The organism is Candidatus Brocadia sp. (genome assembly GCA_021646415.1).
Taxonomy (GTDB): domain Bacteria; phylum Planctomycetota; class Brocadiia; order Brocadiales; family Brocadiaceae; genus Brocadia.
The window spans coordinates 1-115,343 of the sequence record SOEU01000002.1 but is presented as its reverse complement, the minus strand read 5'-3'; the positions used below and the strand labels follow the sequence as shown (position 1 = coordinate 115,343).

92 protein-coding genes, 1 pseudogene and 1 riboswitch (1 of these 94 running past the window's edge) are annotated in these 115,343 nt (G+C 46.1%); of the genes and pseudogenes, 42 read left to right on the top strand and 51 right to left on the bottom strand.

Annotated elements, in window-relative coordinates; translation table 11 throughout:
- From E3K36_02255 to E3K36_02235, 5 genes are all read right to left on the bottom strand, one after another.
- Window positions 1-552: the 5' end (the start) of a lipid-A-disaccharide synthase gene (locus E3K36_02255; protein MCF6154077.1), read on the bottom strand. 591 nt of this gene lie to the left of the window's left edge; only the first 552 of its 1,143 coding nucleotides appear in the window; its start codon is at window positions 550-552; its stop codon lies off the left edge, out of view.
- On the bottom strand, window positions 545-892 hold the full coding sequence (locus E3K36_02250; GenBank protein ID MCF6154076.1) for a hypothetical protein: 348 nt from the start codon (window positions 890-892) through the stop codon (window positions 545-547). Before E3K36_02250 ends, E3K36_02255 begins: the two co-directional genes overlap by 8 nt.
- Window positions 893-1,023: 131 nt before the next feature.
- A complete protein-coding gene (locus tag E3K36_02245) occupies window positions 1,024-1,938 on the bottom strand; it encodes a formate/nitrite transporter family protein (protein MCF6154075.1) in 915 nt (304 codons plus the stop codon).
- Between the two features lie 17 nt (window positions 1,939-1,955).
- The gene (locus tag E3K36_02240) at window positions 1,956-2,855 is read right to left on the bottom strand and encodes a formate/nitrite transporter family protein (GenBank protein MCF6154074.1); all 900 of its coding nucleotides are present in this window, start codon (window positions 2,853-2,855) and stop codon (window positions 1,956-1,958) included.
- Between the two features lie 199 nt (window positions 2,856-3,054).
- Window positions 3,055-4,149, bottom strand: a complete 1,095-nt coding sequence (locus E3K36_02235) for a C4-dicarboxylate ABC transporter (GenBank protein ID MCF6154073.1) — start codon at window positions 4,147-4,149, stop codon at window positions 3,055-3,057.
- A 396-nt stretch (window positions 4,150-4,545) separates the two neighbouring features.
- Between E3K36_02235 and E3K36_02230 the strand changes: the two genes are divergently transcribed.
- The 4 genes from E3K36_02230 to E3K36_02215 all read left to right on the top strand — a co-directional run bounded on the left by E3K36_02230 (window position 4,546) and on the right by E3K36_02215 (window position 9,333).
- Complete coding sequence (locus E3K36_02230) at window positions 4,546-4,743, top strand: DUF1858 domain-containing protein (protein MCF6154072.1); 198 nt, start codon at window positions 4,546-4,548, stop codon at window positions 4,741-4,743.
- 110 nt (window positions 4,744-4,853) lie between these two features.
- Entirely contained in the window at window positions 4,854-6,389 is a 1,536-nt protein-coding gene (locus E3K36_02225; GenBank protein ID MCF6154071.1) for an ATP-binding protein, read from the top strand.
- Window positions 6,386-7,876: a radical SAM protein gene (locus tag E3K36_02220; GenBank protein ID MCF6154070.1), complete on the top strand. Its 1,491-nt coding sequence runs from the start codon at window positions 6,386-6,388 to the stop codon at window positions 7,874-7,876. The genes E3K36_02225 and E3K36_02220 overlap by 4 nt, the downstream gene beginning before the upstream one ends.
- Window positions 7,877-7,941: 65 nt before the next feature.
- Window positions 7,942-9,333: a sugar transferase gene (locus E3K36_02215; GenBank protein MCF6154069.1), complete on the top strand. Its 1,392-nt coding sequence runs from the start codon at window positions 7,942-7,944 to the stop codon at window positions 9,331-9,333.
- A 35-nt stretch (window positions 9,334-9,368) separates the two neighbouring features.
- Here the strand turns inward: E3K36_02215 and E3K36_02210 are convergent, their stop codons facing one another.
- The 7 genes from E3K36_02210 to E3K36_02180 form a co-directional block, all read right to left on the bottom strand.
- On the bottom strand, window positions 9,369-10,790 hold the full coding sequence (locus E3K36_02210; GenBank protein MCF6154068.1) for a tetratricopeptide repeat protein: 1,422 nt from the start codon (window positions 10,788-10,790) through the stop codon (window positions 9,369-9,371).
- A gap of 17 nt (window positions 10,791-10,807) precedes the next feature.
- A complete protein-coding gene (locus tag E3K36_02205) occupies window positions 10,808-11,329 on the bottom strand; it encodes a PH domain-containing protein (GenBank protein MCF6154067.1) in 522 nt (173 codons plus the stop codon).
- 450 nt (window positions 11,330-11,779) lie between these two features.
- Window positions 11,780-12,454 carry a hypothetical protein gene (locus tag E3K36_02200; protein ID MCF6154066.1) on the bottom strand — a complete coding sequence of 225 codons (675 nt, stop codon included), beginning with the start codon at window positions 12,452-12,454 and terminating at the stop codon, window positions 11,780-11,782.
- 422 nt (window positions 12,455-12,876) lie between these two features.
- Window positions 12,877-14,304, bottom strand: a complete 1,428-nt coding sequence (locus E3K36_02195) for a sensor histidine kinase (GenBank protein ID MCF6154065.1) — start codon at window positions 14,302-14,304, stop codon at window positions 12,877-12,879.
- 6 nt (window positions 14,305-14,310) lie between these two features.
- The gene (locus tag E3K36_02190; protein ID MCF6154064.1) at window positions 14,311-14,994 is read right to left on the bottom strand and encodes a response regulator; all 684 of its coding nucleotides are present in this window, start codon (window positions 14,992-14,994) and stop codon (window positions 14,311-14,313) included.
- A 743-nt stretch (window positions 14,995-15,737) separates the two neighbouring features.
- Entirely contained in the window at window positions 15,738-17,078 is a 1,341-nt protein-coding gene (locus E3K36_02185) for an acetyl ornithine aminotransferase family protein (protein MCF6154063.1), read from the bottom strand.
- Between the two features lie 155 nt (window positions 17,079-17,233).
- Window positions 17,234-17,800 carry a hypothetical protein gene (locus E3K36_02180; GenBank protein MCF6154062.1) on the bottom strand — a complete coding sequence of 189 codons (567 nt, stop codon included), beginning with the start codon at window positions 17,798-17,800 and terminating at the stop codon, window positions 17,234-17,236.
- 132 nt (window positions 17,801-17,932) lie between these two features.
- Between E3K36_02180 and E3K36_02175 the strand changes: the two genes are divergently transcribed.
- Window positions 17,933-18,373 (top strand): tetratricopeptide repeat protein, encoded by a 441-nt coding sequence (locus E3K36_02175; GenBank protein ID MCF6154061.1) that lies wholly within the window; start codon window positions 17,933-17,935, stop codon window positions 18,371-18,373.
- Here the strand turns inward: E3K36_02175 and E3K36_02170 are convergent.
- The 23 genes from E3K36_02170 to dnaA form a co-directional block, all read right to left on the bottom strand.
- Window positions 18,370-19,128 (bottom strand): type III pantothenate kinase, encoded by a 759-nt coding sequence (locus tag E3K36_02170; GenBank protein ID MCF6154060.1) that lies wholly within the window; start codon window positions 19,126-19,128, stop codon window positions 18,370-18,372. The genes E3K36_02175 and E3K36_02170 overlap by 4 nt on opposite strands.
- On the bottom strand, window positions 19,119-20,147 hold the full coding sequence (obgE, locus tag E3K36_02165) for a GTPase ObgE (protein MCF6154059.1): 1,029 nt from the start codon (window positions 20,145-20,147) through the stop codon (window positions 19,119-19,121). The genes E3K36_02170 and obgE overlap by 10 nt, the downstream gene beginning before the upstream one ends.
- A gap of 72 nt (window positions 20,148-20,219) precedes the next feature.
- A complete protein-coding gene (locus E3K36_02160; GenBank protein ID MCF6154058.1) occupies window positions 20,220-20,468 on the bottom strand; it encodes a 50S ribosomal protein L27 in 249 nt (82 codons plus the stop codon).
- Window positions 20,469-20,527: 59 nt separating this feature from the next.
- Entirely contained in the window at window positions 20,528-20,848 is a 321-nt protein-coding gene (gene rplU, locus E3K36_02155) for a 50S ribosomal protein L21 (GenBank protein MCF6154057.1), read from the bottom strand.
- A 30-nt stretch (window positions 20,849-20,878) separates the two neighbouring features.
- Window positions 20,879-22,399 (bottom strand): Rne/Rng family ribonuclease, encoded by a 1,521-nt coding sequence (locus tag E3K36_02150; protein MCF6154056.1) that lies wholly within the window; start codon window positions 22,397-22,399, stop codon window positions 20,879-20,881.
- 15 nt (window positions 22,400-22,414) lie between these two features.
- Complete coding sequence (locus E3K36_02145; GenBank protein ID MCF6154055.1) at window positions 22,415-23,041, bottom strand: DUF2344 domain-containing protein; 627 nt, start codon at window positions 23,039-23,041, stop codon at window positions 22,415-22,417.
- A gap of 80 nt (window positions 23,042-23,121) precedes the next feature.
- Window positions 23,122-25,176 (bottom strand): phosphoenolpyruvate--protein phosphotransferase, encoded by a 2,055-nt coding sequence (gene ptsP, locus E3K36_02140; protein ID MCF6154054.1) that lies wholly within the window; start codon window positions 25,174-25,176, stop codon window positions 23,122-23,124.
- Between the two features lie 173 nt (window positions 25,177-25,349).
- Window positions 25,350-25,820: a PTS sugar transporter subunit IIA gene (locus E3K36_02135; protein ID MCF6154053.1), complete on the bottom strand. Its 471-nt coding sequence runs from the start codon at window positions 25,818-25,820 to the stop codon at window positions 25,350-25,352.
- A 30-nt stretch (window positions 25,821-25,850) separates the two neighbouring features.
- Window positions 25,851-26,252, bottom strand: coding sequence for a ribosome-associated translation inhibitor RaiA (gene raiA, locus E3K36_02130; protein ID MCF6154052.1), 402 nt, complete (start codon window positions 26,250-26,252; stop codon window positions 25,851-25,853).
- Between the two features lie 62 nt (window positions 26,253-26,314).
- Window positions 26,315-27,073 (bottom strand): ComF family protein, encoded by a 759-nt coding sequence (locus tag E3K36_02125; GenBank protein MCF6154051.1) that lies wholly within the window; start codon window positions 27,071-27,073, stop codon window positions 26,315-26,317.
- Between the two features lie 69 nt (window positions 27,074-27,142).
- On the bottom strand, window positions 27,143-28,216 hold the full coding sequence (locus E3K36_02120; protein MCF6154050.1) for a YjgP/YjgQ family permease: 1,074 nt from the start codon (window positions 28,214-28,216) through the stop codon (window positions 27,143-27,145).
- Window positions 28,217-28,220: 4 nt separating this feature from the next.
- Window positions 28,221-28,700, bottom strand: coding sequence for a 2-amino-4-hydroxy-6-hydroxymethyldihydropteridine diphosphokinase (folK, locus tag E3K36_02115; protein ID MCF6154049.1), 480 nt, complete (start codon window positions 28,698-28,700; stop codon window positions 28,221-28,223).
- A 12-nt stretch (window positions 28,701-28,712) separates the two neighbouring features.
- On the bottom strand, window positions 28,713-30,557 hold the full coding sequence (locus E3K36_02110) for a TIGR03960 family B12-binding radical SAM protein (protein MCF6154048.1): 1,845 nt from the start codon (window positions 30,555-30,557) through the stop codon (window positions 28,713-28,715).
- 55 nt (window positions 30,558-30,612) lie between these two features.
- Window positions 30,613-31,557, bottom strand: a complete 945-nt coding sequence (locus E3K36_02105; protein ID MCF6154047.1) for an efflux RND transporter periplasmic adaptor subunit — start codon at window positions 31,555-31,557, stop codon at window positions 30,613-30,615.
- 8 nt (window positions 31,558-31,565) lie between these two features.
- Window positions 31,566-32,294 carry an ABC transporter ATP-binding protein gene (locus E3K36_02100; protein MCF6154046.1) on the bottom strand — a complete coding sequence of 243 codons (729 nt, stop codon included), beginning with the start codon at window positions 32,292-32,294 and terminating at the stop codon, window positions 31,566-31,568.
- A gap of 117 nt (window positions 32,295-32,411) precedes the next feature.
- Complete coding sequence (locus E3K36_02095) at window positions 32,412-33,566, bottom strand: FtsX-like permease family protein (GenBank protein ID MCF6154045.1); 1,155 nt, start codon at window positions 33,564-33,566, stop codon at window positions 32,412-32,414.
- 6 nt (window positions 33,567-33,572) lie between these two features.
- Window positions 33,573-34,682 carry a rod shape-determining protein RodA gene (rodA, locus tag E3K36_02090; protein ID MCF6154044.1) on the bottom strand — a complete coding sequence of 370 codons (1,110 nt, stop codon included), beginning with the start codon at window positions 34,680-34,682 and terminating at the stop codon, window positions 33,573-33,575.
- 524 nt (window positions 34,683-35,206) lie between these two features.
- Window positions 35,207-36,652, bottom strand: coding sequence for a hypothetical protein (locus E3K36_02085; GenBank protein ID MCF6154043.1), 1,446 nt, complete (start codon window positions 36,650-36,652; stop codon window positions 35,207-35,209).
- A gap of 22 nt (window positions 36,653-36,674) precedes the next feature.
- Entirely contained in the window at window positions 36,675-37,160 is a 486-nt protein-coding gene (locus tag E3K36_02080; protein ID MCF6154042.1) for a TraR/DksA family transcriptional regulator, read from the bottom strand.
- A 29-nt stretch (window positions 37,161-37,189) separates the two neighbouring features.
- The gene (gyrB, locus tag E3K36_02075) at window positions 37,190-39,649 is read right to left on the bottom strand and encodes a DNA topoisomerase (ATP-hydrolyzing) subunit B (protein ID MCF6154041.1); all 2,460 of its coding nucleotides are present in this window, start codon (window positions 39,647-39,649) and stop codon (window positions 37,190-37,192) included.
- Complete coding sequence (locus tag E3K36_02070; GenBank protein ID MCF6154040.1) at window positions 39,630-39,977, bottom strand: DUF721 domain-containing protein; 348 nt, start codon at window positions 39,975-39,977, stop codon at window positions 39,630-39,632. Before E3K36_02070 ends, gyrB begins: the two co-directional genes overlap by 20 nt.
- Before the next feature lie 125 nt (window positions 39,978-40,102).
- Window positions 40,103-41,203, bottom strand: coding sequence for a DNA polymerase III subunit beta (gene dnaN / locus E3K36_02065; protein MCF6154039.1), 1,101 nt, complete (start codon window positions 41,201-41,203; stop codon window positions 40,103-40,105).
- A gap of 262 nt (window positions 41,204-41,465) precedes the next feature.
- Entirely contained in the window at window positions 41,466-42,845 is a 1,380-nt protein-coding gene (gene dnaA / locus E3K36_02060) for a chromosomal replication initiator protein DnaA (GenBank protein MCF6154038.1), read from the bottom strand.
- Window positions 42,846-43,414: 569 nt separating this feature from the next.
- On the opposite strand from dnaA, the gene E3K36_02055 reads away from it, so the two are divergent.
- The 10 genes from E3K36_02055 to nifS all read left to right on the top strand — a co-directional run bounded on the left by E3K36_02055 (window position 43,415) and on the right by nifS (window position 60,212).
- Complete coding sequence (locus E3K36_02055; GenBank protein MCF6154037.1) at window positions 43,415-48,169, top strand: hypothetical protein; 4,755 nt, start codon at window positions 43,415-43,417, stop codon at window positions 48,167-48,169.
- 406 nt (window positions 48,170-48,575) lie between these two features.
- Window positions 48,576-48,788 carry a hypothetical protein gene (locus tag E3K36_02050; GenBank protein ID MCF6154036.1) on the top strand — a complete coding sequence of 71 codons (213 nt, stop codon included), beginning with the start codon at window positions 48,576-48,578 and terminating at the stop codon, window positions 48,786-48,788.
- Window positions 48,789-49,471: 683 nt separating this feature from the next.
- Window positions 49,472-50,131 carry a type II secretion system protein gene (locus E3K36_02045; GenBank protein ID MCF6154035.1) on the top strand — a complete coding sequence of 220 codons (660 nt, stop codon included), beginning with the start codon at window positions 49,472-49,474 and terminating at the stop codon, window positions 50,129-50,131.
- Between the two features lie 240 nt (window positions 50,132-50,371).
- Complete coding sequence (gene gspG / locus E3K36_02040) at window positions 50,372-50,809, top strand: type II secretion system protein GspG (protein MCF6154034.1); 438 nt, start codon at window positions 50,372-50,374, stop codon at window positions 50,807-50,809.
- A gap of 163 nt (window positions 50,810-50,972) precedes the next feature.
- Window positions 50,973-52,634 (top strand): type II secretion system protein GspE, encoded by a 1,662-nt coding sequence (gspE, locus tag E3K36_02035; GenBank protein ID MCF6154033.1) that lies wholly within the window; start codon window positions 50,973-50,975, stop codon window positions 52,632-52,634.
- Between the two features lie 311 nt (window positions 52,635-52,945).
- The gene (locus tag E3K36_02030; GenBank protein ID MCF6154032.1) at window positions 52,946-53,173 is read left to right on the top strand and encodes a hypothetical protein; all 228 of its coding nucleotides are present in this window, start codon (window positions 52,946-52,948) and stop codon (window positions 53,171-53,173) included.
- A gap of 368 nt (window positions 53,174-53,541) precedes the next feature.
- Entirely contained in the window at window positions 53,542-55,047 is a 1,506-nt protein-coding gene (locus tag E3K36_02025; protein ID MCF6154031.1) for a leucyl aminopeptidase, read from the top strand.
- Window positions 55,047-57,827, top strand: coding sequence for an excinuclease ABC subunit UvrA (uvrA, locus tag E3K36_02020; GenBank protein ID MCF6154030.1), 2,781 nt, complete (start codon window positions 55,047-55,049; stop codon window positions 57,825-57,827). Before E3K36_02025 ends, uvrA begins: the two co-directional genes overlap by 1 nt.
- A gap of 334 nt (window positions 57,828-58,161) precedes the next feature.
- The gene (gene nifU, locus E3K36_02015; protein MCF6154029.1) at window positions 58,162-59,016 is read left to right on the top strand and encodes a Fe-S cluster assembly protein NifU; all 855 of its coding nucleotides are present in this window, start codon (window positions 58,162-58,164) and stop codon (window positions 59,014-59,016) included.
- On the top strand, window positions 59,013-60,212 hold the full coding sequence (nifS, locus tag E3K36_02010) for a cysteine desulfurase NifS (protein ID MCF6154028.1): 1,200 nt from the start codon (window positions 59,013-59,015) through the stop codon (window positions 60,210-60,212). Before nifU ends, nifS begins: the two co-directional genes overlap by 4 nt.
- A 258-nt stretch (window positions 60,213-60,470) precedes the next feature.
- Here the strand turns inward: nifS and E3K36_02005 are convergent, their stop codons facing one another.
- Window positions 60,471-62,021, bottom strand: coding sequence for a DegQ family serine endoprotease (locus E3K36_02005; GenBank protein MCF6154027.1), 1,551 nt, complete (start codon window positions 62,019-62,021; stop codon window positions 60,471-60,473).
- A gap of 173 nt (window positions 62,022-62,194) precedes the next feature.
- On the opposite strand from E3K36_02005, the gene E3K36_02000 reads away from it, so the two are divergent.
- The 8 genes from E3K36_02000 to E3K36_01965 all read left to right on the top strand — a co-directional run bounded on the left by E3K36_02000 (window position 62,195) and on the right by E3K36_01965 (window position 70,371).
- Window positions 62,195-63,655 carry a hypothetical protein gene (locus tag E3K36_02000; protein ID MCF6154026.1) on the top strand — a complete coding sequence of 487 codons (1,461 nt, stop codon included), beginning with the start codon at window positions 62,195-62,197 and terminating at the stop codon, window positions 63,653-63,655.
- The gene (locus tag E3K36_01995) at window positions 63,655-65,541 is read left to right on the top strand and encodes a tetratricopeptide repeat protein (protein ID MCF6154025.1); all 1,887 of its coding nucleotides are present in this window, start codon (window positions 63,655-63,657) and stop codon (window positions 65,539-65,541) included. Before E3K36_02000 ends, E3K36_01995 begins: the two co-directional genes overlap by 1 nt.
- 240 nt (window positions 65,542-65,781) lie before the next feature.
- On the top strand, window positions 65,782-66,117 hold the full coding sequence (locus tag E3K36_01990; protein ID MCF6154024.1) for a hypothetical protein: 336 nt from the start codon (window positions 65,782-65,784) through the stop codon (window positions 66,115-66,117).
- Window positions 66,118-66,199: 82 nt separating this feature from the next.
- Window positions 66,200-66,406, top strand: a complete 207-nt coding sequence (locus E3K36_01985; GenBank protein ID MCF6154023.1) for a hypothetical protein — start codon at window positions 66,200-66,202, stop codon at window positions 66,404-66,406.
- A gap of 481 nt (window positions 66,407-66,887) precedes the next feature.
- Window positions 66,888-68,033 carry an ABC transporter permease gene (locus E3K36_01980; GenBank protein MCF6154022.1) on the top strand — a complete coding sequence of 382 codons (1,146 nt, stop codon included), beginning with the start codon at window positions 66,888-66,890 and terminating at the stop codon, window positions 68,031-68,033.
- A 2-nt stretch (window positions 68,034-68,035) separates the two neighbouring features.
- Window positions 68,036-68,809, top strand: a complete 774-nt coding sequence (locus E3K36_01975) for an ATP-binding cassette domain-containing protein (protein ID MCF6154021.1) — start codon at window positions 68,036-68,038, stop codon at window positions 68,807-68,809.
- On the top strand, window positions 68,806-69,591 hold the full coding sequence (locus E3K36_01970) for an MCE family protein (protein ID MCF6154020.1): 786 nt from the start codon (window positions 68,806-68,808) through the stop codon (window positions 69,589-69,591). Before E3K36_01975 ends, E3K36_01970 begins: the two co-directional genes overlap by 4 nt.
- A gap of 168 nt (window positions 69,592-69,759) precedes the next feature.
- Window positions 69,760-70,371, top strand: coding sequence for a membrane integrity-associated transporter subunit PqiC (locus E3K36_01965; protein ID MCF6154019.1), 612 nt, complete (start codon window positions 69,760-69,762; stop codon window positions 70,369-70,371).
- A 15-nt stretch (window positions 70,372-70,386) separates the two neighbouring features.
- Here the strand turns inward: E3K36_01965 and E3K36_01960 are convergent, their stop codons facing one another.
- Window positions 70,387-70,599, bottom strand: a complete 213-nt coding sequence (locus E3K36_01960; protein MCF6154018.1) for a hypothetical protein — start codon at window positions 70,597-70,599, stop codon at window positions 70,387-70,389.
- Between the two features lie 339 nt (window positions 70,600-70,938).
- Between E3K36_01960 and E3K36_01955 the strand changes: the two genes are divergently transcribed.
- The 13 genes from E3K36_01955 to E3K36_01895 all read left to right on the top strand — a co-directional run bounded on the left by E3K36_01955 (window position 70,939) and on the right by E3K36_01895 (window position 81,726).
- Window positions 70,939-71,415 carry a glycine zipper family protein gene (locus E3K36_01955; GenBank protein ID MCF6154017.1) on the top strand — a complete coding sequence of 159 codons (477 nt, stop codon included), beginning with the start codon at window positions 70,939-70,941 and terminating at the stop codon, window positions 71,413-71,415.
- A 16-nt stretch (window positions 71,416-71,431) separates the two neighbouring features.
- On the top strand, window positions 71,432-71,866 hold the full coding sequence (locus tag E3K36_01950; protein ID MCF6154016.1) for a hypothetical protein: 435 nt from the start codon (window positions 71,432-71,434) through the stop codon (window positions 71,864-71,866).
- A gap of 339 nt (window positions 71,867-72,205) precedes the next feature.
- Window positions 72,206-72,745, top strand: coding sequence for a hypothetical protein (locus E3K36_01945; GenBank protein ID MCF6154015.1), 540 nt, complete (start codon window positions 72,206-72,208; stop codon window positions 72,743-72,745).
- Between the two features lie 359 nt (window positions 72,746-73,104).
- On the top strand, window positions 73,105-74,502 hold the full coding sequence (locus E3K36_01940; GenBank protein MCF6154014.1) for a patatin-like phospholipase family protein: 1,398 nt from the start codon (window positions 73,105-73,107) through the stop codon (window positions 74,500-74,502).
- A 454-nt stretch (window positions 74,503-74,956) separates the two neighbouring features.
- Window positions 74,957-75,733 (top strand): DUF3313 domain-containing protein, encoded by a 777-nt coding sequence (locus tag E3K36_01935; GenBank protein MCF6154013.1) that lies wholly within the window; start codon window positions 74,957-74,959, stop codon window positions 75,731-75,733.
- A gap of 790 nt (window positions 75,734-76,523) precedes the next feature.
- Window positions 76,524-77,087 carry a chalcone isomerase gene (locus tag E3K36_01930; GenBank protein ID MCF6154012.1) on the top strand — a complete coding sequence of 188 codons (564 nt, stop codon included), beginning with the start codon at window positions 76,524-76,526 and terminating at the stop codon, window positions 77,085-77,087.
- A gap of 231 nt (window positions 77,088-77,318) precedes the next feature.
- Window positions 77,319-77,540, top strand: a complete 222-nt coding sequence (locus E3K36_01925; GenBank protein MCF6154011.1) for a hypothetical protein — start codon at window positions 77,319-77,321, stop codon at window positions 77,538-77,540.
- Window positions 77,541-77,677: 137 nt separating this feature from the next.
- On the top strand, window positions 77,678-77,932 hold the full coding sequence (locus E3K36_01920) for a hypothetical protein (protein ID MCF6154010.1): 255 nt from the start codon (window positions 77,678-77,680) through the stop codon (window positions 77,930-77,932).
- Between the two features lie 10 nt (window positions 77,933-77,942).
- Complete coding sequence (gene rpe / locus E3K36_01915) at window positions 77,943-78,605, top strand: ribulose-phosphate 3-epimerase (GenBank protein MCF6154009.1); 663 nt, start codon at window positions 77,943-77,945, stop codon at window positions 78,603-78,605.
- A gap of 73 nt (window positions 78,606-78,678) precedes the next feature.
- The gene (gene gnd / locus E3K36_01910) at window positions 78,679-79,695 is read left to right on the top strand and encodes a decarboxylating 6-phosphogluconate dehydrogenase (GenBank protein MCF6154008.1); all 1,017 of its coding nucleotides are present in this window, start codon (window positions 78,679-78,681) and stop codon (window positions 79,693-79,695) included.
- Window positions 79,696-79,813: 118 nt separating this feature from the next.
- Window positions 79,814-80,464, top strand: coding sequence for a hypothetical protein (locus tag E3K36_01905; protein MCF6154007.1), 651 nt, complete (start codon window positions 79,814-79,816; stop codon window positions 80,462-80,464).
- A gap of 105 nt (window positions 80,465-80,569) precedes the next feature.
- Complete coding sequence (locus E3K36_01900; GenBank protein ID MCF6154006.1) at window positions 80,570-80,767, top strand: hypothetical protein; 198 nt, start codon at window positions 80,570-80,572, stop codon at window positions 80,765-80,767.
- A 23-nt stretch (window positions 80,768-80,790) separates the two neighbouring features.
- Complete coding sequence (locus E3K36_01895; protein ID MCF6154005.1) at window positions 80,791-81,726, top strand: alpha/beta hydrolase; 936 nt, start codon at window positions 80,791-80,793, stop codon at window positions 81,724-81,726.
- Between the two features lie 416 nt (window positions 81,727-82,142).
- Here E3K36_01895 and E3K36_01890 read toward each other — a convergent pair whose 3' ends face one another.
- From E3K36_01890 to E3K36_01845, 10 genes are all read right to left on the bottom strand, one after another.
- Window positions 82,143-83,267 carry an ABC transporter permease gene (locus tag E3K36_01890; protein MCF6154004.1) on the bottom strand — a complete coding sequence of 375 codons (1,125 nt, stop codon included), beginning with the start codon at window positions 83,265-83,267 and terminating at the stop codon, window positions 82,143-82,145.
- A 2-nt stretch (window positions 83,268-83,269) separates the two neighbouring features.
- A complete protein-coding gene (locus tag E3K36_01885) occupies window positions 83,270-86,065 on the bottom strand; it encodes an ABC transporter ATP-binding protein/permease (GenBank protein MCF6154003.1) in 2,796 nt (931 codons plus the stop codon).
- 418 nt (window positions 86,066-86,483) lie between these two features.
- Complete coding sequence (locus E3K36_01880) at window positions 86,484-88,118, bottom strand: efflux transporter outer membrane subunit (protein MCF6154002.1); 1,635 nt, start codon at window positions 88,116-88,118, stop codon at window positions 86,484-86,486.
- Complete coding sequence (locus E3K36_01875) at window positions 88,118-89,140, bottom strand: HlyD family efflux transporter periplasmic adaptor subunit (protein ID MCF6154001.1); 1,023 nt, start codon at window positions 89,138-89,140, stop codon at window positions 88,118-88,120. Before E3K36_01875 ends, E3K36_01880 begins: the two co-directional genes overlap by 1 nt.
- A 592-nt stretch (window positions 89,141-89,732) precedes the next feature.
- Window positions 89,733-92,099, bottom strand: a complete 2,367-nt coding sequence (locus E3K36_01870; protein MCF6154000.1) for a phosphoketolase family protein — start codon at window positions 92,097-92,099, stop codon at window positions 89,733-89,735.
- 353 nt (window positions 92,100-92,452) lie between these two features.
- On the bottom strand, window positions 92,453-93,403 hold the full coding sequence (gene fba, locus E3K36_01865; GenBank protein MCF6153999.1) for a class II fructose-1,6-bisphosphate aldolase: 951 nt from the start codon (window positions 93,401-93,403) through the stop codon (window positions 92,453-92,455).
- Window positions 93,404-93,785: 382 nt separating this feature from the next.
- Window positions 93,786-95,423: a glucose-6-phosphate isomerase gene (locus E3K36_01860; protein MCF6153998.1), complete on the bottom strand. Its 1,638-nt coding sequence runs from the start codon at window positions 95,421-95,423 to the stop codon at window positions 93,786-93,788.
- A 27-nt stretch (window positions 95,424-95,450) separates the two neighbouring features.
- Window positions 95,451-97,103 (bottom strand): alpha-D-glucose phosphate-specific phosphoglucomutase, encoded by a 1,653-nt coding sequence (locus E3K36_01855; protein MCF6153997.1) that lies wholly within the window; start codon window positions 97,101-97,103, stop codon window positions 95,451-95,453.
- A 233-nt stretch (window positions 97,104-97,336) separates the two neighbouring features.
- Window positions 97,337-99,862: a glycogen/starch/alpha-glucan phosphorylase gene (locus tag E3K36_01850; GenBank protein MCF6153996.1), complete on the bottom strand. Its 2,526-nt coding sequence runs from the start codon at window positions 99,860-99,862 to the stop codon at window positions 97,337-97,339.
- A 58-nt stretch (window positions 99,863-99,920) separates the two neighbouring features.
- The gene (locus tag E3K36_01845; protein ID MCF6153995.1) at window positions 99,921-100,520 is read right to left on the bottom strand and encodes a histidine phosphatase family protein; all 600 of its coding nucleotides are present in this window, start codon (window positions 100,518-100,520) and stop codon (window positions 99,921-99,923) included.
- 179 nt (window positions 100,521-100,699) lie between these two features.
- Window positions 100,700-100,817: riboswitch (cyclic di-GMP riboswitch) on the bottom strand.
- A 250-nt stretch (window positions 100,818-101,067) separates the two neighbouring features.
- On the opposite strand from E3K36_01845, the gene glgX reads away from it, so the two are divergent.
- Window positions 101,068-103,143, top strand: coding sequence for a glycogen debranching protein GlgX (gene glgX, locus E3K36_01840; protein MCF6153994.1), 2,076 nt, complete (start codon window positions 101,068-101,070; stop codon window positions 103,141-103,143).
- Window positions 103,144-103,243: 100 nt separating this feature from the next.
- On the opposite strand, the gene E3K36_01835 is transcribed toward glgX, so the two are convergent.
- From E3K36_01835 to E3K36_01820, 4 genes and pseudogenes are all read right to left on the bottom strand, one after another.
- Window positions 103,244-105,538, bottom strand: a complete 2,295-nt coding sequence (locus E3K36_01835; GenBank protein ID MCF6153993.1) for an acetate/propionate family kinase — start codon at window positions 105,536-105,538, stop codon at window positions 103,244-103,246.
- A gap of 399 nt (window positions 105,539-105,937) precedes the next feature.
- The gene (locus E3K36_01830) at window positions 105,938-106,660 is read right to left on the bottom strand and encodes an LOG family protein (protein ID MCF6153992.1); all 723 of its coding nucleotides are present in this window, start codon (window positions 106,658-106,660) and stop codon (window positions 105,938-105,940) included.
- Window positions 106,661-106,923: 263 nt separating this feature from the next.
- On the bottom strand, window positions 106,924-110,214 hold the full coding sequence (locus tag E3K36_01825) for a bifunctional transaldolase/phosoglucose isomerase (protein ID MCF6153991.1): 3,291 nt from the start codon (window positions 110,212-110,214) through the stop codon (window positions 106,924-106,926).
- Between the two features lie 91 nt (window positions 110,215-110,305).
- Window positions 110,306-110,723, bottom strand: a pseudogene (locus E3K36_01820) (hypothetical protein).
- Between the two features lie 369 nt (window positions 110,724-111,092).
- Here E3K36_01820 and E3K36_01815 point away from each other — a divergent pair.
- The 5 genes from E3K36_01815 to E3K36_01795 all read left to right on the top strand — a co-directional run bounded on the left by E3K36_01815 (window position 111,093) and on the right by E3K36_01795 (window position 114,991).
- Window positions 111,093-111,848, top strand: a complete 756-nt coding sequence (locus E3K36_01815; protein MCF6153990.1) for a MarC family protein — start codon at window positions 111,093-111,095, stop codon at window positions 111,846-111,848.
- Between the two features lie 70 nt (window positions 111,849-111,918).
- On the top strand, window positions 111,919-112,275 hold the full coding sequence (locus tag E3K36_01810) for an STAS/SEC14 domain-containing protein (GenBank protein MCF6153989.1): 357 nt from the start codon (window positions 111,919-111,921) through the stop codon (window positions 112,273-112,275).
- Window positions 112,276-112,558: 283 nt separating this feature from the next.
- The gene (locus tag E3K36_01805) at window positions 112,559-113,050 is read left to right on the top strand and encodes a hypothetical protein (protein ID MCF6153988.1); all 492 of its coding nucleotides are present in this window, start codon (window positions 112,559-112,561) and stop codon (window positions 113,048-113,050) included.
- 24 nt (window positions 113,051-113,074) lie between these two features.
- Window positions 113,075-113,632 (top strand): twin-arginine translocation pathway signal protein, encoded by a 558-nt coding sequence (locus tag E3K36_01800; protein ID MCF6153987.1) that lies wholly within the window; start codon window positions 113,075-113,077, stop codon window positions 113,630-113,632.
- 264 nt (window positions 113,633-113,896) lie between these two features.
- On the top strand, window positions 113,897-114,991 hold the full coding sequence (locus E3K36_01795; protein MCF6153986.1) for a hypothetical protein: 1,095 nt from the start codon (window positions 113,897-113,899) through the stop codon (window positions 114,989-114,991).
- The last annotated feature ends 352 nt before the right edge of the window (window positions 114,992-115,343 follow it).

Below are 115,343 nucleotides of genomic sequence, written 5' to 3'. Positions count from 1 at the left end.
TTTTTTTAGTTCCGAAACAATGCCTTCGTCAATGCCCTCTTTGGAAATCTCATCGAATAATGGATGCCCCACGTAAGTAACAGGAATACCCGCACTTTCGTAAAAGGGTTTTTCAAAAGGATAAACGACTATCAGTTTGTCGACCAGCTTCTTCATCTTTTTTACACGCCATGGCGCATGTGCCCAGAGCTGGGGACAAATATAATAAATAACGGGAATCCTCAGTTTTTTCGCCGCCCTGGCCAGATGGAAATTGAAGCCGCAGTAATCGATCAGGATGACGGCATGGGGCCTTTCTTCTTGAAAGAAGCGGATGCAATCTCTTTTCATTTGCAGGAAGGTTGTTAACTCCTTTAAGACATGGAGCCACATTAAGGATTTTGTAGACATATCGTGGAGGCAGTGCAAACCTGCCCGTTTCATATTTTCTTTTCCGAGTCCGTAAAATTTCAGAGAGGGATTTTTTTTCATCAGGCAGCGCATGAGGTTTGCGCCATGGATATCTCCTGATGATTCGCCTGCACTGATAAATATTTTGCAAATATCAGACATGGACAACCTTGAGGATATACCGTATAAGGTTTATGATGAAAAATAGGGGTACCAGTAACCAGACAAGAACAAAGACAAAAGAAGTATCTGTACAAAATACCGCAAAGCGTGTATCAACAGCGAAGATAATAAGACAGATGATGGGGAGTGCAACAAAGAGTGTTGCTATTACAGAAAAGAGGACGGTCTGATGAGAGAATAACAGAAATGAAAGAAAGGTATTACACGTATAAAACAGAAGAAGCGCACATGACAACAGCCGCGTTTTGGCAAAAAAATAAGTCACCGCAGACGCTATGAGGGTTATAAATGCAATAATTAACAATACATAAGGTGGCACTTCACCTCCAAACTCTGTAGGGGCAGGGCAACCCTGCCCCTACGGTAAAAACACTGTTATCGTAAATCTAGTTTATTTCATACCGGGATTTTTTCAAGATAATTCATGAGACTTTGGCAAGATATATTTATCTATTTATGGAAAAAGTCCTGTTTCACACTAAAGGCCAGGCTAATGTGTGGTCGCAGATAAACAAACCAGAATACGATACCCACGAGAATAACGCCACCGACAATATTCCCCAGAGTAACCGGCAAAAGATTGTTTACAAAAAACCCACTCCAGGTAAGTTGCGAGAGGTCTAATGTTTTCCCTGCCATTTTTTCTGCGGCTGCAACGATGTCTGGATTTTTCCGGAGCACTACCCCGATGGGGATAAAATACATGTTTGCCACACAGTGTTCGAATCCGCTGGCAACGAATCCGCCTATGGGAAAAACAATGGAAAGAACTTTGTCTGCCACGCTCCTCCCGCTAAAACATAACCAGACGGCAAGGCATACCATTGAATTACAGAGGACGCCCCGCGCCAAAGCCGTCTTAAAAGTGAGATTAACCTTGGTATGGGCAATTAACAGCGCCTTCGCGCCAACCATATTATGAAAAAATTCCCATTGATGTGTCTTATACATCCAGCAGACCATTGTTAAGCTGCCGACTAAATTACCAAGAAATGAAATGATCCAGTTATTCAGTAGTTCACGTGTTGTAATCCTTTTACTAACATAGCCCATGATAATCAGGCAGTTGCCGGTAAAGAGTTCTGAACCACCAATGACAACAAGCATAAGTCCAAGAGAGAATACAATGCCTGCAATGAGTGAAGTAAGTCCGTAGTGCAGGGTAGAGTCGCATGTTACCATGGTGGCAAATTGTGCACCGATGCCAATATAAACCCCGGCCAAAATGCCCAGGACAAAGGTCTGTGCAAAGCTCAATCTTGCCTTTACGGTAGCAACCTTGTCGATTCGGGAGGCAATTTGCGGGGGTGAATAGGCATCTATATCTATAACCTGGATAGTTTTTGGAACGTTATTTTCTGCCATATCTTTGGTCTCCTTTATTATTTCTTCGAAGGGCGTAAATAGATAAACCAGTATACACCTGCAATGAGGACAATACCGCCGAATAGGTTTCCAAGAACGACAGGGAAGAGATTATCAATCAAAAACCCTTTAAAGAAGGTAAGGTTTGAAAGGTCCAATTTCCCCTCGTGTACCTTTTCTGCTGCTGCAAGGACTGCGCTGTTGCCTTTGAGAACAAGGCCCATCGGGATGAGCCACATATTGACGACACAGTGCTCAAATCCACAGGCGATGAGACAAGATATGGGCCAGAGTAATGCCAGTATTTTATCCATATTACTTCTGCCACTATAACATAACCAGATACCCAGACATACCAGGGCATTGCAGAGCACCCCTCTTGAAAAGGCAGCGCCAAATGGTATATTTACTTTGTCGTTGGCCGCAAGAACAATTTTGGCCCCAAGGAGATAGTTGTTGATCGTCCATTGGTTGGAGTTGTATATCCATAAAACGAGGGTTAATGCACCGATAAAATTGCCAATAAATGCAATAATTAAATTTCTGGCCAGGTCTTTCCCGGTAATTTTTCTGGCCATAAAAGACATCGCGATAAGACAGTTTCCGGTAAAAAGCTCTGCTCCGGCGATTACAATTAAAACCAGGGCAAGGGTAAAGGCAACTCCGCCTACCAGTTGATTCAAACCATAATTAGAGGTTGCAGTATGTGTTACGAGCATTGAGAGCTGCATCCCCAAAGCAATAAACACGCCGGCAAGAATACTCAAGGCAAATGTTGTTAACGTACTCAGCTGCGACTTTGCAACGCCTACCTGTCCCACCCTGTCGGCCATTTTTGCAGGTGCATAGGCGTCTATCTCAATAACCGGCATGGCATATTCCTGCGTATTTGTACCGTTATTCTGCACCTCAGTCATACATTACCTCCTTTCATCTATTTAATATACATAATTAATTTATTTATACTGAACATTCAGAATGCATATCTCAGTCGACAGTAAACTGCACAAAAAAACACAGATCAAAAACTACCTGATTTGAAACTTGATTACAGATGCGGTTGTTAGAAATAACATCAAATCCTGAGATCGAATCTCAGGATTTGATGTTAGGAATTTAACCTTTCGCAGCGGAGGTCATCTGGGGCTGGACGATCTTTTCCTCCTTCTTTATTGCGGCCTCTTTTGCCGTAGCTGCTTTTACCATGGAAATTATCATATTGACAAAGATAAAACCCCATGCGATGTACGCGGCATAAATGAAATAATTTGAAATATTGGCGATAAAAGGAAGCTGGATAGCCTGAGAAAGCCTTATTGTACAGACTGTATACATGCCCAAAGGGAAGACCATGCCCCAATAGAGGGGAGAATAAGTAAACGGCGTCCTGTTATAGACATACTTCCATATCCCAATGATTATCAGAAATGGTATCCACCATGTGCCAAACGACCAGAAAAACAGGGTAAATCCCTTTGTGAATCCCAGGAAATCAACATAAGGACCCTCTATTTTAGGAATATTTATACATAAAATCGATCCGGCCAGGGTTGTGATGGCGAGCGCACCCATATTGATCCAGTAAGGAGGCACAAGTGCATCCGGGGATACCTTGAAAAACACGAGCCGGTAAATAATGAGCGTAATAAGGATCATGTAAAGGAAGGAACCAATCATCCACCACACAAAGGAGGAAAACATAACAAAGCTGCCAGCATCTCCGAATTTCGGCGCAAGTAATGCGCCAAGTACGGCGACAGATTGTGTTCCAACGGTGGCGATTAGCCATCCTCCATGCATTACAACTTCAATCCTCTGATCACACTTGATAAAGAGCACACTAAAAGTGGATAACGAAATGACCGTCCAGAGAAAGATGCCAAAATACCAAAATATCTTGGCGACTTCCGGCAGATTTACTACCGTGGCGAATTGAGCCCCAAGCACATTTGTACCTGCAACGGTGGTAAAAAAAACAAGGCTCAATTTTGGATTTGAAAGATCATTGTATAGATTATTCCAGAACATTCGCACCCGGAGTAATTGGAGTGACAGAACCGTGGCATATGCAAAGAGGTTTATATAAAAGAGTGCATATGCAATACCCCGAAAACCCAAAAGACTGGATGCGATTGAAATTATACCCGTGGACATTACCATTGCAAAATAAGCAGGATGGAATGTTTTTATTGAATTCCGAATAACACTCATTTACTCAATATCCTTTTCTAAAATGTTGATTGATAAGAATATCTAACACCTTAAAGTTAATGACAATAAACAAATAATATTCCAAATCAAATAATTTATTTATTTATATTTCCCAGATGTAAATACCTGTGTATATTGGCTTTATCAGCCAGGATGATTTTCACCTCCTATCATTGTCCGTTAAATAACAAAATTGCATTTCAAAGCTGTTATTGGTATTTCAATTTGCTGGCTGGAGTTTTGTCGGTATTTCTGTAGCATAGAAATAAAAATACGTTGCTTTTTGCTTATATTCTGCTTTATTATTAACGAGTTTAAATAATTACTTTTATTATAGCAAAAATATGTCAGACTGACAGACAAAATAATTTTCGGAGGTAACGTATGGAAGAGAAAATGATTATTACGAAAGATATGATTATTAATGATGTAATAAAAAAATATCCCAAAACACTTACTGTTTTTACTAAATTTAAGGTAGATTCCTGTTGCGGTGGCGGCGTGAGTATTGAAAAAACGGCGGGAATGAGCGGTGTGGACATAGATTCTTTACTTCAGGCATTGAATAAAGTTGCAGTAGCAGAAGGCAAATAGATAATAGCTGTTTCATTACCATTGTGACTTTCACCAGAAATAAAATCGCGTCTTTGTATGTGCCCGATGGTGAATGTATGGTTATCCACAATCTTTGGTATCATTAATTCATGCTGGCAAAAGTCAAGAGCGTTGCCGTTTTCGGTATAGATGCGTATTTGTTGGATATTGAAGTTTATATCGCCACAGGTGATATGCCTTATATTGCTATCGTTGGTTTACCGGACACGGCGGTTAAGGAGAGTCGTGACAGGGTAAAGGCAGCGGTCAATAATAGCGGCTACAGGTTTCCCTATAAACCCATGACAATAAATCTTGCACCTGCGGACCGCAAGAAAGAAGGTCCGGTTTTTGAATTACCAATAGCGGTTGGGATACTTATAGCAACACATCAAATCGAGATTCCAGATATCCAGGAATATGCCATTGTGGGTGAGCTGTCTCTGGATGGAAGGCTGCGTCCTGTTAAGGGATGTTTATCAATGGCGTTTAAGTGTAAAGAACTGGGGATAAAAAAATTTTTACTTCCCCCTGAAAATGCGTCTGAGGCCGCTGTTGTTGAAGGACTTGATATTATTCCCGTTGAAACCCTGGCAGATACAGTAGGGATTCTGACCAACTCTTCCCCCTTCGTGCCATACCGGATTGACCTGGAAGCCGTGTTCAAGGAGTCTTCTGGCTATGATATGGATTTTGCTGACGTAAAAGGGCAAGAGCATGTCAAACGGGCACTGACAGTTGCTGTTGCGGGAAGTCATAATGTGATAATGGTGGGACCGCCCGGCGCCGGCAAAACCATGCTTGCACAGCGTATCCCAACAATCATGCCTCCCCTCACTTTAGAGGAAGCCCTGGATACAACCAAGATCTATAGCGTATTAGGCCTTCTTGGTCCAGGACAGTCATTAATTGCAATGCGGCCTTTTCGTGCTCCCCACCATACGATTAGTACTGCCGGGTTAATTGGCGGTGGTTCATTTCCAAGACCCGGTGAGATTAGCATTTCACACAATGGCGTGCTTTTTTTAGATGAACTTCCGGAATTTGATCGAAAGACACTGGAAGTGCTTCGCCAGCCTCTTGAGACAGGCAATGTGACGATTTCCCGCGCCTTAAATTCCGTCACCTATCCTGCCAATTTTATGCTGGTATGTGCCATGAATCCCTGTCCGTGCGGATATTACACGGATAACCGGAGAGAATGCCATTGTACACCGCATCAAATTCAGAGGTACATGTCAAAGGTATCAGGCCCGTTATTAGACAGAATGGATATTCAAATAGAGGTGCCGGCCGTACGGTATAGTGAGCTTGTTACAGACAGGGAAGTGCAATCTTCTGTGGATATACGGAAAAAAGTGACGGTGGCCCGCACAATGCAAAAAGGGCGCTTTGAGGATCAACCAATAAAAGCAAATGCGCATATGTCTTCCAAACAAGTCAAAAAATATTGTGTAATGGATAAACCCGCAGAGTCATTGCTTCATCAGGCAATGACGGAATTAGGTCTTTCGGCGCGCGGATACAACAAGGTTTTAAAAGTTGCGCGTACCATTGCAGACCTTGACGAGAGTGAGCATATAAAAGTAGAGCATGTATCTGAAGCGATACAATACCGGGGCCTCGACAGGAGTTTGTGGAAATGAACGTTCTTTTGATAGACCCGCCTTTTTATCGGTTTTTCAATTACTATAACCGATATTTTCCTCTGGGATTAAGCTATCTGTCCTCAACACTGAAAAAAGCCGGGCATCAGGTGACTGTCTACGATGCCGACTGTAACAAAAATTCAAAGGGGATGGATTACACGAGATTGCCTGAAAAATATCGTATCTATTTGAAGGAATTGAAAAACCCGGAAAATCCGATTGTAAAGGAGATTTCTGAAACCCTTGCACGATACCAGCCGGATGTTATCGGAGTGACAGTTATGACACCCAAGGCAGCCTCCGCGTTTACCATTGCCTCCCTGGCAAAAAAATACAATGAAAACTGTGCTGTTGTCTTTGGCGGTCCTCATGCAACTTTAAAGGCAGATGAGATCCTGAAAAATACCAGAGATATTGATTTTGTTGTAAATGGAGAAGGCGAGGTTGTATTGCTTGAACTGGTAAACACATTACATACGAGAAATAACAATTTCAGTACCATACGGGGACTTTCCTACCGGAAGGGAGACAAGATTATCCACAACAGTTCGGCAAATTTTATTGATAATTTAGATTGTCTTCCTTTTCCAGACAGAGAAACACTACTCGGTCTGGATACGTATACATCGGAAGATATGGGTCTGCTCATGGGCAGTCGTGGCTGTCCCTATAACTGTTCCTATTGTGCAACGCAGATATGGACGAGAAAGGTACGGTATCGTTCTCTGGCAAATATTTTGGAAGAAATCAGGTATGTACATCAGCGGTATGGCACCCGTCAGTTTACCTTTAAGGATGATTCTTTTACCGTTAACAGAAAGAGGGTCATGGAATTTTGCAATACATTGATTGATGCAAACTTAAAAATTAATTGGGACTGCAATACGCGGGTGGATTTAGTGGATTTGGAACTGCTAAAGGCTATGAAGAGGGCGGGGTGTAATAGTATCAAGGTGGGGATTGAATCAGGGAGTGAAAGGATCTTAAAGTTAATGGACAAAGGTATTACATTGGAGCGCATAGGAGAAGCAGCGAGGCTTTTCCGGGAGGCAGGCATTCATTGGACGGCCTATTTTATGATGGGTATACCTACAGAGACCAGAGAAGATGTCCAGAAAACCTTGGATTTATTGTATACAATAAATCCCAGCTTTGCTTCTATTGGCGTCTATGAGCCATTTCCAGGGACAAAACTCTTTGAAGTCGGTGTTGAGCATGGGCTGGTGAACAGGGAAATGTCCCGTGAAGATTTCTTTACTCGCATACCGAGCGACTATTATCTCAAAGACGTGAATCAAAGGGTTGATACCATGGGCTGTGAAGATTTTACCGTGCTGGAAAACGAAGTAAAAAGCGCCTTTCATAATTATAATAGAAGTATTATGCGGATCTTTGAGAGGGCAAAGGCCAGAAGTAATGTCTACTTACACAATCCCAGGATTTTTTTCAATGACATTGAAAAATTTTTAGGATGGATACGGTAGCTGTAAATGAAAATTGAAAAAAATCAGAAGATAAAATAAGGTTTTATCCCTCATAAAATTACATTATGACAATAAAGATTTTTAATTATCCCATTGCAAAGAGACTCATCTTGCTCATAGTAGGGGATTTGCTGATCGTCAATGGTTCAATCTTTTTATCGGCGATAATTCGCCTGGGTCTGAGTGGTGGCTGGGAATACCTAAGAAGTAATTCCGCATCATTTGCATTGACAGGCTTAGCTTTTATCTTTACTTTTTTCTTTTCCGAACTTTACGATATCCGAAAGGATTTTAAATCCATCGGGAATATCATAACGATTGCTTTTGCATCTGGCAGCGCCTTTATTATTACAACTTTTTTGTTTTATATAAGCTGGTCTTTGCGGATAGGACGAGGGGTATTTATTATCAATGGTGTATTAATTACACTTTTTATCATCGGGTGGAGGCTTTTATACAGCTATATGCTGGATCAGCCACTTTTTAAGAGAAATGTTTTAATTGTTGGCGCCGGCTGGGCTGGAAAAACTATTTTACAGGAAATAACCAGGTCGAAAAAATCGGGGTTACGGGTGGCAGGTTTTATTGATGATAATCCGGCAAAGCAAGGGAAGCTTGTTGACGGGTTTCCTGTATTCGGTGACCGATATAGTTTGAATACTGTGATACATCAAAATGACATTGGTCTGGTCGTAAATGCCATTACCCATGAAAAACATGCCGATCTCATCAAGGTATTGATTAATTGTTCATGGAATGGAACGGATATTATTGACATGCCTACCCTTTACGAACAGCTCACGGGTAAAATACCGTTTAAACATATTAATGATATGTGGATGTTGCACGTTGTTATTAGCAAGCCCAAATTATATGGTAAATTGGTAAAGCCCGTAATTGAAGTATTTTTTGCTTTGATGTTATTTGTGTTATTAATACCAGCGATGGTAATTATAGCCATAATGGTGAAAATGAGTTCCAGGGGTGGTGTTTTTTATACGCAAGAACGTATCGGTAAAGATGGTACAGAATTTACAATGATAAAATTCCGTACCATGATAGAGAATGCAGAGTCAAATACCGGTGCAGTTTATGCAGCAGATGACGACCCCAGGATTACAAAGATCGGAAGGTTTTTGAGAAAGTGGAGGTTGGATGAGATTCCTCAATTGCTCAATGTAATTAAGGGAGAAATGAGTTTGGTTGGGCCACGGCCGGAAAGATACGTCTTTATCAAGGAGTTTGAGGAAAAGATACCGTTTTATGCCCAGCGGCTTGCAGTCAGACCCGGCTTAACTGGCTGGGCTCAGGTAAAGTATCCTTATGCATCTTCAATAGAACAAACAGAAGAAAAATTGCAATACGACCTCTTTTATATTAAAAATATGTCCTTCATTCTGGATATAGTGGTAATATTGAAGACGATAAAGGTTGTTGTATTTGGAAGTGGAAAATGAAAATAATGCAGGCAGGATAATCCTGAACCGAGAGCTTACTTTTGCTTTACCTTCTCAACCGGTTTGTTCTTAGCCATTCTTTCTTTCAATCGGTAGGCTTCTTCAATATTCTGTAATGCATCCTTACACTCAGGCGATATTTCTAGTGCCCGCTTATATTCAGCAATTGCATCATCGATCTGCCCCTCTTTTTGATAAATATCTGCAAGCTTCTGGTGAGCAGCAGCCAGCTTCGGATTGCGCTCAATTATTTTTTTCATGTCAGCAGAGGCATCGGGCAGTCTGCCATTTTCCAAATAAAGTACGCCACGATTGTAAAGCGCCGAAAGGTCGTTTGGAGTAAGCCTTAAAACTTCATTATATTCATTGATAGCTTCTGACTTCATTCCTTTTTGTGAGTAGATCACTCCCAAGTTAAAATGTGCGCCCGCATGGTTTTTGTTCAAAGACAGCGTTTTTTTGAATACAGAAACAGCCTCATCATAGGCCTTGTTTTTTGTATAGGCGACTCCCAGATTATTATAAGCTTCTCCAAAATCCGGACTGATTTCAATCGCTTTTTTGTATGTAGCAATTGCATCGTCAATCATTCCTTTATCGACGTATGCAGCACCAAGATTATTATACACTTCCTTAAAATCTTCTTTCTTTTGTAAGGCTTCTTTATACACCGCGATCGCTTCATCCTTTTTTCCCTGTAATGCGAGTGATACACCTTTATTGTTATAAAGCATGGCAAGCTTATTTTTTGCCTCTTTATGGTTGGGGTCTAGGGATAGCACCCTCTTATACGTGAGAATGGCGTTGTCAGGCGACCCATTTGATTCATATAAGGAGGCCAGATCAAAAAGCAGGGTCGTGTCTTTTGGGATGAAATTTGCTGCTTTTTCAAAAGAGGAAACAGCGTCTGATATTTGCCCTTTTTTCTTGTAAAGATATGCCATACTTTTATGGCTCTCTGCAAGATTCGGATTGATTTCAACGGCATTCTTGTAAGAGGAAATGGCATCATCAATCATCCCTGTATTGGCATAGGCATTCCCTAAATTATGAAATACTTCTGCATCCCGCGGATTTATAGCAATGGCTTTTTTGTATGACTTGATAGCATCATCAAAAAGCGCCTTTTTATTAAAAATATTCCCAAGGTTGTAATATGCCTCGGAATCATTAGGGTTAATTTCAAGAACTTTATTGAATTCACGGACAGCTTCATCGAAATGGGCATTTCTATAGTAAACAATGCCGAGATTGAAGTGCGCGTTAAGGTTGGAAGGCTCCTGGAGTATTATTTTTTGGTATTTTTTTATGATTTCTTTTTCGAGAATTCCATCTTCCGGAGATGCAGGTACTGCAAGTTTAAGGCACAAAAAGAAGGAGACACCGAACATACCAAAATAGAGGTATCTTATTGTATTGCCTCGTACAAGCCACTTTTTTTGTAAGTTTCTGCCCATGAAAAACCGCTAAAAAGTTATAATATCTTTCTCAATAAGGTACGTTTTTCATACTCTGAAACCTTTGCTTTATTGATAACTTCTTTTATTTTGTGGGGATTTTTTATACCCTTCCATACACTTTTAACGTCTTTCGTACTTATCGTAAGATTGCCAATCCTTAATCGTTTTTGCATTCTTCCCTGTTTGATCGAGATATTATTAATGTCATAGTAAGGTATTTCCTTAAATTTTCTTGAAAAAGAGCCTTTTCTAACCAAAACGCCCTGATACGTGATTACATATTTCGTTGTGCAAACTGATAGCATTTTATAAACAATGGAGAGGCCGCTGATTGACAATAGGCATAACCCCGTTATGGTGTTTGTACCAAACGAGGTAAAGGCGAGAAGAATAGAAACCGCAGAAATGGAAAACAATAGCCAGTGCTGCCGAACGCTGGGTTTGGAGGATTGAAGAATTTGGATTTCTGTGTTTTTGTTAAAAACAGGTTCCTTATTGAGAGTTTTCGCATCTGTTTCTATGGTTTTGACTGACATCAGCTAACCTTCAAAATATATTCCTGAAACCTTACCATACCATCGATCTGAAACAATGTCTTACCGGGTCCGTACCCGACGTTTAAAACGCACTCTATTTTGAATTATAGGTAAGGGGAGATGGTATGTCAAGGTAAATGCAGGTCAATCGTTGATGCTGGTGCATACCGGAAACACTTGGGAAAAACCTGTAGTGGCAGGCATAAACAGTCTACGGGATCTCAGAAGTTCTGTTGTTTCTCACCTCAGATTTTCCACCTTAATTCTGGATGAAGTGATACGCTACTCTTCCATGATTCTCGTATAGCATTTCAGTAAAGTGTATACATAAAAATTTCATTGCGAGGGGTGGAGAGACGAAGTAATCTTTTGTTCCTAAAAGGCTTAAGATTGCTTCGCTGTCACTCGCAATGACGATAACGTATAGAGACGCTTCCATGAAATGATATACTAGCAAAGTGGATAGAATGGTTTTATGTGGTGAAATATCCAGCTGCCAAAAAAAGCAAAACATAAGAGGGTTGCCCAGAAAGACTTTAAAAAGTCGGTATATTGGGTATTTTTTGTGTAAAATTCTATCCCTTTTACGGTTAGGGTAATGAGTGCGGGACTCATTAAAATATCGTTCGTGCCGGGAGGGGTAATATTGCCAATATAATTGATAAGTATACCAATTGTGGCGCTAACAACCAATGAAAGATACCGATTTCCTTTAACAAGGGTGATACAAAAGATCACTATTGAATGCGATGCTATGGATTGTACTACCGCAAAGACACTCCTGTAAAACTCATAAGAGGTAAGAAAGTAAGGAATGAGAAACATAAACAAGAGGGGATCATTTTTCGAATCTTTTCTATGTATCAGTAAGTAGAAAGAAATAGGGGCAATGAACTTAAGCACATCATTGTCGCTCCAATGACCAATATCGCCTAAAAAAATGCAGGCGACACCAAGAGCCGTAGACAGGAATAAAAGTACCACTTCCCTTGAATTCCAGCTTATAACCCACCGAACGAAGAGAAAAACTAATGCTGATTCGAATGCTGTGATACATTCTTTAAGCCAAAATACCTCGCCGTGGATATAAAGTAGGCCTTCAATAGTATCGAGTATAAGTTCCATGATAGTAAATCAAAAAGACATGACCGGAAAGGACATCACATTATTACACAGATTAACAATGCTAAGAAAAATCCCCGTTTAAAGGCCTACCTGAAAATAGGGATTACGGAAGGGTTACAATTCCAGATAGTTACGGTGTTGAAAGAACGCATTATTGTACTAACTATTTCAAAAATTTGAAATGAATTTTTTGCGCTTCAGGGGTTTTAGGCATCATACAATGCGGCGCAATTTCTGCAAATTGCTTGTATCTCCCCTCTACCGGTAGGACGAGCGCCCCGCTTGTCATTATGATGTCAACCGAGGACGGTTGATCTACCTCAGGGAATTTAAGGGGACACCTTGCCCTTTATAAAGGGTAGCAACTTAATTTTACTGAGATTTTTCAAAAAACTAAATTGTTATCAAAAGGATAATGTATCCTATGCAGTATATTTTGGCTGTTGCCGGGGTATTGTTATGATGAATTTACTTCCAACGTTTACCATACTTTCAACTTTAATGGACCCGTGATGAAGATGAACAATATGCTTGACGATGGAAAGTCCTAGCCCCGTTCCACCCATTTCCCGTGAACGGGCAGGGTCAACGCGGTAAAATCTCTCGAAAATACGCGGGATATGCTTTTGTGGAATGCCAATACCAGTGTCTGATATTTCAAACAGAATGGATTTATTGATGGGTTCGACCTTCAAACCAATTCGGCCACCTTCAGGGGTATATTTTATTGCATTGTCGAGTAAGTTGGTCAGCAACTGGCATAAGAGGTATTCATTTGTTTCTATTGCCGGTATGCGATGGGGTATATCCAGCTCAAGAATTTTGTTTTTCCCCGCACTGTGCTCTTTATACTGTGAAAAAATATTGTCTATACAAGGATGTATGTCCAATGTGTGAAGTTCTATCTTTAAATCATGGGATTCCAGCCTGGACAGTTCTAAAATATCCTTGATCAGATTGTCCAGTCTCTGTGTGTGTTTCATGATAATATTGAGAAATTCTTGTGTATCTTCGTACCGTAGTGCGTTATTTCCGAGTAATGTTTCCACATATCCCTTAATAGAGGCAAGGGGGGTCCGGAGTTCGTGGGATACATTAGCAACGAATTCCCTGCGGGTATTTTCCAGTTTCCGCAATTCGGTAATATCATGGAAAACCATGAGTATTCCATATGTATTTTTATCGATCTGTATTGGGGAAAGGTGTGTTTGCAGTAATTTTTTTTCGGGCGAAGGAATCTCGATTTCAGATGTTCTGGTTGTTTGAGTTTTGACTATTTCTCTGACCAGATTGCATAGCTTTTCATTTCTTATCTTTTCCCACAAATAGTCTTTATCCAAAACAACCTTTGATATGCCAAACATGGTTTTTGCAGCATTGTTAATGAGGATAATTCGTTCCTCTAAGTCTGTTGTAATAATGGCATCACTCATGTGGGCCATAATAGCGTCCAGTTTATTTTTGTCATCCAGGATCGTTTGCATCCTGGATTGAAGCTCGATGCCCATAGCATTAATTGCATTTGCAAGGTCTCCCATCTCACCTGAAGAAGCGATCTCTGCTTTTCGTGTAAAATTGCCGCGTGCAAAATTTTGTGCTATTCGGGTAATATTTAACAGGGGAGAGGTATTTATTCTCAAGAGAACAAAACCAATAACCAGAGTTATCACAAAGCTAAAGAGTGTATATAAAATAATTGTTTTACTATCTATCTCCAGACTTCCGGTCCAGGGATCCGAGTAACGCTCTTTTATGACCTTACTCATAAAATATCCTACGAGAGCCAAACTTAGGGATAAGAGGGCGACAAAACTGGTAAAAATCTTCCGGAATAACTTATTTTTAAACATTCCAAATTACTCCTTGAATTTGTAACCAATTCCCCGTATTGTGATTATATAGTTCGCGAAGGTTTTTAGTTTTTTTCTCAGGGAAGCGATATGTACATCAATCGTCCGGTCAATGACACATGTTTCAGAGCCAGAAACTGCATCGAGTAATTGATCTCGTGTAAATACACGTCCCGGCCTGCTGGTAAGTTGGTGAAGCAGCTTGAATTCTGTAAGGGTTAATGGAATGGGTTCATTCTTTATGGCCACCTCATGTTTATGCAAATCGATCGTAAGGCCGTCTATTTCAATATAATCTTTTGTTGTTACAGTACTCTGTGTTCGCCTGAGGACTGCCTGTACGCGTGCTACGAGTTCTTTCGGGCTGAAGGGCTTTGTCATATAATCGTCGGCGCCCAGTTTCAAACCCAGCGTTATATCGGCCTCTTCCCCTTTTGCTGTTAAAATAACAATGGCCGTATTAGCAAGCCCCCGGTCTGCCTTTAATTTTTTGCATACCCCCAGACCGTCAATCCCGGGTAGCATGAGGTCTAATATGACAAGTTCCGGCCGTTCTTTTCTGGCCAGGAACAACGCATCTTCACCATTATAAGCGCATAGTACTTTATAGCCGTCTTTTTCAAGGTGATACCGGATTAATTTTACAAGGTCTTGCTCATCATCTACAACAAGGATTTTTTCTTTTGACATGGGATTATTTCATAGGACAGCACAGCCGCAACCAAAGATAACCACCCCTCTTTCCCCTCTTTCGCAAAGAGGGGATGAAGGGGAGGTAAAAAACTTACACAAAAAGAAGTTTTTATATAGTAATACTATAAGTAACTGCCATCATGCCGCTACCTTGGAATGATGGCAAATAGGAAATTGTGGCATCACTCGACGGAATTTTTAACCAAGTCACTTAATACGGAAGCATAATAACCTCTGCTTTACTTCCTGGTTTAAAAGAAAGTGATTTAACCGTTACACTTTTATCTTTTTTGACATCAAGAAGTCTTTTTACCGCTTTCATTGTGGACTCTCCACGATAATAGCATAGTGCTTTAAAATCATATTTTACAGTTTTCTACTAAATAGCTTTTCTATATCTTCAATAGGATTGTTTAATATCGGTTCGTCAACTGCAAGAGACATAGTCTATAATCTCAAATTTCAAATCTGAAATTTCAAACGCTGTTTTGCAAAGAATCAGCCCATCCTCTGATCTGTCGTGAAATACTTTCCGCCAATGCATTCTCTCATCTTTTTGATTTCAAATTTCAAATTATTTTCTATTCTGCTCATCCATTTTCCGGATGTCTCAGGACAATATGATTTCATCGCCCTTTTGTGGGCCTACCTCCCTCACCACCGTTACCTTATTCCCCCCCTGCATCATGGAGTGTCAACAAAGATACAGGAGGCCTTTCCTGCCGTTTTTGTAACGTTTATCATTTCTTTTGCACGGTTTCTTTCAAACACTCTTCGAAAATCGACAACGCGATATCAGCGTCATCTTTCAAAAGGATCAAAGGAGGACAGAAGCGGATGGCGCTGCGTCCGCAGCCCAGTAATAAGAGCCCCTTTGAAAACGCCTTCTGGATGATACTATCCCGCTCTTCTGATGCATATGACTTGCTTTCTTTATCTTTCACAATCTCAATGGCAAGCATAAGTCCCAGGCCCCGGACATCACCAATGATGGAATAGGTGCGCTCTAATTTCCTTAACTCGTTTATCATATAAGCGCCCTGTTTGGCCGCATTATCTATAAGTCCATCCTCAAGGAGCCTGATGGTGGTAAGCGCAGCCTGACAACTGACGGGATTACCTCCAAATGTACTTGCATGACTGCCGGGTACCCAGTCCATGATTTCTTCTCGGGCAACCGTGGCAGACAAAGGAAGTCCTGATGCAATGCCTTTGGCAAGGGTAATAATATCAGGGACTATATTAAAGTGCTCACAGGCAAACATCTTGCCTGTGCGACCCATGCCTGATTGCACTTCATCTGCAACGTAAAGGATATTGTAGTCGCGTGTCAATTGATACAGTGCCTTGTGGAACTCTTTTGGAGGCACAACATATCCACCTTCTCCCTGGATAATTTCGACAAAGATCGCTGCCACATCTTCTGGCGGCACCTTTGTTTTAAATAGTTCTTCACGAATCCAGGTGACACAGGCCATATTGCATTTGTCGGGAGTTAGTCCGTAATGACATCGATAACAATATGCGTACGGAATATGAATAACCTCGGGAATGAGGGGGAGAAAGTGTTTGCGTTGGTTCAGTTTGCTCGCAGTAAGAGAAAGCGCCCCCATGGTCCTGCCGTGAAAGGCACTATAAAAGGCAATGACGATGGGACGTCTTGTATGGTAACGCGCTAATTTAAAGGCGGCTTCTACAGATTCTGCACCGGAGTTCCCGAAGAAGGCTTTTTTTGTATGAGCTCCCGGGCAAATTGCAGAAAGTTTTTCGGCCAATTCGATATGGAGTGGATTATAAAAATCTGCGCCGGACATGTGAATAAGGGCATTTGCCTGGGTGGTGATCGATGAAATGATCTGGTCGTGGTTGTGTCCGGTATTGCAAACCGCAACACCTGCGGTAAAATCAAGGAAGGTATTATTATCCACATCCGTGACAACCATGCCTTTTGCGCTTTTTACTACCAAGGGATAGCCTTTTGTTGAGGATAGCGAAACAAACTTTTTTTCCCTTTCCAGGTACTGAATTGCATTGGGTCCGGGGAGTTTGGTGCGGATGGAAGGATAATTTTTTATCGGCATAGGAAACCTTTCAGTATGTTGTCAAATATCTTTATTTATTTTTCATCTGTATTGTGCTTGATATCAATTCACCCAGGGTGGAGAAGAGATTTTTCACAACCTCTCTTTCGGGGAGAGGTATTTTCAGATAGGCCTTTCCTGTTTTTTCATGGTAATTAGTTTTTCTTCTGACAATAATATTTGTACACTAAATCAGCAAATGCCTCCAGCGCATATGAACCTTTTCCAAGATCTGAAAGGCATCTCCTAAATTCACGGAGATTTTTAAAATTTTCTGACATATACTGGGCGACGAATGTTTCGGCGGATATGAAATTGAGCTCCGGACCCTTGTCGTCGGGACTTTGGTAAAGTTTATATGCCACGATGTCCGTGATCATTTTTACGTTGACATCTTTTACTTTTGAAATCATATTCTTGACGATGTCGAAGCTTAAAAGCTGCTTATCCTGATAATAGTTATATACCGTATCGGCAAAATCATTAATCGATTTCATCCCCTTATCACGTTGAGATAAGTGGGTTTTCAATGAATCTAAATCCTTAAATTTTTCGGATATATATTGGGCGACCGCCTCGGTCGCAGCGAGATAATTTGCCTCCGGGCCCATATTTTCCGGGCTTTCATATATTTTATACGCTATAATATCGGCAATCGTTTTCAGTGAGATGTCTTCCTTGCTGTGGATTTTGCTTTTTATGAGTTCTTTATCGATGGGCATTGTTTGCTCCTCCGTTCCGTCAATGAAACAAAATAAAAATATATATACTGAGACTTGACAACCGCATATTTTATACATATATTTATTCAAGAGCAACAATTATAAACAATAATAATAATAAATAAGCATACAATGAAAACTGAAACGAAAAACAGATTTCTCGACTCAATTACACTGCCGAATTATGAATTTACCATTAACTCGCCTGAATTTAAAAAAGAAGGGGAGGAATTTACTATTTGGTTTCTTGAAGGTATCCTTGAAAGAAATCCAGATTATGTTGATTGTCTTCTGTATTTAGGCAATGCGTATACGGCGCATGGTATGTATGAAAAAGGGCTTTCGGTAGACCTGAAGCTAAGTCGCCTGAGACCAAACGATCCTCTGGTCCACTATAATCTTGCCTGTAGTTATGCGTTGCTGAAAAATATTGATGCCGCATTTGAAGCCCTGGAAAAGGCGATTGCGCTAGGTTATAAGGATATCTATCATCTGGAACGGGATAAAGATCTGGCTTATCTAAGAGAAGATGCTCGGTATCAAAAATTGATTGAGAAAATCAAAAAACATTAATGTGATATGTGTAAAGCATGCGTTGTTTTATACGTGATTCTGATTCCCTCTAACGTCAGATAAGGTAATACTGTAGTAATGAGAGGAATTTCCTGCGCCAGCATCTGTGCATTTCCTCCGGTTGCTATTACAGTTGGTTGGCATTCCAGTTCATCGCGAATCATTTCTATAAGCTGTTTTACCATCCCGATAGTTCCCCAATAAATGCCAGAATTTATCGCATCTTCTGTGTTTTTCCCGAGGACATTCCTTGGTTTCCTGACGGATATCTGTGGTAAAAATGCTGTATCGCGGTGAAGCGCCCTTGAGGAAGCGTCCATCCCTGGCGCAATAATCCCCCCCAGGAAAGCCCCTTTGTTGCTTATCCCGTCAATCGTTATTGCGGTGCCCGCATCAACAACGATCGTCCAGTTTTTTGTCCGTTCAAATGCGGCAATCGCATTTACCAACCGGTCTACGCCCACCTTTTCTGGATGTTCTGTCAGAACCGGGATAGGGATTGGGATGTCTTTCCCAATAATTTGTGGTTTTACTGGGAGATGATTCCGGATAGTTTCAATGACGAATGCTTCTGCCTTTGGATTGACAGATGCGATGACAGCTTGTGCTTTGCTTAAGACGGCAGGATTAAGAATTTTTGTAAAATTTGTCTGGGACGAGCACGCACCTTTTATGGTATGGACAGACAGTAAGTTGTCTCCTTCGAATATCCCAACGTGAATATTTGTATTACCAATGTCGATTGCTAACAACATACAGCTTGGTTTATATTGGCCTGGATCTCGCTTAATGCACTTACAATCATATTTATCAGTGTGCCTATGTTCTTGCCCGTGACCATAGAGACGGGACAGACCGGTTTGGATATTTTTTCTTCCAAATTTTGAATACACTTGATACCAGTCTCTGCGTCTAAAAGATCCATTTTATTTGCAATGACAATTTCGGGTTTTTCAGCAAGGCTGGGGTTGTATTGTATTAATTCGTTCCGAACAATATAATATGCGTCTGCAGGATTTGGACCCGCAACGGGTGAAACATCCAAAAGATGGACTAATAGTTTTGTCCTTTCGATATGACGGAGAAATTCATCCCCGAGCCCTGTCCCTTTATGTGCCCCTTCAATGAGTCCGGGTATATCGGCAACAACGAATCTTCGGTAATTCTCTACCTCCACGATCCCTAATTGAGGTTGCAGCGTGGTGAACGGATAATCAGCAATTTTAGGTCTGGCAGCCGATAACCGGGAGAGTAGTGTTGATTTTCCTGCATTGGGCATTCCAATAAGACCGACATCCGCAAGTAATTTCAGTTCGAGGGACAGCCATCGTTCTTCCCCTTGTTTACCCTTTTCTGCATGGCGTGGAACCTGATTGGTAGAAGTTGCAAAATGTTTGTTTCCTCTTCCTCCCCTACCTCCTCGGGCAATAACAATGCTTTCCCCTCCGATACTCATATCTTTCAAAATACGTCCGCTTTCTCTATCTTTAATTATCGTGCCTCTGGGTAATTCTATAATAAGGTCTTTACCATCTTTGCCTTTTTTATTAGAACCCTTTCCATGTGCCCCGCTCCCTGCAATATGTTTTACGCGGGAGGTGAGGTCAAGTAATGTATCTATTTTCGTGCTGACATGAAGTATAACGTCTCCCCCTTTGCCCCCGTCCCCTCCGTCGGGCCCTCCATGGGGGACGTATTTCTCCCTTCGGAAACTCACACAACCGTTTCCCCCGCTACCCCCCTTTACAAATATAACAGCTTCGTCAACAAACATACTTTAGAAAAGATAAAGGGTGCACATCAGGGCACCCTATTATGAAAACACATTCATTGTATTAAGAGATGATTAATTTGGTTTTGAATAGACGCTCACGCGGTGTCTTGTTTCAAATTTTACCGTACCGTCTATCTTGGAAAAAAGCGTATCGTCTCTTCCAATACCAACATTCATTCCGGGTTTGAACTTTGTTCCACACTGGCGGACGATTATAGAGCCAGCAGTAACAAATTGCCCGCCGAATCTTTTTACGCCCCGCATTTGCGGATTACTGTCTCTTCCGTTCTTTGAGGAACCTTGTCCTTTTTTATGTGCCATGTTACTCCCTCCGTTTTGAAATTATGTAAATAATTGACAAAATACCGGCAAAATTTGATTTACCCACAGATGATTTCTTTAATTTTTATCCGGGTATATTTTTCCCGGTGTCCTCTCCTGGTCATTGATTCCTTCCTCCTGCGGAATTTTATGGTCATAGACTTTACACCCTTTTTTATGCCTTCAACTTCTGCAATAACTTTTGCATTTTTATTAGCTGCCGCCCCAAAGGTCGTGTTCCCTTCTTCATTTGAACACACTAATACATCATCAAATTCCAGAATTTGCCCGATTTGGGTATCGGCTTTCAGGTCGATGAGATGATGCTCACCAGCCCTTACCTTGTATTGTTTCCCTCTGTCGTTTACTATTGCGTACATTTGTTCATTTCTCCTTTCCCGGTTAAAAAATTATATGGTAACAAGCTCATCTTTCTGATTGAAATAACGAATATCTATTTTACCGTACTCATGATTCGTTGTGCTAAAAATATGTATCTTTTTATTGTAGGATTCTTCGATTTCTATCATTTGTTTCCTTTTCTGATTTTGCAAATAATTTGCGACCTCATGGTTCGCAATGATTTCAATTCTGGCAATCTGAGGCGAATGGATAGCAAACTTCAGGTCTCTCATGGCATTTAAACAAAGGCTTTCAACCGTTTTGGCATATCCGGTGCCGCCGCAAAGCTTACATTCCTCAAAAAGGACATCCCGCAGACTCGACCGGATCCTTTGACGGGTAAGTTCAATGGTGCCAAATTTTGACATCTTCAGCATCTTTGTCCGCGCCTTGTCCCTTTTCAGGGCATCAGCGACAACCTTTTCGATAGCATGATTGTGCGATTCCGTCCTCATGTCAATAAAGTCAATTACAATTACACCACCCAGGTCTCTTAATCGTATCTGACGCGCAATTTCCCTTGCAGCTTTGAGGTTGGTCTTAAAGGCCGTTTCCTCCGGGTCGCTCTCTTCTTTAAATTTGCCACTATTGACATCAATTGCAACAAGCGCCTCGGTCTGTTCAATCACGATTGAGCCCCCGCGAGGCAAGCGGATTTTGTTACAGTTTATCTCCTCAATTTCTTTTTCAATATTATATTTGTGAAATAATGGCTTATCCTCACTGTAGAGGGTCAAATGTCTTTCATATTTAGGCATAATCATACGGAGGAAATCACGTGTTCTTTCGTGGACGGCTTCCGTGTCTACGATGATTTCCTGTATATCAGGTGAAAATATATCTCTGATAGCCCGAATTACCAGATCACTTTCCTGATAAATAGTTGCCGGGGTACTGACGCTTTTTGATCGTTTCTCAATGTTTTTCCAAAGTTTTAACAGATAATGAAAATCCTTATGAATCTCTTTTTTAGTCTGTTGTGCCCCTGCCGTTCGTATGATGAAACCGATATTGTGGGGAGGATTTAATCCCTCGAGTATTTTTTTTAACCTTTGCCGTTCTTCTTCACTCGCAATTTTTCTGGAAACTCCATGGCGGGGCACGTCCGGCATTAAGACCAGGTACCTTCCCGGCAGGCTGATATATGTTGTTAAACTAGGGCCCTTTGTGCCAATACTTTCTTTTGTCACCTGAACCAGCACTTCTTGTCCTTGATGCAAAATATCTCTTATCTTACGGAATACCCGATGAGGTCTGGTATGGGTATCAGCATCTGATGCATGGCTCCCGTTTTCGGTGGGAATTAAAATGTCCGATGCATGGAGAAATCCATTTTTTTTGAGTCCGATATCAACAAAAGCCGCTTCAATACTGGGCTCAACGTTAACTACCCTTCCCTTGTAAATATTGCCTGCAATTTGTTCCCGAGAACTCCTTTCAATGTAAAGTTCTTCTAAAATATTATTTTCTAAGATGGCAATGCGGCATTCTTCAGGTTCAACTGCATTAATAAGCATCCTCTTATTCATGATCATTTCCCTTTGCTAGGCAGAAGAAGATAGGTTGACCTTTATTCTCGTAATTTCAAAGAGCTCTTTTTTCCCGTTTTCACATAAGGAATGGATTACCTCTTCTGGTCTCGCCATGCCTTCTGATTCCATTTTTATCGACAAAATTAAACCGTTGGGCTTTACCGTGATTTCCTGAATAGAAGGTCGAATATCAAAAGGTTTTGAATATCCATCCTTTATACGATTTACAATAATGGACGATCGTTGTAAAAATTCGCTGATCTTTCCTGTTGTGAAAAGGCCCGGATCTTTAAAAATAACCTCATACAGTACATCACAAACAGAACCCCTTTGGCAGTATGGTATAGCTTCCCCTGAAAGAATCTGAATTTCCTTTGGCAGCTGCTGACCTAAACGTTCGGCCAAAATTTCAGGAGGCATCGATTCGGGCAATTCTAGTTCCAAAACTTCATCTTTGCCGGCTATTCCAACACTCAATGCTATGGGGATAGACAATTTCGGGTGAGGGTTGAAACCCTTGGACATCGCGATAGGTATGTTAGCCCTTCTAATAGCCCGTTCAAAGACCTTCATCAAATCGTGATGAGAGATAAAGCGAATATCGCCTACTTTAGTAAATCGAATACGTATCTTTGCTATAGTTAATCAACCGTTAAAAAACTTCAAATGTAACAATTTAAAATACTTATGCAAAATTTTAATCATGCAGTTTCTTGCTGTCAAGGATATTTTCGTCCCTCAAAAATCTCCGGAAATATGTCAATAGCAATATTTCTGAGATAGTTAATTGTTTTTTCTGGATCGTCAAAGCGGTAAGCCGTTTCTGCTATCTCTTTTGCCTTTTCAAAAGTAATCGAACGGACAATTTTTTTTATTTCCGGTATAATCGTTGCCGGAGCTACACTAAACTCGGTAAGTCCCAACCCGATAAGGGGAGCAGTATATTCAATCTCACTTCCCATTTGCCCACATATTCCAACCGGTATGTTATTTTCTTCTGCCGCTGTTATTGCAAGTTTTAAAAGTCTTAAGATGGCAGGATGCACGGGGCAATATAAATACGCCACCCGTTCATTATTTCTATCAACGGCCAAAGAGTATTGGATGAGATCATTGGTACCGATACTGAAGAAATCACACTCCTTTGCTAATGTATCTGCAATCATGACAGACGAAGGGACTTCGAGCATAATTCCCATATCAATGTTTTTGTTAAAAGGAATATTTTCTTTGTCTAATTCTTCCATAGTTTCCCAAACCATTTGTTTTGCGCGCCGCAACTCCTGAAGAGAAGAGATAAGGGGAAACAATATTTTCACATTACCCAGCGCTGAAGCCCTTAAAATAGCTCTGAGCTGTATCTTAAATATGGATGGATTTTCGAAGCAGTACCGTATGGAACGACATCCCAGGAAAGGGTTCCCTTCTTTCCGGTCATCCAAATAATCAAATTTGTCAGCGCCAAGATCAAGTGTTCGAATGATAATGGGCTTATCCTTCAATTCTCGTACGACAGCAGTGTATGCCTCGAGATGTTCCTCTTCTGTTGGGGGGCTGGATGCGCCTAAATAGAGAAATTCCGTTCTATAAAGGCCAATTCCCTCGGCGCCGTATTTTACGTTCAGACTGGTCTCTTTTGGGAATTCGATATTACCGTAAATAGAAATATGTTTGCCATCCCGCGTGGTTGAGGGTTGATCCTTAAGCTCAGTGGCTAATTTCTCTTCAAAGACATGGATGCTCTTGACTTTGCTTTGGTACGTTGCCAGGGTTTCAGCATCGGGTCTAACAATAACAATGCCACTACTACCATCTACAATTACCGTATCGCCCCCAAAGACGTCTGTGGTGATTGTGCCGAGCCCTACCACAGCCGGAATGCCTAGCGCACGGGCAACGATTGCGGTGTGAGAGGTCCTCCCGCCCACATCAGTGGCAAATCCTTTAACTTTTTCCGTATCGAGTGAAGCCGTTTGAGAAGGGGTAAGGTCGTGTGCTACCAATACCACTTCTTCGGCAAGATTTTTCAGTTCTTCTCTCTTTTCACCCAATAAATTTCTTAAAAGTCGTCGTTCAATATCAAAGATATCGGTCACTCTTTCTGCAAGATAAGAGTCGTGAACGTCCTGAAATTTTCTGATGTAAACACGCAAGGACAGGGATACGGCAAATTCAGGGGTAAAGTTGGTTTTCTTTATTTTTTCAATAATTTCATTTTTTAAACGGACATCCTGTAATACCATTCGGTGCGTACCAAAGATCGACCCTATTTCAGAACCTAAATTTTCAGAAACCCTTTGCTCTAAATCATGTATTTCCTTTTTTGAATCTTCGATGGCCTTTTCGAGTCTGCGGATTTCGCCCTCGACCTCCTCTATCCTTATAATATGGCGGGGAATGCGGTATCCTTCGCTTTCGAACATGAAGGCCTCACGGATAACCACCCCCGGAGAGACAGCGATCCCTTTTCTAATTTCCATAAATTCTTCTTCAAATTTGCTTTTAACTAACCCCTCCAGAGCATCCAGCGCCTCTGCTGCATCGGGTCCTTTTGCGATAATAATTATTTCTGTGCCGTTCTCCGCACCAAGGGTTAGAAGTTCAATAATGCTTTTGCCATCGACCTCTTTACTCTTTGTTCTAATACGGATTTCCGAAGTATATTTATTGGCAATTTCCGCAAATTTTGTGGCAGGCCGCGCGTGCATCCCGTTGGAATTTGAGATTTTTACTTTTCGCTCTAATAATGTGGAATTTTTAACGTGAATATCCATAGCGTGAATATTATGCTGAAAAACAGCTCTCTTTGAAAGTCTTTTATAATTTATGCGGTTTGCTCGTTTAAGTTACCGATAAACTGCTGATAGTAGGCAGGAGGTGAAATTTCCATTACCAATCGCCTTCTGCATCTTTTTAAGGCAGAAGAACCCGCACTTTACAATAGAAACTAAACCTGGATCCCATCGACCTCGTGCAATATTTCAATCATTCCCGTTTTGCCATTAGCTTCGCGCATAAATCGGCGGAAATCATTATCTCTTATAACGGTAGATATTCTTTCTAGTGCGGCAAGGTGTGACCCTGCAGAATCGTTTGGGGAAAGCAGGAGAAAGAAGAGATGGACAGGTTCACCATCCAGGGCATTAAAGTCAACGCCATGCGTTGACCGTGCAATCGTCCCCATAATTTTTTTTACGGAATCATGTTTTGTATGAGGAACAGCGACACCCTTCCCTATACCAGTACTCCCCAATTCCTCCCTTTTCATAAGAGATTTAATGATATTTTCAACATCCTTATCATTGATTTTTTCTGCATCCTTAAGGGAGCACACCATCTCCCGAATTACAGCCTCTTTTTCCGCGGCTTTGATTTCCGTAATAATAGCATCTTCCACGATAAAATCAGTTAATTTCATGCTATAAAACTCCTCCGATCAAATTGTTTTTCATTCTGTTTCCGGTATACCTTCCAAACCTTCCATGTCAGCAGTCGCAGGCTTTTTTCTGCGGACAATCCTGGATTGGATTTTACCCTTATGCTTTTTCAGCTGGGCCTCGATCTTATCCACCACGAGGTCAATTGCCCGATACATGTCAGAATTCGATACCTCTGCAACAAGTGTAGGTCCCCTTGAAACCGAAACAATCATTTCGACAATATGACCATTGTCCCCCCCAATATCCAAGGTAATCTGTATCTGAAGAATCCGTCTAAAAAATTTCTTTATTTTATCTGCTTTTTGCAGGGCATAATTTTTAATAGCTTCCGTTATGTTTAAATGCCTTGCAACGATTGTAATATTATCCAAGGGAGATTCCTTTCGTGAAAAAGGTGAAAGTCTCTTAATACACTCGAATAAATAATTTTACCCCTTAAAAAATTATCAGTCAAGGAAATTAAGATTGTATATTAATCATAATGCCTCGCCGTTGCCAGGATGAGCAAATGAACAGCCCCGGCACCTGCTTCTTTTAACTTTTTGGAACACTCAGATGCAGTTACTCCGGTGGTTAATACATCATCAACAAGCAGCACCTTTTTCCCCTTAAACGACTCAGGGTGGTTAACAAAAAATGCATTGTGGATATTTATCTGTCGTTGGTTTTTTGATAGTTGTGTCTGTGACGCTGTTTTTTTAATGCGGCAGAGATTGTTTATTGCTATAGGTTTTGAAAAATGTCTTTGAATTCCCTGTGACAAGAGCTCGGATTGGTTGAAACCCCGAAGCATTTTCTTTAACCAATGAAGAGGCACTGGTACAATGACATCAATATCCGGAATGGCCTCTTTCAATCTTTCATTGGTTATCAAGATATCGTTCAACAAACAGGCTAAAAATTTTTGCCGGGCGTATTTAAACTTATGGATCAATGTTTTCATAACGTCGTCGTAATAAGTAGCAGAGATAATGGTGTTAAAGGGGAGGTATTTCCCTTTGCATGCCGCGCAACCTTCTTTTACCCCGGACGTAATATGGGGTCCCAGGCTAGCTCCGCATCGAATACAACAAGAATGGTTGACGTAGGGGATTTCTCTTTTACAACTCTCACAAAGATAACGTTCGTACGAATCATTTAACTTGCGGTTACAATGCAAACAGGCTCGGGGATAAAAAAGGTCTAAGAAGGCATGGATGTATTCACTTATGGCCATCATGCATTCTCCCATTTGCCATATCAGAAGTCAGAAAATAATACCCTTGTGAGGACGAACGACCGCTTGCCTCTCTCTTATATACTACATTTGCATCATATCAAAAAACAATAATCCGACAGATCCAAAAATAACTATGGGCAACCACGCCGCCAATATGGGATGGATCATTCCTGTGTTGCCGAGGTTGGAACAGACAAATGACATTGCATAAAAAATGCCGCAGATCAGGACACACAGACCAACACGCAAAAATAAATTTCTGCTTAATCTTTCAAACCCGACAACGATGGGTATGCCAAGCAGGAGCAACACAAAGTGCGTAAGGGTATAGGCAATCCTGGAATGAAACAATACCCTGTTTCTCGGGTTATCAGGTTCGCTTTTACAGAGTTCCTTTAATTGCTCAAAATTTAACAGGCTGGGATCCAGCTTTATTTTGCCAAGATCCGCGGGTGTTATGGCGGACACAAATTCCATGCTGTCAATTTGTTGTATGGGCGCAACCCACTTTCCCCGTTCATCATAAACATGTTTTACGACTTTGGTAAGTAGCCATGTATTCTTTCCCAGCCATCTGCCTTCATCAGCACTGATGGTAAATTTCTTTCTTCTGTTTTCATATCGCGCAAGGACAAATACCGACTGCATGTTTTGTGTTTTGTTGTTATATTTCCAAATACGAATTAAGGCATTATTTTCCTTATCATCTAAAAGAATGTTTTTCTGGATATTATCACTAAACGAGTTTTGCCGTAAGGTTTCTAACTTTTCTGCAAATTTTGGTATAAGCCACTCCTGGTCGCCAAAAGAAGCAAAGGACATAAATACGGTAATGACGAAGATAGGGAGCAATACCCTGTAAAGTGAGATTCCGGCGACCTGCATAGCCAGGATCTCCCGGTTTTTCGAGAGCCGTACAAGGACAATACTTACCGCTATTAAAATGATGGCAGGAAAAAACTGAAAGACAATCACAGGAAAGAGATACGTATAGTAACGTGTTCCTGTGCCGAAGGCATCTCCTCCCATCTCCACAAATTCACCCAGTTTTTGAAGCAGGTCAATAACAATGTATATTCCTGAAATAATGAGGAGGCACATGAAGAATGTAGGAATAAAGGCCTTCAATATGTAATTGTCGAGTCTTGAGAACATGCTGTTATGTCGTAACCGGTAACGAAGCCCGGAGTTCTTTATATAATTGAAGAATGGTTTTTTTAAAAACGGGATGAACGACGTTGGGAGCAATTTCAACGAATGGTTCCAAAACAAACAACCGAGTGTGTATCAAGGGATGAGGTATTTTCAGTTGCCGGTCATCAACAGTTTTATCACCATAAAGCAGGATATCAATATCAATATTCCTGGGACCCCATTTTACCGAACGGACTCTGCCCATAAGTGCTTCGATGCGTTGAAACCGTTCGAGTAATTGATGGGGAGACATTACCGTCTCCACGATGAGAACGGCATTCAAAAACATCGGCTGGGATGGTCCGCCTACGGGTGCTGTTTCATAAAATCGCGAAAGTTTTAAAGGCTGTATACCCTTTGTAGTAATAATATGGTCGTAAGCGGAGAACAGATTCCGTGCCCTATCTCCCACATTTGAGCCCAGGCCAATAGAAACAGGTACCATAATTAATATTTCCTAAACCGTACAAAAATTCCTCGAACGCGCACAGCTCCCGCATTCAGGACATTCAGCAGTACGGCAATCAGGAGTAATTTCCTCAGAGAAGGATCTTTGCCTTTCCTGCATAAGGAATGGCTTTACAACACCACAGCTGATATGGTCCCAGGGGAAGACCTCATCGTCGTTTCTCTGGCGGTGGACATAAAAGGTCCAGTCAACCCCCGCCTTTTGAAATGCATCCATCCATCTTTGAAAATGGAAATGTTCTTCCCATGCGTCAAATTTGCATCCATCCTGCCATGCCTGATAAATAACCTTTCCCAACCTTCGGTCCCCACGGGCAAATATCCCTTCTAAAATGCTGCGTTCTGCACTGTGAAACTTGATATGAATGCATTTTCGCCGAACCCGATCAAATAATCGGTTTCTTACCTCTTTTATCCGCTGGAGGGTAACCATGGGGTGCCATTGGAAAGGGGTATGCGCCTTGGGTACAAAGGGCGCTATACTGATATTCACTTGTCCGAAAGAACCACTCATATTCTTTTTCAAGTCAGAGATGTTGTAGGCAAGTCTTGCAATGGCATCGATATCGTCGTCTGTTTCTGTAGGGAGTCCAACCATAAAATAGAGTTTCACCAAATTCCAGCCTTGTTTAAACGCTTCCTCGATACCCGCATAGAGGTCCTCGTCGGTGATATTTTTGTTAATAATCTTTCTCAGCGTTTGCGTTCCCGCCTCAGGTGCAAGGGTAAGTCCTGACTTGCGAACGGTATTGAGCAGAGAAGGCAAAAAGACAAGTTGTTCGTTTATCCGTAAGGACGGAAAAGAGATGTTTACATACCGCGGACGGAAAATATGGTTCATCCGGTCCATTAACTGTTTTAAGAACGGATAGTCACTAATAGAAAGGGATGCAAGGGATATTTCATTATGCCCGGTATTGGTATAGCAGCGTTCCGCAAGGTATAAAATGTTTTCTACGGTACGGGGCCGGGTAGGCCGTTTACTCATGCCAGCCTGACAAAACCTGCACCCCTGTGTACAGCCGCGCATAACCTCAATAGTGACACGGTCGTGAATAGTTTTTACATGCGGCACAATCGGCCTGGTTGGAAAATAGGTCTTGTTGAGATCCTTTACCGAGGCGGATCGTATGAGCGACGGAAGACCAGATACCCTTGGATGTATCGCTTTTACCGTATTATCCTGACGGTAAGAGACTTCATAGAAGGATGGTGCATAGGCATTCCTCAGGGTTTGAGCTATGGAAACAACCTTTTCTTTGCGGGGGAGTTTTCTCTGCTTCATGTCCTTAACTAATTCAATGAGTTGAGGCAGGCTTTCCTCCCCGTCCCCCACAAGAAATATATCGATAAAATCTGCTAATGGCTCAGGAGAAATGGCCGCAGGACCACCGGCAATGATAAGAGGGTCTGTTTCGTTGCGTTCAGATGCCATGACAGGAATCCCTGAGAGATCCAGCATATTCAGGACATTGGTATACGATAGTTCATATTGGAGAGAGAAACCTATTATGTCGAATTCTTTCAAAGGGGTATAAGTTTCAAGGGAAAAGAGAGGAATCTTCTGTTTTCTGAGAAGTGATTCCATGTCATCCAGGGGGGCAAATACCCTTTCACAAACAGTGTCCGTTCGTTCGTTGAGCAATCCGTAAAGAATCTGGATACCAAGATGAGACATACCTATACTATAGGTATCAGGAAATGCCAATGCGATTTTTATATCAATATCGTCATGGTTCTTAACAACTGAGTTCCATTCTCCACCGATATATTGCCCGGGCATTTCCACCATGGGTAGTATGTGTTCTGTTACGAACAATTTTAAGGCATTCATGTTTTAATAATAATATGAAATCTGATATTAAGCAAGCGTTGTTTCGTTTTGAAATTTACGGTGTAATCTGATCAGTCGCCTCAATGAATACATCCATCTGTTGCCCGGCAAAAATCGGCAGATCGTTGTGTTCAACGCTGTAAATGACCTGCAGCACACGCGTGTCAACACGCTCGGTGCTATCGCCGGTGAGCGACTTTTTGGGAATGACATACGGCTCAAAACGAACGAATTTCAGAGGTGTTTTTATTTCCCGGTTGCCGCGCAGAAAGGCCACTGCTGGAGTATCTGGTTGCACACGCCATGCATCGTTTTCATCCACATCAACGCGAACGTTCAGGGGTTCTATGTTGCCGAATATCATGAGTGGCGTTTGGGTGATGCCCGCCGGGGCAAATTCACCAACGTGAATTTTCGCTTGAAGGACTTCGCCATCTCGGGGTGCTCGTACGATAATCCGGTCAAGGTTGGTCTCCGTCTCTTTCACCTGCGCTTCAGCTGAAGCAACCTCTGCTTTGGCCCAGGCCAGTCTTGCTTCAGCAGTTTGTACCGCATAACGGCGTCTGTCCATTTCATCAGTGCTAATGACCTTTTTGTAAGACAAGATTTCAGCCTTGGCTAGTTGATCTTTCAAATCGTCCAGTTGCGCCCTTTCTACCCTAACCTGTGCCCTGGCTACCCTGAGCGCCGTTTGCCTCGTTGCCAGTTGTGCCTTCAGGTCGCGGTCATCAATCTTAAACAACGGATCACCGGCCTTGACCTTGCTGCCAACGGAGACGTAGATCTCAGAGACAACACCAGGAATGAGCGTACCGATTGCGATGTTTTCAGTATTCGCCTCCACAATACCGGCTCCGGCCACGGACGATCTGAAGGGAGGTGCGCTCGGATCCACAACAGGCTGAGACGGAGGAAGGGATTTGCTGCCTTTAACGACCGTTAGTACAGCGAACCCAATACCTAAAATGGACAGGACGGGTAGCAGGTATTTTCTAATAATAAACCTCCTTAGAATTTTTTATTATCTGGCGAATTACGATTCAAACTCTCTATACTAATAATGTAACCGTCATCCATTTTGGCAATGCGGTCTGCAAATTCAAAAATGCGTGCATCGTGGGTGACGACGATAAACGCACGATCAACGCCAACTGCAACCTCCCGTAACAGTTCCATGACCCTGTAGCCAGTCTCATGGTCAAGCGCACTGGTGGGTTCGTCACATACAATGAGTTTCGGGTTGTGTAACATTGCGCGTGCGATGGCGACTCGCTGCTGTTGTCCGCCTGAAAGTTCCGCGGGAAGTGAGTTTGTACGGTCACTGAGTCCGACGCGGCAGAGGATATCACGCGCCCTGTCTATTGCTTCGCGTCGTTTGACACCATTAATGATCAGCGGAACCGCAACATTCTCAGCAGCCGTCAGGGCAGGGATCAAATTGAACATCTGGAAAACAAACCCGATGTTTTGTCCACGATACAGCGTTTTCTCATTAGGTTTCATACGTTTGAAATCATGGCCAAACACCAGACATTCGCCGCCGTCCCGGTCTAAGACTCCGGCAATAACAGAAATCAACGTGGTTTTGCCACTGCCAGACGGGCCAACGAGCATCATCAGTTCTCCCGTACGTACTTCCAGATCCACGCCGCACAGGGCATGGACCTGGGTACTGCCACTTCCATACGTTTTGGTTACACCCCGGCAAAGTACCGCAATGTTATCTGTATTTGACATACTGAATAGATGCATTCTCTCTGATTTATTGTTACAAACAGGTTTTCATTTCCCATACTGGATATCCGGCTCAAGCTGCTTAAACGACTTGAACGGTTTGAACCATATTTTTTACCCCTAGCTCTTAAAGACAACCGCCGGTTCCAACCGTACCACCTTCCACATGCTAAGGGCGGCAGAGATAGCGCAAATTAACATAATGGCGATTGCGCTGAAGACTAAGAGTTGCCATGGCAGCCGGAAGGAAAGTTCCGTGCGACCGGACAGCGTTCCGAACACCGAGGCGGCACCAACTCCAAGTCCGTATCCGATGCCGCCGACCATTGTTGCCTGAAGCAAGATCATTCGCAGTAACATAAAATCCGAAGCGCCCATTGCCTTGAGCGTTCCGAAATAGCGCAGATTGTCAAGAGTAAAATTATAAAATGTCTGTCCGGCAATAGCAACACCCACGATGAAACCAAGTACTACCGTAGTCCCAAAATTGATAGGAATACCTGTGTATTTCGTGTAATAATTGATAGTAATCTTTTTAAATTCATCCTTCGTATAGGCAGCCAAACCCGTTACCCGGCGAATGCGCCGGCATAGTGTCAGGAGATCCTGGCCCGGCTTTGCTTTTGCCAGCACAAAAGACATCTGCTTGCGTTCACGCGGCGAAAAGGTAGTTGCCCGTGAGAATGTCGTGTAAACAACGGGCTGTGATTGAAATGTCCGTTGTACCTGGCAAATCCCGACAACAACGGCACGATGGTCGTTAAGCTCCATGGTGTCACCGATTTTCATGGGTTCGCGTTTTCCATCTGGCAGAACCCTGGCCAGCTTGCCTGTTGCACCAACGATATCTACAATTACACCATCACTTCGGCGGAGGTCAGCCATTTGCCCTTGTAACATCCTCGGCGGACCTCCAATTAATGTCTCGTCGTCAAGACCAATGACGTTGCATGTCTGAAAGGTTCCGTTCGGCAGCCTCGCCTTCAGCAACCCCTTGTACAAAGGCACCGCCCACGCAACCCCTTGTACGCTGCGAACGCGAAGCGATTCCGTTTCTTTCATTGGTTTGAGATCGTCAATGTACTGCACTTTCGGATCCATTACCCAGATGTCAGGAAGCGCCGTGTCCGTCAGGAAGCCAAACGTTCGCATCATCAGTCCTACGAAAATGGCTGACTGTTGGGTAATAAGCAGTGAGGCGAATGTCAGTCCGACAATGATGCCAAGGTACTTGGCGCGATTTCCAATAAGCATTTTTAATGCAACAAAATTCATTTTTTATTACCGTATTTCATGGAGATATTGAGAGGCAAGGTCAATCTTAGAACGCATTTTAATATTAAAGATAATAGAAAGTGCAATAAACGATGTAAGCATGGAAGAACCACCGTAACTGATAAAGGGAAGCGTAATTCCTACAATGGGGGCTATTCCCAAAGTCATGCAGATATTGATCACGATTTGAGTTGCAAACATGGTAACCAGTCCTATAACAATGAGTCGCCCGCAAGGCTCGCGCGTGCTTCTGGCAATACCAATACCGCACGTAAGGAAAACAATATAGAGAAACAGGACGAAACATGCCCGTAAAAATCCCCACTCTTCAGCAATAACGGCAAAAATAAAATCAGTATGTCGCTCTGGCAGGAATTTCATTTGGTTCTGCGTGCCATTTCCCCAGCCGGCTCCAAAGAAACCTCCGGAACCGATAGCGATGAGGGACTGGAGTCTGTGATAGCCTGCACCCCAATCATTGGTTTTCTCAGGCCAGAGAAAACCAATGATCCTCATTTTCTGATAAGACTTTAACAGAAACATCCAGAGTAAAGGTGAGACGGCTAGTCCGGTACCGATAAATATCAGGAGGTGATGAAGCCGGATGCCTGCAGTATAGAGAATAGAAAGTAAAATAGGAACCATGACCAGCGCCGTGCCCAAATCCGGCTGCTTTATAATGAGTGCCATAGGTATGAAGGTCAAAAGGAGGGAAATTCCGATATCAAATAGTCCGAGACCATATTTCTTGTACCGGAGAAATCTTGCAAGGGTGAGGACCAGGGTGATTTTCATAAACTCTGACGGTTGAATTGAAAAAGAACCGATGGAAAACCACCTCTGTGAACCTTTCACGGAACCCCCAAGGACTAGCAAGAGTAATAAAAGAGAAAGGAAGCATGCGTAGATAATATATGCGTAGTGGGCGAATGAGAGATAATCAAAATAAAGAAGGGTAAAGAAAAGGGTAAATCCCATCAGGACCCATACGAGCTGTTTGAATGCGAACTTCTCAGACGATGCGCTCCAGATGAAAAATATCCCCACGGTCAAAATGAGGCATATTATGGGGAACATGAACCAGTCAAAATTTTTTGGACTTATACTACGTATCATCTGTTACTCTTTAAATTAGGTTGGGTTTTAAAAGACAAAAACCCAACAACTTTCTTGTCATTCCGAACGAATATGAGGAATTTTGACATCGTAAGATTCCTCTTTGCAATGATGACAGGCAAGGATGCCTGTCCCACGAAAACAGCTTGAGTAGTCCAACGCACCATCCATACGTTGGATTGTTTTGGTGCGTAGGACGCACCTACTATGGCTGCTTGTTCCCAAACAGAGTTTGGGAACAAGCAAAGCACGACAAACAAAGTTTGTCCATGTCACCCTGTAACCCGCTTACATAAAATGAAAATTTCTATACAATAAGTAACAAAAATTCTTCCGATTTCTCCTTCGCAAAGAGGGAATTCACCCTGTGAGATGGTAAAATTTATCTAACATGGTAAAGGAGAAGTCTTCCACCGGTTATTTGTCATAAAGGTGGTGAAAATACGGAGAAAATCATTCAGCTTGAATGGGTTTTACAGAGAGGTTATACTTTCAGATTTACGATTTGTTCAATCTGAAATGCATTATTTCAATGCCCTTTTTAAAACCTTGCCGGTAGGACCGTGCGGTAACTCCTTGCGGAATTCAAAATATTTGGGTACTTTGTAATGTGGCAATCGCTGCATGCAGTAGTTTTTAATTTCTTCCTCGCTGCATGTCATATGCTCATGCAGCGCTATAAATGCCTTGGGCGTTTCACCGCGAACTTTGTCAGGTACCCCGACAACAGCTACTTCAAAAACCTTCTCATACCCGCTGATGACGTGCTCAATCTCATTAGGAGATACGTTTTCTCCGCTGATAATGATTAACTCCTTTTTCCTGCCCGTGATCCACAGGAATCCTTCCTCATCAAGTTTCCCGTAATCTCCGGTCTTCAGCCATCCATCCGTTGTAATGGTCTCCGCCGTCTCCCTGGGCATCTTGTAATACCCTTTCATCACATTTGGCCCCTTTACCCATATCTCGCCCTCTTTATTTACCGGCTGTTTCTGACCATTGTCGTCTACGATCTTCACCTCTAGGTTGTCCAGTGGAGGGCCAATGCTGCCTGGCTTGCACTTTTCAGGAAGGTTTACGGAAACGATTGCCGTGGCTTCAGTTAATCCGTAGCCCTCGGTCAACGGGACTGGAAATATTCTGTTGAATGCCTCCAGGACGTCTCCCGGCAGGAGTTCTCCTCCTGACGTACAGAGCTTTAATGTGCTCAGGTCATGATTGGTTGATTCAGCAGTTCGCAAAAGCACCCGGTACATGGATGGAATTGCAAACAAGGCCGTGACTTTGTATTTTTCAATCATTTCCATGACCTTTGGTCCTGAAAACCGCGGAAGGTAGACAATTGTAGCACCAACGCAGACTGGCAGGATCAATGTTGTGGTTAATGCGTAAGTATGAAACAATGGTAGAACGCCCAGCAATACGTCTTTCTCTGTAAAATGGAAGGCGTGTATGCACCCATTCAGGTTGCTCAGGAAATTCCTGTGTGTCAGCATCACCCCTTTCGGGCTGGCATTAGTACCCGAAGTATAGAGCAGAGCAGCCTGTTCATCTGTATCACCCTGCCTGATATTCCTTTCATCGAACAATGCAGGAGATTGTCCCTCTTCTCCGGCAAAGATCTGTTCTATCTGATTTCCCAGCAGTGGTGCAAATAAGTTGTCGGTGAAGACGGTATCTATACCTGCATCCTGGATTACATAGAGCAATTGCGCTGGAGAAAGGAGGTAATTTAATGGAACAGGGGTTTTCCCTGTCATGAGGATTCCATAGAATGTGGTTACAAATTCTTTCCCGTTGGGAAGGAGTATTCCTACATTTTCTCCGGTATTCTCCAATAAGAGTCGCGCCGCATGCCTCATAGTTTCCTTGCGGAGGTCATCATAAGTGTGAGCACCATTTTGGTCTATGATGGCAGTTTTCCGGGCGTATCTTTCACAAGTGTTTAAGAAAGTTTCAACTAGCGTCATCGATCCTGGATCTTTTTAAAGACTAATTCCTGCTATCATCGTATTCAAATTCAATAATCTTCCTTCCAAAGTATCTGCTGTCTATATCGTCTGCCTCCCCATTTTCCGGTTTGTCAATGAGGTCTTCAGCATCATATCTCGTCTGGATAGTTTTTTCGCCGCACTCCTTTTCCTCTTCTTCCTTGCAACTTACACACAAGGTGGCAAACGGAATAGCCTTCAGCCTCGCCTTTTTTATCATTTGACCGCATTGTTCACAAATTCCATAATGTCCCGCGCGAATCCGTGCCAGGGCATCTTCTATTTGTTTCAGTTCCCTTGCATCCTCTTCGGCAACGGTAATTTCCAATTCATCGGTTGAGGAACTGGATGCAATCTCTGCAATATCTGTCATCTTTCCGCCATTGGCATCCCGATATTTTTTGACCCGTTCCTCAAGTTCTCGTAATAATATATTCTTTCTGTTTAAAAGAACATTTTCCATCTGTTTCAATTCTTTCTTTTGCATGAAATCGCTGTAGCTCCCATTACAAAAAACTAAACGTCTAAATTTCTTACTTCTAATGCATGTTTCTCTATAAACTCTTTTCTCCGCTGAACGTCCTTTCCAGCAAGGGTGCTGAAGATCGCATCGGCTTTCGCCGCATCTTCCACTTTTACCTTTAATAGTGTTCTGGTGTTAATATTCATGGTAGTTTCCGCCAGTTCTTCCGCATTCATTTCACCCAGACCTTTGTAACGCTGTATCTCCAGCCCTTTTCTCCCGATCTCACGTATCTTTGATAAGACCTCTCCAAGGGAGTTGGCATATATTTCCGTATCCCCTGATGCCAATTTGTATTTTGGCTCTTCGCTGTTGCGTCCGTCAAAATACTCATCTATTGAAAAACCAAAGTTCTCTATTATCCGCATAGTCTTCTCTATTTCTCTGCTTTCATGATATTCAATGACTTCTATTTTTCCCTCTTCCTTTCTTTGCTTATTCTCGAGTACATCGTCCTCTTCCAATATCTCCAGTTCCCTTCCCTCTGCCTGCTGCTTCTCTTTTATAAATTCTTCCAGTTCTTCTTCCGAATAGATATAAAATATCTCTCCTTTATAGGTCACCTTATAGAATGGAAGATTTCCGCTTTTTTTATGTCGTAACCCTAAAAATCTGTCCAGGGATATTCCTTTCTTTCTTAACATTTTTGTATACTCTTCCATTTGTACTAATTGCTGTAATAACTTTCCCAGCTTTGAACTGTCCAGGCTTTCTTTTTCGCCACTGTTAACTTCCATAATAGTCCCTTCACCACCAAGTGATATAAGCTTCTTTTGCAACTCCCTGTCATCATAAATATATTCCTGTCTCTTGTTCTTTGTTACCTTGTACAGTGGCGGCTGCGCAATATAGACATGCCCTTTTTCTATAAGATCTATCATCTGGCGGAAGAAAAACGTCAGCAGGAGCGTTCTGATATGCGCCCCATCGATATCGGCATCCGTCATTATTATAACCTTACCATACCGCAGATTGCTCACATTAAACTCATCCATTCCTATGCCTGTTCCCAAGGCGGATATTAGTGTTCTGATCTCCTCATTGCTCAACATCTTGTCAATGCGCGCCTTCTCTACATTTAAAATCACGCCTTTTAACGGCAGGATTGCCTGAAATGTACGGTCTCTTCCCTGTTTTGCCGTTCCACCTGCGGAAATACCTTCTACGAGGAATAATTCAGACGTCTCGAAGTCTCTCGAAGAGCAATCCGCCAGCTTTCCGGGAAGATTTGTGCTTCCAAGCGCCCCTTTCCTCCTCGTTAAGTCCCTGGCTTTTCGCGCTGCTTCTCTCGCCCTGGCTGCATCTATCCCCTTATTGATGATAGCCTTCGCTGTCGCCGGTGTTTCCTCACAGTAAATTCCAAACTGCTCGTTTACCACGGTTTCTACGAGACCCTGAACGTCACGATTACCAAGTTTCGTCTTTGTCTGTCCTTCAAACTGAGGATCAGGCAGTTTTACGCTTATGACAGCCGTAAGTCCTTCCTTGTAATCGTCTCCTGTAGGTGCCTTTTCTTCGCTAAGGAGACCTTTATTCTTTGCGTAGTTGTTGAGAGTTCTCGTAAGAGCAGCTCTGAAACCGCTCAGATGAGTGCCCCCCTCCACAGTGTTGATATTATTTGCAAAGGTGTACACATTTTCACTATATCCATCATTATACTGCATAGCTACTTCAATAATAGTACCGTTGCTTTCCTTCTCAAAATATATTATATCTTTATGAATTACATCTTTCCCTTCATTAAGTTCTTTTACAAACGCCTTTATGCCACCTTCATACTTGAATGAATCACTCTTATCCGTCCTCTCGTCACTGAGCGTTATCTTTAACCCTTTATTCAGAAAAGCATATTCCCTCAGTCTTTTCGCTATTGTTTCATAACAAAACGTTGTATCTTCGAATATTTCAGGGTCAGGCTTGAAAACAACCCTGGTTCCTCTTTTCTTGGTAACGCCTCTTAACTCAACGGGCGACTTTACTTCACCTTTCTCATACCGTTGGAAGTACATATGCTCATCCCTTCTTACCTCTACCTCCATCCACTCGCTAAGGGCATTCACAACTGATACGCCGACCCCATGCAGACCGCCGGATACCTTATAGCTTTTATGTTCAAACTTACCTCCGGCATGTAACGTGGTCATAACCACCTCTAGCGCCGACTTATTCGTTTCTTTGTGCACGTCGACAGGAATACCCCTTCCATCGTCTATGACGGCCAAACTACCGTCTGCATTTATCTTTACACTGATATTTTCACAGAAACCTGCTACCGCCTCATCCACACTGTTACAGACCACCTCCTCTACCAGATGGTGCAACCCTTTTAGGGTAGTATCCCCTATGTACATTGCCGGCCTTTTTCTAACTGCCTCTATGCCGCCAAGCACCTTTATAGACGTTGCGTCATACGTATCTTTTCTTACTACTGAACTAGTCTCTTCTGCCTTCATTTATTATCCCTGCTTTAAAGCGAATGTCCTCTATACACTGCGTGCCGATGATCTCATTAATTCGGGCAATTATAGCATGTTTTTCAAAATTAGTCAAATGGTGAATAAGCGCAGTAGATTCTACGTTCACATATAACACTCTATTTTTTAACCCTGTTATAAATGAGCACTTACAAACTTCATCACCTACGATACGTTGCCATGCTTCCCTGACCTGGTTATAAGTTCTGTCGGTAACACTTCTTTTTGGAAACACGTCTTTCAGTATCTGACCGATTCTGACAGTCTTGTTCCTGTTATAAAAATATCTTTCTGGTAGTTCTTCCATAGTACAGTGTCACGACTCCTTTAATTATGGTAAAATGGTCCTATAGTTAATAACTAATAATCACTTAACCTTCCAACCATCTGGCTATCCAACCAAAGTTATATCTCTTTTCTATTTTGCAGTGGTCATTTCGGCTCAATAGGCATAATAACATCCATCTGTTCGTAACCTGTTTTAAATACAGCAGCCCCTTCACCGTCGTTAAACATCATAACAATTGTACCACCATCGGAAACCTTCAGTACATCCGTGACGTAATCTGGATTGAAATGTATCACAAAATCAGGACCTTCATAACTGGCAGCAATCTCCAACTCGGCCTCCCCAACATCCGCAGCCCTCGAAGTAAGTGTTAGCTTTCCACTGGTTATGGTAAATTTCACAACCCGGCATCCCTCGCTCGTCATAAAAGAGGCCATTCTCACCCCAGACAACAAGTCATCTTTATTTACCTCCACCACCCTCTCATTTTTCTCTGGTATAATATCTTCATATTTCGGATACTGACCTTCTATGAGTTGTGATACAACCCCACCTCTTTCACCAATAAAGCATATTCGTGACTCACCCATTCCAACTTTTAGAACACCCTTACATTCGGACACAAACCTTTGCATGAACAACAGGCACTTTACTGAAACTACACCATCCATCACTACACCAGCCGGATTATGTACTTTACGCTTTATACAGGACATTCTATTTCCGTCCGCCGCCACCATAATAATATCATCCCCAAAAATCCTCACAAAGACACCGCTTAACACGCTCCTTGTTTTCACAGTCGATACCGAATGAACCACTTTCCCTATCATATCACCAATAATCGCTCCGTCTACTTCAACAAACTCATTTGTCTCAGTCACAGTTACATCCGGAAACTGAACGGAATCTTCCCCTGCAATCTTAAAATGCCCACCCCTGGACTTTAACATACAACTGCTATCCTCTACAGACATTATTACTTCATCATGTTTTGCCCATTCCCTCAGAATATTATTAACGCGAATCGCTGGTAAAACAATACTACCATCCCCAACACATTCCTTTGCCGGCACAAAACATTTAACCAAAACCTCCAGGTCAGTTGCCGTTAGCTTTATACAAGTATTCCCAACCTCAACTTTAACTCCCCTCAGTACATTCTTTATCGTCGAAGATGGCACTATGCCAGTCACCAAATTAAAACTGTTGTATAAATCTTTTCCTGAAAAAATTATATTCATCTTCTGTTCCTATATCTTTATATATATTTTTATAAAATAAACATCGTAGAACTATTATACGATGAATAAAACTTAGCTAAGTACCATAAACACTTGTAAAACAATAAGATAAATTACTTAAGAACCTGTAGAAAACCTGTAGAAAACCTGGTGTACAAGTATCCTTTGTTAGGGAGTCAGGTTCCATCAATACCCAATCCCCGGCCCCGGATCTCAATAAATTGTTGCACACTTTCTACATACTATAAACCTCATATAAACCTCACCTCTGTAATTCATTTTCCAACTTCTGTAAAACAAAAAGGAGATTTTTATCTTTCTTCAACATTTGTTTTATCTTTTCATCAGCATGAATCACGGTTGAATGGTCCCTTCCGCCAATATAACCTCCGACTTCCACAAGTGACATATTCGTCAGCTTTCTTGAAAGATACATTACTATCTGTCTTGGTAACGCCAGGCTTCTCGTTCTTCGTTTTGATTGAAGTTGCGATACGGTTACATGGAACCTTTTGGAAACCGCCTCAATGATAGCCTCAATGCTAATCGTCTTTTTATTTCCCGAAAGATACTGAATCACCTTTTTGGCAAGGTCCAGAGTAATACTGTTTTTCGTTATCTTTTCCTCCCTGTTTAACCGCGCAATGGCCCCCTCGAGTTCTCTGATATTGCCGGGGAGATTTTCTGCCAGATATGATGCAACCTCGTGGGATAAATTAATACCCCATAGCGATGCCTTTCTTTCGACAATTGCAATGCGGGTTTCTATGGTCGCACTATCTATGCCACAGAGGAGCCCCCATTTAAAACGAGAGACAAGTCGATCTTCCAGGGTATCTATAGATTCCGGGGGGCAATCACTGGTGATAACAATTTGTTTCTTTGCATTATAAAGGGTATTAAAAGTATGAAAAAATTCTTCTCTGCTTCCTTGAGAATTCTCAAAGAGCTGTATATCATCTATAAGGAGTGCATCGGCGTTTCTGTATAACTCCCTGAACGAATCCCAGCTATTTGATCGTATGGTGGAGATATAATGGTTTACAAATCGTTCGCAGGACAGAAAGAGCGTTTTCATAGCATATTTGGAAGTCAGCAAGTTGTTTATGGCATGAAGAAGATGCGTCTTTCCCAAACCCGAAGCGCCATGAATAAACAAGGGGTTATACGCATGTCCGGGAGACTCTGAAACTGCAACTGCTGCAGCATGTGCCAGCCTGTTACATGGTCCAACAACAAAATTCTCAAAACTGTAATACTTATTTAATGGTATCGAGTAACAATCATCAGATATGCCTGTGGTAACAGGTGCAGAACCATCCGCAGAAAAGGAAAGAACCGGCGGCTGCTCAAAAACTTCATCTTCTGTGGAAATAATTACTTCCCGTGAAGAATTTAATACCTTGTAAACGGCGCTTGAAAAAAGGTCGCTGTAATTACCATGAAGCCAATCCCTGATAAAATTGTTCGGAGCAACAAAGGTAATACTATTGTCTGTAATAGAAAATACCCTGAGACAGGAAAACCATATGTCAAACTGTTGTGCAGTAACAACCTTTTTTATTACAGATAATATCCCCCTTAATATAAAGTTCCTTTCAATTTCAGAGACGGTTGCTTTTTGTACTAAGGCGTCTAGCATTGTACAAAATTATACAATGTTGTTCATAAAATATTTTATATACGATTTTCAAAAACTTTGGAGAATGATATCAAGAACAAATAGACAAGTCAAACCATTAATATTTATGAAAGACCATTGTTAATGAAATTTCACTTAACCCGTTAGAGTGGAAATTTTTAATTTTTTTGTTGACTGTGATATCTCTGCATGATATATTTCCGTGACCAACTATAGCCAATGCCATTTATTAACAAGAGTTTTAATTTAAATATCATAGGGCATTATTTAAAGAAAGGAGGTATTTATAGGGAAAACAAATCTTGATTCTCCTGCAGAAGCAGCTACCGTCAGGGTAGGGTGCGTCCCACGCACCAATCCTTCTTGTAGTAAATAGCGGCCTTTGCAGTAAATCAACGCTTGGTTTTTCCCATCTCTTGTTCTGTCATTTTCCATGAAAAGGAGGTGATAGAGAGGTGAATAGGGGTCGAAGTTGATTGGGAGATTTTAAGGTATTTGTTGTATTATTTTTGATATTTAAAGAATAGAAAAGATTTTACAAAGATTTTGACGTGTTTCTGGCTTAGGTCTTGATGGTCTTAATAGAAAAAGGAGATGTGACAGATATGAAAAGACCGAAAATATTAGGTAGCAAAAAGAAAAGTTGGTTTAGTATGGCCAGCATATTTCTGCTGGTATTTGCCTTTGCCCTGAGCGTTGCTTCAAACTCAATGGCGGCAACAGGTAGCTTCGACAGGGATAATTATTTACCGTCCCTTAGTGATACGAATGATTTTGATCGCGCATGGATTTCTGTAACCGACTCTTCAGGAAACGTAAGTAGCAGTCAGGATACAATAACGGTTACAATAAAAGCCAACTCAAATTCTGCTTCTTTTGTGTTAAAAGAAACAGGAGGTACAACAACAGTATTTACCACAACCGGGTCAACACAGCCCACAATTTATCCAGTCGGAACGACTTCGGGATATGTGGAAGACTTTAATTCCGGCAGTCACAACTACCCGGGTTTAGGTACAAGTGTAACCGGACTTAATTTAAAGGAGCTTACTGCCAATACCGGAGGCGACGCAAGGGACGGAACAAGTGGTAATCTTACCGTAGAAACTGGTACAACATTGGAGTTGCTTTACGGAGGAACCACCCTGGACACATCGGTTGTCAAGACCAACAGTGGGTCTTTTACCTTCTCGCCAAGTTCAGTTACTGCAGTTACGACAGATTCTCTTTCTAGCCCGAACCTTATCATCAGCATTACTGATCCAGACGAAAACCTGAATCCTGTCGCAAGGGATGTAATTGGATTTGCTGATAATTCAGCTTTATTGTCAGGTCCTCCAGGAACGGGTTCGTCAAGGGTACAGATTGAGGCCATTGATCAGACGACAGGTTCAACGTTATCGCTGAGCGGCACATCCGTTGTTGCAAGGAACATTATGCTTGTTGAGACCGGAAATAACACCGGTGAGTTTGTCGCCAGTGGTAAGGTGTTTGGTTCATCCACTGCAGCGGTTAATGGTAATGTAACCGTTGGCTCTAGTGTTTATAGTGGAAGTGATATAACACTGGGTTCATCAACAACTGGCGTTGCATTTTGCACATTTAAAATAATTGAAACAAATGCAGCGAGTGGTAGAATCGGGCTGTACGAGGCGAGCACTGCAGGTACTACCACTGGCAATAGTCCAGTAACCGTGCTTGGGTTTACTACAGGAAGCAATTTTTCTTCAAAGGGAACGGATACTTTTGGTATTGCTGGGGTAACGTCTGGAATTACAACGACTAGGGTTGTTGCATATGGTACTAGAACAGGATCGACTAATACCCTTTCTAGCGCTTTTGGTGATCCGGCGTCTTCAAGCAATCTAGCATCAAGTTCATCGGGACTTATTAAATTAGTTGAGGGTTCTAACTATTGTCTTGTTAGTATCGGGACAATAACGACCTCATCGACGATCAACCCTTTAGGAACTGGCAGCACATATGAAACAGGTAATAATGGTTCCACAACTGTTTCTCTTGACAGCTTCCAGTTAGCAGGCCCCCGAAGTGGTGATACCCTAAAGGTATCCTATCTGGATGAGTTGAATGGTGGTGGTGTATCTGGTACTGTTACCGGAACATTGGTATATGGTGTTTCCGGTGTAACAGGTACCCTGGCACAAGATAATGCTGCCCCTGATATTAACGATTTGGTAACTGTTACTGTAGTTGACGGCAACCTCAATACAAGTTCCTCGACAAAGGAAAGCATTGCTTCTGGCAGCAGTCAGTGGGGTGGTACTACCACAAACAGGAGGGGCGATCGTCTGACGGTAGCTGCGTACTCTTCATCCGGTAATAATCACAACGTAGGGTTGTCCCATCCGGACGGTTTTGCCGTTGGCACCAAAACAGCAATTAGAATATCCAACACGGATAATAGCCTCGTGTGGATGGTGCCACAAGGTTTGACTTCTAATGTAAGCGGTAGTGGTGCCAATTCTTTAGGAGCTACAACATTTAGCTTAGGGACTGAATCGGTAAGTACTATACCTCTGGTACGAGGTACTTCTTCAACCGCTGACAGCTTCCTGACGTCCGCTACGACTTCTTCTTTTGTAGCAAGACTCGATGGATTAGATAACACTTTAGAAATTTCACCTGACGGTATAAGGTGGGTTTCTGTTCCTATTGTTGAAACTGGCGCTAACTCGGCTACTTTTGTTGGTACCATTGGTTTCGATGATACCAGAGTTCGCTTAACTACAAACACTTCGACGTCTGTTACCTCACTTATCTCCGATTTCACAGGAACCTCTACCCTTGTCTTCCAAGACGGAAATTTAACTGGGACTGGTCTCCAAAGCTTTATTGGAACAGGTTCTGTAGTACGGATATTTGATGGTACGACGCAGGAATTTTCCGAGGTTTGTAGCCCGGGTGTTACTACATTATCTGTAACAAAACTTTCCAATTCTACAGCCTTCGATCCTGATAATACATGGGTGCAGGTAATTGGAAATGACATGCAGACAGAGAGGGTTGATACATCAACTGTTAGCGGAACATCTCTTTTCCGTATTGGTGGTTTTTGTGGCGCAACCTTCCGTATCCGTTATAACGACGCAATCGGAGCAGGTAACGTTTATATGGGCGGTCCCACCCTTGCTATTACCACATCGGATATGGGATTCACGTCATATTCAGGTTCCCTGTCTACAGACATTGTAGGAAGCACTGGGCCTGATACATTTGTCGTTGTAACGCTGGTTGATCAGGACCTTAACACATCTACCGGAAGTAAGCAGACCACCTTTGAGGCAGATAGTGCAACCGGTAGGCAGATATTCTTCAATGAAGATGGTTTAGGATTGCCATCCGGATCATCCACAGGTAATGTGTCAAGGAACTTCGTAAATGGTGGTACGGCAAAGATCATTTATGCGAGTACACTTAGTTCAATCAGAAGCACTTCTGTCGATCTGAGCAGTGGTGGAAATACTATTGATTTTCCGCTGGTAGAAACTGCCAACGATTCAGGTACCTTTAAGGGTTCATTCCAACTCTCAAGCGGTACTTCATCATCGAACAGCTCTGATCTGTTAAAAGTTTCCAATGGTGATTCGGTAAGAGTTTTCTACATCGATTCACCGGATGGATCTTGTGACAGCACGGATGTTGCAACAGATCCTATCTCCATCGTAACGTCGCTGGGCACAATCAACTTAAGCAAAGATATTGCTTACCTGTCCGGTGACACGGTTGTTGCAACGGTTGTAGATGTTGACAGAAATACGAGCCTGACTGCAGCTGACACGCTGACTACCGCCCTAAAAGTAACGGGTTCAAATTACGATATTGGTGGTGACTTAACAATGGACCTTGTTGAAAATGGGGTGAATACCGGTACGTTCCTTGCCACAATCACAACCGGAACGACGACCTCCGGTGGTGGATCAGGTGCAAATAGCGGTACAGTTAAAACAGTACAGGATGGAGTTGCAAATGTTATCTATACCGACACAAGTCCTCAGTCGTCTTCAGCAGTCTCGCTGCTTAGTTTCAGCGCTTCTGATGCTACATTGGAGTTTACTGAAGATAGTTACGGTATTAATGCGTTTGCTATAATAAATTTAACAGACCAAGAGAGAAATGCGATTCATACTTCTGCGCAAACGTTGTTGAATGATGTATTCATACGTACATCTCTTGTTAATAGCACGAAGGTGAGGATGGTTGAGACGGGTGAAGATACGGGTATCTTCTCTGGTTCAATTCAGGTTGTCTCCAGCGGTGGTACCACGGAATTCAGTCAGATACAGGCTGCTGTTGGTGATACTTTGACGATATCCTATATTGATGAAGTTAATACAACGGGATCGTCAAGGACGGTAACGGATACGGCTTCAGTAACTGAGGCAGTGCCAACCCCGACACCAACAGTTTCACCGACACCAACAGTAACACCGACAACTGGTTCTATTTCTGGTCAGGTAACAGATGCAGGAACAGGTGCGGGTATAGAAGGTGCTAACGTTGCGTACGGCACGTCACCGCAGAACATCATTGCCAGCACCCAAACGGATGCCAATGGTAACTATAGTTTTGCGGGTGTGGTGCCTGGAACCTATGCGGTAGTTGTGCAGGCAGCAGGTTATCAGGTAGTCGCTCCTCAAGTTGTTACCGTAGATGCTGGAGAAGAAGAAGTTGTTAACTTCTCTTTGACTGCGATTGTTCCGGTAACGCCAACACCAACAGTTACACCAACACCTACGCCATGTGAAGGTAGAATTTTGGGCCAAGTAACGGACTCTGATACGGGTGCTGGAATCAACGGTGCTACTGTAACTCTCGATACAGGTGAAACAACCACGACTGCTACAGTTGGTGGTCAAGATGGTGCTTATGTATTCAATAATGTGGCTTGTGGAGATCGAACGATAACTGTTGAAGCGACAGGATATGTTACGGGCACAAAGACCGTCACTGTAACTGATGGAGGCACCGCTGATGGAAGAATAGCATTAATTCTTCGTCCTTGCGAGGCGCCAGCAAATCTGGATGCTGAACCGGAACCATTAAGACTGACAAGAGAGACAAGTGCTGACGAAACGGTAACGGTAACATGCGAGGATGGTACCCCTGTTCCTGGTGTAACAGTAACGGCAGAGGTGAGGACGGGTAAGAAGCGTGTATCGGTTTCTCCGTTGAGCGCTGTTACAGATGCTAACGGTCAGGCAACATTTACCATCACATCCACAAGAAGGACCGGTAACGCAAAGGTCAGATTTGAGGCGGATGGTTTAAGAGACACAGTGACCGTAAGAGTAAGAAGGAAATAAGAGAAGTGGCCCTGTAGAAGAATGCAGGGACATGAGTAGTTTCCACGGGGGCGAACATAAGTTCGCCCCCGTGTTTTTTATGCACATTGTAGTGGCAAGGCGCGCCTTGCCATTATTGTTTTAAAAGCCGTCGATGGCCTAATTCACTTTTCATTTAAACTTCTAACGCGTTCGGGTTGAGAATTTCAAACAGAAATTTCCTCCCCCTTAATCCCCCTCACTGAGGGGGACAACCAATTGTCCCCCGCTGGCGGGGGTGAAGGGGGTGGACTCCTGTCAGGAAAATTTGTATTTATAAGTCGCAGAAGGCCTAATTGTATACATAATTTCATTTATTGTAACACTTTAGTTATTTGAAAAACTATCAAGGCAAAGCCTTGTGCTGATTTCGCCCCGGAGGGGCAAATTGCTCATAGGCAGGCAATTTATTGCCTGTGTTAAGAGAAAGATAAAAATAAGCCCTGTAGGGGCGAATGAAGATTATGGATACAAAATCGTCTCAATCGTCCCTACGGGACTGTATTTCTCTTTGATAAAAATACAGGCAATAAATTGCCTGCCTATTGCCTCATGTCCCTATAGGGACTTAAAAAGCACAACGCATCCTTCAAAAAACTAAACTGTTTCCATTTATTTACTAAAGAAGGGGTGCCATGTAAAAAGGCGTGGCGCCCCTTTCTTTTTTACATTGCTGAAAATACAAACAAACAAATAAATGAGTTGGGTTTTAAAAGACAAAACCCAACGACTTTCTTTTCATTCCGAACGAATATGAGGAATTTTAACATCGTAAGATTTCTCTTTGCAATAATGGCAGGCAAGGATGCCTATCCCACGAGAACAGCCAGTGTAGGGTGCGTCCTACGCACCATCCATACGATGGATTGTTTTGGTGCGTAGGACGCACCCTACACTGGCTTTGGCAGCGACTTTTTAGATACACTGCAAATGCCGGTTAAAAACAACCCCTTCACCCCCTAGTTTATTAAGGTGGGTTTCCTCAGGTCCCCTTAGAAAAGGGGGACTTCGTCGTGAGCTAGGTCGAACGATTCAGGGAGTTGTCTGGTATGCTATGATACAAACTTTGAAATTCCTGAGTAATAAAGCAGTTTCGTATTCCTTCCCCCATGCATATAAAGACAAGGCATGCTTCTACTTTTTCGGCTGCTTCTTAAGTGATTGTAAACTATCATAAAATGTAGTAAAATGTAATATATTCATTGTATAGGATTTCATTTTACATATGCAGAGCGAATAAATTGATTTTTCAGTTGTTACTTTTATTGCAGGAAATCAGTTCCATTGCGAAGTAATAAAGGTTTTACGCTTATTGAGTTAATTGTTGTTTTGGCGATTATGGGTATTATTGCCGGCGTGGCCATACCGAGATACGCAGGTTCTTTTGACACGGTTAATTTTCGGAAGGCGATGTCAGAACTTGTATACTTTCTCAGGGAGGCACGTATTAAGGCCATGTCGACTGCTCAAGCGGCAAAAGTAACCATGGATCTTCATAGAGGTTTTTGCTGGAATGACGATAAAACGATACTCAGATTACCCGCTAACATAGAGGTGTTTACTGACAAGACAGAGGCGAGGGACGACCAGATAAAGACATTTACGTTTTATCCAAACGGGACTGCATTGGCAGAAAAAATCGGGTTTGTCTGTGGGAACATGGCGGCTGTATTGCATGTAGAGCCCCTGGGTGGTTTGGCCTATTATAAAATCGGCGAAGTGATGGAACAAGTCGTTCGGTATGAAAGAAATGGAGGAGAACCGGGTGACGGGGAAATGGAAAAAGATGTTGATAAATGGTTAAATTCTGATACATTAGCGAAGAACGCGCTTGCGGGTGGAGTGTATATAAACGTTGATGAAGATGATGAGGATTACGAAGAGGATGATGACGAAACAGAATTTTTTGATGATGAAGAAGAAGGTGACGAAGATTATGAATAAAACTAACCCTGTCAGGGTTTTAAACCCTGACAGGGTTGACTCACAAATTTCGTGCTTCGATTTTTGTCTTTTTCCGACTCGTTCGGGTCAGGTAATTAAGTTTTTATTTTAAGATTTTCCATCCGTGGAGAAGACACAACCCCCTTTATCCCCCTTTCTTAAGGGACTAATGAACTTGTATAGAATTTTCATTGCACAATACCGTGTAACCTTTTATTAAATTATATGGAGTAATTGAAAATGGGAAATAGGTTAAAGTTGAAATTATTGAGGCAAGGTGGTTTTACCTTGCTGGAACTGTTAATTGTTATGATTATTATTGGGTTGCTTGCCGCATTGATAGGCCCCAAGATGATCGGTCGTGTTGGTGAATCCCGGCAAACCGTTGCCAAGCAGCAAATAGAAGGGTTTTCAAGCGCCCTGGAGATGTATAAACTCGATACGACAAAATATCCCACACAGGAGCAGGGATTGGAGGCGTTAGTAGCGGAACCACAAGGGGCTGTTAACTGGAAGGGCCCGTATTTAAAGAAGAAGATTATCCCCAAAGACCCGTGGGGGAATAACTATGTTTATCTCTATCCGGGTGAGCATGGAGATTACGACATCGTCTCATACGGCGCGGATGGTAATGCCGGAGGAGACGGTGAGGATAAGGATGTGATAAGTTGGGAGTAAGGGGATGTTAGATATGTGGGCTGATGGAACAATATTCACTCTCCGTGTGTGATGTAACTCGGGGAGGGACTGAATTAAAATTTTAGATTTACGATTTCAGATTTGCGATTATTTCAATCTCAAATCGTAATTCGTAAATCGTAAATTTCTTAAGCGTTGAATTATGAATCAAGCAACGATTAACAATATTGGAGACGTGTTGCTCGATATTGGCAAGGTGACTCGCGCTGATTTGGACCGTGCCATCGAGGTGCAAAGGCAAACAGGACAAAAGCTGGGGCGTATCCTGATTGATCTGGGGACTGTTTCAGAGGAAGACCTCCGGCTTGCCTATAGTAAATTACTGCAGATACCAGTCTGGGAAAAGAAAAAGGATGACCGGTATCCACTGGTGGAAAATATGCCTAAGGTATTCCTGATGACGAACCGCGTGCTCCCGCTCAGTTTGAACGATGGGACGCTGGACATTGCCCTTGCAGACCCGCAGGATTCGTTGCTGGCGGAGACTGTCGCTTTAGCTACGAATAAACAAGTAAGGATTTTTGCTGGCTGTGAAAAAGATATTCTGGCCTCTCTTGAAACTATTTACGAAGGCGAAGTTAAAGAGGAAGATACGGCGACATCCAGTATTGAAGTAATGGAAGATGTGGAGCACTTGCGGGACATGGCGTCTGAAGCTCCCGTTATACGCCTGGTGAATAGTACGTTAACAAAGGCGATCGAAATAGGGGCAAGCGATGTGCACCTGGAGGTTTTTGAGAGGAATGCGCGGTTGCGGTATCGTGTGGATGGGGTTTTGCGGGAACTTTTGCCTCCTCCCCGTGAGCTTTATAATGGCATTATTTCCCGTATCAAGATTATGGCAAAGTTGAATATTGCAGAGAAACGGCTGCCACAGGATGGCCGGATCAAGATGAAGGTGGCAGGCAAGGAGGTAGATTTGAGGGTCTCGATTATTCCCATGAGCCATGGTGAGGGTGTGGTGATGAGGATTCTGGATCGGACTGCGGTTACGCTCGATTTGGAAAAACTGGGATTCGGCCAGGAATTTTTAGTTAAGTTCCGGCGCATGGTGAATAAACCTGAGGGTATATTGCTTGTAACAGGGCCCACGGGAAGCGGAAAAACGACCACGCTGTACGCAGTGCTGAAGGAGCTCGTTTCACCGGAGATAAAGATCGTAACCGTAGAAGACCCTGTGGAATATAGTATGGATGGAGTAAATCAAATCCAGGTGAATCCTCAGATAGATTTGACCTTTGCTTCCGGACTGCGTTCCATTTTACGGCACGACCCCGACATTATTCTTATTGGTGAAATCAGAGACCGGGAAACAGCGTCAATTGCTATACAGGCTGCCTTAACCGGGCACCTTGTTTTGTCGACGCTCCACACAAACGACTCGGCGTCCGCATTTACCAGATTAATGGATATGGGGATGGAGGACTATCTGATCTCTTCGTGTATCATTGGCGTCCTTGCCCAGCGTCTGGTGCGAAAGATGTGCGGAAAGTGTCGTGAACCCTATTTGCCCGGAGAGGATATACGCAAGACGGTAGGATTGAAAGAGGGGGAATACTTATATAAACCCAGGGGCTGTGATGAGTGTAATAATGCTGGATTTAAAGGCCGAAAGTGTATTGCCGAGTTTTTATGCGTGGACGATGCCATACGGCGGCTTGTCCTTGCCCATAAAGATTCCAGTGAGATCATGAAAGAGGCTCAAAAGAGGGGGACAAAGAGCTTGTGGGAAGATGGACTTGAAACAGTTCGCAGGGGTGAAACAACACTGGAAGAATTATTACGGGTATCATCGGACTTATAACTTCTCCTCTTTCCCCTCTTTGTCATTCTGAACGAAGTGAAGAATCTTTTTCATCTGCTGGATAAACCCCATGAAGCACCCCTTCGAAAGTATTTGAAAGTCCTTATCATAAATTTAATGCCTTCGGCGACTTTGTTGGTTCAATCGTCCTCGATTGAACCGAAACATTTGGTATAGTCCCGTCTCACAACAAATACTTCACCCCTGCACTTTTTATTAAATTAATCATCATTTGTGCCGATAATTATGAATGTTAAAACATAATTGTGAAAATGGCTATTGATAGTGGCGAATCTAAGGAAGGAGTAATTATGAATAATAAATTTCTGGAATCTATTGGCGTTAATGGAATAGATTTGAAAAAATATCCGGTGGAACACCTCCCTCGCATACTCCACCTCAGCATGATTATCAAAAATACGTGCTTCTGGACCAGAGATGCCGTTGTGCCTTACCGTTTGTTATCAACAGATGAACAAACAAAGATCCTGGAAGAATACGTACAGTACATCATAGCCTTTCAATGTAAAGAAGTTTAGTAAATCTCCCTACTCACCGGATTTTGCAGTTTGACCCCGTAGAAAGCTTTTGGTATCCTCCCCCGTACTATTCTGCCTTCTGCCTTATGCATTAAATAAGGCAGAATAATTTTTAAACCCCCTTAATTATTAGTTTGACACACCTGACAGGTTAATGCTAAATTAAATGATTAACATTACACCTTATTATCAGAACAATGTATTACCTGAATTTATGCATAGAAATTTCAGGGTTGGAGAGCGAAGAAACTCTTCGCTCTCCATTAAATGTTAAGGAAATTCAAACCAACTGTAGTGGCAAGGCGCGCCTTGCCACTACAGTGGTGTCAAAAATTGCCGAAGGCCTGATTTATTAAAAAAGGATATTTATGGATATTAACATCAAAATTGGAACTGTTGAAAAAGAACCCGCAGAGGTGATAGTTTTTTATTTATACGAAGAGGTCAAAACCCTGAGTGAATCGCTTGCCCGTTGTAATAAGGTATTGGATAATATTGTTTCTGAATTAATAAAAGAAAAAGGATTTATTGCCAAACTGAATAAGACAATTATCCTGCCTACGTATGGAAAGATTCCGGCAAGACGCATCATGCTGGTGGGCCTGGGAAAGAAAAAGGACGTAACACTTGACAAAATAAGACAGGCGGGAGGTACTGCTGCCAGTACGATACGTGACATGGGTATCGGTGAGGGTACTAGCGTGATGGACCCAATTGATATTCCTTTGCCATTAAGTGAATGGTATCAGGCTTATAGTGAAGGCGCCCTGCTCGCCCTTTACCGGTACCAAAAATATAAAACTGTTCCACCCGAAGAGCTGCGGGAACTCAAGGCGCTTACGCTTCTTTTATCCGGCAAAGAGGAGTTGAGGCCTGCCCGGGAGGCTGTTCAGTACGCGCAAATTATTGCGGATGCCGTCTGTTTTACCCGTGACCTTATCAACACTCCGTCTCAGGATAAGACCCCTGTTGTTTTGGCTGATACTGCTAAGAAATTGAGCAGGGAATCTGGTATCCGGTGTAAGATATTATCCCTGCCGGAACTAAAAAAACTCGGGATGGGGGGGTTACTGGGTGTTGCACAGGGAAGCGCCCAGCCCCCGAAATTTATCATACTTGAATACAATGCACATGCTAAAAACCAGGATACGGTTGTATTTGTTGGAAAGGGAATTACCTTTGACTCAGGCGGAATTTGTCTGAAACAGGCCAAGGACATGGATCTCATGAAGAGTGATATGTCCGGAGGAGCTGCTGTGATGGGAGCCATGAAGGCGATATCCGGAATGAAATTCCCGCTGCATGTTGTTGGTCTCATACCGTGCGCCGAAAATATGCCCAGTGGTTCGGCGATCAAACCCGGCGATATTATTAAGTTTTATTCCGGTAAGACCGCCGAGGTCGCAAATACAGACGCAGAAGGGCGTTTAATTTTGGCGGACGCCCTGGCGTATGCGGAGAAATATAAACCCGGCGCCGTAATTGATCTTGCGACGCTGACAGGGTCTTGTGTGGTAGCCTTAGGGACTGTCGTTACGGGGATGTTGGGAAACAACGAGGAGTTGAAAAGAAGGGTTAAAATTGCCGGTGAAAAATCGTGGGAAAGGGTCTGGGAGCTTCCACTCTGGGAAGAATATCAGGAACAAATCAAGAGTGATATTGCTGATATAAAAAATGTAGGGGGGCCGTATGCGGGGGCCATAACAGCCGCCTGTTTTTTAAGCAAGTTTACTGAAAAATATCCCTGGGTGCACCTGGATATTGCAGGCACTTCCTGGTGTGAGAAAAACAGCGCATATACCCAGAAAGGGGCGTCAGGCGTTGGGGTTCGATTGCTTGTACAATTAGTTCAGAGCTGGACTCGGTTTTCATAATGAATAATAATGTCATTGCCATTCGCGGCGCCAGGGAACATAACCTCAAGGGGATCAATGTCAATATTCCACGCGACCGGATTACGGTTATTACGGGTATCAGCGGTTCAGGAAAATCATCCCTTGCATTTGATACGGTCTATGCAGAAGGACAACGCCGCTATATTGAAAGTCTTTCCTCGTACGCACGGCAATTTTTAGATCAGATACAAAAACCAGACGTAGAACTTATCGAGGGTCTCCCTCCCACGATTGCCATTGAACAGCGCACCTGTCCGCCGAGTCCTCGTTCTACCGTGGCAACCGTTACGGAAATCTATGACTATTTACGTTTGTTGTATGCAAGGATCGGTACTCCGTATTGTTACCGGTGCAAATGTATCATTTCACGCCAAACCATTGACCAGATGATACAGAGGATCACGGGAATCCCGCAGGGAACCAGGATTATGCTTCTTGCACCGCTTATTAAGGGGAAAAAGGGTGAACACCGGGAGATATTCCAGTCGATAGTGCAAAAGGGCTTTGTGCGCGCCCGTGTTGACAACGTTATTATGGACCTCAAAACCATTCCCAAATTGGCACGATATAAGACCCATGAGATCGATGTGATCGTGGATCGTCTGGTTATAAAAGAGGATATTCAAACGCGCCTGTACAATTCCCTTGAAACCTGTCTCAAATTAGGGGAAGGCGTCATGCTGGTAAGCCAGGAACACGAAAAGGGCTGGACGGACCATATCCTTAGTGAACGATATGCCTGCCCGGAATGCGGGAGTGGTTATGAAGAATTGACGCCACGCATGTTTTCATTTAACAGCCCTTATGGCGCATGTCCTGGTTGTAATGGCCTGGGAAATACCCTGGATTTTGATCCGGACCTGATTGTTCCTGACAAACACATTAGCATCAGAGAGGGAGCCATCGATGCCTGGCGAGGCTGGGGATCATTAACCCAAACTCATTATGACAATCAGGTCAAGGTGTTTTCAAAAACCTTTTCCGTCTCCCTGAGTACACCTTTTATAAAATTACCGAAAGAGACCGCGGATGCCCTGCTCTTTGGCACAAAGGATTTTGAAGGTGTGATTCCCAACCTCAAACGCATCTACGAAAAAACGGCCAGTGAACGCATCCTGAAGCGCCTTTCCGGATACATGAGTTACAGGGCCTGTACTGTTTGCAAGGGGGCCAGGCTGCGACCGGATTCCCTTTCGGTAAAAATCAATTATAAATCAATTCATGAGATCATGGATCTGACCATAGAAGAGACCCTCGGATTTTTTACAACGCTGAAATTGGCGGGGCAACAGGCGGTCATTTCCAAACAAATCCTGAAGGAAATTCAAAACAGGCTGCGTTTTATGATAGATGTCGGACTACACTATATAACTTTGGGACGCGGCAGCGACTCCCTTTCTGGCGGTGAGGCGCAGAGAACCCGGCTTGCTACACAGGTCGGTTCCGGTCTTGTCGGGGTTTGTTATGTGCTGGACGAACCCACCATAGGGCTTCACCCAAGGGATAACGAACGGCTTCTGCGGACTTTAAAGACACTTCGTGACAACGGAAATACGGTCATCCTCGTGGAACATGATGAACATACCATTCGTAATGCGGATTATATCATCGATCTCGGCCCCGGGGCCGGTGAACGTGGAGGCAGTATTGTAACCCATGGAACGTTGAAAGAAATTACCGATAGCCCCGATTCATTAACCGGGCAATACCTCAACCAAATCCTGAAAATCGAACTTCCCACCAGGAGAAGGGATATTCATCTGAAGAACTCTCTTGAAATACAGGGCGCCCGTGCCCATAACCTGAAATCTATCAATGTAAAAATTCCTTTAAAAACCTTTTGTTGTGTCACCGGTGTCTCCGGCTCCGGGAAAAGCACCCTCGTGAATGATATCCTGCATCGTGCCCTTGCGAAGTTATTTTATGGCAGCTATGAGACGCCGGGGGAACATACGAAAATCCTTGGCACGGAATACATCGATAAAGTTATAGAAATCGATCAATCACCCATTGGACGTACCCCCCGTTCGAATCCTGCAACATACACCAAGGCGTTTGATCTGATCCGTTCTCTCTTTGCACAGACGCAGGAGGCAAAGGTTCGGGGTTATACGGCGGGAAGATACAGTTTCAATATCAGCGGTGGACGGTGTGAGGCCTGCAAGGGACAAGGTACCAAAAAAGTAGAAATGCATTTTTTGCCTGATATGTACGTTGTTTGTGAAGAATGCAAGGGAAAAAGGTATAACAAAGTGACGCTGGAAGTTACCTATAAGGAGAAAAGCATCTCGGATGTGCTTGACATGCGCATCGAAGAGGCTCATCAGTTGTTCAAAAATATTCCGAAGCTTGAGCGTATTTTAAATACACTCAATGATGTCGGACTGGGATATATTAAATTGGGGCAGTCAAGCACCACCCTGTCCGGCGGAGAATCGCAAAGGATAAAACTTGCCGCAGAACTCTCCAGACAGGCCACCGGAAAGACGCTGTATATTCTGGATGAACCTACTACAGGCCTGCATTTTGCAGACATACAGCAGTTGTTAAAAATGTTACACAGATTGGTCGATCTGGGCAATACGGTGCTGGTTATAGAACACAACCTGGAGGTCATCAAAACGGCAGATTATGTAATAGACTTAGGCCCGGAAGGTGGCGTAAACGGTGGCGAGGTCGTTGCAACAGGTACTCCCGAACAGATCGCAAAAGGTGAACGGTCATATACAGGGAGGTTTTTAAGAAAAATCCTTCGTTAGGAATTTTCATTTTATTTCAGCTACTACTGTAGTGGCAAGGAGCGTCTTGCCACTATATCGGCAGTTTGAAAGCATACGTGACATTAACCCTGTCAGGGTTTTCAACCCTGACAGGGTTTGACTCATAAATTTCGTGCTTCGGATTTTGCCTTTCCAACTCGTTCGGGGCAGGTTGATACGTACGTAATCTTGACATTCCGGAGATAAAAGAATATATTGTATTATAAGTTAATATACTGACTATATTATACGTAATGCGTGGGATAGTTTCGTTGAGATTCTGGACGAATTGAGGCATTGAAATCCTAAACATTTATTTAGGAAAGGGATAAGGGTGTGGGATTATTCTGAAAAAGTGAAAGACCATTTCTTTCATCCAAGGAATGTGGGTGAAATTGAAAATCCGGACGCAGTAGGCGAAGTGGGGAGTTTGGCCTGCGGAGATGCTTTAAAATTAATGCTAAAACTGGATAAATCAGGCCGCATTGTGGATGTAAAATTCAAGACGTTTGGGTGTGGAAGTGCCATTGCTTCTGCGAGCGCATTGACGGAGATGATTAAAGGGAAGACGTTGGATGAGGCGGGTAAGATTACTGATAATGATATTGCGGAGTACCTTGATGGATTGCCGGAACAGAAGATGCATTGTTCTGTGATGGGTCGTGAGGCGCTGGAAGCCGCTATCGCAAATTACCGTGGGCAAAAAATAGAGAAACCCGTTGACGAGGGAACGATCGTTTGCAAGTGTTTTGGTGTAACGGACAATAAGATCGCACATGAGGTGAGAGAGCATAAATTAACTACTATTGAACAGGTGACAAATTTCTGTAAGGCAGGTGGTGGATGCCGTTCATGTCATCCCCAGATTCAGGCCATTATAGACGAGGTATGGCAAAAAGAAAAAGAGAAAGCGATGATAGAAAAGGTTAGGAAACCGACCAAGAAGTTGACGAACATTCAAAAAATGAAGTTGATACAGGAGACCCTGGAAAGAGATATTCGGCCATCCCTTCAGTCAGATGGGGGTGATATTGAACTGATTGACATAGATGGCGACCGGGTTATGGTCTCATTTCGGGGGAGTTGTGTGGAGTGTCCCAGCTCAAAGGTTACTTTGAAATCCACGGTAGAGGCGAAACTGAGGGAATTTGTGACGGATACGCTTATCGTCGAGGAGGTGGCTTCATGAGAGTTGTATATGCGGATAATAACGCAACAACAAAGGTTGCGCCTGAAGTTGTAGAAGTTATGCTGCCGTATTTTACTGAATACTACGGGAATCCTTCAAGTATGCATACCTTTGGTGGCCAGGTAGCGAAAAAGATTGATAATGCCAGACAGCAGGTGGCAGACATTCTTGGCGCTGACCCCGCAGAAATTCTTTTTACAAGCTGTGGTACGGAAAGTAATAATGCTGCGATTTGGGGTATACTCAGGGCAAATCCTCACAAGAGGCACATTGTGACCTCAAGGGTAGAGCATCCTGCAGTCTATAATTTATGTAAATATTTAGCACAAAGTGGTTATCACGTGACGGAGCTGGGTGTGGATAGCAATGGGATGCTTGACTTGAATGAATTGGCCGATGCTGTAAGGGAGGATACGGCAATTGTGTCAATTATGTATGCAAACAATGAGACCGGTGTGATTTTCCCCATTGAGGAGATTGGCCATATTGTGAAGGAGAAGGGTTCTATATTCCATACCGATGCTGTGCAAGCTGTAGGCAAGATACCACTAAATCTTTCGAAAAGCACGATAGATTTATTAACCCTCTCAGGGCATAAATTACATGCACCCAAAGGAGTGGGGGCCCTCTTTATACGGAAGGGAATTACGTTTGCGCCTTTTATCGTTGGCGGACATCAGGAAAGGAACCGCCGTGGTGGCACAGAGAACGTTCCTTCGATTCTCGGTCTTGGCAGGGCATGTGAATTGGCAAAAAAATATATGGGTGAAGAACAGACCCGGGTAAAACAATTAAGGGATAAGCTGGAGGATGAAATACTGAAAAAGGCGCCAGATGTCAGAGTGAACGGACATAAAATACACCGTCTTCCAAATACCACCAATTTGAGCTTTGAGTTTGTGGAGGGGGAGGCTATTTTGTTGCTCCTGAATGAAAAAGGAATTTGTGCTTCGTCAGGTTCAGCCTGCACTTCAGGTTCTTTAGAACCATCGCATGTACTAAGGGCTATGGGCGTTCCCTTTACGGCGGTGCATGGTTCAGTAAGGTTAAGTTTGAGCCGGTATAGCACAATGGAAGACGTTGACTTCATAATCGAACATCTTCCGCCAATTATTAGAAGGTTAAGGGAAATATCCCCGTATGGCAGGGAAACACAGGTAAAGGAGCAACCCACCAGGATATCGGCAGGGGCATAGTACGTGTGAAGGGGGAGCATTCCCGATTTTTTGTAACTGTTCATGGGGTCAGGACGACACAACCCTGACAGGGTTAACACTCTGCAACATTTCACCAAAACCAGCGGAAGTCACAAAAAATCGGGAATGCTCCCGTGCAAAGGACGGGGTTGCTTTATTGTGGTATGGTGAAAATTTTATCGGAATAAAAAAGGGGCGATCCTTGCGATCGCCCCTATGAGATAATTAATAATTTCGTTACGGGTCGAACCGTAAAAACTATTTTTCCTTTGTCTTGATAATAACATATCGGGAAAACTCGCCGCGTTTTACAAGGAGAAGGATACCCTTTTCCTTATCTCCCTCGGTCAATGCCTTTTTGAATTCACTCACATTAGCGACCTTCTTTCTGTTAACCTCTTTAATGAGGTCACCTTCCCTTATCTCTGACATGGCAGCAGGGCTTCCAGGCTGAACTTCAGAGACTATTACCCCGCTATCTTCTTCGATACCCAGACTCTTGGCGAGTTCTTTTGTGAGATTTTGCACGGTCATTCCAAGGTCTTTCCCGGTCGGTACCGCACCAGGTGCGGCAGCGAATAGTTCTGCTGGTTGTTCTCCGATTTTAACGGTTAACTCTTTTTCTTTACCGTCCCTCAGGACTTTGACCTTTACTTTTTTACCGACTTCAGTTTGTGCAACCGTATTACGAAGATGATTCACGTCCCTGATAGGTTTTCCTTCATATTCAATCACAATATCGCCACGTTCAAAGCCGGCTTCTTTTGCCGGGGAACTTTCCTGAATGTCGCTTACCAGGACGCCTTCGGTAACCGTAACGTTAAATGACTTTGCTAAAGCCGGATCGATATCCTGGATGACCACCCCGAGCCAGCCGCGTGTGACCTTGCCTTTTTCGATAAGGTCTTTCATGATAATTTTCACCATGTTTATGGGGATGGCGAATCCGATGCCCTGATAACCGCCGCTCCGGGTAAATATAGCGGTATTGATGCCAATAATTTCCCCTTTGATATTAACGAGGGGCCCGCCGCTGTTACCAGGGTTGATGGCTGCATCGGTTTGAATCATATCTTCGTATGCTGCAACACCTACATTGGCCCTTCCCGTGGCGCTAATAATACCGACAGAAACTGTTTGTGTTAAACCAAAGGGACTCCCTATGGCAATTGCCCATTGTCCAACCCGAATAGTATCAGAGTCTCCCAATTTTGCGGAAGGTAAATTTTTTCCGTCTATTTTTACTACCGCAATATCTGTCTGAGGGTCAGTGCCAACGACCTTTCCATCAAATTCCCGTTTATCTCCCAGGGTAATCTTGAGTTCGTCGGCATCTTCTACCACATGGTTATTCGTTATAATATAACCTTTTTCACTGTCTACAATTACACCTGAACCAAGCCCTTGTATTTTATATTCACCTTCGGGGAATCGGGGTCTAAAAAACCGGTCAAAAAACTCGTCTCCAAAGAAATCTCTAAAGTCCCGGAATGGGTCGGATTCTTCATCAGGACCAGGGCCAGGTGCCGGGCGATGAAATCGATCTTCCGGCATCTTCTTTTTTTGCTGGGTATGTTTAAAAACCTTTACAGACGTGATAGATACAACGGCAGGTTTAACCTGCTCAACTAACTGTTCAAACACATGCTCGAAATGCTGGGCCGTGGCTAATGCATCTTTATCGGATTCATTTGCCTGTTTGTTTGCTGCATAGAGCGTTGTTTCGCTTGGCAAACTCATGCCGATTCCGGCACAAAAGCTAAAAACGAAAAGAAGACGAAGATAAAATTTTTCTCCTTTGTGAATCATGATGAACCTCCTTCAAAAAAGTTTAAATCCTTAACGGCCTTGTCGAATTTTATTCGAGATATAACTTTTTGTCAAATCAAAAGTTGTATAATACTTCTATAATGCTTGCATTCTCTCTTTGGCATTGATAGAATAAACAGGAATTAAATATCTATTTGTTCCAAGGAAACTTCGTGAAGAGGGGGATTATGGGCTGGAAGAAGATGTCTGTATCTTTAATAATTGGGATCGTGGTTTCGTTGTTCTTTATGCAAAATGGGGCCTTTTCGTCAGATGTGTATTTTACGTCACAGGAGATTAAGAGGCAAATTTTACATGCGATCGAAGGGTGCAGAGAGACCATTGATATTGCGGTTTTGGATATTACCTCAAATGATATATTGAACGCCCTTATTAAGGCGCAGGAACGGGGAGTTCATGTCAGGATTGTGGTCGATAGAAAACGCGCTTTAACGAAAGGACCATTGTCAAACCTTTACAAAAATAAGGATTTTGCAGTTAAGGCGTTGATTCAAAAAGGGCGAATGCATAACAATTTTGCCATCTTTGATTCTAAGCTGCTGGCAACCGGGTCGTATTATTGGAATGAAGATGCAGGCAGATTCAATCGTTATAACACCATTTTTACCGATGAAACGAGAGTGTTGGTGAAGTATCAAAGGGAATTTGACCGTCTGTTTCACGAGGGAATAACCGCCGGAGTAAAAGAGGATGTGCCTGCCGCAGGAAAAAAAGGTGAAAAGGTTGAAGGTGAACCATCAGTGATCATCCCAACGGCCCCGGGCGCTGGAAACCGGGTTATAGCGTCGAATTTTGGTGTTGTTATAGCGGAGACGTCTGATGGGTATATTAACATGGGTTTTGAAGAGTTTAATAATATTTTTGGAATGGCGAGTGAGCTATCCGATGAGCAAAAAGAGAGTTTGTGGAGTCGATGCGCGGGTAAAAAGGTCAAGTGGAATGGAAAAGTGACTTATATTGGATGGGGACTGATAACGGGATGGATGATGAGTGTGACTCATGGCGATACCAGTGTCGAAGTAAAGTTAAACTCCGCCCATAAGGAGCATTTTTCTCACGTGAAATATGGAAACACCGTAACCTACACAGGGAAGCTCGATTCACGAGTGACGAGAATATTCCCGTATAAACTGGAAAACGGCGACGTGCTTGAAATTAAGAATACCCTTCCGGCGCAGGTAAACCCGAATGAATTGATGGAAAACCCTTACACAGTGCCTGTTTCTCAGGGGCCCAAAAAAATATTCCTCGTAGAGTCTTTTGAGGATCTGGACAAGATTTTTGGTAAGAGGAGTAATTTGTCGGATGCACAAAAGGATACGGCATGGGAAAAATATAAGGGGAAATATGTCAGCTGGATGGGACAGATTATGTATAAAAATGTAAATGTTGCGGCAGGTTTGCGAATAGGGATAATGCAAAAGGAAGGCGGGGATGTAGAGTTAAAGGTCGGTATGGCAAAAAAAGATAAGGTGTTGAAATTTCGGGATGGTGAAACCATACTCTATACGGGGAAATTGGTAGAGAGACGGGGAAGCCTTTCTCCTTATATTTTAGACGATGGCGATATCATAACGATGAAAGAGTCGAACAGAGGGTCAGGCGGCATGTGATGTCGTGCGGTTTGTTCGCCATATTTCGCCGAAAGCGGAAGAAGGAGGTAGTCATGGTGAAAAGAGGGATGTTTATACCGATTATTGTTCTTGTTGTGTTCGTTGGCTTGAAAGGAATAGTAATCGCTGCGGAAAGTTATGAGAAGGCCCTTCATGAAGGAAACGTCCTTGTTCGGAAACAGATGTATCAGGAAGCGCTCGGTGCCTATGAGAGCGCTATTCAGTTAAAACCCGATGCCTTTGAGGCCTGGTACAATAAGGCAGTTGTGCTTGATTACCTGGGCAAATATGTTGAGTCTGTTGAGTCGTTTGAAAAGGCGATTCAGTACAAGCCGGATTATTATGAAGCGTGGTATATGAAGGGGCGGGCTCTGGATCATGCGGGGAAATACGATGAAGCGGTTAAGGCATTTGATAAGGCATTAGAGATCAAGCCGGATTCTCTTGAGGTCTTATACAATAAGGGAAATGTGTTGGACCATATTGGGGATATCGATGCCGCTGCGAAGACCTACGACCGCATTATCCGGGTAAAACCCGATGCGTATGAGGCATGGAATAACAAAGGACTGACCTTGGCAAGGATGCCTGAGAGGAGAAATGAGGCATTAGAGGCGTACGACAAGGCTATTGCGATTAATCCCAAATATTATGAGGCGTGGATTAATAAGGGGAATTGTTTTGTCAGACTTCGCAGATATAAAGAGGCCGTTGATGCCTATGACAGGGCAATTGAAATAAAACCCTCTGAACATGCATCATGGGCTGATAAGGGATTTACCCTTGCCGATCTGGGGAAACATGAGGAGGCGGTGAAAGCCTTCAATAAGGCCATTGAACTGAAACCCGATTCGTATGCAGCCTGGAACGGGAAAGGGCTTGCCCTGGATGCTTTGGGCCGATATGAGGAAGCCCTTGAGGCATACGAAAAGACAATTGAAATACAACCCGATTCTTACGGGGCCTGGACAAATAAGGGATTGGCTTTATCTCGTCTTGGAAAGCATGCGGAGGCCGTTGCCGCCTATGAAAAGGCACTCCAGATCCAGCCTGATTCATATGAAACTATGGCAAATAAAGGGTGTGAGTTATTTAAACTGGGAAAATATGAAGAAGCAATCAAAGTTTTTGACAGTACGATAAAGCTGAGGCCCGATTACCCGCAGGTATGGAATAACAAAGGAAATGCCTTGTTGCGGTTAGGAAGGTTTATGGAGGCGATAAAATCTTTTGACAAGGTGACCCAGATAGTTACCGATGAGGAAGCTGCAAGTATACCACGCCAGGCAAAGATTAAAAGCGAAGCCCTCAGCAATAAAGGCCTTGCGCTCGTACAACTTCAGAATTACGAAGAGGCCATAAAGATATTTGACAGGGCATTGAAAATAAAGCCTGACGACTTTGTTGTATGGGTAAACAAAGGACTTTCCCTTCTGCAACTAAAAAAATATCCGGAGGCGTTGAATGCATTTGACAAGGCGGCGACCCTGAGTGGCGATGCACATGAGGCGTGGAATTATCAAGGATATGTGTTCGAGGAAATGGGAAAAAGACAAGATGCGCTTGGTGCGTATAATAAGGCCATCCAGAATAAACCGGATTTCTTTGTGGCCTTCAATAATAAGGGTCTTCTGCTAGATGCAATGGGAAATCACAAAGAAGCAATCGAGTCTTATGATACGGCTTTGCAAATAGAACCTAAATTTGATGCGGCGTGGTTTAACAAGGCCTGCGCACAAGCCCTGTTCTCCGATAAGTCCGGGTGTCTGGATTCTTTAAAGAAGGCCATCGAGTTAAATCCGCGATATAAGAGTGTAGCAAAGAATAATCCCGATTTTGCAAAGTTAAGGGAAGACGCTGATTTTAAGAAGATTGTAGGTGAATAAATGGCAAGGAATTATTTTTATAGCAGCAAAAATATTTTTCCCTGCAGCTTTTACTTTGATGTTTTTGTGCCCGAAAGAGTTGTGACGGCATCGGCAATATCCTGACTGAGCATCTCAAGAGTACGGCTCATGGCTGTGCCTTTTCGCTGTAATCTGTTCCCTGAATCGGTTCGGTAAATCCTGATTGGCTTATAAGACGCACCGTTCCGCCCTCTTTTTCAATAATACTCTCCATTTGATATCTTCCTTTTTGTGCATGTGCCGTCTGCACCGGTTGAGGCGGTCATTGCATTGAGCATCGTATTCGTTGCGGCAGAAATTCTTCGCACCCGTCAGGGCCGTGAAGGCATCACCGCTCAGGCGCCGTGGATTGTGGCGTTTACCTTCGGGTTGCTGCACGGGCACATTCCGGCGGCGCTGTTGTTCTTCAACGCGGGTGTGGAGGCGGGGCAACTGATGTTTGTGTCAGCTGTACTCGCATTCGTCGCGTTGGCCCGCTGCTTTCTCGTTCCTCCGCCGCACTGGGCAGTGTTTGTGCCTCCCTACGCCATCGGTAGCATTGCCATGTTGTCGTAGCGTTTTGAAAATCAAACAATCAACAATACAAATAATAAAGGGGAGAAATCAATGAATACAAAAAAAACTACTTGATGAGTACATGAAGATCGAGGCCCTGACGCTGAAGCTCCGCAAGGCCTATCTCCCCAAGTTCCGTGAGGTATTGCCTGAGACCAAGACGGTTATTTATTACGACCATAAGGTTCATGAGTTCATGATGGATAAATTTTACAAGATTCTTATCCTTATCTGTGGTTCACCAGCAAACACCTTCACACAATCTGTTCTACACAATGGCGTATCCTGATATGCCTTTCCGTTCCCTATGACAAATATTTACGTATTGTAAATAAGCTATTTGCTTACGTTAAGTCATAGAAGGATATCGTTATGGAAAGGGGGTATCATATCTTTCCTTTCTGTGGACGGGGATGCTTACAACTATTTTTTTCATATGGGGTTGTGTGCATTATCCCGTTAATAGACCCCATCGGCAAGTGCACCGTCCACTAGCAATAAATTAATAGAATTAAAGGGTTAAATAGGTTGTTGATGGTAACTTGAATCTATTGGCATTTTTCTTGCGCATATAATTTAAATTACGAGCATAAGCATTGGATTTGTATATAAGTTAATGGCAAATGAATTTCTATAAGTGTGCTTAATCCTGAGAGAAATGATTTTTCCGTAATCATTATAAAGAAATTGGATGGGGGACTAAAAAGAAAAAACAAATCCAAGAGTATAGAATAGTTTATCTAAAATATTGGATAAATTCGAGGTTCTTCATGCATACAAAACAGCAGAATAATTCAGAGATACGTTTTAGCCATCCACCACAAGACACCCTTGTTGTTCATATTGGTGGGAACTGGCTTTTGGAAACATCACTCCCTGTAATTGAATTATTCGAAAATGAAATAAAATCGCTCACAACAATCCGTACGATCAATTTCGATACAAAGAATCTTACCAACTGGGATAGCAGCCTGCTCATATTCTTATCAAAGGTCTTTGATGTTTGTACAAAGCACAATATCCACATCCAGATGGAAGGCCTTCCACAAGGAGTGCAGAAGCTTCTCGATCTTGCGTCACCGAAACGCCAGCGGAAGGGAATAACCAGGAAGGTAGAAAAGAAATCTTTTCTCGTAAGGGTGGCTGATTCAACATTTGATTTCATACGGACATCGAAGGAAATGCTTGCGTTCATCGGCGAGGCAGCGCTTGCCTTCGGAAAGTTACTCTGTGGCAGGGCGAATTTCCGCCACACGGACCTTATGAATGTCATCCAGGAGAGTGGCGCACAGGCGATCCCCATTGTTTCACTGATCAGTGCGCTGGTAGGTTTGATCTTTGCATTTGTAGGCGCCTTGCAATTGAAGTTGTTTGGCGCACAGATTTACGTTGCGGACATTGTGGGAATAGCCATGGTCAGGGTTATGGGGGCGATTATGACCGGCATTATCATGGCAGGCCGTACAGGCGCTTCGTTTGCCGCACAGATTGGAACAATGCAGGTGAATGAAGAAGTGGATGCGCTCAAAACACTGGGTATATCACCGATGGAATTCCTGGTGCTGCCCCGAATGCTTGCCCTGACTCTCATGATGCCACTCCTTTGCCTGTATGCAGACCTCATGGGCATCATAGGCGGGATGATTGTGGGCGTGTTCATGCTCGATCTTAATTTTATGGAATACTACAATCAGACAAAATTGGCAGTTGCTCTCACCCATCTCTGGGTAGGACTTTTTCACAGTGCGGTATTTGGCGTGCTCATCGCACTCTCCGGATGTCTGAGAGGTATGCAGTGCGGAAGGAGCGCGTCTGCGGTTGGGTCTGCCACAACATCAGCAGTGGTGACGAGCATTGTGAGTATCATAGTCTCAACGGCGATCATTACCCTTGTTTGTGAAGTCCTTGGTATTTGAATATGGACCAAAAAAGAGGAAGTACGGGACAGGAAGCAAAGATAGTGGTGCGCGACCTCGATATGGGATACGGCAGTTTTGTGCTGATAAGCGATATGAACTTCACGGTTAGCAAGGGCGATATTTTTATCATTATGGGAGGGAGCGGCTGCGGGAAAAGCACGCTTATGAAGGTGCTCATAGGACTGCTGGAGCCTTTGCGCGGACAGGTATTTTATGACGGCGAAAATTTCTGGGAAGGGGATCCTCAGCAAAAAGACCGCATTATGAGAAAGATTGGCGTCCTCTACCAGAGCAGTGCATTATGGAGTTCCATGACATTGGCAGAAAATGTTGCGCTTCCGCTTGAACAATATACAAACCTCAGCAAGAGCCAGATTCTCGAGCTGGCATCGTTAAAACTTGCGCTGGTAGGACTCGCAGGGTTTGAAGAATTTTATCCCTCGGAAATAAGTGGGGGAATGCGAAAGAGGGCAGGACTTGCACGGGCAATGGCGCTGGATCCGGATATCCTCTTTTTTGATGAACCTTCTGCAGGTCTCGATCCGGTGAGCGCCCGGCTTCTTGATGATCTTATCATTGAACTACGGGATAGTCTTGGCGCTACCGTAGTAGTCGTTACCCATGAACTGCAAAGTATCTTTGCAATCGGGAACAACTCGGTCTTTCTCGACCCCGATACAAAGACGATCATCGCATCAGGCGACCCGAAAAGACTGCTTGCAGAATCAAAGGATCCGACAGTAATGAGTTTTTTAACAAGGGGGGAAAAATGAGTAAACCGGCAAATAAAACACTTATTGGCGCCTTTGTAATAGGGGCTATAGCCTTGCTGGTTATAGCGGTGCTTATTTTTGGCTCTGGCAAATTCCTGAAAAAGACGTTTCATGCCGTGGTATTCTTTGAGGGTTCTATTAAGGGCCTCAATGAAGGTGCGCCGGTTATTTTCAAAGGGGTGAAGGTAGGTGCTGTGAAAGAAATCCGTTTGATTTACGACCCTGCCGACGACTCTCTCCGGATACCAGTGATCATCGAACTTGAACCGGAAAAAATCGAAAGAACTGACATCGCTGAACGGCAGCCGGAGAAAAATTTAAAACTGCTTATAGAAAGGGGACTAAGGGCACAACTTCAGATGCAGAGTATGGTTACCGGTCAGCTCATGATCGCGTTTGATTTTTTCCCTGATAAGCCTGCCAGATTTGTTAGTTTCATAAAAGAATATCCCGAAATTCCAACAGTTTCCACTCCTCTCGAGGAATTTAGAAAGACAATCCATGATCTTCCTATTAAGGAAATTGTTACGAAACTAAATCTTACCCTGAATTCGGTAAGAAAACTCATCCAGCACATCGATAAAAAGATGGATCCACTTATAACGAATGTCACAAAGACGTCCGAGATTACCCAGAACACACTTGAGAATATGCAAGCGACTTTAAGGCAAACAGAAAAAACCCTTACTACTTTTTCCGAGGCAGGCCGCTCTATGAAGTCCTTAACAGAGTATCTCCAGCAGCACCCCGATTCCATTCTCAAAGGAAAGCCCCGACGATAGTGTCAAGGTTTTATAAACGGGTAATACCGATAAAATGAACCCAGTCAGGATTTAAAACCCTGACTGGGCTGACTCGAGAATTTCGCGCTTCGGATTGTATCTTTTCCGAAACGGCCGGGTCAGGTAATAATATTTGACAATACTGGTTTTATAGGGAGGCGTTTCTCAATGAAAAATTATGCAGTTTCATTTTTTCCCCGTTTCATCATTATGGGAGCTCTCGCAGTCATTATCGGATGCGCGAGTACTCCGCCATCAAGGTTTTATATCCTGAATTCCATGGAAAAGCAGGAGGCACAACAGAAGGGTTCAGATGCGATGCGGCATGTTACAATAGGAATAGGTTCCATTGAAATCCCTGACTATTTAGACAGGTCGCAATTGGTAACCCGAGGCAGCCGCAGCGAACTGAAGGTTGACGAATTTAACCGGTGGGCAGGCTCTCTCAGAGAAAATATATCTTTGGTTCTCGCTGAAAACCTCTCTCTCCTGCTTTCGACCGACCGTGTTTTTGCCCATCCCTGGATTCCTGATGATTCTGTCAATTACTGGATCCATGTTGAAATAATCCGTTTAGACGTCATACCTGGTGATGCTGTTACCATGAAGTCGCGTTGGACAATATCAGACGATCATGGAAAAAAAGAATTTATAACACGTGCCTCAGAATTTACAGAAAAAGCAAGCGAAAATAGTTATTGTATGATGGTAGAGGCCATGAGCCGGACATTTGAAAAATTGAGTCGCGAAATTGCTTTAGAGATTGAGAAGGTGAAATAGATTTTTCGAAACAGTTTAGTTTTTTGAAAGATGAGTTGTGCTTTTTAAGTCCCTATAGGGACGTGAGGCAATAGGCAGGCAATTTATTGCCTGTATTTTTATCAAAGAGAAATACAGTCCCGTAGGGACGATTGAGACGATTTTGTATCCATAATCTTCATTCGCCCCTACAGGGCTTATTTTTATCTTTCTATTAACACAGGCAATAAATTGCCTGCCTATGAGCAATTTGCCCCTCCGGGGCGAAATCAGCACAAGGCTTTGCCTTGATAGTTTTTCAAAAAACTAAAGTGTTACGATTTTTCATCACGGGTATTAATGAAAAATTCTTAAATGAGTAAATAGTATACTTTTTATCAGCGTTGTCCGGTTAGAAATTTGCATGTACGGTTTTGTCATACCCGAACGTTTTTATCGGGTATCCAGTGAACCCTAAACCTCCTGGATTCCCGCTAAAAACATGCGGGAATGACATCTCGAGTGCAATAAAACAGGACATGCAAATTTCTAACCGGACAACGCTGACTTTTTATATTAATCTAAAAGGCTTCCTGAAAGGAGAACAACATGAAGAAAATAATCTATGTATGGAGCGTGCTATTCGTAGCGACATGCACCATGAGTTCAGTGCTGGCCCAGAACCTGATTATCTACCCTGCAAAGGGCCAGAGCCCGGAGCAGATGGAAAAGGATAAGTTTGAGTGCTATTCCTGGGCAAAACAACAGACGGGGTTTGACCCTATGGTTGTATCCACCCAGCAAACACCTGCGAGTCAGGGTAGTACCGGTGGTGGGGCAGTAAAAGGAGCGGCGAAAGGCGCACTGGTTGGTGTAGGTATTGGCGCTATTGCGGGAGATGCAGGCAAGGGCGCTGCGATTGGCGCAGTTTCTGGTGGCGCCTTTGGTGGCTTAAGGAGCCGAAGTCAGAGAAAACAGGCAGAGCAGATACAAAGGCAGCAGGTATCCCAAACGAATCAGAAAATCAACGAGTATAACCGCGCATACAGCGCATGTCTTGAGGCCAAAGGATATACAGTTAAATAGAGAATGGAGAAAACTTATGAAAGCGATAAAATTAATGATGATACCTTTTTTATTTGCATGCCTTGCTTCACATGTTTTACATGCGGGCGATTATGACGGTTCCAAACCATTACTCTTTTCTGTAAAAACCGTTCTTGAGTGCGCGCCAAACGGTGAATCCCACATAGTAACGGCAGAGGAGATGGAGATGCCTCAGTTTCTCATAATTGATTGCAAGAAAATGACCATTAGCCCATTACCTCCGATTAAAGGGAGACGTGATACCGTAATCAAACGCCTGGAACATATCGATGGGAAATTAATCCTGCAAGGGGCAGATGATGGTATAGAGAATGTACGGGATGGCGTTGGCTGGACGGCGGCAATTTCAGAGGACACGGGCAGGGCTGTAGTAACGGCATCAGGCGATGATGTGGGTTTTGTCATTTTCGGCGCCTGTCTGCCCCGCTAAAAGCCCTCAAACAGACGGGAAAATCCCGAAGGGATGACTTGATTATAGAAAAATACACACACCACAAGATTCAACCCCGCAGGGGTGAAATATCGAGAAAATAATGATGCCATACCACCCTTACGGGGTTAACAATAATTGTATAACGATATGCTATAATAATGACATCCCTTCGGGATTACTAATCAATATTTTGTTTACCCGTAGTGATTGTGGGCGAAAATACGCTGAATAGTTACAAAATTATCGGATTAAAACAGAATGGAAATAATCGCACGTGACCGGGTTCAGAATGCATGATGATCGGTTTGCTCTGAATAACAAAGAAAGGAATTCTCTATGAAAAGAGTGGGTTTTTTTCTGGTTGCAATTATTATATTTTTTCTCATCGTTATGTTTTCGGCAACGGCACAAACAACTTCCGTCAATCAGCCCCAGACAACCGCTTTAAGTGGTCAACAGACGCGCTATCTCTTAAATCTGTCGGGGATATTTATCTTTTTTTTACACATGCTGGGGCCTATCGAAGTTTTGGGTCCGTTTGTTAAGATGACCAGGGATGCTGATGCAAGGTTTCGGCGTAGACGTGCGCTCATTGCTACCCTCATCTCTACCATTGGTTGTCTTGCAGCCGCTTTTATAGGTCAAAGAGTTATGCAACACCTGCATATTTCAATCTCTGCCATATTGATTGCGGGGGGAATAATTCTTTTCCTGGTGGCGTTACAAATGGTCATGCGGATGTATTCATCCCTACACCGGAATGGAACACTATCATCCGCGCCAACGCTCTCTATGGCATTTTCTCCACTTTCTTTTCCCACGATTGTCACCCCATATGGAATTGCAATTCTTATTATAGTCATGACAACAGCATAGGGGGATGCTGCACGGCAGATTGGGATTATTGGTATACTGCTGGCGATTATGCTTTTAAACTTATTTGCAATGCTGTTTGCTCATAAAATATTAAAGTTTATTGGTATTAGAAGGGCACTGCAAATCCTTGACAGTGTGCTCGGGGTGCTGCAGGTTGCGCTGGGAATACAGATGATTCTTCAAGCCTTAATATCGATGGGGGTAATGACAAATGTTTTATAGAGAAAGGAGGATAATGTAAAAGTAGCAAAAATATGAATAAAACTAACCCTGTCAGGGTTTTAAACCCTGACAGGGATAACTCACACATAAACAATAGTGTTGAACAAAGGAATATTATTAATCATCGGAGAATAGCAATGGGTAAAATGTTTCAGCCTTTCCGCATGTGTGTCAGTATTCTTATCATCGTTTTTTTAATTTCAGGTTGTATGCATTATCCCGTCAATAAACCCCTCGCAACGGTTGATCCAAACAGTGGTTATCGTGGAAAGTTCATGAGCCAGCCTGGAAATTCAGACGAATTGCTCTTGCTTGTCAGCTTCTCAGGTGGCGGTACACGGGCCTCTGCCTTTTCCTATGGTGTCCTTGAAGAACTGAGAAATACAGAAGTAACCATAAACGGAGAAAAACGGATGCTTCTCCATGAAGTTGATGGTATTTCTGGTGTATCGGGAGGTAGTTTCACGGCTGCGTACTACGGCCTCTTTGGTGACCGTATCTTTGAGGATTTCGATCAAAAATTCCTGAAAAAGAACGTGCAGGGCGGCCTTACCCGAAGGATTTTGATACGACCAGACAACTGGGTACGCCTCTCCTCTCCATTTTTTCAACGGAGCGACCTTGCTGCGGAATATTACGATAAGATCCTTTTTGAGAAAAAAACCTTTCAGGATATGGCAGCAAGGAAAGGCCCTATGGTCCATATTAACGCAACGGATATGGTAACGGGTATACGAGTTACATTTCATCAGGACGCCTTTGATATAATCTGTTCTGATTTGTCCAGTTATCCTGTTGCACGTGCAGTAACGGCATCATCTGCCGTGCCTGTTGTCCTCACCCCCATCACCCTTCGTAATTACTCCAACGATTGTGGTTTTACCCTCCCGGAAGAAGCAGAGAGGGTGCGGAGGGAGCATGATATTTCGTCACGGTCATTTCATCAGGTGAGTAATGTAGAGGTCTATCAGGATGCTGCGAAGCATAAATACATCCATCTTGTTGATGGTGGAGTCTCTGATAACCTTGGTCTGAGAGCAGCCCTTGATAGGGTGCTTGCCTTCGGAAGTGTATGGAATACGCTGAAATATCTGAAACTCGAAAATACCCATAAGGTGGTTTTTATTGTGGTGAATGCAGAGACTGAAGTAAGCAGCCATTGGAATCTTTTTGGGAAAGCTCCTACCATATCCGCAATGTTTGGCGCATATTCTTCCGTATCGGTTACGAGATATAATTACGAGACTGTTATGTTGCTGAGGGAGAGTTTCCGCCGATGGACTGAAGAAGTCCAGAAAAACAGGTGTGGGGACGGTTTGATATCAACGGAGCCGGGCGGATGCGGCGACATCAAATTTTATCTCGTTGAGGTCAAGTTTGACGCATTACGAGATGAGACTGAACGCCATTACTTTAAAGGTATGCCCACATCGTTCAAATTATCGGATAAACAGGTCGATGATCTGCGTGATGCCGCCCATCGTATACTTGCCGGGTCAGAGGAATTCCAGCAGCTTTTAGCAGAGTTAAAATAAAGGTTTATGGCGCCACGCATATGAAAGTTTTTGACGCAAGCAGTTTAAACTCATGAATGAACGTTTTATATACCGATTTCACGCAAGCATGTCCTTTAAATGAGTGAGCATACAACTGTCATTGCGAGGAGGAACGACGAAGCAATCTTAAGTTTTTCTGCGAGCAAGGGATTGAGTCTCTGTTCTGAGTGTATCAGCGAGAAACCCTCCGGGTTTGCTTCATTTTCGTTTTGCAACCACTCTACTTCTCACAATGGCATGGCAATGGGTTTTCCAAAATACTAAATAACAGGGGGGATCTCAATCTTGATTCTCTACGGATTGTGTGAATAATTTTTGAAGTTTAATTTAATGCCAAGGAATTTCAATTACCCCCCATAATCCCCTCGTAAACGGGGGGAAACAGGGGGGAAGTCGCCGAAGGCCTAATTAAAAAAGAAAGGAGAATAGTAGTATGGGTAGAAGGGAAACCATGGTTAGACGCATTACCGCGAGCTGCGGATGTATTTTGTTGGGGGCAACACTTTTAGGTATCCCGTTGGGCTGCAAAACTGCACCTGCGCCGGATACCGGATATTTAGAGGAGCCTGAACGTATGGCCCCGCAGAAAGAGCGATTCCCTTTTGACAGGGTCTGGGTGAAGCCGGACGTTCAAAAGGAAGATTATGACTACATTGTAATCGCTCCGGTCAACACAGAGTATCTCATGGAAAATACCGGCTGGAAGGCCGCCAATCCAGGTAACACGAACCTTGAGGAAAATGCACTTAAACTAGCTCAGTATACGGAAGAAAAATTTAGCGAGGCATTTCAAAAAGACGAGAGACCAGGATGGAAATTAGTTAGCTCATCGGGTCCCCGAACGGTAGTGCTTGAACTGGCTATCGTGGAACTGGTGCCAAGCAAGGCCACTTTGGGAGCGCTCAGGCTGGCTGCCCCTGCCTTTGGTCCTGCTGGAATAGCAGTTGGAGGCGGAGCGGCTGCTGCAGGAGGGAGACCAAGCGTGGCAATCGAAGGACGGCTGAAAGATAGCATAACCGGGGAGGAGATCTTTATATTTGCCGACCGCAAAGAGGCCCAAATGCGTATCATTGACCTGAAGGCCGTCACCTGGTGGGGGCATGCAAAAGATATTATCAAAGACTGGGCAAACGAGTGTGTGGAACTCGCCAAGACACCAAAGGACTATCAGGTGAAGGAACGCGGATCGTTTACCTTAAAGCCGTGGTAATACCTGGAAAGCAGGGAAGTTTTACGGCAAAAATGCGGTGGAATAACTACATAATGCAGCACTGCCGCAACCAAAGCTAACCACCCCTCTTTCCCCTCCTTCGTAAGGAGGGGATGAAGGGGGAGGTAAAAAATCTTCCTAAAAAGAAGTTTTTACAGACTAATACTCTATACTCAAGATGCTTATAAAATTTGAATTGTATACAGGGTGGCACGGACAAACGCCGTTTGTCCGGGAGCATTCCCGACTTTTTGTGGCTTCTGCCACGTTTTAACGAAACGTACAGTAGTGTTAACCCTGACAGAGTTAGAAATCCTGTCAGGGTTGTTTTGCCCTGACCCCTATGAACTGTTACAAAAGATCGGGAATGCTCCCACACTATTGTGAATTAAACAATAGGCAATATTGCCGAATCACGGACAAGCAAGGAGCTTGCCCGTGCCACCCGTATAGGATTACTTTGCAAAAAGCAATTTTTATGTAACTATTCATCGATAACTGAAAGACCGGAAAATCCCGAAGGGATGACATGATTATAAAAAAATGCACACCACCAAATTAAACCCCGTAGGGGTGAAATATCGGGGAAGTAATGATACCATGCCACCCCTACGGGGTTAATTGTAATTGCATAACAATATGCTATAATCATGTCATCCCTTCGGGATTACCGAATCAACATTTTGTTCACTCATATTGATTGTGGGCAAAAGTACGCTGATTAGTTATTTTTTTATAAATTTTTCTTCGTCTTCTTCGTGGTTAAATTCTTTTGGTTAAGGAGTTAATAATGATCAGAAAAATACTTATCATAATATTTTTGGCATTAACAATCATAACGCCGGCACAGGCTAAGGAAATCGGTGGCGTGAACCTGTCTGACACGATCATGTCAGGTAAGGAACAGCTCGTGTTGAATGGGGCAGGACTGCGCAAAAAATTTTTCGTCAAGGCTTATGCAGGGGGACTCTATCTCAGAACAAGAGAGAGTGATGCGCAAAAGATTGTCGATGCTGATGAACCGATGGCAATCCGGTTACAGTTTATCTATGACGGGGTTTCCTTTAAACAACTGGTTGAAGGGTGGAACGAAGGATTTGCCAATGCCACCATGGGAAACCCCGGGCCTATTAAGGAAAGAGCCGATACGTTTAATTCCTTCTTCACAGAAGATGCCAGAAAAGGGGACATCTATGATATGATTTATACTCCGGGAGAAGGGGTGAACGTATCGATTAAAGGAAAACTGATGGGAACCATCACTGGGCTTGATTTTAAAAAGGCCCTGTTTGCCATCTGGTTGGGGGAAAAGCCAGTGGATAATTCGCTCAAACAGGGGATGATGGGCAAATAGCCCCTGTCCGAATTCTGTTTGTTTGGCACAAAAAGACTCGAACGTTCTTCGTTCATGATAAAAAACAGTTTTTGGGAGAATTAAAGATAAATCTACAAAAACTATTTCTTTTCTCACCGGCCATTGGTTTTCCAGGTTTGCAGCGTTCTCGGGTTGGTATTGAGTGCTGAGATTTAATTCTTGTTACAGTGAGAAGAATCACTGAAACATTTGATAAAAGGAGTGTTATTTATGAAAAGACATTTAGTCCTGTGCTGTATGATAGCCTATTGTGCATGTTGTATTCAGCTTGTTGGCTGTGGAGGTGGTGGAGCAGAAATCAAACAGACAACAACTCATACCAGTCTTGGACAAGAATTACAAGATCTTGATACAGCGTATCAGAAAAAGATAATAACGGAAAAAGAATACAAAAATGCAAAAGAAAAATTGCTAAAAAAGTATGCAAAATAGAAAAGGAGAAAATTTGATGAATTTTGTAATTTGGATTATCAGTGGTATTATCCCAGGTTGGTTGACGGGATTGGTGGTCCGGGGAAGAGGTTTTGGAATTAAAGGAGATCTCATTGTTGGATTGTTGGGAGGGCTTGTTGCTGGCGCGTGATCTCGAATCGATGGTTGCGAAATACACGCTTCGCCAAAATCGCGACGGCACACCGTTCGTCACCGAGTCGGGCAACATTATCCTTGACTGCCACTTTGGCCCCATCGCTGAGGCGCGACAGCTGATAGCCCCTTTGAATTCACGCGCGGGCATCGTCGGGCATGGTTTGTTCATCGGTCTCGCCATTGATTCGATTGTTGCTGGTGCGAGTGGCGTTCATTATTGCACGCGGAGGGCTTAAGACTATGTCTCTGCCCAAAATTGCTCCCTCGATTCTGGCCGCCGATTTCTTGAAACTGCACGAGCAAGTGCAGGCGGCCGAGCGGGGTGGCGCGGATCGCTTTCAGGTGGATGTGATGGACGGCGTGTTCGTGCCGAATATCAGTTTCGGGCTTCCCCTCGTCGAAGCGATGCGCCGTGCCACGACACTCATGCTCGAAGCGCATTTGATGATCGTTAACCCCGACCGTTATCTCGACGATTTTGCAAAGGCGGGTGCGGATTTGATCATCGTGCACCAGGAAGCCACCGTTCACCTCGACCGTTCGATTCAACACATCAGGCATCTGGGCAAGAAAGCGGGGGTCGCCCTCTGTCCGGCCACGCCCGTGCACACGCTGAACGAAATTGCCGAAGAACTGGATCTGGTGTTGGTGATGACGGTCAATCCGGGCTTTGGGGGGCAAGCGTTCATCGACTATACCCTGAGAAAAATCCGGCAAGTGCGCGAGATGCTGGATGCGCGTAATCCGCAGTGTGAGGTGGAAGTGGACGGCGGCATCGACTTGCACACCATTCGCGCGGCGTATCAGGCCGGCGCACGCGTCTTCGTCGCGGGTACGTCGGTGTTTCACAATGCCGCGGGGCCAGGCGCCGGTGTGCAGAGTCTGATGAAAGCGGCCCAGCAGGACTGACGGGGCGGGTTGTCACTAGACAGAGCCCAGTCTTCTGACAAAAGGAATTTAGAGGCAAGAAAGGAGAAAGCCTATGCAGCTCGGAATGATCGGTCTTGGAAGGATGGGGGGAAACATGGTGCGCCGCTTGATGCGCGGGGGGCACACGTGTGTCGTTTATGATCGCAGTGCGGACGCCGTCAATGAATTGGCGGGCGAAGGCGCGATTGCCGCATCGTCGATGGATGAATTCATCGGAAAATTGAAAACGCCTAAGGTCGTGTGGTTGATGTTGCCGGCGGCGTTGGTCGATGCATCGCTCAAGGATTTGGGCGCGCGCCTGCAACCTGGGGATATCGTGATCGACGGCGGCAACTCGTACTACATAGACGATATTCGCCGCTCCAGGGAATTGGCGGCCAGGGGCATCAAGTACGTGGATGTCGGCACGAGCGGAGGCGTGTGGGGGCTGGATCGCGGCTATTGCATGATGATCGGCGGGCCGACTGATGCTGTCCAGCACCTCGACCCGATCTTCAAGACGCTGGCGCCGGGACGAGGCACGATCGATCGAACGCCGGGCCGCGAAAAACTCGGCGGCACTGCGGAAGACGGCTACCTGCACTGCGGGCCGAACGGCGCGGGACACTTCGTCAAGATGGTCCACAACGGCATTGAGTACGGCATCATGGCTGCCTATGCTGAAGGCATGAATATTCTCAAGCATGCCAACGTGGGCAAACAGAATCAACAAGCCAGCGCCGAAATGACACCGCTTCGCCATCCCGAACACTATCAATACGATATAAATCTGGCCGACGTTGCCGAAGTGTGGCGGCGCGGCAGCGTCATCGCGTCGTGGCTGCTCGATCTTACCGCGATTGCCCTGGCGGACGACCCGACTCTCGAACAATTTGCGGGCCACGTGTCCGATTCTGGCGAAGGCCGCTGGACCATCCTCGCCGCTGTCGATGAGGGTGCACCCGTGCCGGTCTTGAGCAGCGCGTTGTATGCACGTTTTACCTCGCGCGGCGAAGCGGATTACGCCGACAAGCTGCTGTCGGCCATGCGCTTTCAATTCGGTGGGCATCACGAAATGCCGAGCCATTAAAACTGCCCAATACTTCGATGGGATCCGCGATGAAACCGTCAAAAAGGAAACACTGGGTATAAGAGGAGTCAACTTCGTTTGGCGTTTCTTGGAACTGAATAGTTGAGGATGGGTGATTATGGCAAAAGAAGACACACCCGAAGAAAATGAACGCTTAAAACATTTCATGGAATTAGCAACAACCATTATTATTGCACTGGCAACGATATCTTCAGCATGGTGCGCGTACCAGGCCACACGATGGAGTGGGATTCAGGCATTTCAGCTCAGTACGGTGAATACCCTGGAGCGCAAGAGTTCGGAAAATACCATACGCGCTGGACAAATGCGCGGGATGGATTCGATGCTTTTTATTGAGTACCTCAAAGGCAAACAACAACACAATGATTCTCTTGCGGATTTTTTTTACAACCGCTTCAGACCGGAATTAAAGCGGGCAACCGATGCATGGCTTGCCACAAAACCATTCCAGAATTCCCAGGCGCCGCTGCATCCTTTTGTTACGGAGGAATATCGCCTTGAACTTGAACAGGAAGCAAAACGCCTGCGCGAAGAATCAGATCAGAAGTTTGAGGAGGCAAGACAGGCAAACCAGAATTCTGACAATTACATCATGCTCACGGTGCTCTTTGCATCAGCCATGTTCTTTGGTGGTGTCTCAACGCAATTTAAAAACAGAAATTTCAGAATTGCGATGTTAGTCATTGGCGCGTTAATCCTCTGTGCTGCTCTTGGAGTTTTGTTTACTTATCCTATGGCAATCGAGTAGACAATTTGTGTTTTTAAAAGGATTTATCGAGTCATTAAGTAAACTTATAAGCACCAAAATAAAAAGACGAAAACATGATCCAGGCAATTTTTTGGAGGATGAGCAATGAACATCATTATGTTTGGTAAGCGAATTCTTAGATGGATAGCGACGCTTGTAGTATGCCTGGTGGCAGTTATTTTCACAATTATCCTGATTCGCGGTTTTGACGCCAGGCACATGCCGGATTTAAAGATCTGGCATACGGCACGCCTGTATCCTGAATTCAGGGCCAGTGACATGGAACCATTCCCGCTATGTTGAAGGGGGTTACCTGGAAGGATTGGGTGGCGGCTGCAGATTTAGCAGCGCAGCATGTCCGTGCTGTGACAGGTCCGGATGCACCCTTTTTCCTCGGCGGTTATTCCAATGGAGGGTTGATCGCCACGTATTATACACTCAATTGTGTCAATGACGGATCGAAGATAAAGCCACAAAAACTATTCCTTTTCTCACCGTCCATTGGCATTACCCGGTTTGCAGCGTTTTCGGGATGGCATCGGGCGCTAAGCTTTATTCCATACTTTGAAAAAATTGCGTGGCAGTCCATCGAACCGGAGTATGACCCATTCAAGTACAATTCGTTTCCCAAAATCGCCGGTCATCAACTGTATCAGTTGACACGGGTGACGCAAAAAAAGATTGAGCAACTGAAGAAGAACGGAAAACTGGAACAGCTTCCTCCCGTTCAAACGTTTTCTTCCGTGGTAGATTCCACGGTGCTCACCCCTTCGCTGGTGACACATCTTTATGATCATCTCAAACCAAACGGGCACGAACTGATTCTTTTTGATATAAATCGTTTTTCCGCGTTAGAGCCATTTATCAAAGACCGCCATGAAGCTTTTTTAAACAGTCTTAAAGGGACATCTGCTCTTCCTTATGCATGGACGCTCATCACAAACCAGGAACCAGACACCTTGCAGGTCGTTGCCGAGACGCGCCATGCCGGTTCAGATTCTGTGACCCGTGAACCCCTGAATCTTGAATGGCCACGGGGGATTTATTCTCTTTCACATGTAGCGGTACCCTTTTCCCCTGAAGATCCTCTCTATGGTGACCGGGAGGACTTGAAAAAGAAAGGCCGTTTCGTTTTGGGGATGGTTGAACCGCGGGGGGAAAAAGACGTTTTGCAAGTCCCGGTCGATCAGTTTATGCGTCTTCGCTATAACCCGTTCTTTTCTTATATGGAGCGCCGCATCGTGGAATCGATGGAACAGTAGATCGGGAGGATCGTTGTAGTCGTGCAGCCAGCAAATATTTAATCAAGTAATGGCTACGCACAACGTACTTTCATTATTTTTCAGTCCTGTAAATAAATTTATTGTTTTGAAGCAGGCATCATCCGCCGGGATATCAGACGGTATACTACCAGGGAACTGACCACTCCCGCAAAAAAGATCACTATCAAAAGAGCGCCGGCGCGAAACAGCTTGGCAACAATACTGTCTGCCTCCCTTCTTACGTGGGTAGCGGTATGTTCTAATTGACCAAGCAGGCCGTTGATTCTTGATATCTCCCCCTTAAGAAAGGGGGATTCAGGGGGGGTTGTGTTTTGTTTCCATATTTTTCAAACCTTATTCAATAACTCTTGGATTTTATTTTCGTAATCACGGTACTGCGGAGAATTGTCTGTGACCTACTTCGTCACCGCGATTGATTTCCTGAAGAGCGCCAGGCTATATGCAAAAAACCCCAGACCGATGGCAGTTACCATGAGGAACTGCAACCACACCGCACCTAAGCCGCCGCCACGATAGATGATCACCTGCGAGAAGCTGACGAAATGCCGTGTAGGCAGGAAGAACGTTATGTACTGCAACCACCTGGGCTGGCTCTCGATAGGCGTATTGCCACCCGAAAGAAGCTGCATCAGGACGACCACCAGAACGATGAGGAGCGCAAACTGCGCCATGGATCGAGAAATTGTGCCCAGGAATATTCCCAGCGCCGTCGTGTAAAACAGATAGAGCACGACGCCACAGAACCACAGCGGAATCGAGCCGGCGAACGGCACCTGCAGCACCGCCTTTACTATCAGAAAGAGTGAGAAACCTGTGGCGACGAGAATCATCAGGCCGTTGGCCCACACCTTCGCCATCGCGATTTCGAACGCAGAAAGCGGCATCACCAGCAGGTGTTCCAGCGTACCATGCTCGCGTTCTCGGATTACCGCGGCGCCCGTCAGGACTACCGTTAAAAGGGTCACCTGATTGATGATGGCCACTATGCTGGTAAACCAGGAGGATATTCCATTCGGGTTGAACATCCGGCGAACGATCAGATTGACAGGCTCCTGTTCCTTTTCGTCCGTGCGTTTGAGAAAGGATGCGATGCGCTGATTGATGATGTTCTTAATGTAGTCCGCGCCTATGCCGGCCTGCTTCATCGCGGTCGCGTCTATGTTCACCTGAATATCCGGATTCCGGCCGGCGCGAAGATCCAATTCGAACATGGTCGGGATCACGACCACGAACATGAACTGGCCTCTGTCCATTGCGTTTTCGACCTCCCTGGCCTCAACATACTGAGGGTTCTGAAAATATGGCGGCAGGAAGGCATTGAACAGCTCCTTGGACAAGGCCGAACCGTCCTCATCAACGAAGGCGATAGATGCGTTGTTGACCTGCGTCGAAGTGCCCGTCGCCTGGACGTAGATAGCCATAGTGAATGCATAGCAGAGGAAGAGCACCATTACCACGTCGCTCAACAGACTGACAATTTCCTTGAGCCCAAGCCAGAGAATGTTCAGGAGTGACCTCATCTCTATTTCTCCTGTTTTCTCATACTTATGACGCTCACCGTCAGGAGAATCGGGATGCAACAGGCAAGAAAAATAACGTCCTGCATCAGAAAGTCAACCCCGAGCCCCTTGGTGTACGCGCCTACGCTGGCATGCATGTAGTAAGATGTCGGCCAGATCGAGCCGATGAACCGGGCTCGACCCTCAAGTGTCGAGACCGGCTGTAACAAACCGGAAAATTGTGTAGTCGGCAAAATAGTCAGAATTGCAGTAACAAAGACGGCCGCGACCTGGCTGCTCGTGAACGTCGAAATTAACATGCCGATGCCGGTTGTCACAATAAGGTACAACAGCGTGCACAGAGTCAGCATGAGGAAACTTCCCTTGATGGGGACGCCGAAGATGACCAGCGCCATGGCGACCAGGATAAAGTAGTTCATCATGCCGATCACAATGTAGGGGAGTTGCTTTCCCACGAGGTACTCCAGCCTGCCTGTTGGCGTGACATAGAAGTTGATGATTGAGCCAAGCTCCTTTTCGCGCACGACGCTAACCGCCATGAGCACCGCCGGTATCAATACCAGCAGCAGGGAAGGAACACTCGGTACGATCGAGTAAATGCTTTCGAACGTGGGATTGTACATAAAACGTGTCTGGAAATTGGCAGTGTACTTCTCATGACCAGAGGACAATTCGCTGGCGGGGTCGCGCAGCAACGTATCGTGCACCCCTTTCGCATACTGTGCGATTGTCTCCCCACGGTATGGGTCGGCCCCGTCCACCGCCACCGATACATCCGGTTGGGAGCCTCTGCGGAAATCCCTGCCGAAATCCGGCGGAACTTCAACAACCAGCGAGATGTCATTCGATTGCAGCCTTTCCAGCGCCTCCTCGGCAGATCTGATTGGCGGCGTAAGACTGAAGTAACGCTGAGACCCCGTGAACTGTTCCAGATACAAACGGCTTTCCGGTGACTGATCAAGATCGAAAGAGGCATAGCGAATGTGTTCGACGTCGGAGGTGATTCCGAAGCCAAAGACGATCATCAGTAATAACGAACCAATAAAGGCGAAGGCCAGTCGCACCGGGTCACGGCGGATCTGCATAGTTTCATTGTTCGTGTAGGCGAGCATCCGAACAAGGCTGAACCAGCCTGCGCGGTGATCCGGCACTGTTGGTTTGGTCGCAGGCTGCTTGCCAGAGGATACGCTGATTGACGTCTTGTCCTCGTCCTTGTTCTTATTTTCACCTTTGACCGCGGCGTCGCCAATGGCATCCTCCATATAGCCAATGAAGGCATCCTCGAGGGTATCGGTGCCGCGCTCCTCTATGAGTTTCTGAGGGGCGTCGCACGCCAGCACCTTACCCGCATGCATCAGCGAAATTCGGTCACAGCGCATCGCTTCATTCATGAAATGCGTGGTGACGAAGATCGTCACGCCCTGTTTCCGTGAAAGATCGATCAGGAGTTCCCAGAAGCTGTCCCGGGCCACCGGGTCAACCCCCGATGTGGGCTCATCCAGAATCAACAATTCCGGCTCGTGCAGAACGGCGACCGCCAGTGAAAGCCGCTGACGCATGCCCAGAGGCAGGTCCTCGGCCAACGAATCGAGATATGGGCCCAGACCGAATTTCTCCACCAACTGCCCGATGCGTGCTTTGGCCTTTTCAGGTGGGATGTGATACAGGCGTGCATCAAGTACCAGGTTCTGGCGCACGGTCAGTTCGCCGTAAAGTGAGAATGCCTGCGTCATGTAGCCGATGTGATTACGCACCTCGATGCTTCCGGCTTCGACAGACTGGCCGCCGAAGAGCGTCGCGGTACCTTCGGTGGGGGGCAGCAGCCCCGTCAACATCTTCATGGTCGTGGATTTACCACAGCCGTTGGAGCCCAGGAAGCCGAAGATCTCGCTGCGTTCGATAGACAGACTGACGTGGTCAACCGCAGTGAAATTGCCAAAGCGGCGCGTCAGGTCCTTGGCCTCGATGACGATTTCCGATTTGGTTTCTACCCGAGGCGGGATGGTTACCTCTTTGTGACCGGTGCGTTTCTCCTCCGGCAACAGGGCGATGAAGCATTGCTCCAAATCTTTAGTGCTTGTCCGCTCCATCAACTCCGCCGGTGTTCCTGTCGCCAGCACACGTCCGGCATCCATCGCAACGATCCAGTCCCACCGTTGCGCCTCATCCATGTAAGCGGTGGAAATGACGACGCTCATGCTGGGGCGGCCTTCACGGATATCATCAATGAGCTTCCAAAACTGCCGGCGGGAGAGCGGATCGACGCCGGTGGTGGGCTCATCGAGGATGAGAAGGTCCGGTTCGTGGACCAATGCGCCGCAGAGTCCCACCTTTTGTTTCATTCCGCCCGAGAGCTTGCCGGCAGGACGGTCGGGAAACGGGCCGAGTCCGGTGGCATCGAGTAGTTCTTTGACGCGGCTCGGACGCTCCGCAGCGGATAGTCCGAAGAGCCTCGCCATGAAGTCAACGTTCTCATGAACGCTGAGCTCCAGGTAGAGATTCTTGCCCAGGCCCTGGGGCATGTAGGCGATCCGCGGGCACACGGTATTTCGGTGCCGGACATCAGCGATGTCCCCGCCCAGGACAGTTACTTTCCCTTCCTGCAGTTTCTTGGATCCGGCGACGAGGGCCATAAGCGTGGACTTGCCGACGCCGTCAGGCCCGATGATGCCAACCATGAGGCCGCCTGGAATATCGAGGGAAATGCCATCGAGCGCCACAACGCTTCCATAGCGATGGGTGACGTCCTTAATGGAGACCACCGGCGTGCCAGCAGATTGAGACGCGGGGGGCAACATATATTTTAGATCTCCTCCTGTTTATAGAGTATCAAATGTATACTGAGAAGGTTCATAGTTGTGATTTTATTTTGAAATTTCTAATGATAGATTTAATACTATTCAATGAAAGCGCTATGAATCCCGTAGGGATGAAATGATTATAGACGATAGCATAAAAACCCGGCGATAAACCCCAAAGGGGTGATATAATCGTTTTTCCGTGAAATGCCCGGCGCGTTCATTATGTCATCCCCTTGGGATTGGGTGTTGTTTTCGGTTTTTTCATCTATGAATCATTTTACCCCTTCGGGGTTCTTGTCTTCATATTTTGAATAAATCACAATGAATGAACACGTTTAGCATAGTTTTACACATCACACTGTTTTTATAGCCTTTCCATCGCCAGGCTTATCAAACGGTTCAGCTACGGAAGTCTTTACCAGTAAGGCTTTTTTATAACCGGTACATCCCGGGTTGGCAGCGGTTTTAAATCCTCCGGTTTCGGTGACGGCGGCGGCAACAAACGGCCCCAGTTGGTCCGTTTTTGCATCTCGGTTAGCGCACTTTCTGCAATAACTGGTTGGCCCTGGCGCAATTCCCAGCCCCCGCCCAACGCCTTGTAAAGGGCAATCAAATTCGTGGCAATGGATGAGCGCGTCTCGGTCAAGCGGACATCCTCCTGTAATAAAATGCGTTGCGTATCTAACACGCGCTGATAATCCACGGCGCCTTCCCGATATTGCACCAAGGCTATCTCCACCGATCTCTGGGCAGCATTTACGGAGTTTTGCACAAAAGCTGTGGCTTCCTGGGCTTTGAGAAAGCCAATCAAGGCGTCTTCCGATTCCTGGGCTGCCCTAAGCACAGTGTTTTTGTAGTTGACGAGCAATTGCTGAAACCGTGCGTCCTGGACGCGTACATTGTTCTCTATACGTCCGTAATTGAAAAAGGGCCACTGAACCGCCGGGCCAAAGGAATAGAAGAAGCTGCCTGAGTCAAAGATATTATCAAAGTGCGTATTGTTGGACTGCACCCCACCCTGGCTGCTGCTCTGAAACCCGATCTCACCAAAAAGCGAAAAACTGGGATAGAGATCCGCTTTGGCAATGCCAATACGGGCACACTGTGCAGCGGCAGAAAGCTCCGCGCTCCGGATATCCGGACGCCGCCGCAGCAATTCAGCCGGTACGCTGACGGCCACTTCCGCAGGCGCCGTTGGAATCCCTTTCTGGCCGTTCAGGAATGTCTGAATTGCGCCCGGCGGTTGCCCTAACAGCGTGCTCAAGGCGTTTTGCGCCTGCCGCAGCCCGCTTTGTAGCTGGGGTATGGAAGCCCGGGTACTTTCTAATAACGTGCGGGCCTGCGCTACATCCAGTTCCGTGACGACACCGTGGCGGAAACGAGACTCGGCAATCTTTAGCCCTTCCTCCTGAAGTTTGACGTTTTCACGGGTTAGTTCAATGAGTACCTCAAAGGTTCGAATCACCGTATAGGTGCGGGCGACTTCCGCAGTGAGCGAGACAAGCGCGTCATCGTAGTCAGCCTCCGAGGCAATCAAACTGGCGTGGGCTGCTTGCACGTCCCGCCGAAACTTGCCCCAGAAATCCAATTCCCAGACCGCATCAAAACCAACCTGATAATCCCAATAATTTCGGTCCCTAAAAGAACTATTGGGCGCATTTTCACTAATACCCTCCCTGGTTGCACTGCCAAATACCTCTTGCTGCTGGGGAAACTGCTGGCCGATGGCAATACCTAACCGGGCACGGGCTTCCAGAATTCTCAGACCAGTAATCTGCAACGGAAGGTTTTGCTGATAAGCGAGTTTGATTAATTGATCTAATGTCAGGTCATTGAATGCTCTCCACCACTGGCTGGCAACGGCAGCCTGAGTTGCGACCCGTGAGTCACCTTTCTCGCTCCAGTTTTCCTGAATTTTGGCTTCAGGTTTCACAAAGTCGGGTCCTACCGCACACCCGCTCAGCGCCAATACCATGCTCAGGAGTGAAGCCGTACCCGCAATGGCCCAATGCCTTCCGTATATCGTTGGCTTTGCATCGTTATTGCACATCAAGGCACCTCCCTGGGGTGTTCAATCGCCTTTGAGGGCAGCGTCAAGAGATTCTGCAGCCAGTGCGGCCAGACAGCGGATTCATCCACCTTGACATATCCGACACCCCGGACGCCCGTCTTGACGTAATCCATGTAAGCGACGGCCAGCTCTTCAGGCACCTGTATCTTGACGCGGAACATCAGCTTCTCACGCTCGCTGCGTGTCTCGACCTGCTTGGGAGTGAATTGCGCCTCCGGGGACACGAAGCTCACATACCCGGCCGCTGCGAGGCCGGGAGCATGGTCAAGGGTAATCCGCCCTTCGACGCCAATCTTCAACTTGGCGGCCTGTTGTGCGGGAAGGAATATCTCCATATAGATGTCTTTCAAGTTCACTAACGTCAGTGCTTTCCCGCCGGGAGCCAGGACCTCGCCAACCTCGGCCAGGCGATAAAGTACTCTTCCGCGGACTGGGGACCTGAGCGTCGCATCGTCGATGCGGGTCTGGATCGTCAATACGTTTGCCTGCGCGACTTCGACCTCTTGCCTGGCGGTTTGCAGCCTCGCTTCCTCTTCCGCGAGTGCGGCCGTGGTTGTTTCCAATGCCGTCCTGCGGACATCGTACTCACGCTGCGAGCCGGCGCGTTCTTCGACGAGTTTTCGGGTGCGTTCGACCTCTATCCTGGCAAGTTCAATCTCGCTTTTTGCCCTGGCGATGGCGGCGTTGGCGATCGCCAGGCGCTCCTGCGTGGCGGCGACGTTTGCCTTGGCCTGAGCCAGCTCGGCATCCAGCGTGATAGTGTCCAGCCTTACCAGCACCTGACCAGGTTCGACACGATCGCCCTCATCGACGAGGATTTCCTTGACCCTGAGCGGTTCCTTGGCGGCGACATCGACCAGTTTGCTCTCGATCCGGCCGTTACCCGAGGCGATCCCCTCCGGCAGCGCGTATTTCTTTGACTTCCAATACTGATAACCGAAGAACGCAGCGCCCGCGACAACGACTACCGGAATGATCCACATCAAAGACTTTTTGGAGATAATTTTGGACATAGAAGACTCCTGTGATTTTACTGTTCTATTTTTTTCTTTTCAGTAACTGTTTTTATTTTTAATTCAATGCGTTTCCTCATGATAACGCTGCATTTTTGCAACAAATTATTTTAATCCTGAAATAAAAAGGGTTGCAAGTTTTTTACCTGTAGTAACCGCAAAAAAACAAATTGTTACTCTCGCCTTTTTTATATAAGCTTGAAGCCTGTCTGCCTGCAAAGTTCTTTACGTTTTCTCCTTCTTGTTGTGCCATGTCGTGTGGCGCTCATGTATGAGCGCGATCGCTTCATCGGCATTCGCCACGCAGCGCGGGATCGTCATGTCGAATCCGGCATGATCTGAACCTATTGCAATACGCATGTCTCACCTCAAATTTCAATCATATCGTCCAGATTGGGGCACTCTGACCGCAAGCCATGCTGTGACCGGAGCGCACTCTTTTCCGGTTTTTCAGTTTTCGATAAATAGTTACGAAATTTTCAATCTTTGCAGAGGCAATTCATGAATTGCCTCTACATAACAATGAAAAAGGTGCCGAATACCTAATTCACCTGTTCGATAGATTGCCCACGTCCTTTGACTAATACGGCCAGGTCCAATTGGCGATCTCCGGCCGGTCTGTGCCCTGCTCGTGCGCGTAGCGCAGGTTATCTATGATGGCATTCTTCATTTGCTCCTTTAAATGCGCTGCCTTCGTGCGCAGCTTCGGCACCCGGTCAATGATGTCGATGACCAGATGGAAACGTGATGTTTCATTCAGCATCGCCAGTTCGAGCGGAGTATTGATGTTGCCCTTTTCCTTGTAACCACGCACGTGCAGGTTATCATGTCCCCTGAAACGGTACGAGAGCTTATGGATGAGCCACGGATAGCCGTGGAAATTAAAGATGATGGGCTTGTCCGTGGTGAACAGGCTATCGAACTCGCGCTCCGTTGATCCGTGCGGATGCTCAGATGCTGGCTGCAGCTTGAACAGATCCACCACGTTGACGAAGCGCAGCTTCAAATCCGGCACCCGCTCGCGCAAGATGGCGGCTGCGGCTAACGCCTCCATGGTGGCAACGTCGCCGCAGGAAGCTAAAACTACATCCGGCTCCTCGCCCGCATCAGTGCTCGCCCGTCCCCAGATACCGAGGCCTTTGGCGCAGTGAACGATCGCCTCGTCTATAGCAGTAAACTGCAGATGCTTCTGCTTGTCGGCAACGATGACGTTGATATAGTCGGTGCTGCGCAGGCAGTGATCGGCGACAGCCAAGAGCGTATTGGCGTCGGGCGGCAGATAGATACGCGTGACCGACGGGCTCTTGTTGGTTACAAGGTCAATGAATCCAGGGTCCTGATGAGAAAATCCGTTGTGGTCCTGGCGCCAGACCGTGGACGACAGCAGGATATTCTCGGAAGCGACCGATGCCCGCCACGGCACGTGGTTTTTGCAGATGTCCAGCCATTTGGCGTGCTGATTGAACATGGAATCGATAACGTGGGCAAAGGCTTCATAGGTATGAAAAAATCCGTGGCGCCCCGTAAGCAGATATCCTTCCAGCCAGCCGATGAGTGTGTGCTCGGAAAGCATCTCCATAACGCGGCCATCACGAGCGAGCTCGCCGCCGTCGGCATCCTCCGGCAACATATCCGCCATCCAGGTCTTCTTGCTCACCTCGTAGATAGCCTGGAGCCGGTTAGATGCTGTCTCGTCCGGGCCAAAGACGCGGAAGCTTGTCATGTTGTTCTTCATCACGTCGCGCAGGTACTCGCCGAGGGGTTTGGTGTTCTCGTATTGCACTGTACCGCGGGAAGACACTTCTACAGCGTATTTGCGAAAATCAGGAAGCTTGAGTTCTTTGCGCAGGAGTCCGCCGTTGGCATGCGGGTTGGCGCTCATGCGCCGATTCCCCCTGGGCGCCAGAGCCTTGAGTTCTGGCGCGAGCTTGCCGCCCGCATCGAACAGTTCCTCGGGCTTGTAGCTGCGCATCCAGTCTTCCAGAAGCTTTAAATTCTCCGGATTGTCGCGCACGTCGGCAAAGGGCACCTGATGCGAGCGCCAGAAACCTTCCACTTTGTGTCCTTTTATCTCCTTCGGTCCGGTCCAGCCCTTAGGGGAACGCAGCACGATCATGGGCCAGTGCGGGCGGAAGGGGTTATTCGATTCCCGTGCCGTTTTCTGCTGGGCACGGATCTCGCCGATTGTCTCTTCCAGCGTAACCGCCATCTTTTTATGCATCTCAGCAGGGTCGCTCCCTTCAACGAAATAGGGCTTGTAGCCGTAGCCGACAAACAATGCTTCCAACTCCTCGTGGCTAATCCGTGCAAGGATCGTTGGGTTTGCGATCTTATAGCCATTGAGGTTCAGGATTGGCAGCACTGCGCCGTCGCGCACCGGATTGATAAACTTGTTGGAATGCCACGCGGTAGCGAGTGGTCCGGTTTCCGCCTCGCCGTCACCCACCACGCAGGCGACGATGAGATCCGGGTTGTCGAGCGCCATGCCGTAAGCGTGCGAGAGACTGTAGCCAAGTTCTCCGCCCTCGTGGATGGAACCAGGGGTTTCCGGAGTGACGTGGCTTCCGATATGGCCGGGGAAGGAGAATTGCTTAAAGAACTTCTGCATCCCATCCGCATCCTCGCTCTTGTCCGGATAGATCTCGGAGTAGGTGCCTTCGAGATATGCCGGCCCCAGCACTCCGGGCGCGCCGTGGCCAGGCCCGGCCACAAAGATCACGTTGAGATCATGCTTGACGATCATCCGGTTGAGATGCACCCAAACGAAAGATAGCGCAGGACTCGCGCCCCAGTGGCCGAGCAGCCGGTGCTTCACATGCTCCGGCTTCAGGGGCTCCCTGAGCAGAGGGTTGTCTTTGAGATAGATCATGCCCACGGAAAGATAATTACACGCCCGCCAATAGGCGTTCATCAGTTCCAGCTCTTTGTTCGTTAATGGATTTTCCATTGTACCTCCCCTTTTTCTTGAGTGTCTGCAAGGATTGAAAAGCGTTGAAAATAGTCATATTCACGCCATGTATTGCTTTAAAATTCACTCATATCAGTAACTATTCAGCGTAGCTGAATAGTTACTCATATCAGGTGTAATTGCTTATCATAATCGTTCCCATACCAGACATTTTTAGTAAAATTATACAACCCCCGCCCTTTTTTAAGGTGGATTTGTTTGCGACTTGGTGGTCGGTATGAGGCAGATCGCTATCACAGGTAACCATTATTTTTTTTAACCTATGTTACTGAAAATCGATACAAATTTTCTCGCTCATCTCTCGTCCCAATATCCTATCCTGGGTTTTGAGTTTAACAGCACTCGGCGGCTTTTCCTGCACAACACAAAACAGTGAGTTTATGCTTTACCATGCCCGCAATAGCCTCCCTGGCAGGGCCAAGATACTTGCGAGGGTCGAACTCGTCGGGCCTTTCGGCAAAAACCTGCCGTATACTGGCAGTCATCGCCATACGCAGATCTGTATCGATATTGACCTTGCAGACCGCCATTTTTGCCGCCCTGGAGATAGCGCTCTCAGGCACACCCATTGCATCAGGCATCTTCCCTCCGTACTTGTTGATCAATTCCCTGAACTCAGGCAGAACACTGCTTGCCCCATGCATCACCAGCGGAAAACCGGGAAGCTTTTTGCCGACAGCCTCAATTACGTCAAAAGCGATTTTCGGTTCGGTTTTGAACTTGTACGCACCATGACTGGTACCACAGGCAATGGCAAGCGAATCGCAGCCGGTCTTTTCAACAAACTCGACAGCCTGGTTTGGGTCGGTCAGGTGCTTTAATACATCATCAGCGCTTACGCCGACAACATGCTCTTCGATACCGCCGAGCTGACCTAATTCGGCCTCAACGACCACTCCGCGGGCGTGTGCATATTCAACGACTTTCCTGGTAAGCCTGACATTCTCCTCAAAAGGGAAATGGGAGGCGTCAATCATGACGGAAGTATAACCATCATCAATACACTGCTTGCAAAGTTCAAAGGTATCGCCGTGGTCAAGGTGTATGCAGACAGGAATATCAGGGTTTTCCTTCACAGCAACATCAATAATAGCTCTCAGATAACTTATGCTTGCGTATTCACGCGCCCCTTTTGAAATCTGGAGAATAACAGGCGCCTTTTCTTCCCGAACGGCAGCTATGATACCCTGAATAATCTCCATATTGTTGACATTGAACGCGCCAATGGCGTAGCCGTTCTTGTAAGCCATCTGAAACATTTTCTTTGATGAAACAAGCGCCATAGAAACTCCTTTCCTTAAACCGTATCTATAGTCAACATCTTAAATACATATACCTAGCGCAGCGAAGCCGCAACCAATTCTCCGTTGTGAAAGCGGGAGATTGCTTCGGAAAATACCCTCGCAATGACACTGGCTATGCCTTTGATGACATAGTGTGCGTTGTCATTGCGAGCGAAGCGAAGCAATCTTTCTCTCATAAACAAACTGTACGTCCTGATAAGGGATAAATAGGGTTGTGAAAAAACTTATAAAAAAAGAAGTTTTTACACAGTAATACTATAGATCGTCATTGCGAGCACATTCGCCTTGCTCGAAATGACCGTTTTGGTTGTTTTCATTCAGACCCTATCTCTTACAAGCATTCCAACCTTCTCTCTCTTAGTCATGATTTGTTCCTGCGATAGCGACGTATCAGATTGTTTGTCGAACTGTCATGGGCAAGCTCAGGTTCCGATTTGCTCTCAAGTTCGGGGATGATGCGCTGAGCCAGCACCTTGCCCAGTTCGACACCCCACTGGTCGAATGAGTCAATCTGCCAGATAACACCCTGGGTGAAGACACAATGTTCATAGAGGGCAACGAGTTTGCCCAGTATTTCTGGCGAAAGCCGGTCTGCCATGATTATGTTCGACGTCCGGTTACCCTCAAAAACCCGATGCGGCACGAGCCAGTTCGGTGTTCCTTCGGCCTTTACCTGTTCCGCCGTCTTGCCGAAGGCCAGCGCCTCGGCCTGAGCAAAAACATTCGCCATCAACAGATCGTGGTGGCGGCCAAGAGGGTTAAGCGATGTATCGAATGCTATAAAATCACAGGGAATAAGCCGAGTCCCCTGATGAATCAACTGATAGAAAGAGTGCTGGCCGTTGGTGCCCGGTTCGCCCCAGTAGACCGGGCTGGTCTGATAGTCAACCTTGACTCCATCAAGCGTAATATATTTGCCATTACTCTCCATGGTCAATTGTTGAAGATATGCCGGAAAACGGTTGAGGTACTGCTCGTAGGGCAAAACTGCAATAGTATGGGCATCAAAAAAATCGGTATACCAGATGGTCAGCAAAGCCATAAGCACAGGCAGGTTGCGATCAAACGGCGTGTTACGAAAATGCTCATCCATCTGATGGAATCCGTCCAGCATCGCGCTGAAGTTGTCCGGACCGATGGCAAGCATCGTCGAAAGGCCGATCGCAGAGTCCATCGAATACCGCCCGCCGACCCAATCCCAGAATCCGAACATATTAGCCGTATCGATGCCAAACTTCGCCACCTCGGCCTCGTTCGTCGAAACAGCGACAAAGTGCTTCGCTATGGCCTTTTCATCTCCATCAAGCCCTTTCAGCAACCACACACGGGCGGTTTGGGCATTCGTCATGGTCTCTAATGTGGTAAATGTTTTTGAAGAGACGATAAAAAGAGTCTGTTCGGGGTCGAGGTCTTGAACTGCTTCTGCGAAATCAGTGCCGTCGATGTTTGAAACAAACCGGAAGGTCATGCGGCGGTCGCTGTAATGCCTGAGCGCCTCATAGGCCATTACCGGCCCAAGGTCCGAGCCCCCGATGCCGATATTGACGATGTTACGTATGGATTTCCCCGTATGGCCTCTCCATGTGCCTTGCCTGACGCGGTTGGAAAAGTCAGTCATCTTGTCGAGTACTGCATGGACCTCAGGTACCACATTTTTGCCATCAGAGAGAATAGTTATCCCCCGTGGGGCTCGAAGTGCCACATGCAAAACGGCCCGGTTCTCCGTGATGTTTATCTTCTCCCCGCGAAACATGGCGTCAATTTGCTCGCGCAGGCCGGATTCCTCAGCCAATTGAACAAGGAGTTTGAGAGTTTCATCGGTAATGCGATTTTTCGAGTAATCCAGGTAAATGCCTGCTGCCTCGGCGACCATACGCTCGCCGCGTTTTGGGTCGTCGGCGAAAAGCGTGCGAAGATGCAGGGATTGAACTTTTTTGTAGTGGGTGTTCAGTGCTTTCCATGCCGCACGTTTGCTGAGCGGCTTAATGTGTCTTGTCATATTCATTCCCCGTTTGCTTTTAATATTCTATTTCGACGAGACTCCCAACGCATCGTTCACAATCTGTTGAGCCTCATCTACAATGATGTCCAGATGCATTTGATCCTTAAAGCTCTCTGCGTAAATTTTATAAATGTTCTCGGTACCGGATGGCCGTGCCGCGAACCAGCCGCTGGCGGCAACGACCTTTAAGCCGCCGATCGGTGCTCCGTTGCCGGGTGCAGATGTCAATTTTGCGGTAATTGGCTCACCGGCCAGTTTCGACTCTTTTACGTTGGCTGGCGACAGTCTCTGCAGTTTTTCTTTTTGCTCAGGCGTAGCGGGCGCATCGATGCGTGTGTAGTAGGGTGTGCCAAACTCAGCAGTAAGCTCGCTGTAATGCTCGCCCGGGTCCTTGTCAGTGCGGGCGGTGATCTCGGCCGCAAGAAGAGCCATAATCGGCCCATCCTTATCGGTCGTCCATACCGTGCCGTCCCGTCGCAAAAAGCTTGCGCCGGCGCTTTCTTCGCCGCCAAAGCAGTATGAGCCATCGAACAGTCCCGGTGTAAACCACTTGAATCCCACTGGCACTTCGGACAGCCTGCGGCCCAGCTTTTGCACCACCCGGTCTATCATACTGCTGCTCACCAGCGTCTTTCCAACCACAGCGTGCGCAGGCCAGCTGGGGCGATGTGTGAGCAGATAGCGGATGGCCACGGCTAAGTAATGGTTGGGATTCATCAAACCAGCCGATGGCGTAACGACTCCATGGCGATCTGCATCCGGGTCGTTGGCAAAGGCAAGTCGGTATTTATCCTTGAGGCTGACAAGACGCGTCATCGCGTAGGCACTTGAGCAGTCCATACGTATCCTGCCGTCGTGATCGACTGTCATAAACGAGAAAGTCGGATCGACATTCTGATTTACCACGGTGATGTTCAATTGATAGATGGAATTGATCCGTTCCCAGTAGGGTCCCGATGCTCCGCCGAGCGGGTCAACGCCCAACTTGAGGCCGGCCGTGCGGATGGCGTCCATATCAATGACGCTCTGCAGGTCATTGACATAGGGCAGGATTAGATCTTCCTGATGGGTACTCCTGGCTTTGATTGCTGAAGTGAACGGCACGCGTTTTACATCAACGTTATTCTTTCGGAGTAGATCATTGGCTCGATTTTGTATCCACTTGGTCACATCCGTATCAGCCGGGCCGCCATTGGCCGGGTTGTACTTAAACCCTCCATCCTCAGGCGGATTATGTGACGGTGTGACAACGATACCGTCAGCCAGATGCTCCTTGCGCCTGAGATTGTAAACGAGGATAGCCCATGAAATAACCGGCGTTGGCGTGACACCGTCATTTTGCTGGATGACAACCTCCACATTGTTGGCCGCCAACACTTCCAGCGCTGTTCGCTGTGCCGGCCCGGATACGGCGTGTGTATCCTTGCCCATGTAAAGCAGCCCATCGGTACCTTTACTGTGCCGATAGTCACAGATAGCTTGCGTAATAGCCAGAATATGTGACTCGGTGAAAGTGCCGTTCAGTGGCGACCCTCGATGTCCGCTGGTGCCAAAACTGACCAGTTGACTGTGGTCCTGCATATCAGGGCGACGCTTATAATACTCCTCTATGAGCTGCGCCACATCAACCAGCATCTCCTTCGGCGCCAGCTTGCCTGCAAGTGGAGAAGTCGACATAATCATAATATTGGTACGAAAATAGGATTACTGAGTAAAATCTTCCTTTTTAAGTAATTTTTTTACAACCACCTTTACTCCCTTTTCGTTCGACTGAGTGCTCACGACGAAGTTTAAGGGGAACTCCGAAATCCCCCTTAGTAAAGGGGGACTTAGGGGGTTGTTACTTTAACCATGTGTTTTGGTTGCGGCAAAACCGTGCCAGGTTATTCCATCCTTATCCTGTCTTTGATCTATAGTACCGGACACAGCACCGGACACGGCTTCACCTGCCAGATATCACTGGCATAGTCAGCAATCGTGCGGTCACTGGAAAATTTTCCTGAACCAGCCACATTCAGAATGGCCTTGCGCGCCCATCCATGACGGTCGGCATACAAATCACACAGCCGCTGATCCGCCTCAAGATAGGACCTGAGGTCCGCCAAATGCATATAATAGTCACCCCGGGTCAAAAGGGTATCGCGCAGCGGCGCAAAAACGCCCGGCTCATATCGGCTGAAATGGTCAGAAAAAATCAAATCCAAAGCAGCTCGTGTTTCTGCATCGTTATCATAGTGCCAGTGTGGATTGTACCAGCCGCGGCTGTCAGCTACCTGCTGAGCAGTCAGACCAAACAGGAAAAAGTTTTCCTCGCCCGCCTCCTCTGCCATTTCAATAGTCGCGCCGTCGCGAGTACCGATTGTCAGCGCACCGTTCATCATAAACTTCATGTTGCTCGTGCCGCTGGCTTCATAGCCTGCCGTTGAGATTTGGTTAGAAACATCACTGGCAGGTATGAGTCGCTCCGCAAGTGAAACGCAATATTCCGGCAGGAACAGGACTTTAAGTCGTCCGCGCATCGCAGGGTCGCCATCGATGGTACTGGCAAGGTTGTTAATGAACTTGATAATGACCTTTGCCAGGCGGTAGGCAGGCGCCGCTTTGCCAGCGAAGAAAAACGTTCGCGGTTCCATGTCCAATCCAGGATTTGCGCGCAGCCTGTTGTAAAGTACCACGATGCGCAGCGCATTGAGCAATTGCCGTTTGTATTCGTGGATACGCTTGACCTGGCAATCAAAGATGCTGTCCGGATCCACCGTCTGACCGCTGGTCGATTTGAGCCAGTCGGCAAACTGCGCCTTGGCCGCACGTTTGGCCTTGAGGAAGGCATCGCAAAAACCCTTGTCATCGGCAAGCGGTCTTAGTTTGACCAGTTGATCAAGGTTAGTGATCCAGCCATTGCCGATAGCCCTGGTAATCGTATTGGCCAGTATCGGATTAGCCAGCAGTAGCCACCGCCGCGGCGTAACGCCGTTCGTTTTGTTATTGAAACGCTCTGGAAACATTTCGGCAAAATCCTTAACCGTCATCGTGCGCAAGAGCCTGGAGTGAATCGCGGCCACACCGTTGGTGCTATGCGAGCCGACTATGGCCAGATTGGCCATGCGAATTTTGCGCACGCTGCCTTCCTCAACAATACTCATACGGGCAATACGTTCCTCATCGCCGGCAAATTGAGCACGAACGTTATCGAGCAGGCGGCGATTTATTTCAAGAATGATTTCCAGCAGGCGAGGAAACAACATTTCAAACCACACAAGCGGCCATTTTTCAAGGGCTTCCGGCAACAGCGTGTGGTTCGTATACGCCAGGGTCTTTTGGGTGATATTCCACGCCTGGTCCCATCCGAGATGCACCTCATCAAGCAGAATCCGCATCAGTTCAGGTACCGCCATCGAGGGATGCGTATCGTTAAGCTGTATGGCAACTTTCTCGGGAAGCGTATTCCAATCGGCATTGCTGCGCTGGAATCGACGCACAAGATCAGCCAGCGAGCAGGCAACAAGAAAATACTCCTGTATAAAACGCAACCCCTGTCCCATACTGGTGGTGTCGTCGGGATAAAGTACCCGTGTGAGCGATTCGGCCGTCAGCGTCTCAGCCAGGGCGCCGACAAAGTCGCCGCTGCTAAATCGCTGAAAATCAAAATAATCCGGGGCAGCAGCAGCCCAGAGCCGTAGCGTATTGATCGTCTTGCCGCCATATCCTACTACGGGGCGGTCAAACGGGATACCGAGCAGCCTGGAAGGCTGACCGGCAATCGCACGCAGCGAACCGCCACGTATCTCAAACGAGCAGTTCAGCCTGACCTCAACCATATCCTGCGGCCGGGCGACTTCCCATGGGTCGGGCCGGCGAAGCCAGTTGTCCGGCTGTTCGTACTGCCAGCCATCCCTGATGGACTGCTTGAAAATGCCGTACTCATAACGAAGGCCGTAGCCCATGGCCGGCAACTGCATCGTGGCCATAGAATCGAGGAAACACGCCGCCAGGCGTCCAAGACCTCCATTCCCCAGTCCTGCATCAGGTTCCTGTTCGAGTAAGCCGGGCAAATCAATATGCTTCTGCTCGACGGCTTGTTTGGCAAGATTATCGAGCAGGAGATTCGTAACATTGTTGGCCAGAGAACGGCCAATGAGAAATTCCATGGAAAGATAATAGATGCGCTTCGGATTCACACGATGATACGTATCCTCCGTGCGTATCCATCGTTGCGAAAGAATATCACGCACCGAACGGGCAAAGGCTTCAAATTGTTCCCGTGCGCCGGAAGTCTTCAGGTCTATAATGTTATCAAAGATAAGGTGCCGCTCATAGAACGCATTGTCAGTACCTGAAAATTGAACCGGCCCGCACCCATATTGTTTGAGGAGTTCCGATTTGGCAATCTGCCCCGCCGACACCTTTGTGGACGCTGCCGTACTTTTTGTACTCATCTCAATATCCTTTCTGAAGTTACCTTTTTTTACCACTGGACACCCGCAACCGGATATATTACGTACCGACGTGATGATCATCATTCCACAGCCGTACCACCGGATGTGAAAGATCATGTTTATAACCCAGTGCGCTCAGGCTCGCGGTGCTTAGCAGGAAATACGCACAGGAAACCGATGGCTCAAGTCCGAGCCATCGGACCGTAAGGACTCTGATAAAATGCCCGCTCGAAAAAACCAGCACATTCCCATTAACCTTGCGCACTCTGCCTATTACCCGATCGGCCCGCGCTGTAACCTGACCTGGTGATTCTCCTCCGGGACAGCCGTCACGGAAGAGCTGCCAATCCGGGTGTTGGGCATGTATCTCGCTGGAGAGGTGACCTTCATATTCGCCATAGTTCCATTCGACAAGGTCCTGATCAACCTCAGCCACAGCCCCAAATCCGGCCAGTTCACATGTCCGCACAGCCCGCTGCAGCGGACTGGTAAACACCCTGGCAAAAGTTATACCTTTCAGACGTTCCCCAAGCCGGCGCGCATTTCGCTCGCCGCGCTCAGTCAGCGGCAAATCAGTAAGACCCGTATACTGCCCTGTCAGGCTCCAAGCCGTTTCACCATGTCTGGCGAGATAAACGATAGGAAGCTCTTCACTCATGATTTCATTCTCCTTTATCTCAAAACGGCTCCACGACTCTGAAAAGACAAAATCCCTGTCTGCCTGATAGGTAGGTGAAGCACGAATTCGTAAGTCAACTTAACCCTGACAGGGTTTAAAACCCTGTCAGGGTTAATAAACAAAAAAGCCTTACTGCAAAGATATTTACTTTAAATATCTTCGGCAGTAAGGCTGTCTTTTGGAAAAAAGCGCTTAAGCCGTTGGAACAGTTTCAACGGCTTAGCAAGACCCTTTACTTTGCGCGCCCTGATTGCTCAGGGTCTGCCTTTATCGGGATATTTTGAATTTTGTGTGTCTATTTAGGCAATTTCGATTAATAATATTAGTAACATTAATAAATAATTTTTGTCAAGCAAAAAATAACAGTACATAAGAATATATTCTCGCAGAAATAATGTGTCAAAGAGGGTTTGCAATCACTATTGAAAATTGTATAATAAAAAAATGTCACTATAAGGCTTTTCCTTATACTTTCGAAGGAAATATGGTACCTAAGAGCCATGGCATACCGGAGAAAGGAGAACACATGACTCATGTTGACACAAAGGGTCGAAGCTCGCCACTCGGCGCAACCGTTTACGAAGACGGCGTTAACTTCAGCGTTTTTTCCCGTAACGCCACAGGTGTAGATCTGTTGTTCTTTGACCACGAGGACAACGACATGCCGGCACGCATTATTCAAATTGATCCCTGGGCCGGGCGAACCTATCATTACTGGCATGTCTTTGTACCAGGCGTACGGGACGGACAACTTTACGGTTATCGGGTACGCGGACCGTATGAACCCGACAAGGGGATGAGATTCGATCCATCCAAAGTTCTTCTCGATCCCTATGGCCGCGGTGTAGTTGTTCCCAGGAATTACAGTCGTAGCGCTGCCAGCCGAGAGGGCAATAACGCCGCTGTGGCGATGAAAAGCTTAGTGGTCGATACTCGTAAGTATAATTGGGAAGGCGACACGCCGATTAAAAGGCCGTCATCGCGCACGATTATTTATGAGATGCACGTACGAGGTTTTACCCGACACCCCAGTTCAGGCGTCTCCGAAAAGGCACGCGGCACTTACGCCGGGTTGATTGAGAAGATTCCGTATCTTCAGGAGCTCGGTGTTACCGCGGTCGAATTGCTGCCGGTTTTCCAGTTCGATGCACAGGATTGCCCGCCGGGACTTGTCAACTACTGGGGCTATGCACCGATATCTTTCTTTGCCCCGCATCAGGCATACAGTTCGCGGCAGGATCCGCTCGGCCCCGTGGACGAATTTCGCGATATGGTCAAGGCGCTGCACCGGGCAGACATTGAGGTCATTCTCGATGTCGTGTTCAATCATACCGCCGAAGGCGACCAGTCCGGGCCAACGCTGAGTTTCCGTGGATTGGACAACAGCATATACTACATCCTCGAACAAGATTGTTCTCGTTACGCCAATTACAGCGGCACGGGAAACACACTCAACGCCAACCATCCTATCGTGCGCCGCATGATTATGGATAGTCTCCGCTATTGGGTCGAAGAGATGCACGTAGACGGCTTCCGCTTTGACCTCGCATCGATCCTCGCACGCGACATATCAGGACACCTGATGCCAAACCCGCCGGTGCTCTGGGATATTGAGTCGGATCCGGTTCTTGCAGGCACAAAGATCATCGCCGAGGCATGGGATGCTGCCGGCCTGTATCAGGTGGGCACTTTTGTTGGAGATAGCTGGAAAGAGTGGAATGGACGATTTCGCGATGATGTTCGCAGCTTCTTTCTCGGCCAGGATGGTTCCATAAAGCACTTTGCCGACCGGCTGATGGGGAGTCCACAAATATATGGTCATGAGAACCGCGAGGCGGAACAAAGTGTCAACTTTGTGACCTGTCACGATGGTTTTACGCTCAATGACCTCGTTTCCTATAACAACAAACACAACGAAGCCAACGGGGAAGACAATCGTGACGGCACGAATGACAATCTGAGCTGGAACTGTGGCGTCGAGGGACCGGCGGATGATCCGGCGGTGGAAAAACTGCGAAACCGCCAGATAAAAAACTTTTTGACTGTCACGATGCTGTCGCTTGGTGTACCCATGATTCTGATGGGCGACGAAGTACGGCGTACCCAGAATGGCAATAATAACGCCTATTGCTTAGACAACGAGATCAGTTGGTTCGACTGGACTCTGATCACAAAGCATGCCGGTCTGCACCGGTTTGTGAAATTGCTTAGTGCACGGAGGAGACTGAGGGAGGTGGAGCACGAATACCGGCGCGTAACCCTGAACCAGTTGCTTCGTGACGCCAATAAATTATGGCACGGGACAAAACTTGGTCAGCCGGACTGGGGGCATCATTCGCACAGCATAGCATTCACTGCGGAGATAAAAACACAAAGGATGCTCCTCCACATGATCTTGAATGCATACTGGGAGCCGCTCGACTTTGAACTGCCGCCGGCAGAGAACGGGGGAAAATACCCCTGGCATCGATGGATCGACACTGCCCTCGATTCCCCAAATGATATCTCCGAATGGCAAACATCACCGCTGATTCCAGATCATCCCTATCGGGCCGCACCGCACTCTGTGGTCGTACTATGGAGAAATACATCTAACGACTAACTTGAGGTTTAGGATATTCCTAAAACGATTAACCCTGTCAGGGTTTTAAACCCTGACAGGGATGTCTCACGGATTTGCGCTTTCATGACGTATCCTTTCTTCATTGGCTCTGAATTTCCGCGATGAATCCCTGCGCTCCGGTCTGGATGTTGGTGGCGTTGGCTTCGTCGGTGTCAATGTGCATCGCAAGCCGGTAACCCGGCGAAACCCGAACCAACACGTCGCCGAACTCCAACTCACGGTCGCCGGCCATGCGCACGCACACGACCGACTTGTCGCGTACGCCATAGCGGAGCGCATCATCGGGTGTCATGTGTATATGTCGCCAGGCGCAGATGACGCCTCGCTCCAGTTTCACACTGCCGGCCGTGCCTTCAAGCGTGCAGCCAGGCGTGTCCTTGATGTCGCCGCTCTCGCGAATCGGTGGATGCACGCCGAGTTTGAATTGTTCGGTCATCGCGATTTCGACCTGCGTAAACTTGCGAACGGGGCCGAATACGCGGACCCGTTCGATGCGGCCTTTTGGCCCGACGAGGGTGACATGCTCTTTGCAGGCGAACTGACCGGGCTGCGAAAGGTCTGTGTGCGGTGTGAGCTGATGTCCCTTGCCGAACAACGCCTCGACGTGTTCCTGGGTAAGGTGAATGTGATGGGCTAGCACCTCGATCATGATTGGTTCTTGCCGCCTCGCTTTGAGCACGCCCGTGACGTGTGACCGGCTTAACGCCCGCAACGCCTCGCGTGCCATCATCCGTTCTTCGTCGGTCGGTACGACCAGCACCGTCACCTTCGAGTCGTCCGTTGAGATGCGGCATACTTCATCGAACCCGCGTGCGTCGCGGTTGAGTTGTTCATCGAGACGGATGCCCATGCAATCCAACCCCTGCAAGGCAAGCGCACGCACCATGGCACTGCCTTGTCCGACGCCTCCGGTAAAAACTACGGCATCCAATCCGCCCATGGCGGCGACGTATGCACCAATATATTTGCGGACGCGATAGCAGTAAGTCTTCAGCGCCACCAACGCGCGCGGTTCGCCTGCCTCGGATGCCTTGAGGATTTCACGCATGTCGCTGGAAATGCCGGACAGACCGAGCAGGCCGCTCTTTTTGTTGATCAGTTCATCAATCTGCTGGACGGTCAGGCCCGCTGTCCGTTCGAGAAAGGTGATCACACCCGCATCCACATCCCCGCAGCGCGTCCCCATAATCAGCCCCTCAACTGGCGTAAACCCCATCGTGGTATCCACCGAGCGTCCATGGTCCACGGCACACAATGAAGAACCATTGCCGAGATGACAGCTTACGATTTCGAGTTCGTTTGGTCTCCGCCCCATGAACTGCGCCGCACGGAGGCAGACGTACGAGTGCGACATGCCATGAAAACCGTACCGGCGCACGCCCTGCTTCTCGTAGTACTCGTACGGCAGTCCGTACAGATACGCATATGACGGCAACGTATGATGAAATGCGGTGTCGAACACCGCTACGTGCGGCACAGCCGGCAACAGTCGGCGCATCTCTCGGATGCCGGCGATATTGACAGGATTGTGCAACGGTGCGAGCGGACTCAGCGCATCGAGCCGCGCAAGCACGTCGTCCGTGATAAGCGTCGCTTCAGTGAAGCGCTCTCCGCCATGCACCACACGATGCGCGACAACGCTAACTTCAGGTTCGTCCCGCAATGCCTCCACCATCGCCGCCATTGCCTCGGCAAATCCGGATCTGGGCAACCCGCGCGTTACTTCACCCTTTGAACCGCGATGAACATGGCGCGTGCCGTCCAGCCCGATTCGCTCGACCTGGCCACGCACGTGCCGGGCGTCTTCGGTGTCGTAGTAAGTGTATTTCAGCGACGACGAACCGCAGTTAATTACGAGAATGTGTTCCGGCCGTTCTCCCCTGAGCTTGAAACCGTAGGGATCGTCGCCTTGCCGAAGCGCCGCGGCGGCTTTCGCCGGGTCGGCCATCAGCGTCTTGAACCGTTCGGAAATTGTCCGTGAAATGTGCTGCACGGCCTGCGGTTCGGCAACGATGATCGATTGAAACACCGAGACCGGGATGAACAGCACCTCGCACCGCGTCTCGGCGATGAGTTCGGCCAGCGTCTTCTCGCCCGTCATCAACGCCAGTTCTCCAAATGTGCTGCCCGCTTCGAGCCGTCCTAACTCCAGCCGCGTGCCACCGTCGGCAATTACCGATGCCGTTACCGTACCGGCCAAAATCACGCCGAAGTGAGTAGCCTCCGCGCCGTAATGCACGATGGCCTCGTTCGGCTCGAATGACACGACACGCGAGCTGTTCACGAGTTTGTCCAACAGTTCCTCCGTAAATCCGGCAAACAACGGGATGTCGGATTTCAGGCGCCGGATTATTTCTGGTTTGGCTTTGATCATGACTATGCCTGCTTGTCTGTTTCGGTAATCGCGGCAATCTTGCCGAGTTCGAGAACTTGATCGGACGTGGTTTTCACAAACACATGGATCAAACGCGCGACCAATCCGTCCTGATGATAGGATATTGACTTTTCACTTTAAGGTTACTGTTCATTAAAACCAAAAAACGAAAAAGATTGCAAGTTATAATACAGGAGATTCCGAAACAAGTTCGGAATGACAAAACGCAAAATGTCATGCTGAATTTATTTCAGCATCTCCTATCAAAAAATACTCTTCCTACTCGTTCTGACTAAGGAAATAAAGAAGGGTTTCATTGGCGCCGAAAAAAATGAAGGCATCGGCGGGAGCAGCGTTTGCCACAAGGTTATCCTTCGCAGGTTAGGCGTAGATTTCTTATCACCCATGGTGTCCAGACAGCCAAATCTGACGATGCTCCCGGATGAGTGCAATCGCTTCATCGGCATTTGCCACGCAGTGCGGTATCGTTATGTCCCCGGCGTTAGCCAAAGGTGGGTCGACAGAGAGCATGGAGCTGCGTGCCCACCCGATAAGTCCCGGCCACATTTTTCCCACGAGAATCAGGGGCGTGTTCTCAAGGTGACGTACCTGCAGCAACTGCCAAATCATCATCGTTTCCAGTACCGTACCGATTCCTCCGGGCGCAACGATGAAAGCGTCGGAGGCAAGCACGAACTGGTGCAGGCGCGTAAAAAAGGTCCGATGCTCGAACGCCTGGGTAACAAACGCATTGACCTCCTGTTCAAAGGGTAAATCAACCCGGATTCCAACGGACCGGGCACGTTCCGGAGAGGTAGCAGCTCCTTCGTTAGCGGCCTGCATCAACCCTGGGCCGCCGCCGGTGATGATATCGCAGCCCATCTCGGCCAGAGCGGCGGCCGCCCGCTTGGTCTCTTCGTAACCGAACGTTCCCGCCTTCGCCCGCGCTGAGCCGAAGATGGTCACGCGGTAACAGTCGCGCCGGGACGGCCTGAGCCGTGTAAGATTGTTGACCACGTCCCAAAGGCCGAGGACTGAGTTCACGATAACTTGCTTCACTCCTTCCTCGTCGGCCAGACTGACTACATCCGGTTTTTGCATCATCGAATCATTCGTGTTCATCGTTCTGCTCCTTAAATAAAGCCGAGCTGAGCACACCCTGGGTGTGTTCGGCAACTATTACCTCCTCGTTACGATAAAAGTAGCAAATAAGTATATTATGTACGTGTCATTGCGAGCGACAGCGAAGCAATCTTAAGTCTTTCGGGAACAGGAGATTGCTTCGTCGCTCCACTCCGCGCAATGACAATTTTTGCGTATAAATTTACTGAAACGCTATACTTGTTGGTATTGCCCCCGGTCTTTCCTTCGCCGCCTCTTCCGCGCTACAACACGAGCGCCTCAGTAATGGCTTTTTGCAGCGTAGCAAGTCCGGCACCGACATCTTCTTCAAGATGAACGCGTAAGGCGCGGCGGCCCCGCTCCAGCAGGACCTGAAAATCACCTCGGGCCTGGGCCGCCTTGACCACACCAAAGGTGTACTTTTGTCCCGGCACGGGAAGATCGACAGCGTCATTGCATGTGATCTGCAGGAATACGCCCGTGTTTGGCCCGCCCTTGTAAACCTGTCCTGTTGAGTGGAGGAAGCGCGGTCCGAATTGCAGACACGTAGCTACGCGCCTGGTATCGCGAACGCCATGTCGTATTGTCTGTAATACCCGCTCGTGCGCCTCGTTCATCTCTATATAGGCGAGAAGCGCAAAATAGTCACCGGTGCTGAGACGGTTCAGGTGTGCCTTGAGATATCCCGCCAGCGTCGGGTGATCGCTTACCATCTTCGTTAATGCGCCCGCATTTTTCTCATCCGTGAATAGCTGAACCCTCTCTGCGGTGAAAATCGGAATCTCTTTGGGCAACGTCCCGTTTCTTTCATACTCGGCGGTCAGCTTCCGCGTCGAGGTCTTGCTCGCTTCTACATCCGGCTGATTAAACGGGTTAATGCCAAGGATGGAACCGGCCGTTGCTGCTGCGATTTCCCAGCGGAAAAATTCCTCACCCAGATCGTAAGGATCGTTTACCTCAATACGCACGACCGGGTAACTGGCTTGTTCAAGCCATTCCATGGATTTGTCCTGAGCGGTGTCCGGAGCCGAACGTAATCTCAGATAGACAAATATGCGGTCACGAGCATACACCTCAGGCTTGCCGAGCGCTTCGCGATCGATGGGAATCAACCCCTTGCCCTCTTTGCCTGTTGATGCGGCGATCATCTGCTCGATCCAGGCACCAAGACCGTAAATGCCCGGCGAAGTAATGATCGTCACCTTATTGTGACCGAATTGATTCGCAGCTATTCCGAGGATGGTACCGAGCATGACACCAGGGTTTTCTTCAACCGGAACCGATGGCATGCAGGCATAGACCATCTTTTCAGCCCGATCCAAAAACTTCTCAACATCCACACCCATGATAGCTGCGGGGACCAGCCCGAAATCAGAGAGCGCCGAGTAGCGCCCGCCGATATTCGCCCAGCCGAAAAAGACATGCCGAAAGCCATCGATTTCAGCAATCTGCTGGATCTTTGTACCGGGATCGGTGATGGCGATGAAACGACTGCCGGCCTCTTTCAGGCCAACGATCTGCGCGACACGGTCAAAGAAATACTGTTTTAAAATGTTGGGCTCAAGCGTCGAGCCCGATTTGCTCGATACGATGAAGAGCGTGTGTTTCAGATCGACTTTGTTCTCAAAAGCCTTCACCTGGGCCGGCTCAGTGGAATCGAGAACATAAAGTTCCGGAAAACCGCGGATCGTGCCAAAGGTCATCTTTATCACTTCGGGAGTGAGACTCGCCCCTCCCATACCCAGCAACAGGACATGCGAGAAACCCGCGCTCTTTGCCATTTCGGTAATATGGGTTAAACGCTGGATATGGGCCAACTGATCGTTTGCAATGCCGAGCCAGCCAAGCCATTGCGCCTCATCCTTGCCGGTCCACAGCGACGCATCCCGGCCCCACAGCCTTCTGACCTTGCCCTGCGCACGCCACTCTGCCAATGAATCTTGCACCGCACCGGTCAGGGGCTCGGGTAGATGGTAAGTCGGCAAGTTGATTATTCCAGCCCCCGCTTCCTTGCTTTGCTTCTCCACTGCCTTCAGCAGCTTTCCGAAGGCGCCGGAGAAAAGCCGTACGCCCTCGTCAAGCAATGTATCGGTCACGTCTTTCATTGAAATCCCGGCTTCGGCGAGCGCGGTCATGGTGTCGTAAGAGGACTCGATATCTTCCATGAGGCTTGAGCGTGGCCGCCCGTGGTCACGAAACGCCTCGAAGGTCGTGGGAGGAATCGCATTAACGGTATCGGGCCCAATGAGTTCCTCTATGTAGACAACGTCGCGGTAGCGGGGATTCTTCGTACCCGTGCTGGCCCATAGCAAGCGTTGCGTTTGAGCACCCTGTCCTGCCAGTGTCTGCCATCGCTGTCCGCTGAAGAGTTCCTGATAACGCAGGTAGGTGAGCTTGGCGCTGGCGATCGCCACCTTACCAGTAAGGCCGCGCAGAAGTTTTTCCTCTCTCGCATTTGTTGTTCCCTGCAACCGTACCGTAATAAGCCCGTCGATCGCGCTATCGATTCTGCTGATAAAGAAACTGGCAACGCTGGCCACCCGCTTCAGGTCGCCGCCGCTGGCGGCAAATTTCTCCAACCCCGCAATATATGCTTCCGCCACCTGCTCGTAAATATCGTGTGCGAAGAGCAACGTTACATTGACATTGATGCCTTCGCTGATGAGTTGATGGATGGCAGGAATGCCAGGGGGCGTAGCCGGAATTTTGATCATCAGATTATCGCGCCTCACCGCTTGCCATAACCGCCGGGCTTCTTCCATCGTACCCGCTGTGTCATGTGCGAGCAACGGCGAGACTTCGAGACTAACGTATCCGTCACGCATTACCGTCTCCTCGTACACGGGGCGCAGCGCATCGGCAGCGTCCTGAATATCGCGGACTGCGATTTTTTCATAGAGCGTCTTCGCATCCGTCGTCCGCGCCTCCGGCGCCTCAAGAATCTCCTTGTAATCGGAACTCCCGGCGATGGCCTTTTCGAAAGTCGCTGGATTAGAAATCACGCCCCGCAGGCCATCTTCGTCAATCAGTCGGCGCAGCTCACCACTGGTGATTAAACTGCGGCGTATGTAATCGAGCCAAACCGACTGGCCGAAGACCTGCAACGCGCGCAGCCGGTTCTCCAGTGCCGTCATCTTGGCGAGCCGCCGCAGATGACGTCCCTCACCGGTGAAGCTTGCGTTTAAGAACGCGCGAATCAGCTCGCGGGCGAGTTCAATGCCGACGACACGACCTCCGAGCACCAGCACGTTCATGCCATCATGCTCCACGCCCTGGTGTGCCGAGTAGGTGTCATGGCAGAGGCCGGCGCGAATACCGGGAATCCTGTTCGCGGCCATCGATGCTCCGACGCCGCTGCCGCAGAGGAGGATGCCGCGTTCGGCCCGGTGTTCGCGCAGGGCTGTGCCGATAGCTTCAGCATAGTCCGGATAGTCCACGGGATCTTTGCTGTAGGTACCCACATCAAGGACATCGCGGTTCTCCTCGACCAAAAAGGCTTTCACCGCCTCCTTCAGCTCGAATCCGGCATGATCTGAACCTATCACGATGCGCATTGATTACCTCGCTTTAGCGATCTGCTCCCTGGCTGCCACTATGATATTTTCTGGAATAAATCCGAACTTCTTCTGCAATTCTTTCAGCGGCGCCGATGCCCGCCTGGAAATGCTCACACACCCCTTTGGGGACGAGGAACTCAGCATCTTCCGGCCAGCCGTAATGGCGTTTGGCCAGCTTAATTTCTTCCTTGCCCAACGGTTCCCCATGCGCCGCGCTCGTATCCTGTTTGTTCGGCGCGCCGTAAGCGCTTAATATCCTCCAGCGTTACGGATAAATGTCCGAGCGTTTCATAGTCGGGATTGACCGCTTTCACGCTGGTCAAGTGCAGCATGGCATAGAGCAGCATAGAAGCATGTCCTGCCGACAACGCGAAACGGTCACGGTTGGGCCAGATTGGATGGCCGGGATCGAAGCGTAAAAAACGTTGCCACAGACAATAGACCACCGGAGCCAGCGCCATCGGTGTTCCCGGGTGGCCGGAGTTTGCCTGTTGCACGGCATCCATCGACAGAGTGCGGATGGTGTTCACGCACAACTCGTCCATTGTGTTATTCATCGTTTCGATATCCTCTCGTCATTTTTCTGACTCCTGGATGCTCGCTCACGCGCCATGTGCTGCCCGGAATTGGGGTTAGAGCGCAGGGCCAATTACACGCCGGGTGGATGATAGGAAATTGCTTTTTTATTTTGAGGTTGTAATGTATAAAAGCAAAAAATGAAGAAGATTGCAAGTTTTTTTGATTTTTTCAGTAAAAAATGATAAAAAATGGTAATATCATTTTTCGGATTAAAACAAAATGGAAATAATCGCACATAATTGGTTCAGAATGCAAGACGATCGGCTTGCTCTGAATAACAAAGAGAGATATTCTCTATGAAAAGAATTGGGTTCTTTCTGGCTGCAGTTAGTATCCTTTTTCTCAGCTTGATGCTTCCATCAATTGCGCAAACAACCTCCGTCAATCAGTCCCAGGCAACAGTTTTAGGTGATCAACAGACGCCTTATCTCCTGAGTTTTGCGGGGATATTTACCTTTTTCTTCCTTATGCTGGGTCCTATCAAGATTTTGGTTCCGTTTGTAAAGATGACGAAAGATACTGATACAAGGTTTCGGCGTAAACTTGCGCTCATGTCTGCCCTCATCTCTACCATTGGCTGTCTTGTAGCAGCTTTTATGGGTCAAAGGGCTATGAAATCCTATCATATTTCACTTTCCGCCCTGATGCTTGCGGGGGGAATAATTCTTTTCCTGGTAGCTTTACGAATGGTCATGCAGGTGTATTCGTACACCCCCGGGAATGAAACACCACCACCCACCCCAACGCTCGCTATGGCAGCTTTTCCACTCTCTTTTCCTATGATTGTCACCCCATACGGAATTGCAATTCTTATCATACTCATGGCGGCAGCACAGGAAGCCGAACGGCAGATCGGGATTATTTGTATACTGTTCGTGATAATGATGTTGAATCTCCTAACGATGCTGTTTGCTCATACAATATTAAAGTTTATTGGCGTTATAACCCTGCTAATCCTTGGCAGCGTGCTCGGGGTGCTGCAGGTTGCGCTTGGGATAGAGATAATTCTTCAAGCCTTAATAAAGATGGGGGTACTCTCAAAAGTTTTATGAATCGGAGGGGAGATGAAAAGTAGCTGCCGAAGGCGGCCTAATCCTAATGTAAAGGAGTAAGGTGGTATCTATGTCATTTGAAGTTATCAGTTCATCAGGTAATCTTATAAGCATCAAGATATCGGGTGAATTAAAAAAGGCAGAATTGGATCGGATGCAAGCATCTGCTACAGAATTTATTAAGAGAGAAGGAAAGATAAGGATACTGGTGTTCCTTGAGGATTTCCTCGGATGGGAGCGAGGCGCTGATTGGGAAGATGTGAATTTCCAATTAGAGCATGACAGAGATATTGAAAAAATCGCCGTTGTTGGAGATGAGAAATGGAGGAACTTGGCTCTGGCGTTTACCGGGAAACCTTTCCGCCCGGTTAAAATAGAGTATTTTACTCCTTCACAACTCGACCAGGCGCGTGCCTGGATTGCATGAGCGAAATTATCCATAGTTCCGCGCTTTAGTTTTATCGAACGAATAAGCGACGAAAACCATCTTTGCTTGCATACTGAAAAAACTTGTATTCTTCAGATATTTTTGTTCTACTGGTAAAACGAAAGGGAAAGAGGCAATTTCCTATTGCCGGGTCAGACACGGGATCAAATAAACTTGCCGCAAAGCCATTAGGTATTGCAGAACAGTGAGGTTACGATACGAAAAATAGTATAGGTGGAACAGGAAACGTTCTATTTAAAGAAATGACAAAGGGAGGAAACCAATGAATACAAAAAGGAAATATAAACTCTTTGGGGTGGGATTCGTGGCGATCATGGTATGGGCTATCACTGCAACCGCGCAGGACAAACCGGCGGACGACATGCAAATAGTCATCGAGAAGGTACGCGCTGACAAAAAGCTCCTTGTTGCAGAGAACATGCAGCTCACGGAGACTGAAGCAAAGGCCTTCTGGCCGGTCTATAATCAATATCAGGATGAACTGTTCCTTCTTCGCGTGCGTACGGTGAAATTGATCAATGACTATAGGGATGCCTATGAAAATATGACCAATGATACTGCCAGGAAGCTGCTTGATGAGTACATGAGGATCGAGGCCCTGGCGCTAAAGCTCCGCAAGGCCTATCTTCCAAAGTTCCGCGAAGTATTGCCAGAGACCAAGGTGATGCGCTACTACCAGATCGAGAACAAGATCCATGCGGCGCTGGTTTATGAAATCGGTGCAAGCATACCACTCATAAAAATGGATAAGTAATCATTCAAAAAGGAGAATATAACCATGAGATACGTTCATCTGACAATTATTCTTTTCATGCTTGCATGTACTGCTGGCATATTCATGTGTGTGAATCCCGCCGGAGCTGCAACCGCGGAAGAAATTGACCGTGATGCCAGGAGCGCCCTTGAGAAACTGTATTTGAAATCTCCTTCAGCGAAAGCGCTGGGGGAAAAGGCGAAGGGCATCCTCGTCTTTCCGCGCATTGTCAAAGGCGGATTTATTGTGGGTGGACAATTCGGTGAAGGCGCTCTCCTCAAGGATGGAAATACTGCCGGATATTATAATACCGTCCAGCTTTCGTATGGTCTGCAAGCCGGTGTACAGAAATACGGATACGCGCTGTTTTTCATGAGCGAATCTGCGATGTCCTGGCTCGACAAGAGTGCCGGCTGGGAGCTTGGCGTTGGTCCGAGCATTGTAGTTGTGGATATTGGCGCAGCCGGGGCGGCGACAACCACAACCTTGCAATCACAGATCTATGCATTTTTTTTCAGTCAGAAGGGATTGATGGCAGGACTCGGCTTGCAGGGCACAAAAATCACAAAAATAGATAAATAATTGTTGCTTCGTGTCCTTTTCAAGTGGGCTTTGTCGTGAGCGCCCATCGCCTTCACTGTGTCCGTCCCCTGAGTTCCCAGCTGTGAGGGGGCTCAGGGGTGAGACTCCACTTGATCCCCTACCGCTTGTTAAAACACCCAAGGAATATCAGCTATTTCAAACAGAAAAATACAGTAATTTGATTAAAGGCACGGTGGATCACAGCGGATTCGATACAGTTTTTGAGATGAACAATTTTCTATTTAACGGGAAAGGGGAATTCCCATGATTCGCACAGGTCGATTCCCCTGTGCATTGTTCCTTATATTGATCACCGGTCTTACTGGTTGCACGGGCATTGGGCCACGGTCCCTGTCCCGGGATCGATTTGATTATACCACAGCCATTTCTGATTCCTGGAAGGACCAGATGCTTCTGAATATGGTGAAGCTACGCTATGCCGATGCCCCTGTTTTTCTTGATGTGAACTCTGTTATCAGTCAGTATGCACTGGATGGCGTAATCAGTTTGAATAGTTCCTGGAGTAGCCCCAAAAGTGGGTTTGGTGGAGGTAATATCTTCGGTATAGGAGGCATTGGAAGATACTTTGACCGTCCCACCATAACATACAGTCCCATGACAGGAGAAAAATTTGCCCAGACCCTGATGAATCCCATTCCACCCCCTTCTCTCCTCAGCCTGGTTCAAAGCGGTTTTCCCATCGATCTTGTTTTCAGGCTCTGTATACACGCCATTAATGGGATACAGAACCGTTTCGGAGGAGGGGCGAGGGCGCGCCCGGCAGATCCAGAGTTCTATCCTTTGCTTGAGAGGATGAGGAGAGTTCAGAATGTCGGAGTTATGGGGATGCGGATAAAAAAAGCAGACAAAGAAGAGGCATTTCTTGAGCTTTTTTTCCGCGAGAAGGCGGATCCCGCGATGGAGGCGGATATCCTTGCTACCCGAGAGGTCCTTGGTCTCGACCCCCACACACATGAATTCAGGGTAATCTATGGCTCTTTTTCCACAAGTGACAAAGAGATCGCTATCCTCACCCGGTCGATTTTAGAAATCATTTCTGATCTGGCTTCTTATATCGAGGTGCCCGATGGGCATGTGGCAGAGAAGCGCGTGAATCCAACGCTGACGGATCAGCCGGTTACCGGCACCCCTCCTGCGCCTCTGATTCGGATACACAGTTCTCAGGAAAGACCTTTGGATGCCTTCATTTCGGTTCCCTACCGGGGTTACTGGTTTTGGATTGATGATAAGGACTTTCCGTCCAAGAGATTATTTTCCTCCCTGTTGTTTGTCTTTACACTCACGGAGACAGCAGGTAAAGAAGGCGCTCCGATTGTGACGATTCCTGTTGGGAATTAAAGAGATGTTAGAATATAAATTTTAAAACAACGTAATTTAATGACATTGCGCTGTGGGCTGTTACTTGTATAGGCATGTCAACGGATTCGTTAACGATGGTCGAAAAAGACATGGGTGGGTTACTTAATAGCATTGATCTGTGGTTAATTTTTGTATGCGCGATCGCTTTTTTCTTCCTGGCGTTTGAGGGTGGCTTTCGATTCGGGCAACTCATTCGGACAAGGGTTCAGACTGTGCCAAATGAAACTGTTCTTTGACAAAAAAGTTTGAAAAAGAAACCCTAGCAGGCACTATTTTTCAAAAGCGAGTTGTTTCAAGCTGAAATAATATGATAAGTGACTATCGATATCAC

Excerpts from the sequence above, each read along its gene's own strand:
- E3K36_02245 (MCF6154075.1), bottom strand. The coding sequence starts at position 1,938 with ATGGCAGAAAATAACGTTCCAAAAACTATCCAGGTTATAGATATAGAT.
- E3K36_02240 (MCF6154074.1), bottom strand. The coding sequence starts at position 2,855 with ATGACTGAGGTGCAGAATAACGGTACAAATACGCAGGAATATGCCATG.
- E3K36_02235 (MCF6154073.1), bottom strand. The coding sequence starts at position 4,149 with ATGAGTGTTATTCGGAATTCAATAAAAACATTCCATCCTGCTTATTTT.
- E3K36_02230 (MCF6154072.1), top strand. The coding sequence starts at position 4,546 with ATGATTATTACGAAAGATATGATTATTAATGATGTAATAAAAAAATAT.
- E3K36_02225 (MCF6154071.1), top strand. The coding sequence starts at position 4,854 with ATGCTGGCAAAAGTCAAGAGCGTTGCCGTTTTCGGTATAGATGCGTAT.
- E3K36_02220 (MCF6154070.1), top strand. The coding sequence starts at position 6,386 with ATGAACGTTCTTTTGATAGACCCGCCTTTTTATCGGTTTTTCAATTAC.
- E3K36_02215 (MCF6154069.1), top strand. The coding sequence starts at position 7,942 with ATGACAATAAAGATTTTTAATTATCCCATTGCAAAGAGACTCATCTTG.
- E3K36_02210 (MCF6154068.1), bottom strand. The coding sequence starts at position 10,790 with ATGGGCAGAAACTTACAAAAAAAGTGGCTTGTACGAGGCAATACAATA.
- E3K36_02205 (MCF6154067.1), bottom strand. The coding sequence starts at position 11,329 with ATGTCAGTCAAAACCATAGAAACAGATGCGAAAACTCTCAATAAGGAA.
- E3K36_02200 (MCF6154066.1), bottom strand. The coding sequence starts at position 12,454 with ATGGAACTTATACTCGATACTATTGAAGGCCTACTTTATATCCACGGC.
- E3K36_02195 (MCF6154065.1), bottom strand. The coding sequence starts at position 14,304 with ATGTTTAAAAATAAGTTATTCCGGAAGATTTTTACCAGTTTTGTCGCC.
- E3K36_02190 (MCF6154064.1), bottom strand. The coding sequence starts at position 14,994 with ATGTCAAAAGAAAAAATCCTTGTTGTAGATGATGAGCAAGACCTTGTA.
- E3K36_02185 (MCF6154063.1), bottom strand. The coding sequence starts at position 17,078 with ATGCCGATAAAAAATTATCCTTCCATCCGCACCAAACTCCCCGGACCC.
- E3K36_02180 (MCF6154062.1), bottom strand. The coding sequence starts at position 17,800 with ATGCCCATCGATAAAGAACTCATAAAAAGCAAAATCCACAGCAAGGAA.
- E3K36_02175 (MCF6154061.1), top strand. The coding sequence starts at position 17,933 with ATGAAAACTGAAACGAAAAACAGATTTCTCGACTCAATTACACTGCCG.
- E3K36_02170 (MCF6154060.1), bottom strand. The coding sequence starts at position 19,128 with ATGTTGTTAGCAATCGACATTGGTAATACAAATATTCACGTTGGGATA.
- obgE (MCF6154059.1), bottom strand. The coding sequence starts at position 20,147 with ATGTTTGTTGACGAAGCTGTTATATTTGTAAAGGGGGGTAGCGGGGGA.
- E3K36_02160 (MCF6154058.1), bottom strand. The coding sequence starts at position 20,468 with ATGGCACATAAAAAAGGACAAGGTTCCTCAAAGAACGGAAGAGACAGT.
- rplU (MCF6154057.1), bottom strand. The coding sequence starts at position 20,848 with ATGTACGCAATAGTAAACGACAGAGGGAAACAATACAAGGTAAGGGCT.
- E3K36_02150 (MCF6154056.1), bottom strand. The coding sequence starts at position 22,399 with ATGAATAAGAGGATGCTTATTAATGCAGTTGAACCTGAAGAATGCCGC.
- ptsP (MCF6154054.1), bottom strand. The coding sequence starts at position 25,176 with ATGGATATTCACGTTAAAAATTCCACATTATTAGAGCGAAAAGTAAAA.
- E3K36_02135 (MCF6154053.1), bottom strand. The coding sequence starts at position 25,820 with ATGAAATTAACTGATTTTATCGTGGAAGATGCTATTATTACGGAAATC.
- E3K36_02125 (MCF6154051.1), bottom strand. The coding sequence starts at position 27,073 with ATGGGAGAATGCATGATGGCCATAAGTGAATACATCCATGCCTTCTTA.
- E3K36_02120 (MCF6154050.1), bottom strand. The coding sequence starts at position 28,216 with ATGTTCTCAAGACTCGACAATTACATATTGAAGGCCTTTATTCCTACA.
- folK (MCF6154049.1), bottom strand. The coding sequence starts at position 28,700 with ATGGTACCTGTTTCTATTGGCCTGGGCTCAAATGTGGGAGATAGGGCA.
- E3K36_02110 (MCF6154048.1), bottom strand. The coding sequence starts at position 30,557 with ATGAATGCCTTAAAATTGTTCGTAACAGAACACATACTACCCATGGTG.
- E3K36_02100 (MCF6154046.1), bottom strand. The coding sequence starts at position 32,294 with ATGTCAAATACAGATAACATTGCGGTACTTTGCCGGGGTGTAACCAAA.
- E3K36_02095 (MCF6154045.1), bottom strand. The coding sequence starts at position 33,566 with ATGAATTTTGTTGCATTAAAAATGCTTATTGGAAATCGCGCCAAGTAC.
- rodA (MCF6154044.1), bottom strand. The coding sequence starts at position 34,682 with ATGATACGTAGTATAAGTCCAAAAAATTTTGACTGGTTCATGTTCCCC.
- E3K36_02085 (MCF6154043.1), bottom strand. The coding sequence starts at position 36,652 with ATGACGCTAGTTGAAACTTTCTTAAACACTTGTGAAAGATACGCCCGG.
- E3K36_02080 (MCF6154042.1), bottom strand. The coding sequence starts at position 37,160 with ATGCAAAAGAAAGAATTGAAACAGATGGAAAATGTTCTTTTAAACAGA.
- gyrB (MCF6154041.1), bottom strand. The coding sequence starts at position 39,649 with ATGAAGGCAGAAGAGACTAGTTCAGTAGTAAGAAAAGATACGTATGAC.
- E3K36_02070 (MCF6154040.1), bottom strand. The coding sequence starts at position 39,977 with ATGGAAGAACTACCAGAAAGATATTTTTATAACAGGAACAAGACTGTC.
- dnaN (MCF6154039.1), bottom strand. The coding sequence starts at position 41,203 with ATGAATATAATTTTTTCAGGAAAAGATTTATACAACAGTTTTAATTTG.
- dnaA (MCF6154038.1), bottom strand. The coding sequence starts at position 42,845 with ATGCTAGACGCCTTAGTACAAAAAGCAACCGTCTCTGAAATTGAAAGG.
- gspG (MCF6154034.1), top strand. The coding sequence starts at position 50,372 with ATGGGAAATAGGTTAAAGTTGAAATTATTGAGGCAAGGTGGTTTTACC.
- gspE (MCF6154033.1), top strand. The coding sequence starts at position 50,973 with ATGAATCAAGCAACGATTAACAATATTGGAGACGTGTTGCTCGATATT.
- E3K36_02030 (MCF6154032.1), top strand. The coding sequence starts at position 52,946 with ATGAATAATAAATTTCTGGAATCTATTGGCGTTAATGGAATAGATTTG.
- E3K36_02025 (MCF6154031.1), top strand. The coding sequence starts at position 53,542 with ATGGATATTAACATCAAAATTGGAACTGTTGAAAAAGAACCCGCAGAG.
- uvrA (MCF6154030.1), top strand. The coding sequence starts at position 55,047 with ATGAATAATAATGTCATTGCCATTCGCGGCGCCAGGGAACATAACCTC.
- nifS (MCF6154028.1), top strand. The coding sequence starts at position 59,013 with ATGAGAGTTGTATATGCGGATAATAACGCAACAACAAAGGTTGCGCCT.
- E3K36_02005 (MCF6154027.1), bottom strand. The coding sequence starts at position 62,021 with ATGATTCACAAAGGAGAAAAATTTTATCTTCGTCTTCTTTTCGTTTTT.
- E3K36_01995 (MCF6154025.1), top strand. The coding sequence starts at position 63,655 with ATGTCGTGCGGTTTGTTCGCCATATTTCGCCGAAAGCGGAAGAAGGAG.
- E3K36_01985 (MCF6154023.1), top strand. The coding sequence starts at position 66,200 with ATGAAGATCGAGGCCCTGACGCTGAAGCTCCGCAAGGCCTATCTCCCC.
- E3K36_01980 (MCF6154022.1), top strand. The coding sequence starts at position 66,888 with ATGCATACAAAACAGCAGAATAATTCAGAGATACGTTTTAGCCATCCA.
- E3K36_01975 (MCF6154021.1), top strand. The coding sequence starts at position 68,036 with ATGGACCAAAAAAGAGGAAGTACGGGACAGGAAGCAAAGATAGTGGTG.
- E3K36_01970 (MCF6154020.1), top strand. The coding sequence starts at position 68,806 with ATGAGTAAACCGGCAAATAAAACACTTATTGGCGCCTTTGTAATAGGG.
- E3K36_01965 (MCF6154019.1), top strand. The coding sequence starts at position 69,760 with ATGAAAAATTATGCAGTTTCATTTTTTCCCCGTTTCATCATTATGGGA.
- E3K36_01955 (MCF6154017.1), top strand. The coding sequence starts at position 70,939 with ATGAAGAAAATAATCTATGTATGGAGCGTGCTATTCGTAGCGACATGC.
- E3K36_01950 (MCF6154016.1), top strand. The coding sequence starts at position 71,432 with ATGAAAGCGATAAAATTAATGATGATACCTTTTTTATTTGCATGCCTT.
- E3K36_01945 (MCF6154015.1), top strand. The coding sequence starts at position 72,206 with ATGAAAAGAGTGGGTTTTTTTCTGGTTGCAATTATTATATTTTTTCTC.
- E3K36_01940 (MCF6154014.1), top strand. The coding sequence starts at position 73,105 with ATGGGTAAAATGTTTCAGCCTTTCCGCATGTGTGTCAGTATTCTTATC.
- E3K36_01935 (MCF6154013.1), top strand. The coding sequence starts at position 74,957 with ATGGGTAGAAGGGAAACCATGGTTAGACGCATTACCGCGAGCTGCGGA.
- E3K36_01930 (MCF6154012.1), top strand. The coding sequence starts at position 76,524 with ATGATCAGAAAAATACTTATCATAATATTTTTGGCATTAACAATCATA.
- E3K36_01925 (MCF6154011.1), top strand. The coding sequence starts at position 77,319 with ATGAAAAGACATTTAGTCCTGTGCTGTATGATAGCCTATTGTGCATGT.
- gnd (MCF6154008.1), top strand. The coding sequence starts at position 78,679 with ATGCAGCTCGGAATGATCGGTCTTGGAAGGATGGGGGGAAACATGGTG.
- E3K36_01905 (MCF6154007.1), top strand. The coding sequence starts at position 79,814 with ATGGCAAAAGAAGACACACCCGAAGAAAATGAACGCTTAAAACATTTC.
- E3K36_01900 (MCF6154006.1), top strand. The coding sequence starts at position 80,570 with ATGAACATCATTATGTTTGGTAAGCGAATTCTTAGATGGATAGCGACG.
- E3K36_01890 (MCF6154004.1), bottom strand. The coding sequence starts at position 83,267 with ATGAGGTCACTCCTGAACATTCTCTGGCTTGGGCTCAAGGAAATTGTC.
- E3K36_01885 (MCF6154003.1), bottom strand. The coding sequence starts at position 86,065 with ATGTTGCCCCCCGCGTCTCAATCTGCTGGCACGCCGGTGGTCTCCATT.
- E3K36_01880 (MCF6154002.1), bottom strand. The coding sequence starts at position 88,118 with ATGTGCAATAACGATGCAAAGCCAACGATATACGGAAGGCATTGGGCC.
- E3K36_01870 (MCF6154000.1), bottom strand. The coding sequence starts at position 92,099 with ATGGAAAATCCATTAACGAACAAAGAGCTGGAACTGATGAACGCCTAT.
- fba (MCF6153999.1), bottom strand. The coding sequence starts at position 93,403 with ATGGCGCTTGTTTCATCAAAGAAAATGTTTCAGATGGCTTACAAGAAC.
- E3K36_01860 (MCF6153998.1), bottom strand. The coding sequence starts at position 95,423 with ATGACAAGACACATTAAGCCGCTCAGCAAACGTGCGGCATGGAAAGCA.
- E3K36_01855 (MCF6153997.1), bottom strand. The coding sequence starts at position 97,103 with ATGTCGACTTCTCCACTTGCAGGCAAGCTGGCGCCGAAGGAGATGCTG.
- E3K36_01850 (MCF6153996.1), bottom strand. The coding sequence starts at position 99,862 with ATGAGTACAAAAAGTACGGCAGCGTCCACAAAGGTGTCGGCGGGGCAG.
- E3K36_01845 (MCF6153995.1), bottom strand. The coding sequence starts at position 100,520 with ATGAGTGAAGAGCTTCCTATCGTTTATCTCGCCAGACATGGTGAAACG.
- glgX (MCF6153994.1), top strand. The coding sequence starts at position 101,068 with ATGACTCATGTTGACACAAAGGGTCGAAGCTCGCCACTCGGCGCAACC.
- E3K36_01835 (MCF6153993.1), bottom strand. The coding sequence starts at position 105,538 with ATGATCAAAGCCAAACCAGAAATAATCCGGCGCCTGAAATCCGACATC.
- E3K36_01830 (MCF6153992.1), bottom strand. The coding sequence starts at position 106,660 with ATGAACACGAATGATTCGATGATGCAAAAACCGGATGTAGTCAGTCTG.
- E3K36_01825 (MCF6153991.1), bottom strand. The coding sequence starts at position 110,214 with ATGCGCATCGTGATAGGTTCAGATCATGCCGGATTCGAGCTGAAGGAG.
- E3K36_01815 (MCF6153990.1), top strand. The coding sequence starts at position 111,093 with ATGAAAAGAATTGGGTTCTTTCTGGCTGCAGTTAGTATCCTTTTTCTC.
- E3K36_01810 (MCF6153989.1), top strand. The coding sequence starts at position 111,919 with ATGTCATTTGAAGTTATCAGTTCATCAGGTAATCTTATAAGCATCAAG.
- E3K36_01805 (MCF6153988.1), top strand. The coding sequence starts at position 112,559 with ATGAATACAAAAAGGAAATATAAACTCTTTGGGGTGGGATTCGTGGCG.
- E3K36_01800 (MCF6153987.1), top strand. The coding sequence starts at position 113,075 with ATGAGATACGTTCATCTGACAATTATTCTTTTCATGCTTGCATGTACT.
- E3K36_01795 (MCF6153986.1), top strand. The coding sequence starts at position 113,897 with ATGATTCGCACAGGTCGATTCCCCTGTGCATTGTTCCTTATATTGATC.